We start from the raw sequence: 115,343 nt of genomic DNA, 5'->3' as shown, positions 1-115,343 counted from the left end.
CGAGGACGCAGGAATACGAGTTTGAAGAGATGAATCTGCAGGTGGGCGGCAGGATCCAGTTCATCACCCACCGCACCATCAAACCCATACAGCATTTCTCCACCATCATCGGCTGGGTCAAGGATGAATACCTGATCGTCAGGATCCCCCTCGAGAACGGCGCCCCGGTCGCCGTCAACGAGGGCGACAAGCTGACGATACGCGTATTTTCCGGCGTGAACGTGTGCTCCTTCCCCGCCATCGTGCAGCGCGTGTTCGGCCGCCCGCTGTTCTACGTCCATCTGAGCTTCCCCGACCAGATCCAGGGCACCAGCCTGCGCACCGCGATGCGGGTGCGGGTCGATATTCCGGCCGAGGTGAGTTGCGAGCAGACCGGCAAGGTGCCGGTGTCCCTGTTGAACCTGTCCGTGTCCGGCGCGCTGCTGGAGACGGGACGGAAATTGCCTCCGGACGAATCCCGGGTCGGCATCGCCTTCTCGTTGCTGGCGCCGCCCGACAACCGCCGGGTGCCGATACAAACCCAGGCGCTGGTGCGCAATGTCAACCTGGCGCGACCGGCGAACGAGGAGCGGGAGGTGTTCACCTACGGCGTGCAGTTCGTCGACCTGGCCCCGGAGCATTTCACGCTGCTGCAGAACCTCACCTACGAGGCGCTGATCGCGGACCGGCAGAAAATCGTTTAGGCAATAAAAAAACCGGGCGCGAGGCCCGGTTTCGTCGGCCACCGCCTGGCGGCGGTGTCAGCCCATATTAGGGGTTGTTCTTGGTGATGGCGGCCAGCGCGGCGGCTTGGGTCACGGTCGTCGTGTTCACCCACTTGATTTGCGAGTCGCCAGCCGGCAGGGTCGGGGTCGCGGTGATGATCAGGCCGTCAACGCCGGTGCCGATGCCGGTGCCCAGGGTGGCGGCGATCACGCCGTTGGTGACGGTGACGCTGGCCACTTCCTTGGTGGCGGTGAAGGCTGGGATGCCAGCGGCGCCGGTGTCGCAGGTGTCGAACGAGCCGCCCGCTTCCTGTGCGCACAGGCCAACGGCGGTCTTCATGGAGCTCACCGCGCCCAGGGCGTTACCGATCTTGGCCTTGATGGTGTAATCGCTGTAAGCAGGAATCGCCACGGCCGCCAGGATGCCGATGATCGCAACGACGATCATCAGTTCGATCAGGGTAAAACCGGCTTGGGCTTGCTGCTTCATCATTTTCATGGATTTCATTTTGCTTCTCCTCAAGGGTGACTACGAGTTAGGTTACGACACTTGAGTAAGAGCAATCGGCGTGCCAGCCTGTTCAGGCCGTTTTCGGCCCCCTTTTCGCCAATTTCTGTCAGCTTTGGCGCCCGCGACTGACGATTTTTGTCAGTTGGGGTGGCAGAACTTGTCACAGCGCTGCCGTTTTTCGCCAGTTGCCGGTTTTTGTCAGTGCCGGGGGCGCTCAATCTTGCCAGAAAGCCATCCGCGTTCCGCTGAGGTCGATCACGTCGCCGTTTTGCAGCCGCTTCGGCTGCCTGCCGAGGGCGACGCCGTTCAGCGTGGTGACCGCGTCGCCTTCCACCTGGGCGATGGAATAGGCGTCCACCCCGCGTGAAATCACCACCACTTGCACCACGGGACGGCCCAGCGTGGTCAGCGGCTTGGTCAGCGCCAGTTGCTTGCCGGCGTTGCCGCCGTTGAGCACTTCGATGCGTCCCTCGGCGGCCGCCGGGGCGTTGCGCAGGGGCACGGTGGCGTCGGCGACCGGCGCGCCCAGCGGGCGGACGCCGTCGGCGAGGTATTGGATCTGGTATTTGGCCAGCTTGATCGCGTCCTGGTGCTGGAGGAAGTGCTTGCCGATGCGGTGGCCGTTGACGAAGGTGCCGTTGGTGCTTTGCAGGTCTTCCAGGAAGGAGTCGTCGAGGATGGTCGTGATGACGGCGTGCTCGCCGCTCACGGCTCCATGGCTGAGCACGATGTCGTTGTGGCTGCGGCGGCCGATGGTCATCCGCTCCTTGCTCAACTGGACTTCCCGCTCGACCACGCCGTCGCGCGAAATGATGATCTTCCCCAACCTGTCCTCCGGATGATGCCAACAATTCTGGGGACAGACCCACCGCGCCACACGCCTTGGCAAGGGCATGGGACGCGGATCGCGGGTCTGTCCCCGGTTTGCGCCGCTGTGGCCCCCCAAAAAAAACGGGGAGCCTAGGCTCCCCGTCATTATTCACCAAAAGCTTGAATTACAGCATTGCTTTCAGCAAACGTGCCATCTCGGATGGGTTTTTGGTCACGGTGATGCCGCAGGCTTCCATGATTTCCAGTTTCGCGTCCGCGGTGTCGGCGCCGCCGGAGATCAGCGCGCCGGCGTGGCCCATGCGCTTGCCCGGAGGAGCGGTGACGCCGGCGATGAAGCCGACCACTGGTTTCTTCATGTTGTCCTTGATCCAACGCGCGGCGTTGGCTTCGTCCGGACCGCCGATTTCGCCGATCATGATGACCGCGTCGGTGTCGGGATCGTCATTGAACATGCGCATCACGTCAATGTGCTTCAGACCGTTGATCGGGTCGCCGCCGATGCCGACTGCCGACGACTGGCCCAGGCCCAGCGCGGTCAGCTGACCGACCGCCTCGTAGGTCAGGGTGCCCGAACGGGACACCACGCCGATGCGGCCCTTGCGGTGGATGTGACCCGGCATGATGCCGATCTTGATTTCGTCGGGGGTGATCAGGCCTGGGCAGTTAGGGCCCAGCAGCAGGGTCTTGGAACCGGCCTTGGCCATGCGGTCCTTGATTTCCATCATGTCGCGGACAGGAATGCCTTCGGTGATGCAAATCGCCAGTTCCAGCTCGGCTTCCACGGCTTCCCAGATCGCGGCGGCGGCGCCCGCTGGTGGAACGTAGATCACCGACACGGTCGCGCCGGTTTCCGAGGCGGCTTCTTTCACCGACGCGTAGATCGGGATGCCTTCGAAATCTTCGCCGGCTTTCTTCGGGTTCACGCCGGCAACGAAGGCGTTTTTGCCGTTCGCGTAGTCGCGGCACATGCGGGTGTGGAACTGGCCGGTTTTACCAGTGATGCCCTGGGTGATGACTTTGGTGTCTTTATTGATCAGGATGGACATAGTGATTCCTTAATTAATTACCAGCTGCGGCGGCGACAACGCTCTTGGCCGCGTCTTCCATGGTGTCGGCGGCAATGATGGGCAGACCGGAGTCGGCCAGCATCTTCTTGCCCAGATCTTCGTTGGTGCCCTTCATGCGGACCACCAGCGGCACCTTCAGCGAAACGGCTTTCGACGCGGTGATCACGCCTTCGGCGATCACGTCGCAGCGCATGATGCCGCCGAAGATGTTGACCAGGATGGCTTTCAGGCCTGGGTTTTTCAGCATGATCTTGAACGCTTCGGTCACTTTCTCTGCCGTCGCGCCGCCGCCCACGTCCAGGAAGTTGGCAGGCTCGCCGCCGAACAGCTTGATGGTGTCCATGGTGGCCATGGCCAGGCCGGCGCCGTTCACCAGGCAGCCGATGTTGCCGTCCAGGGAGATGTAGGCCAGGTCGAATTTCGAGGCTTCGACTTCGGCTGGATCTTCCTCGTCCAGGTCGCGGTAGGCGACGATTTCCGGATGACGGAACAGCGCGTTCGAATCGAAGTTGAACTTGGCGTCCAGGGCGATGACCTTGCCGGAACCGGTCAGGATCAGCGGGTTGATCTCGGCCAGCGAGGCGTCGGTTTCCCAGTAGGCTTTGTACAGGCCTTGCAGGTTGGCGCGCGCGTCGGCGATCGATTCGGCCGGCACGCCGATTTTCGCGGCGACGGAGTCGGCGTCGGCGTCGGTCAGGCCGACGGCCGGATCGATGATCACGTTGTGGATCAGCTCAGGGTGCTTCTCGGCCACTTCCTCGATGTCCATGCCGCCTTCGGACGAGGCCATCAGGACCACGCGCTGGGAAACACGGTCGGTCACCAGCGAAACGTACAGTTCCTTCTTGATGTCCGCGCCTTCTTCGATCATCAGGCGGCGCACTTTCTGGCCTTCCGGACCGGTCTGGTGGGTCACCAGCTGCATGCCCATGATCTGGTCCGAGTACTCTTTCACTTGTTCCAGGGACTTGGCAACCTTGACGCCGCCGCCTTTGCCGCGGCCGCCAGCATGGATCTGCGCTTTCACAACCCAGACCGGACCGCCCAGGGTTTCAGCGGCTTTCACCGCCTCTTCCACGGACATGCACGGAATGCCGCGCGGAACCGTCACTCCGAATTTTCGGAGGATCTCTTTGCCTTGATACTCATGGATTTTCATGCTGGCTTCCCTTCTGATTGATACTGATGTGTAAGTTATGGTTGAATTTCAAAGAAAAACAGATGCTGCTGTGCGCCAGGTCAACTCTCCTTCACTACCCAGCGCGGGTAAAACTGGGCAACTGCCCCGCCGTCGGTGCGGAGGGCGTGGCATTTGTCGAGTTGAAACGGTTTGTCGTGCGGCACGTGCGCGCTGGCCGCGTCATGCGTGGGCCAGACGTCGCTGGCAAAAGCCTGGACCGCTGCCGTGGGCAGGATCTGGGCCAGTTCCGTGAGGTGGGTGCAGCCGGCGATGCCATGCAGGCGCTGCTTGAGCTCATGCCGGAAGCCCTTCATCAGGTTCAAGCCCACCAGTGCCTCGTAGGCGGGGCCGATGGTGTCGCAAAAACCGGGATATGGAACGGCGGAGGATACTGCCTCGGCGGCGACGATGGTCAGTTGGCGGTCGACGGTGACGCGCAGCCACAGATCGTGCAATGGCTGGCCGGCGACGCGCGGGCCGGAAGCAAGCAGGGTGTCGTTTTCCTTGATGTCGGTGATATGGGCGTCGAGATCCCACAGGCCATCGTCGCGTTTGAACGCTTGGATGTCGATGGCGCGCGTGTGCCGCAGCGCACGTCGAGAGACTGGAGTTGACAAGGACATATACCGACGCCGCTTTCGCGGCAGAAATTAGTAAGCAGCCATGTACTTTTAAAAGTATCAAAAAAGCACGTTGCCGCAGCTTCTACGGACAACCACCGCACCCGCGGTGCTGCAAAAACCCCAAAAGTGTAGCACACCCCGGCGCGAGTTGCGATGTGTCAAATACCAAGTAGTGGGAATTTATGAGCCGGGAAGCCGAAGTTAATGGCAGTTAAAACTCGTCGTCGGGGTCGTGGCCTTGCATGGCGGCGCGCACGGCGCGCTGGGAAAAACCGCGCTGGATCAGGAAGCGCATCTGCTTGTTGCGCTCTTGCGCGTCCCGGGGCGGCTCGCCGAATTTGCGGCGCCACACCTCGCAACAGCGCGCCGTTTCGCCGTCGGCCAGGCCGGCCTTCAGTTCCTGCAGCGCCTCGCCGGCGATGCCGTGGCTTTGCAGCTCGGCGACGATGCGGCTGTTGCCGTAGCGCGCGGAGCGGCGGTGGATCAGGGATTCGGAGAAACGCTCCTGCGACAGCCAGTTGTTCTTCTCCAGGAAGTCCAGCAGGGCGTCGACGTCGTCGCCCTCCTCGGCGTAGCGCGACAGCTTGCGCGCCAGTTCCAGCCGGCTGTGCTCGCGGGTGGACAGCAGGCGCAGCGCGCGGGCCTTGAGGCTGGGGGGCGGGAGGGGCATGGAATGAAAAAAGAAAAAGGCGGGCCGCGGCCCGCCTTGCCAACGATGATTAATCGACCGCCTTGAGCTTGGGCGCGGGTTCCTCGCCCAGTTTCGGCGGCAACTCGCGCACGCCCAGCGAGGCGCGCACCTTGTTCTCGATCTCGCGCGCCAAGTCCGGACGCTCCTTCAGGTAGGTGCGGGCGTTGTCCTTGCCCTGGCCGATGCGCTCGCCGTTGTAGCTGTACCAGGAACCGGACTTCTCGACGATCTTGCCGTCCGCGCCCAGGTCCAGGATCTCGCCCTCGCGCGACGTGCCTTCCCCATACAGGATGTCGAAGTGCGCTTCCTTGAACGGCGGCGCGATCTTGTTCTTGACGACCTTGACCTTGGTTTCGTTGCCGATCACCTCGTCGCCGGACTTGATGGAGCCGGTGCGGCGGATGTCCAGGCGCACGGAGGCGTAGAACTTCAGCGCGTTGCCGCCGGTGGTGGTTTCGGGCGAACCGAACATCACGCCGATCTTCATGCGGATCTGGTTGATGAAGATGACCAGGGTGTTGGTGCGGTTGATGGAGCCGGTCAGCTTGCGCAGCGCCTGCGACATCAAACGGGCCTGCAGGCCCGGCAGCGAGTCGCCCATGTCGCCCTCGATCTCGGCGCGCGGCGTCAGCGCCGCGACGGAGTCGACCACCACCATGTCCACCGAGCCGGAGCGCACCAGCGCGTCGCAGATCTCCAGCGCCTGCTCGCCCGTGTCCGGCTGCGAGATCAGCAGCTCGTGCAGGTTCACGCCCAGTTTCTGCGCGTAGCCCACGTCCAGCGCGTGCTCGGCGTCGATGAAGGCGCAGGTGCCGCCCAGTTTTTGCATTTCCGCGATGGTCTGCAGGGTCAGCGTGGTTTTGCCCGACGATTCCGGACCGTAGATCTCGACCACGCGGCCGCGCGGCAGGCCGCCCACGCCCAGCGCGATGTCCAGGCCCAGGGAGCCGGTGGACACCACCTGGACTTCCTCGATGGGGGCGCTGGCGTCCATGCGCATCACGGAACCCTTGCCGAACTGCTTCTCGATCTGTGCCAGCGCAGCGGCCAGGGCCTTGGCCTTCTCCGCCGCGGGTACTACAGCTTTCTTGTCGTCCATAATGGTCTTTCCGCGTGATGTTTGGTGTGTACAGGCAGTACTGTATAAAAAACCAGTGCTTTTTGCAAGCACTGTTTTGAACGGAACGTGTTTCCCCTGATTCCGATCAAAAGCTGGCAATGTTAAGGGAAATAAAACAGAATACAAGTTCCGTAGACGGGAGGACCATGCGTATTTTACTTGCCGAGGACGACAGCGTGCTGGCCGACGGGCTGACGCGTTCGCTGCGCCAGTCCGGCTATGCCATCGATTGCGTGAAGAACGGCCAGGAGGCCGACACCGCGCTGTCGACCCAGGAGTTCGACTTGCTGATCCTGGACCTGGGCCTGCCCAAGATGCCGGGCCTGGAGGTGCTGCGCCGCCTGCGGGCCCGCTCCTCGCTGCTGCCGGTGCTGATCCTGACGGCGGCCGACTCGATCGAGCAGCGCGTCAACGGCCTGGACCTGGGCGCCGACGACTACATGGCGAAACCGTTCGCGCTGTCCGAGCTGGAGGCGCGGGTGCGCGCGCTGACCCGGCGCGGCCAGGGCGGCGGCTCCACCGTCATCAAGCACGGCCCGCTGACCTACGACCAGGTGGGCCGCAGCGCCTACATCAACGAGCAGATGCTGGACCTGTCGGCGCGCGAGCTGGGCCTGCTGGAGATCCTGCTGGCGCGCACCGGGCGCCTGGTGTCCAAGGAGCAGCTGGTGGACCACCTGTGCGAATGGGGCGAGGAGGTCAGCAACAACGCCATCGAGGTGTATGTGCACCGGCTGCGCAAGAAGATCGAGGTGGGCGGCGTGCGCATCGCCACCGTGCGCGGACTGGGCTACTGCCTGGAAAAATACAGCGACGCGCCGCGCCCCGAAGCGAAGTGAACGAACGGGAGCCGGGAGCCGCCGACCAGGACGCCGATCCCGCGTCCTGGTATGAATCGCCCCCGGCCGACCGCGACAACGAGATCCAGCATTCGCTGTTCGGCGAGATCCTGGACTGGATGCTGGCCCCGCTGCTGCTGCTGTGGCCGATGAGCATCGCCATCACCTACCTGGTCGCCAAGTCCATCGCCAACCAGCCCTTCGACCACGCGCTGGAGGACAGCGTGACGGTGCTGGCGCAGCAGATCCACGAGGTGAACGGCAAGCTGGCGCCGCGCCTGCCCGGCTCGGCGCGCGACATCCTGCGCGCCGACGACGTGGACAGCGTCTATTTCCAGATCGTCGGCCCCGCCGGCGAGCACCAGGACGGCGACCGCGACCTGCCGGCCCCGCCCGAGGACGACAAGGGCCGCCCCGGCGTGGTCCAGTTCCGCAACGGCAACCTGCACGGCACGCCGATCCGCATCGCCTATTCCTATGTGCTGCTGGAGGACCACGGCGCCGAGGAGACCCGGCTGGCGCTGGTGCAGGTGGCCGAGACGCTGGAAAAGCGCGGCGCCCTGGCCAACGAGATCATCAAGGGCGTCATCCTGCCGCAGTTCATCGTGCTGCCCATCGTGCTGGCCCTGGTGTGGTTCGCGCTGGCCCGCGGCCTGTCGCCGCTGGCCCAGTTGCAGGAGCGGATACGGGCGCGCAGCTCGGACGACCTGAGCCCGATCGACTCGGGCCAGGTGCCGGAGGAGATCACGCCGCTGGTGCGCTCGCTGAACGACCTGCTGGGCCGGCTGTCGCTGTCGATCGAGATGCAGAAGCGCTTCATCGCCGACGCCGCGCACCAGATGAAGACGCCGCTGGCGGGCATGCGCATGCAGTCCGAGCTGGCGCTGCGCCAGACCGACCACGGCGAGATCCACCGCTCGCTGGAGCAGCTGGCGAAAAGCTCGGAGGCCGCCACCCGCCTGGTCAACCAGCTGCTGGCCCTGGCCCGCGCGGAAAACCAGCCGCAGGCCGGCGCCGCGCTGCTGCCGGTGGACCTGGTGGAGCTGGCCCGCGGCGCCGTGCGCGACTGGGTGCCGGCCTCCTTCAACTACCGCATCGACCTGGGCTTCGAGGCGCCGGCCGGCGACGGCGACGTGCTCATCGACGGCAACCCGACCATGCTGCGCGAGATGCTGTCCAACCTGGTCGACAACGCGCTGCGCTACACGCCGGCCCACGGCGCGGTCACGGTGCGCGTGCGCCGCACCGAGAGCGCCGGCGTCGTCGAGGTGGAGGACACCGGGCCCGGCATCCCGCAGGCCGAGCGCGGCCACGTGTTCGAGCGCTTCTACCGCATCCTCGGCAGCAGCGCCGAGGGCAGCGGCCTGGGGCTGGCCATCGTGCGCGAGATCGCCCAGCAGCACAACGCCGAGGTGGACATCTTCAGCAACCCGCGCAGCACCAGCGCCAAGATGCCGGGCGCCCTGTTCCGCCTGACCTTCCCGCTGCGCCCGCCCGAACCGGACCCCGAACAGGAAGACGCCTCATGGATGCCTTGAACACCCCGCCCGCGACGCCCACGCGGCGCGCCCGCCGCGCCCTGCACTGGCGGCGCACCCGCGACACCACCGCGCTGCTGCTGCTGCTGTGGATGCTGACCAGCTTCGGCGCCGTGTTCTTCGCGCGCGAGCTGAGCGGCCTGACGCTGTTCGGCTGGCCCATGTCCTTCTACCTGGCGGCGCAGGGCGCCTCGCTGGTCTACCTGGCCATCATCGGCGGCTACGCCTGGCGCATGCGCCGGCTGGACCGCCAGTACCAGGCGGGGGAACGGACGTGAGGCACGGCCAGCCCGCCCCCCTGTTCCAGCGCCTGTCGCGCTACTACCTGCTGTTCACCGGCGGCTTCGGCTGCTTCCTGGCGGCGCTGGCCATGCTGGAGAACGAGGGCATGCCGCGGGTGTGGATAGGCTATCTGTTCATGCTGGCCACCATCACGCTGTACGCCTTCATCGGCCTGGTCAGCCGCACCTCCAACGTGGCCGAGTACTACGTGGCGGGGCGGCGCGTGCCGGCCATGTTCAACGGCATGGCCACCGCCGCCGACTGGATCTCGGCGGCCAGCTTCATCAGCCTGGCCGGCACGCTGTACCTGCACGGCTTCGACGGCCTGGCCTACATCATGGGCTGGACCGGCGGCTACTGCCTGGTGGCGCTCCTGATCGCGCCCTACCTGCGCCGCTTCAGCCAGTACACGATTCCCGACTTCCTGGCCGCGCGCTACGGCGGCCCGCACCACGGCCGCATCGTGCGCATCATGGCGGTGGCGGCCACCATCATCGTCTCCTTCACCTACGTGGTGGCGCAGATCTACGCGGTCGGGCTGATCGCCTCGCGCTTCACCGGCGTCGACTTCTCGGTCGGCATCTTCCTCGGCCTGGCCAGCATCCTGGTGTGCTCCTTCCTGGGCGGCATGCGCGCCATCACCTGGACCCAGGTGGCGCAGTACATCATCATCCTGGTGGCCTTCCTGATCCCGGCCATGTGGCTGTCGGCCAAGCACAGCGACAATCCCATCCCCCAGGTGGCCTACGGCAAGCTGCTGCCGGAGCTGGGCGCGCGCGAGCGCGGCCTGGCCGCCGACCCGAAGGAGCTGGAGGTGCGCGCCATCTTCCTGCGCCGCGCGCAGGACTACGCGCGCAAGCTGGAGGGCCTGCCCGGCAGCTGGGACACGGGCCGCTTCGAGGCCCAGCGCCAGCTGGACGTGGCCAAGCAGCGCAACGCCTCGCTGCTGGACATCCGCAACGCCGAGAAGGCGCTGCTCGCCTATCCGAAGACGGCCGAGGACGCGGCCGGCGCCTGGCGGACCGCGCGCGACCACAACCTGCGGCGTGCGGCGCCACCGGTGCCGCACGCGGAACCCTTCGTGGCCAGGGACAAGGCGGCCTCGGACAACAAGCGCAACAACTTCCTGGCGCTGGTGTTCTGCCTGATGGTGGGCACCGCCGCCCTGCCCCACATCCTGATGCGCTCCTACACCACGCCCTCGGTGCACGAGACGCGCGTGTCGGTGTTCTGGACGCTGTTCTTCATCCTGCTGATCTACCTCACCATCCCGGCACTGGCGGTGCTGGTCAAATACGACATCTACACCGCCATGGTGGGCAGCGAGTTCTCGCACCTGCCCACCTGGGTGTCGTACTGGGCCAACGTCGACAAGCTGCATCCGCTGATCAGCATCACCGACATCAACCGCGACGGCGTGGTGCAGCTGGCCGAGATCGCCATCGACGGCGACGTGCTGGTGCTGGCCACGCCGGAGATCGCCGGGCTGCCCTACGTGATCTCCGGCCTGGTGGCGGCCGGCGGCCTGGCCGCCGCGCTGTCCACCGCCGACGGCCTGCTGCTGGCGATCTCGAACGCGCTGTCGCACGACATCTATTACCAGATCGTCGATCCCGGCGCCTCCACCCAGAAGCGGGTGACGATCTCCAAGCTGCTGCTACTGGCGGTGGCCTTCATCGCCGCCTACGCCGCCTCCACCAAGCCGGCCGACATCCTGTCGCTGGTGAGCGCCGCGTTCTCGCTGGCCGGCTCCACCCTGTTCCCGGCGCTGGTGCTGGGCGTGTTCTGGCAGCGCGCCACGCGCCAGGGCGCGGTGGCCGGCATGGTGGCCGGCTTCTGCGTGTGCCTGTATTACATGGTGCACGCCAATCCCATCCTCGGCGGCAGCGCGGCCGGCCAGTGGTTCGGCATCGCGCCGGTGTCGGCCGGCATCTTCGGCGTGCCGGCCGGGCTGCTGACGATGGCGCTGGTCAGCTGGCTGACGCCGCCGCCCGGACGCGACGTGCAGGCGCTGGTGGCCCATATACGCACCCCGGAGACATGACGCGGCGAGGGAAGGCGAAAATATAGTTATCGATAACACTAGGCAAGACCGCGGGCAAATGTTAGCCTTGGGAAATTGTTCATTTCATAAGCCGCCGCCGATGCAGACCCCGCTCCGCCCCCTCCTCGCCACCCTATGCGCCAACCTTTGCGCCGCGGTCCTCGCCTTGTCCGCCGCCGGTCCGGCCACCGCCGCGGAAGCGCCAGCCGCGCCGGCCGCCGCGCCTACCGCCGTGCCCATCCCCGCCGGCCATTTCTTCGACAATCCCGGCTTCAGCCGTCCACTCCTGTCGCCCAGCGGCGGCCACCTGGCCGTGCTCACCACCGGTCCCCAGCAGCGCCTGCGCCTGGCGGTGCTGAACTTGAGCGACCTGAGCGCCAAGGTGGTGGGCGAATTCCCGAACAGCGACGTCGGCGACTTCCGCTGGATCAGCGACGAACGGCTGATGTACACCGAGGCCGACCGCAAGGTCGCGCAGGGCGAGGTGCGCTACGCGCCCGGCCTGTACGCCGTCAACCGCGACGGCACCGCCTACCGCCAGCTGGCGCGCACCATGGGCATGCCCTTCTTCGGCAATGGCGAGTCCAGCACGCTGCTGCCCTGGCACACCTTCATGCTGCCCCAGGCGGGTCCGCAGGATGGCGAGCAAGTGTACGTCGCCAACGTGCTCTACCGGGGCGTCATCGGCGCCATCCCCAAGGTGGAACTGCTGCGGCTGAACACGCTGAACGGCAAGTCGACCGACTTCACGGGTCCGTCGGGCATGCACAACTGGATATTGGACCATGCCGGCGCGCCGCGCCTGGCGGTGTCGAACAGCGGCGACAGCACGCTGATCCACTACCGCGACCCGGCCAGCGGCGAGTGGCGCGAACTGGGCCGCTACAGCGCCTTCACCGGCGTCAACCAGGCCTTCGAGCCGCTGGCGTTCGGCCCGGACGGCATGTTGTACGTTGCGGCCAACGCCGGTGGCGACTTCAAGGCGCTGTACACCCTCGACCCCGCCACCGGCAAGCTGGGCAAGGAGCCGCTGCTGCGGCTGCAAGGCTACGACTTCAAGGGCGGCTTGATTTTCGGCGGCGACAAACTGCTGGGCGTGAGCTTCCTGGCCGACGGCCAAGGCGTCGAATGGCTGGACGCCGGCATGAAGGCCGTGCAGCAGGCGGTGGACGCGCGCCTGCCGCACACCGTCAACCTGCTGACGCCGCCGGCGCGGCCGCGAACGCCATGGCTCCTGGTCACCTCCTATTCCGACCGCCAGCCAGCGGTCCACATGGTGTACAACACCCAGACCAAGCTCCTGCAGCGCCTTGGCGACAGCCACGCCGCCATCAAGTCCAGCCAGATGGGCACGCAGGAAGTGGTGCGCTACAAGGCGCGCGACGGCCTGGAGATCCCCGCCCTGCTGACCCTGCCCAAGGGCCGCGACAAGAACCTGCCGCTGGTGGTGCTGGTGCACGGCGGCCCGTATGCGCGCGGCGGCAGCTGGGGCTGGAGCCCCGACGTCCAGTTCCTGGCCTCGCGCGGTTACGCCGTGCTGCAGCCGGAATTCCGGGGCAGCCTCGGCTTCGGCACCGCGCACTTCCGCGCCGGCTGGAAGCAGTGGGGCCTGAAAATGCAGGACGACATCGCCGACGGCGCGCGCTGGGCCATCGCGCAGGGTTACGCCGATCCGCGGCGCGTCTGCATCGCCGGCGCCAGCTATGGCGGCTACGCCACCCTGATGGGGCTGGTGAACGATCCCGGCCTGTACAAGTGCGGCGTGAACTGGGTGGGCGTCACCGACATCGAACTGCTATACAAGGACAAATGGAGCTTCCAGTCCGACCTGCCCGAGGAATGGAAGCGCTACGGCATGCCGGTGCTGATCGGCGACCTGGAAAAGGACGCCGCCCAGCTGAAAACCACCTCGCCGCTGGCGCAAGCGGCGCGCATCACGCAGCCGCTGCTGCTGGCCTACGGCGGCGCCGACCGGCGCGTGCCGCTGTACCACGGCACCAAGTTCCGCGACGCGGTCAAGGCCACCAACAAGGACGTGGAATGGGTGGAATACGAGCACGAGGGCCACGGCTGGTCGCTGCCCCAAACCCGCGTCGATTTCTGGACCCGGGTCGAGAAATTCCTGGACCGCCACATCGGCCCGCAGCGGGAAGTGGCCGACACGGGCAAATGACGCGGCCTGCGTCCGCGGCGTAGGGTGACCGGCAAGACTAGCCAAAACGGCCATCAGCTGTTAGTCTACGGCAATTGTTTATTTTGCAATTGACCCCGATGCATAGATTCCTCTCCCGCTGGGCGGCGCTGGTTTGCGCGCTCGGCCTGGCGCCCCTGGCCGGCGCGGCCGAGGCGCCGCCCGCCGGCCACTTCTTCGGCAACCCCGGTTTCACCAAGCCCCGCCTGTCCCCCAGCGGCACCCACCTGGCGGTGCTGGCCAGCGACGAGGCGCACCGCCAGCGCCTGATCGTGGTGGACTTGAACGACTTCAGCCTGAAGGCGGCGGCCGAGTTCCGCGACGGCGACGTCGGCGCCTTCAGCTGGCTCAGCGACGAGCGCCTGCTGTTCACCTCGGCCGACTCCCAGGCGGCGCAGGGCGACCAGCGCTACGCGCCCGGCCTGTTCGCGGCGAACCGGGACGGCACGGCCTTCCGCCAGCTGGCCAGCAGCCGGGGCAAGCCCTTCATCACAGTCGGCGGCCCATCGAGCCTGCTGCCATGGCACACCTTCATGCTGGACCAGGACGGCGCGCAGGACGGCCCCGAGGTGTACGTCGCCAACCACCTGGTCGAGAACCTGTCGGCGGACCGGGAGCAGGAACTGCTGCTGCTGAACACGAAGACCGGCAAGGCCAAGCCGTTCGACGCGCCCAGCGGCATGCGGTGGTGGATGCTGGACCAGCAAGGCCAGCCACGCCTGGCCGTGTCCCGCCGCGACGGCCAGACCATGATGCATTACCGCGACCCGGCCAGCGGCGCCTGGCGCGAGATCGCGCGCCACGCCAGCTACACCGGCGCGGGCCAGGGCTTCCAGCCGCTGGCGTTCGGGCCGGACGGCACGCTGTACGTGGCGTCCAGCGAGAAGACCGGCTACGCGGCGGTGCACACCTACGACATCGCCGCCGGCAAGCTCGGCGAGCGGCCGCTGCTGAACGTGCAGGGCTACGATTTCATGGGCCACCTCGTTTTCGGCGGCGGCAAGCTGCTGGGCGCGCGCTTCCTGGCCGACGGCGAGGGCACCGAATGGTTCGACGCCGGCATGAAGGCGGTGCAGGCCGAGATCGACCAGCGCCTGCCGCGCACCGTCAACCTGGTGACGCCGCCCGTGCGCGCGCAGACGCCGTGGGTGCTGGTGACGTCGTACTCGGACCGCCAGCCGCAGGTGCACCTGGTCTACAACACGCGCACCCGCGACCTGAAGCGCATCGGCGACAGCCACGCCGCCATCAAGCCGGCGCAGATGGCGGCGCAGGACGTGGTGCGCTACAAGGCGCGCGACGGCCTGGAGATCCCCGCCCTGCTGACCCTGCCCGCCGGCAAGGACAAGAACCTGCCGCTGGTGGTGCTGGTGCACGGCGGCCCCTATGTGCGCGGCACGCGCTGGGGCTGGGAGGCGGAGGCGCAGTTCCTGGCCTCGCGCGGCTACGCGGTGCTGCAGCCCGAGTTCCGCGGCAGCGCCGGCTACGGCGGCGCGCACCTGCGCGCCGGCTGGAAGCAATGGGGCCTGGCCATGCAGGACGACATCGCCGACGGCGCCAAATGGGCGGCCGCGCAAGGCTACGCGGCCCCCCGGCGCGTCTGCGTGGCCGGCGCCAGCTACGGCGGCTACGCCACCTTGATGGGCCTGGTGAACGACCCGGAGCTGTTCCGCTGCGGCGTGGCCTGGGCCGGCGTGACCGACCTCGAACTGCTGTACAAGGGCCACTGGCGCTTCGACAGCGACATGTCGGCCGATTTCAAGCAGTACGGCATGCGCGACCTGATCGGCGACCCGGAGCGGGACGCCGAGCGCTTCGCGGCCACCTCGCCGCTGCGCCAGGCCGCCCGCGTCACCCGGCCCCTGCTGCTGGCCCACGGCGGCGCCGACCTGCGCGTGCCGCTGGTGCACGGCACCAGGTTCCGCGACGCCGTGAAGGCCACCAACAAGGACGTGGAGTGGGTGGAGTACGAGCAGGAGGGCCACGGCTGGTACCTGCCGCGCAACCGCATCGACTTCTGGACCCGGGTGGAGGCCTTCCTGAACCGCCACATCGGCCCGCAACCATAAGCACACGTACAAAGGACAACCTTGAACACCAAGCTATCGCGGCCCGTGGCCGCCGCCATGCTGGCGCTGGCCGCGCTGGTCCCCGCCGCCGCGCAAACCCGCGCCGCCCTCCCCCCGATCGAGGACTTTTTCGGCAACCCCGAATTCAGCGCCGCCCAGCTCTCGCCCAGCGGCCGCTACCTGGCGGCCAAGCTGGCCAACAAGAACGGGCGCGAACGGCTGGCGGTGGTGGACCTGGCCAGCAACAGCGTCAAGTCGGTCGCCAACTTCTCCGACGCCGACGTCGGCAACTTCAACTGGATCAGCGACGAGCGGCTGCTGTTCGACACCACCGACAAGCAACTCGGCCAGGGCGACCTGCGCTACGGCCCCGGCCTGTACGCGGTGAACCGCGACGGCGAGGGCTTCCGCCAGTTGGCCAACCGCAGCAACCACTTCGTGCAGACCCTGTCGGCCGCCAGGATGCTGCCGTGGCATACATTCATGCTGCGCCAGCGCGGCGCGCAGGACTCCGAGTTCGCCTACGTCAGCAGCGCCAAATTCTCCGGCCCGAACGAGGTCGATTACGTGGACCTGCTGCGCCTGAACACCAAGACCGGCCACCACAGCACCGTCAACCGCCCCGGCGACACGCGCGGCTGGCTGCTCGACGAGCGGGGCGAGCCGCGCCTGGTCACCACCGTCGAGAAGGACCAGCTCAGCATCCAGTACCGCGATCCCGAGACCAAGGCCTGGCGCAAGCTGGCCACCTTCAACGCCTACACCGGCGGCAAGGGCGCCTTCTCGCCGCTGGCCATGGGCGCGGACGGCACGCTGTACGTCACCACCCACGCCTACAAGGACAAGGCGGCGGTGCACACGCTGGACCTGGCCACCGGCCGGATCAGCGAGAAGCCGCTGATCGAGCTGGAGGGCTACGACTTCCGCGGCAGCCTGATCATGGGCAACGGCAGGCTGCTGGGCGTGCGCTACACCACCGACGGCGAGGGCACGCTGTGGTTCGACGAGGGCATGAAGGCGGTGCAGGCCGAGATCGACGCGCGCCTGTCCGGCACCATCAACCTGGTGTCGCTGCCGGCGCGCCCGGAAACCCCCTACCTGCTGGTGGAATCGTATTCGGACGTGCAGCCGCGCGTGTTCATGCTGTACGACCGCGACAAGAAAACCCTGAACAAGGTGGGCGACTCGCGCCCGCAAATCAAGCCGGACCAGATGGGCAAGCAGGACCTGGTGCGCTACGACGCGCGCGACGGCCTGAAGATCCCCGCCTGGCTGACGCTGCCCAGGGGCGGGGGCGGGAAGCTGCCGCTGGTGGTGCTGGTGCACGGCGGCCCGTATCTGCGGGGCGGCCACTGGGGCTGGGACGCGGAGGCGCAGTTCCTGGCCTCGCGCGGCTACGCGGTGCTGGAGCCGGAGTTCCGCGGCAGCACCGGCTTCGGCCAGGCGCACTACCGCGCCGGCTGGAAGCAATGGGGCTTGAAGATGCAGGACGACATCGCCGACGGCGCCAAATGGGCGATCGCCCAGGGCATCGCCGACCCGAACCGCGTCTGCATCGCCGGCGCCAGCTACGGCGGCTACGCCACCTTGATGGGGCTGGTGAACGATCCCGGGCTGTACAAATGCGGCGTGAACTGGGTGGGCGTCACCGACATCAAGCTGATGTACACCGGCCACTGGACCTTCCAGTCCGACCTGCCGGAGGGCTGGAAGCAGTACGGCATGCCGACGCTGGTGGGCGACCTGGAGCAGGACGCGGCGCAGCTGAAGGCCACCTCGCCGCTGGAGCAGGCCGCGCGCATCACGCAGCCGCTGCTGCTGGCCTACGGCGGCGCCGACAAGCGCGTGCCGCTGTACCACGGCACCAAGTTCCGCGACGCGGTCAAGGCCACCAACAAGAACGTGGAGTGGGTCCAATACGACGAGGAGGGCCACGGCTGGGCGCTGCCCAGGAACCGGGTCGACTTCTGGAGCCGGGTCGAGAGGTTCCTGGACCGTAACATCGGGCCGGCGGCCGCGCCGCGAGCCGATGCGCCGGCAAACGCGGGCCAGCCATGACGCGCCCGCTAGCACGTCCGCTGGCGCGCCTGCTGGCGCTGTCCGCGCTGTCCCTGCTCCTGGCCGCGCCGGCGCGCGCCGAGCCGCCGCCGGCGTCGGCCTTCTTCAACAACGCCCGCTACAGCGCGGCCAAGCTGTCGCCCAGCGGCCGCCACCTCGCCATGCGCGCGCGCGGCCAACTCGGCCGCGACGCGCTGCTGGTGGTCACGCTGGCCGACAAGAGCGCGAAGATGGTGGCCCAGTTCAGCAATATCGACATCGACGATTTCGAATGGGTCAACGACAACCGCCTGGTGTACGACACGCGCGACTCGCGCAGCGCGCCGGGCGACTGGACCCACGCGCCCGGCCTGTTCGCCGTGAACCGCGACGGCGGCGGTTTCCTGCAACTGGTGGACCGGGGCTACGACCGGCCCGCCGAGACCGGCACCCACATCCGCACCGCGATGATGCCGTGGAACACCTACCTGCTGGGCCAGGAGGGCGCGCAGGACTCGGACTCGGTGTACGTGTACCAGCCGGAGCGCCGCGCCGGCGAGCGGCGCGGGATCGCGCTGTTCAAGCTGAACACGCTCACCGCCCGCGCCCAGGGCGTGCCGCGCCCGGCCAACATGCAGCGCGTGGTGCTGGACGCGCAGGGCGAGCCGCGGGTGGCCACGTCCAGCGCCGGCGGCACCGCGGCGGTGCACTACCGCGACCCGGACAGCGGCGCATGGCGCAAGCTGCGCGACTTCCCGGCCTACGGCGACGCGCCCGGCGCCTTCAGCCCGGTGGGGCTGGGCACGGACGGCATGCTGTACGTGTCCACCAGCGCCGGCACCGACCGCGCCGTGGTGCGCACCTACGACGTGGCCACCAACACGCTGGGCGACAAACCGCTGATCGAGCTGGGCGAGTACGACTTCAGCGGCCGGCTGGTCACCGGCGGCGGCAGGATACTGGGCGTGCGCCTGCTGACCGACGCGCGCAGCACGCACTGGTGGAACGCGGACATGCGCGCGCTGCAGGAGAAGGTCGACTCCCTGCTGCCCGGCACCGTCAACCAGATCTCGGTGGCGCGCCGGCCGGAAACCCCGGCCGTGCTGATCACCTCCTGGTCCGACCGGCAGCCGCCGGTGTACGTGCTGTACGACCGCGAGAGCGGCGCGCTGACCAAGCTGGGCGAGGCCCATCCCGAGATCAAGCCGGACGCCATGGGCGAGCGCGAGCTGATCCACTACACGGCGCGCGACGGCATGCGCATCCCGGCCTGGCTGACCCTGCCGCCGGGCGGCGCCGGCAAGAAGCTGCCGCTGGTGGTGCTGGTGCACGGCGGGCCGTACATGCGCGGCGGCGAATGGAAATGGGACGCCGATTCCCAGTTCCTGGCCACCCGCGGCTACGCGGTGCTGGAGCCGGAATTCCGCGGCGGCACGGGTTTCGGCACCCGGCATTTCCGCGCGGGCTGGAAGCAATGGGGCCTGGCCATGCAGGACGACCTGGCCGACGGCGCGCGCGCCATGGTGGCCCGGGGCGTGGCGGACGGCGGGCGGATCTGCATCGCCGGCGCCAGCTACGGCGGCTACGCGGCGCTGATGGGACTGGTGAAGGACCCGGACCTGTTCAAGTGCGCCGTCAACTGGGTGGGCGTGACCGACATCAACCTGCTGTACACCGGCACCTGGCAGATCGAATCCGACCTGCCCGAGGCCTGGAAGCAGTACGGCATGCCCCAGCTGATCGGCGACCCGGTGGCGGACGCCGCGCAGTTCAAGGCCACCTCGCCGCTGGAGCAGGCGGCGCGCGTGCGCCAGCCGGTGCTGATGGCCTACGGCAACCAGGACGCGCGCGTGCCGCTGGCGCACGGCCAACGCTTCCACGACGCCGTGAAGGCCCACAACGCCCAGGCCGAACTGGTGGTGTACGACGGCGAGGGCCACGGCTGGACGCTGGAAAAGAACCGCGTCGACTTCTGGACCCGGGTCGAGAAGTTCCTCGGCCGGCACATAGGCCCTCAGGCCAAATCGGAGTAATCTACAGGCTGGCCAACTCTTGTAGGGGAAGCGCATGTCGTCTGGAAAAATACTGGTCGCACAGGGGGGCGGTCCCACCGCCGTCATCAATCAGTCGCTGGTGGGCGTGGTGCTGGAGGCGCGGCGCTTCCGGCACGTGACGCGGGTGTACGGCGCGCTGCACGGCGTGCGCGGCATCGTCAACGAGGACTTCGTCGACCTGACGCAGGAAACCAGCCACAACCTGGAGCTGGTGGCGGCCACCCCGTCGTCGGCGCTGGGCTCCACCCGCGACAAGCCGGACGAGCAGTACTGCGAGCGCATCTTCGAGGTGCTGCGCGCGCACGAGATCGAGCATTTCTTCTACATCGGCGGCAACGACTCGTCCGACACGGTGCGCATCGTCAGCCAGCGCGCGCGGGCGGCGGGCTACCCGCTGCGCTGCATCCACATCCCCAAGACCATCGACAACGACCTGGTGGGCAACGACCACACGCCGGGCTTCCCGTCGGCCGCGCGCTTCGTGGCGCAGGCCTTCGCCGGCGCCAACCTGGACAACGCCTCCCTGCCCGGCGTCTACGTGGGCGTGGTGATGGGGCGGCACGCCGGCTTCCTCACCGCCGCCTCGGCGCTGGGCAAGAAGTTCGCGGACGACGGCCCGCACCTGATCTACCTGCCCGAGCGCGTGTTCGAGCTGGAGCGCTTCCTGGCCGACGTGAAGGCCATGTACGAGAAGCACGGGCGCTGCGTGATCGCCGTCTCCGAGGGCATCCACGACGCCTCCGGCGAGCCGATCGCCAGCCTGCTGGCCAAGGAGGTCGAGCGCGACGCGCACGGCAACGTGCAGCTGTCCGGCACCGGCGCGCTGGCCGACCTGCTGTGCGACGAGATCAAGGACAAGCTGGGCATCAAGCGCGTGCGCGGCGACACCTTCGGCTACCTGCAGCGCTCCTTCATCGGCTGCGTGTCGGACGTGGACCAGCGCGAGGCGCGCGAGGTGGGCGAGAAGGCGGTGCAGTTCGCGATGTGGGGCGACCGGGACGGCTCGGTGGCCATCAAGCGCACCGGCTTCTATTCGGCAGACTACGAGTTGCTGCCTTTGGAGGCGGTGGCCGGCAAGACGCGCACCATGGAGGACGAGTTCATCGCCGCCAGCGGCACCGACGTGACGGACGCCTTCCGCATGTACCTGCGCCCCCTGCTGGGCTCCGGCATGCCGGACGCGTTCCGCCTGCGCCCGGCGCCGGTGGCGAAGATCCTGAACCGCTGACGCGGCCCAGGGACGGCGCCCGGCGCCGTCCTTTTTACCCAACTTTACATGTATTGACGTCTTCTAACGGTTACCCGGCGGAGAATCGGACAAGTTGCCACGCGGCACTTTCCAGCGCGGCAAAACCAGGTCGCCAGCCACCCACCCGAAGAGGACTGTCATGTCGAACACACCATCCAAGGCCGCCGCGGCGGTCGCCACTCCACTACGCCGCCGCGCCGCGCTCGGCGCGCTGGGCTCCATCAGCGCCCTGTCGCTGCTGGCCTGCGGCGGCGGAGGCGGAGGCGGCGGCACCGCCGCCACCTCCACCTCCACCACCTCCACCACCCTGCTCGGCGGGCTGAGCCTGTCGGAGGGCGCGCTGTCGCCGGAATTCACGCCCGCCACCACCAGCTACACGGCCAGCGTGGCCAACGCCACCGGCGCCATCGCCTTCAGCCCCACGCTGGCCGACAGCGGCGCGACGGTGGCCATCAACGGCACCGCCGTGGCCAGCGGCGTCAGTTCCGGCGGCTTCGCGCTGAACGTGGGCGACAACAGCTTCAACATCGTGGCCAGCAAGGGCGGCGTCTCCACCAGCCACACGGTGATCGTCAAGCGCGCCCCGCCCACGCTGTCGGCCGACGCCAGCCTGAAGGCCTTGAGCATTTCCACCGGCAGCCTGTCGCCCGCCTTCGCCGCCGCCACCACCAGCTACGCGGTCACGGTGGCCAACTCGGTCACCTCGGTGACGCTGGCCCCGACCGCCAACGGCTCGGGCGCCTCGATCAAGGTCAACGACGCCACCGTCGCCAGCGGCGGCGCCTCCGGCGCGCTGGCCCTGAACGTGGGCAACAACACGCTGACGGTCACGGTGCTGGCGCAGGACGGCGTCACCAGCCGCGTCTACACCGTCACCGTGGTGCGCGCCGTGGCCACCGCCACCGCCTCGGGCGACGCCACCCTGAGCGCGCTGGCGCTGTCGTCCGGCACGCTGTCGCCCGCCTTCGCCTCCGGCACGGTGGCCTACACGGCCTCGGTGGCCAACTCGGTGGCGTCGGTGACCCTGACGCCCACCGCCACCAGCGCCGACGCCACCATCACCGTCAACGGCAGCGCCGTGAAAAGCGGCGGCGGCTCGGCCGGACTGGCGCTGAGCGTGGGCAGCAATGTGCTGTCGGTGGTGGTCAGCGCGCAGGACGGCACCCACATCATCACCTACACGGTGGCGGTGACGCGCGCGGCGGCGGTCTCCACCGACGCCAGCCTGAGCGCGCTGGCGATCTCGTCCGGCACGCTGGCGCCCACCTTCGCCACGGCCACGCTGGGCTACACCGCCTCGGTGGCCAACTCGGTGAGCTCGGTGACCTTGAAGCCGACCAGCAGCGCCAGCGCCACCATCAAGGTCAACGGCGTGGCCACGGCCAGCGGCGCCACGTCGGCGGCGCTGGCCCTGAGCGTGGGCAGCAACACGCTGTCGGTGGTGGTGACGGCGCAGGACGGCAGCACCACCCGCACCTACACCGTGATCGTCACGCGCGCGGCGGCGACGCTGTCCTCGGACGCGGCGCTGAGCGGGCTGACGCTGTCGTCCGGCACGCTGTCGCCCGTGTTCAGCGCCAGCACCACCAGCTACACGGCCAGCGTGATCAACTCGGTGGCGACGGTGACGCTGTCGCCGGTGGCCGGCAACAGCGGCGCCACCATCAAGGTCAACAGCGCGACGGTGGCCAGCGGTGCCACCTCGGCCTCGCTGGCGCTGAACGTGGGCAGCAACACGCTGACGGTGGCGGTGACGGCGCAGGACGGCGCCACCAGCAAGACCTACACCGTGGTGGTGACGCGCGCGGCCGCCGTGGCCTGCTCGGTGATCCCGGAGGAAACCGCCGGCCCGTATCCTGCCGACGGCTCCAACGCCAGCAGCCAGACCTACAACGTGCTGGCGCTGTCGGGCATCGTGCGCTCGGACATCCGCGGCACCCTGGGCAGCTCGACCCAGGTGGGCGGCGTGCCGCTGACCATCAACATCACGCTGCAGAACGTCAACAACAACTGCGCGCCGCTGGCCGGCTACGCGATCTACCTGTGGCATTGCACGCGCGAGGGGGCGTACTCGGTGTACACCGAATCCAGCGTCAATGCCAACTACCTGCGCGGGGTGCAGCCGACGGACGCCAACGGGGTGGCCACCTTCACCACCATCTTCCCCGGCTGCTACGCGGGCCGCATGCCGCACATGCACTTCGAGGTCTACCCCAGCGTGGCCAAGGCCACCACGGCCAGCAACAAGATCAAGACCTCGCAGCTGGCGTTCCCGACCGACATCTGCACCGCCGTGTACGCGGCCGCCAGCGGCTACACCGCCAGCGTGCGCAATTTCAGCAGCATCAGCTTCGCCACCGACAACGTGTTCAGCGACGGCTATTCGCTGGAGATGACGTCCCTCAGCGGCAGCGTGGCCACCGGCTACGTCGCCAACGTGACGGTGTCGATCGCGGTGTGACGGCCGCGCGCCGGTCAGCGGGATGGATCGTCCCTATGGACGTCGCGCCAGGCCAGCATGTCGGCCAGGCGCTCTTCCTTGTCGGGATCGAAGCCGCAGCCGGCGCGGAACGCCGGCGGGTTTTCGTAGGTGCCGAACAGCCAGTCCCACCACACGATGTCGCCGTAGTTGTTGCGGTGGCGGCCGTGCTGGTGGTGGACGCGGTGCATTTCGGGCCGCTGGAAGAACCAGCCCACCCAGCGCGGCGTGCGCACGCTGGTGTGGTAGAAGAACTCGCCGAGCGCGGTGCACAGCGTGTACACCGCGCCCGCCTCCGGCGACAGGCCCAGCGTGGCGTACACCAGCAGGCTGCCGATGATGGAATTGACCACCATTTCCAGCGGGTGCTTGTAGAACGAGGTGATGACTTCGATGCGCTGGGGGCTGTGGTGGATCTGGTGGAACAGGCGCCACAGCAGATCAGACTCGTGCCGCGCGCGGTGCCACCAGTAGAACACGAAGGTGGCGATGAAGTAGGCGGCCATGCCGCCCGCCGCCGGGCCGACGTGGTCGGACAGGCGGAACAGCGACGCCGACGACAGCCAGCGTTCCCAGCTGTATCCCGCCAGCACCACCACGCCCAGTTGGACCGCGTTGATCAGCAGCACCCGCGCCGGCCACGTCCGCACATGCGGCAACCGCCAGCCGGGGACCACGCGTTCGAGCACAAAGCAAAATACAAACACGGCGAATATTGTCGGTAGCATCCTGGCCTCCCTGTTGTTGGAGGGGCCAGTCTGCCGCGCCGCCGCGCCGCGGCAAGAATCGCAATACCGGTATTAAAATTAATCAGTATAGTATTAACTATCGATACCGCGATGGCTACGTGGAACAACACAGCAGCGACGCGCTGACATCATGCAATAAGGGGAGCTTGTTCAGCGGCCGGCCCCCAGAACTGCCGCGTCAGGCTAAAGAATCTGCCCAGCCGGTTATTCACCGGCACAAGATCCACGGCGGCCAAGTCGGCCAAACTCCAGCCTTTAACCACATGTTCCTCGAATAATGCATCAAGTTCATCCCACCACTTGCGCCGCTGGGTGACCAGGTATGGGCTGTTGAGATTAAGCGTGTCGATAGTGTACTGCGCCCGTTCCCGCTCTTGTGGAACAAGCTCTTGTGCCGGTACGACCCGGCCATCGGAAACATAGGCAAAAAACCGGTGGCAATCCGCCTGGTGGCAAGAGACGAACCGAACAGGGTCCACTGACTGCTGTTTGCCCGGCGCGTGGCCGCCAAACAGTTCATGCCCTTGCGCGTTGTATTCGGACAGGTCCGGAGTACCCAAAGCGCTGGCGGCGAGATTGCTGTACTCGAAGGTGCGCTGCGGATTCTGGCTTTTGTTCTCGACATGCTCGATATGGTAACCAAGTCCCTCTTCATCGGCGCGCAACTCGCTGTAACAACACAGGTGATATTGCTCATTCAGCAACGATGCGATGACTTCCCGCTTGTACTTGGGCCGAAAGCTGTCCCACCGCGTCAGCGCCTGCTCCGCGGTCTGCGGCGGTTTTTCATTCGCTTGACTCAGATGGTAGCCACCGTTGCCGTGCTTGTGGATCGCCCTCATCGCTTTAACGATTCTTGCCGGTGAATACTGCGCCTCAACCGCTGCAACTGAGGATGCTGCTCGCCCAACGCGGCAGTAAGGCTTTGCATGAGATCGGTGGCCTCGGAGCTTTGATATCGTCCCTGGTCAACCCACTCGGTGAGACGCTGCAGATCGGCCTTTTCTGTCACGGGAGGTTGGGGATCGACCATCATCACACTTTGCAGAACATCGCCGCTGGGTTCCCCATAGGTCATGGCAATAGGAGGCGCGGCGATGATTCGGCCCGCCCCATCCGGCCCCACAACACGTATGTCTTCCCGTTTGACTGTACTGATCACCTGCGGACTGTGGGTCGTCACGATGAATTGCGTATTACGGAAAGTCCGCATCAAGTCATCCAGCACTTTTTGCTGCCAGGATGGATGCAAATGCAGGTCCACTTCATCGATGAGCGCGATGGCTGGCAAGTCCAAGGGATTAACGATTTGCATGCCGCCATTTGCCGCGCGGCTGTTTGCCTGCGCCATGCGTCTGGCAAGGTCCATGGCCAGGCCCAGCACAACGCGATAACCGTCGCTCAATTCGTTGACGCGCAACGTACGGGTTACGCCATCCGGCATGATGCGGTCGATGACAAAACGCAACGGACGGACTTCCGTCCGGGGATTGCTGAAACCTGGCGGCAGCATGCGCACAATGGCGCCGCGCACAACATCCAGATCAGGATGACGATAGTCGAAGTCACGCCGCGTGCCACGCTCGCGGCGCTCGACGTCTTCCATTGCACTGAACCATTCGAACGCGGCCTGAAAGCGCGAATCGGGGTCCAATGAATTGGCCAAGGCGTCGAAGCGTGAAGGATTCTTCCTGGATCCCCGATGGCCCTGCACTTCTTCCCGGATGGCGCGATTGGTACCGTAATAGGCGATCACCGGCAAGAAATACGCTTGCTGGAACGAGTCCTTCTGAACGAGCCCGAGCGTGAAATCATTCAGCTCCCTCAACCCGCGCCCCATGAGTGCAGCCTGCTCGTTGGACAAAAGCTTCTTGATCTCTGCCGTCGTGACGGCACTGTCACGCTTGCGGCCGCTCGCCCATACGATGGGTAAGCCATCTATGCTCTCCGCCTCCCAGGCCAGCATCATATAAGGAGTTCTCCGCTCGCCCTCGGCCACGCGCAGATCCGTATCCTTGACCGTACGTCCGGTCACTCCCGGCAGCTTGGTGAGATAGCGGCCAAATCCAATCGCAATCGCGTCGAGGATCGCGGTCTTGCCTGCGCCATTCTCGGCGATGATGACAGTTAGTTGCGGCCCAAAGTCGACGACTAGCTCGTCAAAGCATCGAAAATTACGCAGATGTATTCGTTTCAGCTTCATGAAATTCCAATGGCTACGCGGTCATCGTGAGCGCCAGACCAACGACAAGCCCCCTCGTCGCCTCCGGTTCGATGAATTGTACGGTGTTTCCGGTCGTGAAATAAAAAAGCGGACGATGCCAGGCAAGGTCCGCTTTTTCAACATGGCGGGGCGCCTGCGGGCGCCCGGCCTTACACCACGATGGTCTGGTGCTCGCCTTCCGCGCGGGCGCGGATCTTGCCGATCTGGTAGACGGTCTCGCCGGCGGCTTGCAGCTGCGCCATGGCGGCGGCGGCGTTGTCGGCCGAGACGATCACGGTCATGCCGATGCCGCAGTTGAACACGCGGTGCATCTCGGCGTCGGCCACGCCGCCGTGCCGCTGCAGCCACTGGAACAGCGGCGGCAGGGTCCACGATTTGCCGTCCAGTTCGCACGTCAGGTGCTCTTGCAGCACGCGCGGGATGTTCTCGACCAGGCCGCCGCCGGTGATGTGCACCAGGCCCTTGACCTCCATCGAGGCCATCAGCGCCAGCAGCGGCTTGACGTAGATGCGGGTCGGCTCCATCAGCACGTCGGCCAGCTTGCGGCCGTGGAAGTCGGCTTCCAGGTCCGGTTTCGCCACTTCGATGATCTTGCGCACCAGCGAATAGCCGTTCGAGTGCGCGCCCGACGAGGCCAGGCCCAGCACCACGTCGCCCGGGGCGATCTTGCTGCCGTCGATGATCTTCGACTTTTCCACCACGCCCACCGCGAAACCGGCCAGGTCGTACTCGCCGGCCGGGTACATGCTTGGCATCTCGGCCGTTTCGCCGCCGATCAGCGCCGCGCCGGACTGCTCGCATCCCTTGGCGATGCCCTTGATGACGTCGGTGGCCTGGGGCACGTCCAGTTTGCCGCAGGCGAAGTAGTCGAGGAAGAACAGCGGCTCGGCGCCCTGCACCAGGATGTCGTTGACGCTCATGGCCACCAGGTCGATGCCGACCGTGTCGTGGCGGTTCAGCTCGAAAGCCAGCTTCAGCTTGGTGCCGACGCCGTCCGTGCCGGACACCAGCACCGGCTCCTGGTACTTCTTGCTGATCTCGAACAGCGCGCCGAAGCCGCCGATGCCGGCCATCACGCCTTCGCGCATGGTGCGCTTGGCGAAGGGCTTGATGGCTTCGACTAAAGCGTCGCCCGCGTCGATATCGACGCCGGCGTCACGGTAGGAGAGGGAAACATTAGAAGGTTGGCTCATGGTGTATTTCGCAGCGGAGGCGGTAAAATAGAAGGCGGTGGCCGTTTCCGGGGCGCGATATGGCATATTCACGGCATATTGCGCGCAAGATCCGGCAAGACCGCTATTCTATCAAAATGCCTAGTCAACCATCCGTTTTTAACAAAAACATCTTTCCCACATGCCATTTCCCCTCTCGGTAGAACAGAAGCAAACGGCATTTTGGGTGGCATTGTGGCTGGCATTCGGGCTCCTCCTGACCGCGCTGGGGCCGGTCCTGACGCCCTTCATCGCCGCCGCCATCATCGCCTACGCGCTCAATCCGGGCGTCGACCGCATCGACCACCTGCGCCTGGGCCGCTTCGACGTGCCGCGCGCGCTGGCGGTGGTGCTGGTGGTGCTGGCCTTCCTGGCCGCCATCTTCGCGCTGGTGCTGATCGTGGTGCCGGTGCTGCAAAGCGAGATTCCGCTGCTGCAGGCGCAGATCCCGGCCTTCCTGGCCAAGGCCAACGACCTGCTGTCGCCGCGCCTGCGCGAAATGGGCATCCGCGTCAAACTCGACAGCGCCGGCATCAAGCAGCTGGTGTCGCAGCAGATGGCCTCCAGCGGCGACGAGATCTGGGCCGCCGTGCTGGCCTCGGCGCGGGTCGGCGGCACCGCCGTGCTGAGCTGGGTGTTCACCGTGGTGCTGGTGCCGGTGCTGCTGTTCTACCTGTTGCTGGACTGGCACAAGGTGATCGCCCGCATCGCCGGCGCCATCCCGCGGCGCTACATCGGCCGCGCCGTGTCCATGGCCGAGGAGGTCGACACGCTGCTGGCGCAATACCTGCGCGGCCAGCTGCTGGTGATGCTGGTGCTCGCCATCTATTACTCGACCTGCCTGGCCATCGCCGGCTTCGACGTGGCGCTGCCGGTCGGCATCCTCACCGGGCTCTTGGTGTTCATCCCCTACCTGGGCTTCGGCCTGGGCCTGGTGCTGGCGCTGATCGCCGCCGTGCTGCAATTCACCGACTGGAGCGGCGTGATCGCCGTGGCCGCCATCTACGGCGCCGGCCAGGTGATCGAGGGTTTCTTCCTCACGCCGCGGCTGGTGGGCGAGCGCATCGGCTTGAATCCGCTGGCCGTGATCTTCGCGCTGCTGGCCTTCGGACAGCTGTTCGGCTTCGTCGGCGTGCTGCTGGCGCTGCCGGCGTCGGCCATCCTGATGGTCGCGTTCAAGCATCTTCGCCGACACTACCTGTCCAGCAGCTTTTATAATGCGTAGTGTGAACACACTATTAACTACCGCAGGGCGGGCGCCATGAAGCAGCTGGTGCTGGACCTGGGCGCCGAACCGGTGCTCAGCCTGGACTCCTTCGAGGTCGGCCGGAACGCCGAGGTGGCGCAATTGATGCGCCACTTCGCCGCGCGCACCTCGCGCGAGCATTTCGCCTACCTGTGGGGCGACATGGGCGCCGGCAAGAGCCACCTGCTCAAGGCGCTGGGGGCGACCGAGCGGGCGCGCTACATCTCGCCGTTCTCGATCGAGTCCGAGTTCGTCTACGCGCCCGAGATCGACCTGTACCTGCTGGACGACTGCGAAAAGCTGTCGCCGGTGGCGCAGATCGACGCCTTCGCCCTGTTCAACGAAATCCGCGCCAACCACGCCTTCATGGTGTGCAGCGGGGCCGTCGCGCCGGCCGTGCTGCCGGTGCGGGAGGACCTGCGCACCCGCATGGGCTGGGGCCTGATCTACCGCCTGCACAGCCTGACCGACGACGAGAAGGTGGCCGCCCTGACCACGGCCGCCGCCGCGCGGGGATTGACGCTGTCGCCCGGCGTGTTACCCTATTTGCTGTCGCATTACCGTCGGGACATGCGTTCCCTGTCCGACATCCTGGATGCGCTCGACCGCTATTCCCTCGAAACCCAACGTCCGATTACCCTGCCGCTGCTGCGCGAGTGGCTGCAGGCGGAAGCGAAAGAATGATGAATCTCGCCCTGTTTGACCTCGACCACACCCTGCTGCCACTGGACTCCGACTACGAATGGGGCCAGTTCCTGTGCCGCGTGGGCGCCGTGGACGCCGCCGAATTCGCCCGCCGCAACGACGAATTCTTCGCCCAGTACCAGGCCGGCACGCTGGACCCGGTGGTCTACCTGGAGTTCGCGCTGGGCACCCTGGCCGCCTTCCCGCGCCCCCGCCTGGACCAGCTGCAGGCGCAGTTCATGGCCGAGGTGATCGCCCCGGCCATCAAGCCGTCGGCCCGCGCGCTGCTGCAAAAACACCTGGACGCCGGCGACCTGGTGGCCATCGTCACCGCCACCAACCATTACGTGACCGCCCCCATCGCCGCCGCGCTGGGCGTGGAGCACCTGATCGCGGCGATGCCGGAAGTGGCCGAGGACGGCGCCATCACCGGCAAGCTGCTGGGCACCCCGACCCAGGGCCACGGCAAGGTGGCGCACACCAAGGCCTGGCTGGAAAGGCTGGGCAAGCGCCTGGAGGACTTCGACACCGTGCATTTCTACAGCGATTCGCACAACGACATCCCGCTGATGTCGGTCGTCAGCCACCCGGTGGCCACCAACCCCAACGCCGCCCTGACCAGCCACGCCGCCGCACAAGGCTGGCCAACGATAAAATTATTCAATGATTAAGAAATTGATACGTAAAATCCTGGGCGTCAAAGAGAAGAACGGACGCAAATCCGACGAACCGGTGATCCTGGGCGCGGAGCAGCACGGCATCGACGCGCGACTGCTGTCGTCGAACGCGGTGCGCGTCACCAGCACGCTGCAGGAGGCCGGCTACCAGGCCTTCGTGGTGGGCGGCGCCGTGCGCGACCTGCTGCTGGGGGTGAAGCCGAAGGACTTCGACATCGCCACCAACGCCACGCCCGAGCAGGTGAAAAAGCTGTTCCGGCGCGCCTTCATCATCGGCAAGCGCTTCCAGATCGTGCACGTGATGTTCGGCCAGGACCTGCTGGAGGTGACCACCTTCCGCGGCCCGTCCACCGACAACGCGCCCAAGGACGAGCACGGCCGCGTGCTGCGAGACAACACCTTCGGCAGCCAGGCCGAGGACGCCGAGCGGCGCGACTTCACCATCAACGCCATGTACTACAATCCGGCCAGCGAGGAGGTGTGGGACTACCACGGCGGCATCGAGGACATCCGCGCCAGGACGCTGCGCATCATCGGCGTGCCCGAGGCGCGCTACCGCGAGGACCCGGTGCGCATGCTGCGCGTGACGCGCTTCGCCGCCAAGCTGGGCTTCCAGATCGAGCCCAACACGCGCGAGCCGATCACCGTGATGGCGCCGCTGATCGACAACGTGCCGCCGGCGCGCGTGTTCGACGAGATGCTGAAACTGCTGATGAGCGGCCAGGCGCTGGCCTGCCTGCGCCAGCTGCGCCAGGAGGGCCTGCACCACGGCCTGCTGCCGCTGCTGGACGTGGTGCTGGAGCAGCCGCTGGGCGTGAAGTTCGTGACCCTGGCGCTGGACTCGACCGACCGCCGCATCCACGCCGGCAAGACGGTGTCGCCCGGCTTCCTGTTCGCCTCCCTGCTGTGGCACCAGGTGCTGGAGAAGTGGAACGCCTACCGCGCCGCCGGCGAGTTCCCCATCCCCGCGCTGCACCTGGCGGCGGACGAGGTGCTCGACTCGCAGACCGAGAAACTGGCGCTGCAGCGCAAGATCGGCTCCGACATGCGCGACATCTGGGCCATGCAGCCGCGCTTCGAGCGCCGCACCGGCAAGAACCCGTACAAGCTGCTGGAACACCCGCGCTTCCGCGCCGGCTACGACTTCCTGCTGCTGCGCTGCGAGTCCGGCGAGATCGACGCCGAGCTGGGCGAATGGTGGACCGCCTTCTACGACGGCGACGAGACCGAGCGCGAACAGCTGGTCGCGGGCGCCAGCCAGGCCGGCGGCGGCGCCGGCGGCGGCGCCAAGCGCAAGCGTCCACCGCGGCGCGGCGGCCGCAACAAGGGCGACGGCCAGGGCGAGGGCCACGAGGGCGCGCCGGCCACGGCCGGCGGCGGTTCGGACCGCGAATGAGCGGCGTGACCGCCTACGTCGGCATCGGCGCCAACCTCGGCGACGCGCGCGGCAACGTGCTGGACGCGGTCGAGCGCCTGCGCCGGCTGGACGGCTGCGCGGTGACCGGCGTGTCCGGCCTGTACCGCACCGCGCCGATCGACTCCGGCGGCGACGACTACATCAACGCCGTCGCCAGCCTGGACACCACGCTGGACGCGGAGAGCCTGCTGCGGGCGCTGCAGGGCATCGAACAGGCGCACGGCCGCGAGCGGCCCTACCGCAACGCGCCCCGCACGCTGGACCTGGACCTGCTGCTGTACGGCCAGCGGCAAATCGCCGGCCCGACGCTGACGGTGCCGCATCCGCGCATGTGCGAGCGCGCCTTCGTGCTGATCCCGCTGCTGGAACTGGCCCCCGCCATCATGATCCCCGGCCGCCTCCCGGCGCGCTGCTTCGAATCCGCCGTCGCGGACCAAGCCATCAGCCGGCTATGAACATTCCCGTCATCGTCCAAACCGTCGGCCTGCTGGTCCTGTCCAACGTGTTCATGACCATCGCCTGGTACGGGCACCTGAAAAGCCTGAACAGCAAGGCCTGGTACGTTGCGGCGGTGATCAGCTGGGGCATCGCGCTGTTCGAGTACCTGCTGCAGGTGCCGGCCAACCGCATCGGCTACAGCCAGTACAGCCTGGCGCAGCTGAAGATCATGCAGGAAGCCATCACCCTCACGGTGTTCGTGCCCTTCGCCATGTTCTACATGAACCAGCCCTTCAAACTCGATTACGTCTGGGCCGGGCTGTGCCTGGTGGGGGCGGTGTACTTCATTTTCCGCAGCTGACCAGCCGCGCGTTCCCGCTTTGGAATGAGTGTTCAATCCAACTTTATTTTTCGCGGGTAAAATACGTGGCCGCCCGTGCCGGATTACACTGACGCCCGTGGCATCAAACTCACTGAGGATTACCATGTCTGGTTACTTGCAAGGAAACGAAATGGCCGGCGCCAACCCCGCCCCGGCCGCAGCCAGTGCCGCCGCGCCGGCAAAACCGGTAGCGAACAAGGCCGTGACCATCCCCGCGCTGAACGCGCGCCGCGCGGCCGGCGACAAGATCGCCATGCTGACCTGCTACGACGCCAGCTTCGCCTCCCTGATGGACGGCTGCGGCGTGGAAGTGCTGCTGATCGGCGATTCGCTGGGCATGGTCTGCAACGGCCTGGACTCCACGCTGCCGGTCACGCTGGACGAGGTGGCCTACCACACGCGCGCGGTCGCGCGCGGCAACAAGTCGGCGCTGGTGCTGGCCGACATGCCGTTCGGGACCTACGCCACCAAGGAGGCGGCGTTCGACAACGCGGTCAAGCTGATGCAGGCCGGCGCGCACATGATCAAGATCGAGGGCGGCGCCTGGCTGGTGGACACCGTGCGCTTCCTGACCGAGCGCTCGATTCCCGTCTGCGCCCACCTGGGCCTGACGCCGCAGTCGGTGCACCAGCTGGGCGGCTACAAGGTGCAGGGCAAGACCACCGAGAGCGCCGAGCTGCTGAAATCCGACGCGCTCAAGCTGCAGGCGGCCGGCGCCTCGCTGCTGGTGCTGGAGGCGATCCCCTCCCAGCTGGGCAAGGAAGTGACGGAGCTGCTGGCGATACCGACCATCGGCATCGGCGCGGGTCCCGACTGCTCCGGCCAGGTGCTGGTGATGCACGACGCGCTGGGCGTCTTCCCGGGCCGCAAGGCGCGCTTCGTGAAGAACTTCATGGAGGGGCGGACCAGCATAGGGGCCGCCGTCAGCGCCTACGTGGGCGCGGTCAAGGACGGCAGCTTCCCGGCGGTGGAGCACTGCTTCTAAAAACGCGGGGGCAACGCAGCGCCCGCGCGCAGCCGTCGAAGGCGGCCAGCAGGCGCGCGATATCCTCTTCCGCCGTGTCCGGACACACCAGCAGCATGTTGTGGAAGGGCGTGATCAGCAATCCACGGTTCAGCAGGTACAGGTGGATCACCTGTTCCAGCTCGCCGTCCAGCGCCGCTCCGGCCTCGCTGCCGTTGAGCGGCGGCCGCGGCGCGAACTGGAATTCGGTGCGCGCCCCCACCTGTGTCACGCACCATGGCAGGCCAAGGCTGGCGATCACGCCGCGCAGGCCGTCGGCCAGCAGCGCGGCCAGCGCGAACATCCGCGCGTAGGCGGCATCCGTCATCACCTCCTCCAGGTTGGCCCGCATCGCCGCCAGCGTGAACATGTTCGCCGTCAGCGTGGTGCCGACGCCGGAATGGCCCGGCGGCGCGTCCCGCTTGGCGCGCTCGACGCGGCCCGCCAGTTCCTCGGTGAAGCCGTAGGCGGCGCAAGGCAGGCCGCCGCCTATCGGCTTGCCGACCACCAGCGCGTCCGGCTCCAGGCCGTGGGCGCGCGCATAACCACCCGGGCCACTGCTGATGGTGTGGGTCTCGTCCAGCACCAGCAAGGCGCCGTGCTTGCGCATGATGCGCTGTGCGGCTTCCCAGTAGCCGGCTTGCGGCAGCACCATGCCGATGTTGGTCATCACCGGCTCGGCCAGCACGCAGGCCACGTCACCCGCCGCCAGCGCCGCGTCCAGCGCGGCCAGGTCGTTGAATTCCACCACCACCGTGTGCGCGGTCAGGTCGTGCACCTGGCCCAGCAGGCTGGCGCGCTGGACCGGCGCGCCGCCCTCGAGGTCGACGAACACGTCGTCCACGGTGCCGTGATAGCAGCCGTTGAAGACCAGGATCTTGCCGCGTCCCGTCGCCGCGCGCAGCCAGCGCAGCACGAAGCGGTTGGCGTCGGACGCGGACAGCGCGAACTGCCAGCGCGGCATGCCGAAGCGCCGGGCCAGCAACGCGCCCACGCGCGCGGCGTCCTCGGAGGGCAGCATGGCGGTGTAGCCGCGCGCGGCCTGCGCGGCCACGGCGCGCGCCACCGGCGCGGGCGAATGGCCGAACATGGCGCCGGTGTCGCCCAGGCAGAAATCCAGGTATTCATGGCCGTCGGCGTCGCGGAAGCGCGCGCCGGAGGCCTCGGCCACCGTCAGCGGGAACGGCGTGGACCAGTCGCGCATCCAGTGCATGGGGACTCCGAACAGCAAGTGCTCCGCCGCGCCGGCGGCCAAGGCCTGGGAGCGCGGGTTGTTGGCGGTGAAGGCGGCGCGCTCCGCCGCCACCAGCGCTTGCGCCTTGTTCCAGTCGATACCGTGTCGCATCGCGCCCTCCTACACCAGCAGCATCAGGTGCTCGCGTTCCCAGGAACTGATCACCCGGCTGTAGGTGGCGAATTCCAGTTCCTTCACCTCGCAGAAGGCCCGCACGAACAGCGGCCCCAGTATCTCGCTCAAGGGCTCGCAGTCGCGCAGGCGGGTGATGGCGTCCTCCAGGTTGCGCGGCAGTTCGTCGTGCACCTGCTCGGCGCTGCCGGCGGTGGGCTGGGACGCCTTCAAGCCCCCCGTCATGCCCAGGTAGCCGCAGGCCAGCGTGGCGGCCATGGCGAGGTAGGGATTGACGTCCACGCCCGGCACGCGGTTCTCCACGCGCCGGTTGGCCGGGCTGGAATTGGGGATGCGGATGCCGCAGGTGCGGTTGTCGTAGCCCCAGCGCACATTGGTGGGCGCCGACATGAAGCGCGACAGCCGCCGGTAGGAATTGACGTGCGGCGCGAACAGCAGCGTGGCGGACGGCGCGTACTTTTCCAGCCCGGCGATATAGCCGAAAAACAGTTCGCTGGCGCCGCCGTCCGGCTTGCTGAAGATGTTGCCGCCGCTCGCCGCGTCCAGCACGCTCTGGTGGATATGCATGGCGCTGCCCGGCTCCGTTTCCATGGGCTTGGCCATGAAGGTGGCGAAGATGCCGTGCCGCAGCGCCGTCTCGCGCACGGCGCGCTTGAACAGGAACACGCGGTCCGCCAGCTCCAGCGCGTCACCGTGCGAGAAGTTGATTTCCATCTGGCCCGCGCCCGCCTCGTGGATCAGCGTTTCCACGCCCAACTCGTGCAGCTTGCAGAAGGTGGACAGCTCCAGGAAGAAGGGGTCGAAGTCGTTGACCGCGTCGATCGAATAGGACTGGCGGCCGGACTCGGTCTTGCCGCTGCGGCCCAGCGGCGGCACCAGCGGCTCGTGCGGGTTGCTGCTGCGCGCCACCAGGTAGAACTCCATCTCCGGCGCCACCACCGGCCGCCAGCCGCGCTGTTCATACAGCGCCAGCACCTTGCGCAGCACGGCGCGCGGCGACAGGCCGACCGGCTGGCCGTCGAAGTCCTGGCAATCGTGGATCACCAGCGCCACCGATTCGGCCGCCCACGGCACCTGGCGCAAGGTGGCCGGGTCCGGCACGCAGATCATGTCCGGATCGGTCGCGCCCACGTAGGGCGTGTTGTTGGGCTGCTCGCCGTTGACGGTGTTCAGCAGCACGCTTTTCGGCAGCCGCATCTGGCCCTCGCTGAGGAACAGGTCCTTGGGCAGGATCTTGCCGCGGGCGATGCCGGTCATGTCCGCGATCACGCACTCCACCTCGTGGATATTGCGGTCCCGCAGGAAGTCGCGCATGGCTTGGGTCATGTCAGACCTGTATCCAGGTGGTTTTCAGCTCAGTGTACTTGTCGAAGGCGTGCAAGGACTTGTCGCGGCCGTTGCCGGACTGCTTGTAGCCGCCGAACGGCACGGTGATGTCGTCGCCGTCGTACTGGTTCACGTGCACGGTGCCGGCGCGCAGCGCGCGGGCGGTGCGGATCGCCTTGCCCATGTCCGCCGTCCACACGGCCGCCTGCAGGCCGTAGGGCGTGGCGTTGGCCTGGCGCACCGCGTCCGCCACGTCCGTGAAGGCGAGCACCGACAGCACCGGACCGAAGATCTCCTCGCGGGCGATGCGCATGCCGCTGTCCACGCCGTCGAACAGCGTCGGCTCCACGTAGTAGCCGCCGCTGCCGCCGCGCGCCCGATTGCCGCCGGCCAGCAGCTTCGCCCCCTCCGACTTGCCGGACTCGATATAGCCCATCACGCTGCCCAGCTGCGTGTTGTCGACGATGGCGCCCATCACTGTGGCCTCGTCCAGCGGATCGCCCGGCTGGAAGGACGGCACCATGGCCAGCGCCTTCTCCAGGAAGCGGTCCTTGATGGACGCCTCCACGAACAGGCGCGAGGGCGCGTTGCAGCTCTCGCCCTGGTTGAAGTAGATGGAGCCCACCGCAGCCTCCACGGCCGCGTCCAGGTCCGGGCAGTCGGCGCAGACGATGTTGGCCGACTTGCCGCCCAGCTCGGTCCATGCGCGTTTCAGGTTGGACTGGCCCGCCATCTGCATGATCTGTTTGCCGACCCGGGTGGAGCCGGTGAAGCCGATGCAGTCCACGTCCATGTGCAGCGCCAGCGCGGCGCCGGCCTCGTCGCCGTAGCCGGGCAGCACGCTGAACACGCCGGGCGGGATGCCCGCCTCCAGCGCCAGCTCGGCCAGGCGCAGCGCCGTCAGCGGCGATTTCTCGGACGGCTTCAGCACCACGCTGTTGCCGGCGGCCAGCGCCGGCGCGATCTTCCACGCGGCCATGATCATCGGGTAGTTCCACGGCACGATGGCGGCCACCACGCCCACCGGCTCGCGCGTGATCAGCGCCAGGCTGTTGGCGGCGGTGGGCGCGATCTCGTCGTAGATCTTGTCGATCGCCTCGCCGTACCAGCGCAGGCAGTTGGCGGCCGAGTTCACGTCCACGCTCTGGCTGTATTTGATCGGCTTGCCCATGTCCAGCGTTTCGAGCAGCGCCAGTTCGGCGCCGTTCTGCTGCACCAGGTCGGCGAACCTGATCATGGTCCGCTTGCGCTGCGCGGGCGCCTTCGCGCTCCAGCGGCCATCCTCGAAGGCGGCGCGCGCGGCGGCCACCGCCAGGTCCACGTCGGCGCCGTCGCAGCGCGCCACCTCGCCCAGCTTGCGCCCGTCGATGGGCGAGTGGTTGTCGAAGCGCCGTTCGGCGCGCGCCCACACGCGCTGGCCGTCGATGAACGCGCGGCCGTCGATGGCCAGCGCCGCGGCGCGCTCGTGCCAGTTGATGTTGTCCTTGCCAGTCATATCGCCTCCCGTGTCAGTTGCCGACCCAGCCACGCCGCTTGATGTCGGCGTGGGTAAGGTCCAGGCAGTGGCGGATCAACGCCACCATCTCGTCGATTTGCGCGCGCGTCATCACCAGCGGCGGCGCGATGATCATGCGATCGCCCACGGCGCGCATGATCATGCCATTGCCGAACATGTGGCCGCGGCACACCATGCCCACTTCCAGCGCCGGATCGAACAGTTCGTGGTCGTGCACCGCGGCGGCCTTGGCCTTCACCAGGTTGAGCCCCGCGACGAAGCCGCAGCTGTCGGCGTAGCCCACCAGCGGGTGGTCGGCCAGCTCGGCGAAGCGCCGCTCCAGATAGGGGCCGGTATCGTTCGCCACCCGGTCCACCAGGCCTTCGCTTTCGATGATGCGGATGTTCTCCAGCGCGGCGGCGCAGGCCACCGGGTGGCCGGAATACGTGAAGCCGTGATTGAACTCGCCGCCCTGTTCGATCAGCACCCTGGCCACGCGGTCCCCCACCAGCACGCCGCCCAGCGGCACGTAGCCCGAGGTCACACCCTTGGCGAAAGTGATCAGGTCGGGACGCATGCCGAACAGCTCGGAGGCGAACCAGCGGCCGGTGCGGCCGAAGCCGCAGATCACCTCGTCGGCGATCAGCAGGATGCCGTACTTGTCGCAGATGCGCTGGATTTCCGGCCAGTAGGTGGCCGGCGGGATGATCACGCCGCCGGCACCCTGCACCGGCTCGCCGATGAAGGCGGCCACCTTGTCGGCGCCCACTTCCAGGATCTTCTGTTCCAGCCAGCCGGCGGCGGCGACGCCGAATTCGTCGGGCGTCATGCCGCGCCCGGACTCCAGGTAGCTGGGCTGGCCGATGTGGACGATGTCCGGGATCGGCAGGCCGCCCTGGGCGTGCATGCCGTCCATGCCGCCCAGCGAGGCGCCGGCCATGGTGCTGCCGTGGTAGGCGTTGTGGCGGCTGATGATGACCTTGCGCGCCGGCTGGCCCAGCAGGTCCCAGTAGCGGCGCACCATGCGCACGTTGGTGTCGTTGCCCTCCGAGCCGGAGCCGGTGAAGAACACGTGCTGGAACCGCGGCGGCGAGATCTCGGCCAGCTTGGCGGCCAGCTGCACGGCCGGCAGGTTGGTGGTGTTGAAGAAGCTGTTATAGAAGGGCAGCGTCTCCATCTGCTTGTACACGGCCTGCGAGATGCTGGTGCGGCCGTAGCCCACGTTCACGCACCACAGGCCGGACATGCCGTCCAGGACCTTGTTGCCTTCCGAGTCCCACAGGTAGATGCCCTCGCCGCGCACCATCACGCGCACGCCCTTGCCGCCCAGCGCCTGGTGGTCGGTGAAGGGGTGCATATAGTGCGCCGTGTCCTGTCGCTGGATGGCTGCGGTGTCGAACTTCTCCGCGCGGGCCGCCGCGCGCGCGGGCGCGGCCAGCACGGTGCCGGGCGCGTTCGGGTTGGTTGACATGGCGATTCCTTTCGCTGAATGAGGTCGTCGGGTGTGCCGCCGCGGGCTTACACGTGCAGCAGCAGGTGCTCGCGCTCCCAGGGACTGATGACGGTCATGAATTCCTGGTGTTCCACGTCCTTGATGGCGGCGTACACGTCGATGAAGCGCTCGCCCAGCACTTCGCGCAGCTTGTCCTCGCGGCGCAGCGCGGCCAGCGCCTCGGGCAGGCCTTGCGGCAGCTCCACCTTCATGTCGTAGGCGCTGCCGGACATGGCGGCGGTCGGCTCCCGCTGCTCCGTCATGCCGAGATAGCCGCAGGCCAGCGTGACGGCCAGCGCCAGGTAGGGGTTGGCGTCCGCGCCGATGATGCGGTTCTCCACGCGGCGGTCCTGCACGCCGGACTCCGGCACGCGGAAGCCCACGGTGCGGTTGTCCATGCCCCACTGGATGTTGATCGGGGCGGCCGTGTGGCGCACCAGGCGGCGGTAGGAGTTCACGTAGGGCGCGACGATGGCCATCGCGGACGGCATGTAGCGCTGCAGGCCGCCGATGTAGTGCTTGAACAGCGTGGAGGGCGAACCGTCCTCGTTGCTGAAGATGTTCCAGCCCGTCTTGCTGTCCACCACGCTCTGGTGCACGTGCATGGCCGATCCCGGCTCGCCGGCCATGGGCTTGGCCATGAAGGTGGCGTACATATTGTGTTTCAGCGCCGCCTCGCGCAGGGTGCGCTTGAAGAAGAACACCTTGTCGGCCAACCCGAGCGGGTCGCCGTGCAGGAAGTTGATCTCCATCTGGCCGGCGCCGATCTCGTGGATCAGGGTGTCCACGTCCAGGCCCATCAGTTCGCAATAGTCGTAGATGTCCTCGAACAGCGGGTCGAACTCGTTGACGGCGTCGATGCTGTAGATCTGGCGGCTGGTCTCGGCGCGGCCGCTGCGGCCGATGGGCGGGCGCAGGGGCAGGTCCGGGTCGACGTTCTTGTCGGTCAGGTAGAACTCCAGCTCCGGCGCCACCACCGGCTTCCAGCCCTTGTCGGCGTACATCTTGAGCACGCGGCGCAGCACGGTGCGGGGCGCGAAGTCCACCAGTTTGCCGTCGGAGAAATAGCAGTCGTGGATCACCTGCGCGGTGGGGTCTGTGGCCCAGGGCACCATGGTGATGGTGGTGGGGTCGGCCTTGAGGATCATGTCGCGGTCGGTGGCGGAGATGGCGCGGTCGTAGGCGTCGTCCTCGGTCGGGTAGTTGCCGGTCACGGTCATGCCCAGCACGGCCTCCGGGATGCGCATGCCGCGCTCCTGGGTGAATTTGCCGCGCGGGAGGATCTTGCCGCGGGCGACGCCCGTCAAGTCCGGCACCAGGCATTCGATTTCGGTGACCCGTTTCTCGTTCAGCCACAGGTCCATGTCGGTGTAGCTGAAGTTTTCGCGTATAGCCATGGCTTTTCTCTCTTGGTTGTTTTCTGTATTGCCGGAGCGGATGGGGAGCGATGCGGCGGCGCTAGGGGATCCGGTCGCGATGCGCGCGGCAGGCCTCTCCGAACGCATGGAACAGTTGCATGGAAACGGGGTTGTCGGCGATGCGCCACTCGGGGTGCCATTGCACCGCGAGCAGGAAGGACGGCGCGCCGGCCAGGGAGTAGGCCTCCACCAGGCCGTCGTCGGCGCGCGCCTCGACCGCCAGGCCGGGAGCGAGGCGGTCGATACCCTGGCCGTGCAGGGAGTTCACGTCGATATGGCGCGCGCCGCCGAGGATGCGGGCCATCACGCCGCCCTCCTCCAGCGTCACGCGATGGGCCGGGGCGTACTGCCGTTCCAGGTCGTGATCCTTGTTTTCGCGGTGGTCGGCCATGCCGTCCACCTCGTGCACGGCCTGGTGCAGCGTGCCGCCCAGCGCCACGTTCACTTCCTGGAAACCGCGGCAGATGGCCAGCAGCGGCACGCCGCGCTCCAGCGCCGCGCGGACCAGCGGCAGCGTGGTGGCGTCCCGCGCCGGATCGAGCGGCAGCGACGGGTCGCGCAGTTCCTGGCCGTACAGGCTGGCGTGCACATTGGAGGGCGCGCCGGTCAGCATGACGCCGTCGGCCACCGCGAGCAGGGCGTCCAGGTCGGCCGCCCGGCCCAGCGGCGGAACGATCAGCGGCATGCAGCCGGCACCGGTCGGCACCGCGTCCACGTACTTGTTTTGCGCGGCGTAATAGGGGTGCGAACCGATCTTGTGGCTGCAGGCTGGTACCAGGACGATGGGAAGGCGCATAGTCTATTCAGCATTGCCAATTAGTGAACCCGATTTCATCATAGGCCCAATTTGGTATTATTACGAGCTCCACTTATCAGCAATAGATGGAACCACTTTAAGGGGTCACCGTCATGTCTCCCGCCTCCGATTTGCTGGCCGCCACCCTGGCGCAGGCCGACTTCCATCCCCGCCTGCCCCAGCAGCGCCGCCTGTACGAGGCGGCGAAGGTGGCGATCCACCAGAACCGCCTCGGCGCCGGCAACAAGCTGCCTTCGACCCGCGACCTGGCGTCCGACCTGGGCATCGCGCGCAACACCGTGATCGCCGCCTTCGGGCAGCTGGCGGCCGAGGGCTATGTCAACAGTGTGCTCGGCAGTGGCACCTACGTGGCGGATTTGCGCGAACTGGCGCGCGGCATGCGCAGCGGCGGCAAGGACGTGACAGGACAACAACATACCATGCCGACTGTTGCTCCGGCGCCACCCTTGTCCCGCCGCGGCGAGGAACTGACGCGCTACGCCGCCGGCGCGCGCTACGAGATCCAACCCTTCGCGCCGGGCGACGCGGACTTTTCATCCTTTCCCTTCAAGCAGTGGCAGCGCCTGCAGAACCGCGTGTGGCGCGAGGCGCGCGCCGACCTGCTGGACTATGGCCAGTGCGGCGGCTACCTGCCGCTGCGCCAGGCCATCACCGAATACCTGCGCCTGTCGCGCTCCGTGAAGGTGTCGGTGGAACAGGTGATGATCACCTCCGGCACCCAGCAGTCGCTGGACCTGTGCGCGCAGCTGCTGGCCGACGCGGGCGACACAGCCTGGGTGGAGGACCCCTGCTACTGGGGCGCGCGCCGCGTGTTCCAGGCGCGCGGGCTGAAGCTGCACCCCGTCACCGTGGACGCGGACGGCATGGCGCTGGAGCCCGAGGACCTGGCCACCAGGCCGCGCCTGGTCTACGTGACGCCCTCGCACCAGTACCCCACCGGCGCGGTCATGAGCCTGTCGCGCCGGCGCGCGCTGCTGGACGTGGCGGTGCGCAAGAACGCGTGGATACTGGAGGACGACTACGACAGCGAATTCCGCTACACCGGCCGCCCGCTGGCGGCGCTGCAGGGGCTGGATCACGACAACCGCGTGGTCTACATGGGCACCTTCTCCAAGGTGCTCTATCCCGGCATCAAGGTGGGCTACATGGTGGCGCCGCGGGAACTGGTGGAGCCGTTCAAGAGCGCGCTGTACGACTTGCAGCGCCCGGGACAGCTGATGGTGCAGGCCGCGCTGGCCGACTTCATGGCGCTGGGCCACTTCACCACGCACGTGCGCAAGATCCGCCAGATCTACGGCGCACGGCGCGAGACGCTGCGCCGCACGCTGGCCCAGCACCTGGGCGCCAAGGCGGCGCAGCTGGTGGCCATTTCCAGCGAGGAGTCCGGCCTGCACCTGGTGGTGGAGCTGCCCGACTGGGCGGACGACGTGGCGCTGCAGGCGCTGGCCAGGGAGGCGGGGTTGTCGGTCTATCCGCTGTCCAGCTACTACCTGGCGCCGCCCGTGCGGCGCGGGCTGCTGGTGGGCTACGCCTATGTGACGCCCGAAAAGATCGCCTACTACGGCAAGCTGCTGGCGTCCGTGATCCAGTCCGGCGTGCGGCGCTGAAGCCATTGGTTCCATCCTTATTGAATTTTCGGCCCGCCGATGGCCCCAGTCCGAGCCGAACCCGCCCCGGCGCCATGGTGGCGGTAGAATTCATTCGACGAATTCGCGAGGAGACTCCCATGCTGAACCTGAAAGACCCGACGCTGCTGCGGCAGCAATGCTACATCAACGGCGAGTGGCGCGATGCGGACGATGGCGACACCATCACCGTCACCAATCCCGCCACCGGCCAGGCCATCGGCACGGTGCCGCAAATGGGCGCGGCCGAGACCCGCCGCGCCATCGAGGCGGCCAACGTGGCCTGGCCGGCGTGGCGCAAGAAGACCGCCAAGGAGCGTTCGGCCATCCTGCGCAAGTGGAACGACCTGATGCTGGAAAACGCCGACGACCTGGCGCGGCTGATGACGGCCGAACAGGGCAAGCCGCTGACGGAAGCCAAAGGCGAGATCGTCTACGCGGCCTCCTTCATCGAGTGGTTCGCCGAGGAGGCCAAGCGCGTGGCGGGCGACACCCTGCCCTCGCCGTGGCCGGACCGCCGCATCGTCGTCACCAGGGAGCCGATCGGCGTGTGCGCGGCCATCACGCCGTGGAACTTCCCCTCGGCCATGATCACCCGCAAGGCCGGGCCCGCGCTGGCGGCCGGCTGTCCCATGGTGCTGAAGCCCGCCGAGCTGACCCCGTTCTCCGCGCTGGCGCTGGCCGCACTGGCCGAACGCGCGGGCGTGCCGGCCGGCGTGTTCAGCGTGGTCACCGGCCATTCGCGCGCCATCGGCGGCGAGCTGACCTCCAACCCCACGGTGCGCAAGCTCAGTTTCACCGGCTCCACCGGGGTCGGCAAGCTGCTGATGGAACAGTGCGCGTCCACCATCAAGAAGCTGTCGCTGGAACTGGGCGGCAACGCGCCCTTCATCGTGTTCGACGACGCCGACCTGGACGCGGCGGTCGAGGGCGCGATGGCGTCCAAGTACCGCAACGCCGGCCAGACCTGCGTGTGCGCCAACCGCATCTACGTGCAGGACGGCGTGTACGACGCCTTCGCCGCCAAGCTGGTGGCCGCCGTGGCCAAATTGAAGGTGGGCGACGGCATGGAGCCGGGCGTGACGCAGGGCCCGCTGATCGAGGAGAAGGCGGTGGCCAAGGTGGAGCAGCACATCGCCGACGCGCTGTCCAAGGGCGCGCGCCTGCTGGCCGGCGGCCAGCGCCACCCGCTGGGACAAAGCTTCTTCCAGCCCACCGTGCTGGCCGACGTGACGTCGGACATGCTGGTGGCCGGCGAGGAGACCTTCGGTCCGCTGGCGCCGCTGTTCCGTTTCAAGGACGACGAGGAGGTGCTGGCGCTGGCCAACGACACCGAGTTCGGCCTGGCCAGCTACTTCTATTCGCGCGACATCGGCCGCATCTGGCGCGTGGCCGAGGGGCTGGAGTCGGGCATGGTGGGGGTGAACACGGGGCTGATCTCGAACGAGATCGCGCCCTTCGGCGGCGTGAAGCAGTCCGGCCTGGGGCGCGAGGGGTCGAAGTACGGGATGGACGACTACCTGGTCATCAAGTACATCTGCATGGGCGGGATTTAAGCCGGTGCCGCGGCGGTTGCGAACTTGGGCTCCCGCCTGCGCGGGAGCGACCGGGCCTTTTACTCCGCGTCGTTTTTGTGGGCGGCGGAAATCTGCTGCCGGCGGCGCCGCTCGGCGCGCGCCATGTACAGGCTGGACGCGATCACGCCCATCGACACGACCAGGATGGTGAGCGTCGCCACCGCGTTCACGCGCGGGTCCAGCCCCAGCCTGGCGCGCGAGAAGATCACGATCGGCATGGTCGACGAGCCTGGGCCGGACAGGAAGGCCGACAGCACCACGTCGTCCAGCGACAGGGTGAACGTCAGCAGCCAGGCCGAGGCCAGCGCCTGCGTGATGTTGGGCAGCGTGACCAGGAAGAACACCTGGTGCGGCCTGCAGCCCAGGTCCATGGCCGCCTCCTCCAGCGAGCGGTTCATCTCGCGCAGCCGCGATTGCACCACCACCGTGGCGTAGGCCATGCCCAGCAGGGTGTGGCCTATCCACATCGTCAGCATGCCGCGCTCGGGGAAGCCGAACACCTTCTGCACCGACACCAGCATCAACAGCAGCGACAGGCCGATGATCACCTCCGGCATCACCAGCGGCGCGCTGGCCATGCCGGCGAACAGGGTGCGGCCGGCGAAGCGGCGGTAGCGGTCCAGCACGAAGGCGGCGAAGGTGCCGAGGATGACCGACGAGCAGGCCGTCAGCACGGCGATCTTCAGCGACAGGACGAAGCCGTTGACGATCTCCGTGTCGTTCAGCAGTTCGGCGTACCAGCGGGTGGAGAAGCCGCTCCACACCATGTCCTGGCGCGAGCTGTTGAAGGAGAACACCACCAGCACCACGATGGGCATGTAGAGGAAGGCGTAGCCGGCCGACAGCCAGCCGCGCCCGAACCAGCGCTGCAGGAGGGAGCCCTTCATTTGCGCCCCCCTTCTTGTTGCTCGGACTGGTATTTGTTCAGGATCGCCATCGGCACCAGGATCAGGAGTATGACCACGACCGTGACGGAGGACGCCATCGGCCAGTCGTTGTTGGTAAAGAATTCGTCCCACAGGACCTTGCCTATCATGAGCGTCTCGGGACCGCCCAGCAGCTCGGGGATCACGTACTCGCCCACGGCCGGAATGAACACCAGCATGGCGCCGGCGATGATGCCGGACCTCGACAGCGGCACCGTGATGCGCCAGAACACCTGCATCGGCGTCGCGCCCAGGTCGGCCGCCGCCTCCAGGAAGCGCACGTCCATCTTCACCAGGTTGGCGTACAGCGGCAATATCATGAACGGCAGGTAGGCGTACACCATGCCGATCACCAGCGAGAACGGGGTGTTCATCAGGTGCATGGGCTGATCGATGAAGCCCAGCGACATGAGGAAGCCGTTCAGGATGCCCTGGTTGGCCAGGATGCCCTTCCAGGCGTAGATGCGCAGCAGGAAGGAGGTCCAGAACGGCAGCATCACCATCATCATCAGCACCGGGCGCAGCGTGGGCTTGGCGCGCGCCATGAAGTAGGCGAAGGGATAGCCGATGAACAGGCAACAGACGGTGGTGATGGCGGCGTACTTCAGCGAACTGAGATAGGTCATCACGTACAGCTCGTCGCCGGCGATGAACAGGTAGTTCGAGAGCTTGACCTTGAGGGTGGCCACGCCCTCCGCGTAGGTCAGCAGGGTGCCGAAGGGATTGCTGACGTCCGCCTCGGAGAAGCTGATGCGGGCCACGATCAGGAACGGCACCAGGAAGGCGAACACCAGCCACAGATAGGGCACGCCGATGACCAGCGCGCGCCCCGTCAGCCAGCGCAGGGTGGACAGGTCCTTGAGGAATGTGAGCATGGCGCGGCCTTAGCTGGTCAGCACGACGACGTCGCTGCCGTCCCACCATGCGTGCACGCGCTGGTCGCGCCGCAGGCCCGCCTCGGCGTGGCGCGCGGAGTTGGTGCGGGCCACCTTGATCCGCATGCCGCTGTCCAGCAGGACCTGGTAGTGCGTTTCGTTGCCGAAGTAGGAGACCGACGAGATCACGCCCTGCACCGCGTTGTGGCCGTGCTCCTCCACCTTGGCGCGCTGCGACATGCTGGGCGGCGCCGCCTGCAGCACCATCTTCTCGGGACGCACCGCGACCCCGACCGCCATGCCGTCGGTGCCGGTGATGCCGTGGCTGACGTAGTGCGAGCCCTCCGGCGATTCGATGATCACGTGGTCCGGCTCGTCGACCTTGACGCGGCCCTCGAACAGGTTGACCGAGCCGATGAAGTCGGCCACGAAGCGGCAGTTCGGCGTCTCGTAGATCTCGCCCGGCTTGCCCACCTGGAGGATGCGGCCCTCGCTCATGATGGCGATGCGGGTGGCCATGCTCATGGCCTCGTCCTGGTCGTGGGTCACCATCACGCAGGTCACGCCGACCTGCTCGATGATGTTCACCAGCTCCACTTGGGTGCGCTCGCGCAGCTTCTTGTCCAGCGCGCCCAGCGGCTCGTCCAGCAGCAGCAACTGCGGACGCTTGGCCAGGCTGCGCGCCAGCGCCACGCGCTGCTGCTGGCCGCCGGACAGCTGGTGCGGCTTGCGCTTGCCGTAGGCCGCGAGCTGCACCAGCGCCAGCATCTTGTCCACGCGCTCCGCGATCTCCTCCTTCGGCAGGCCGTCGCGGCGCAGGCCGAAGGCGATGTTGTCCCACACCGACAGGTGCGGGAACAGCGCGTAGGATTGGAACATCATGTTGATCGGGCGCTCGTACGGCGGCACGCCGACGATGTCCTTGCCGCCCAGCGCGATCTGGCCGGTGGTCGGCGTCTCGAAGCCGGCCAGCATGCGCAGCAGGGTGGACTTGCCGCAGCCCGAGCTTCCCAGCAGGGCGAAGATCTCGCCCTTGTTGATCGTCACCGACACGTCGTTCACGGCGCGCACGCCGTCGAATTCCTTGACCAGGTTACGGATGAGCAGGAAAGGCTGGCCGGTTTCTACCGCTGTGGACGCGGGCGCGGCGGGTTGGACTGTCGTCATGTTGGCGAAATCTTAATGGTATAAAAAGGCATGCCGGGCGGCGGCGCCGTCCGGCGAAGACGTGATTATAAATGCAGCACCTTGCCAAATACCATCAATTCAAGCGCGCCGGGGCCGTCTACACGTGCAGCAGCAGGTGCTCGCGCTCCCAGGGGCTGATGACGGTCATGAATTCCTGGTGCTCGAGGTCCTTGATGGCGGCGTAGACGTCAATGAAGCGCTCGCCCAGCACCGCGCGCAGCTTGTCCTCGCGGCGCAGCGCGGACAGCGCCTCCGGCAGGCCGCGCGGGAACTCGTAGCGCATGTCGTAGGCGCTGCCGGTGGTGGCCGGCGTGGCGTCCAGCTGGTCCGTCATGCCCAGGTAGCCGCAGGCCAGCGTGACGGCCAGCGCCAGGTAGGGGTTGGCGTCCGCGCCGATGATACGGTTTTCGATGCGGCGGTCCTGCACGCCGGACTCCGGCACGCGGAAGCCCACGGTGCGGTTGTCCACGCCCCACTGGATGTTGATCGGCGCGGCCGTGTGGCGCACCAGGCGGCGGTAGGAGTTCACGTAGGGCGCGACGATGGCCATCGCGGACGGCATGTAGCGCTGCAGGCCGCCGATGTAGTGCTTGAACAGCGTGGACGGCGAACCATCGTCGTTGCTGAAGATGTTCCAGCCGGTCTTGCTGTCCACCACGCTCTGGTGCACGTGCATGGCCGATCCGGGCTCGCCCGCCATGGGCTTGGCCATGAAGGTGGCGTACATATTGTGCTTCAGCGCCGCCTCGCGCAGGGTGCGCTTGAAGAAGAACACCTTGTCGGCCAACCCGAGCGGGTCGCCGTGCAGGAAGTTGATCTCCATCTGGCCGGCGCCGATCTCGTGGATCAGGGTGTCCACGTCGAGCCCCATCAGCTCGCAGTAATCGTAGATGTCCTCGAACAGCGGGTCGAACTCGTTGACGGCGTCGATGCTGTAGATCTGGCGGCTGGTCTCGGCGCGGCCGCTGCGGCCGATGGGCGCCTTCAGCGGCAGGTCGGGATCGATGTTCTTGTCGGTCAGGTAGAACTCCAGCTCGGGCGCCACCAGCGGCTGCCAGCCCTTGTCGGCATACAGCTTGAGCACGCGCTTGAGCACGGTGCGCGGCGCGAAGTCGACCAGCGCGCCGTCCGAGAAGTAGCAATCGTGGATCACCTGCGCGGTGGGGTCGGTGGCCCAGGGCACCATGGTGATGGTGGTGGGGTCGGCCTTCAGGATCATGTCGCGGTCGGTGGCGGAGATGGCGCGGTCGTAGGCCGCGTCGTCGGTGGGATAGTTGCCGGTCACGGTCATGCCCAGCACCGCCTCCGGCATGCGCATGCCGCGCTCCTGGGTGAATTTACCGCGCGGCAGGATCTTGCCGCGCGCCACGCCCGTCAAGTCGGGCACCAGGCATTCGATTTCCGTGACCCGCTTGTCGTTGAGCCACAAATCCATTTCGGTGTACGTAAAGTTTTCCCGGATAGCCATCTCACCCTCACTAAAAGTCTTGATCAGACGCGAACCAGAAGAGGGTCCGCGCGCGGCGACTGCTGGGCGAGCGTAGCTAAGGGATGCGTTCCCGCGACCTGCGGCGGGTGGAAGCTTTGTATCCTGGGCGGCGCATGGGTGTCTGGGCCTCCGCTTTGCGTTTTTTGTTACCGATGAATCAATTTATCACATTTTCATGATTTGCCGTCACGCCCCATCGCGCGCGGCAACGCGGATTTGCCAAATGCAATATGTTGACAATTTACACAACTTCACCGCATGATATTTCATGCATTAATCCAACATGGATTTGCCCTCACCAGGAGATGAACAATGCCGATAATGACGCGGGATCTGAGGAACGCCCATGGGGTGGTTCAAAATATTGAACCGGGTAACATCGTGGATTTGGCCATCGCCACCATGGGTTTCGCCGGGTTCGAGGACCTGGGCAGTTTGGTGCAAGCGGTGACGGTGGTGAGGCGCGCCGAGCTGAACGACGCGCACTGGGAGCTGTTCTTGGAGTGTAATGGCACCTTGATCAAAGTGGACCTGACGATGCACGGATACAGGGTTTTGTATGGCGCCGCCCTGCCCGTCGGGGGCGCCATCACGTCCGAGCGGATCGTGCTGGACACGCCCAAATCGCTGGGCATCGTGCTGCGGGCGGTGTCCGACGTGGCGCTGGCCAAGGGGCAGTGGACGGGGACCCAGGCGTACAACTGCCAAGACTTCGCGATCGCGTTGATGCTGGAGATGCGCATGTCCACCAGGCGCATCTTCCCGTTCGAGCTCAGGCGCGCCGTGACCAAACGGAATGGCCGCCTCGGCCTGCCTGGGATAGGCGACGGCATGTAGACGGCGTCCCGGCCGGCGCGCCGGGCCGTGACGATTCGTGAGATTTGCGCCCGGGCCGCCGTGCTATCCTCGCGCGCCTCTTCTCACATAGACTGTCATGACTTATAAATCAACGCTTGCGGCCGCGGTGACGGCCGTCTTGCTCTCCGGCTGCGGCGGCGGGGACGCCACCATGGCCAACTCCCCGGCCCAGGGCAAAAAACAGGGCGCGGCGGTGGCCGACGCCCCGGTCCATGTCTTCCCCGGACCGCGGGAGGACTACCGCGTCACCCACCTTGGCGACACCACGACGGTGACGCTGAAATCGGACGAGCGGCAAACGGTCCAGGTGCCGGCGGACGCCACGCTGCGCTTCGACGATGGCTCGGCCGTGTTCGGCAAGGCGAACTCGGCCGCGCGCGTCCTGAGGCTGTACCAGGCCGCGTTCGGCCGCGCGCCCGACGCCGCCGGGCTGCGCTACTGGATGGGCGTGCTGGAGCAAGGCGCGCCACTCGACGCTATCGCGGCCGCGTTCTCCGCGTCGGCCGAGTACCAGGACCTGTACGGCAAGACGCCCACGGCCGAGGCCACGGTCGGCAATCTCTACAAGAACGTGCTGCGCCGCGAGGGCGACGCGGCCGGTTTCGCCTACTGGCTCGGCGTCCTGAACCAGGGCACCGCGACGGCGCCGCAAGTATTGGCCAGCTTCAGCGAAAGCCCGGAAAACCAGGAAGGCACCCGGGCCGCCACGGAGAACGGCGTCGCGCTGTTCGAACCCGGCGTCGCGTACAAGCCTGTCGCCCGCCCCGGCGCATCCCGGATCGTGCTGGCCGGGACCGCCGTGCAACTCGATGGCCGGGCCAGCAGCGGCCCCGGAAAACTCGGCTATTGGTGGACCATGGCGTCCAGGCCCGCCGGCAGCCAGGCCGCGCTGGCGGCGGCGGACACCGCCACGCCCACGTTCACGCCCGACGTAGCCGGCGACTACCGGATCGCGCTGACGGTCAGCGACGGGGTCTCGGCCGGCAAGGAGGCGTCGTTGCTGGTGACCGCCAGGGTCATTCCGGATGTGTGGAAAGCGGCCGCGGACAAAGTGCCCGCGAGCGGCAACTATGTCTACCTCGAAGGGGCGGAAGGCGATGCCATCGTCGGCAACAGCAGCAAGCTGTACAAGGGAAGCGACGCCTACCTGGGTGTCGGCGCGCAGGCCAATCTGCTGCACGTGTCGCTTGTCGATGTCCCGCCGAGCGGGACGGCCGGCCAGCGCTGGTTGGGCATTTTCAAACAGTCGGGCAACGCCACCGAGTTGGTCCCGGGCTACCACGCCGACGCGATCCGCAATCTGGGCTCGCCCGAGGGTCCAGACGGCCTTAGCTGGTCCAGCGTGCTCAACGGGGGCCGCATTTGCAACACGGTGCAAGGCTGGTTCGTGTTCGACAAGGTCAGTTACAAGGGCAAGGAACTCACCGCCTTCGACCTGCGCTTCGAGCAGCGTTGCGACGGAAGCCCGGCGGCGATGCACGGTCAAATCCACTGGGACGCCGCCAACCTGCCCGCGCCGGTGCTGCCCGTGCCGGCAGGCCTATGGTCGCCCAGCATCGACGCGCCGGTGGGGAACTACGTTTACCTGGAGAGCGCGGCGGGCGAGCACATCGGCGGCGGCAAGACCCGCCTGTATACGGAAGCGGGAGGCGCGAAAGTCGACGTCACCGGCGCTGAAATCAGTGCCAACGTGAAGGACGGCGACAGCGATTTGAGCGGACATTTCACGGGCTTCACGAATCTGCTGAACGAGCTGCAAGCCGGCTACTACGGCGACTTGCGGCGACACCCCAGCGCCTATGTCCAGGAAATCGCCGGCCCCCGCGACGACCGGGCCGCGATGGACTGGAGCGGCAACGGCCAGGGCTGCACCTCCCAGGCGATCGCCGGGTGGTTCACCATCGACAGCGTCACCTACGCGGCCGGCAAGGTGAAGACCCTGGACGCGCGCTTCGCGCACAGTTGCGGGGCCGGCGGCAGCCCCCTGTACGGCAAAATCCACTGGGCCTTCTGATTACGCCGGGGCCTCCGCGCTGATACTCGGCGCGGGATTCGATCAACGCCGGCAACAAGTTGCTCCGTCACCATCGGTGTCAGGCGCGACATTCGGACACGACCTCGTCCGTAGCGGCCACATGAGAATCTTGGTATAGCTGCGCCGCGAAAATAAGGTGGGGCGCAGGCGCAACAGCCGGGCTCGTGTCCGAATGTCGCGCCTGACACCGATGTGAAGCGGGAAACTTTTTACGCCGGGGCCTCCGCGCTGATCTCGGCGCGGGTTTCGATCAGCAGCTTTTTCAGCTCCGGCACGCAGGAGCCGCAGTTGCCGCCGGCTTTCACGCAGGCGGTGATCTCGGGCACCGTCTTCAGGTCCTTTTCCCGGATGGCGCCGCAGATGATGTTGCGGCCCACGCCGAAGCAGGAGCAGACCGTCGGTCCAGCGTCCACGCCCTTCGTCAACGGACGGCCGATCAGCAGGCTGGCGCGGTCCAGGTCCGACAACTCCTCTTCCGCGAACAAGCCGGCCAGCCAGTTGCGCGCCGGCAGGTCCAGCCGCGGCGACAGGAAGATGCATTGCTCGATGCGGTCGTCCACCACGTGCACGGCGCGGTACATGCCCTCGCTGCGGTCGGCGAATTCCAGCCAGTCGGCGTCCGGATCCTCCACGCCCAGCAGCTCGCGCGCCCACTCGCTGAAGTCGGCGATGGCGTTGCGGCCGGCCAGCTCGTAGCGGGCGAAGTCCAGGCCCTGGATACGGGTCCAGTGCGCCACCGAGTCCAGCTTCACTTCGCTGCGGCTCAGGATGAAGGCGTGCCAGCTGACGCGGAACTGCTCGATGCGCACCGGCGTGTGCTTGAATTCGGGCTCGCCGGAAACGGGATCGACCACCGGGTTCACCAGCGCGCCGACGCGGGCGTCCGACGAGGTCTGGTTGTTCCAGTGGATGGGGATGAACAGGCCGCCGCGCGCGATGCCGCCGCCGTGCTGCACGCGGGCCACCATGGCGCCCCACTTGCTGGTCACGCGCGCCAGTTCGCCCTCGCGCACGCCGTGGATCAGCGCGTCGCCGGGGTGCATGTCGATGAACGATTCGGGGATGTGGTCGGCCAGCTTGGCCGAGCGCCCGGTGCGCGTCATGGTGTGCCACTGGTCGCGCACGCGGCCGGTGTTCAGCGTCAGCGGATAGTCCTCGTCCGGCAGGTTGGCCGGCGCGCGCGTGGCGGTGGCGATGAAGCGCGCCTTGCCGTCCGGGTGCGCGTAGCGGCCGTCCTCGAACAGGCGCGCCGTGGGCGAGCCGCCGGTGCGGAACGGCCATTGCACCGGCTCCATCGCGTCGAAATCCTTGGCGTCCATGCCGGCCAGGCCGCCGATGTCGAAGAAGCGCGGCACGTCGTGCAGTTCGTTGCGGTAGGCGCTCAGGCGGGCGTGTTCGTCGAACACCTCGGCCGCGCTGTCGAAGCCGAAGCCCGTGTAGCCCATGCGCTGCGCGAAGCGGGACAGGATCCACCAGTCGGCGCGCGCCTCGCCCGGAGCGGACTGGAAGGCGCGCTGGCGCGAGATGCGGCGCTCGGAGTTGGTGACGGTGCCGTCCTTTTCGCCCCAGCCCAGCGCGGGCAGCAGCACGTCGGCGAAGGCGTTGGTGTCGGTGTTCTGGATGATGTCGGAGGCGACCACCAGCTCGCACTTGGCGAGCGCGCGGCGCACCTGGTCGGCGTCCGGCAGGCTGACCACGGGATTGGTGGCGATCACCCACACCGCCTTGACCTTGCCGGCCTCGATGGCGTGGAACAGGTCCACCGCCTTCAGGCCGCCCTTGTCGGCCATCGTCGGCGATTCCCAGAAGGTTTGCACCACTTCGCGGTGCTCGGCCTTTTCCAGGTCCATGTGCGCGGCCAGCATGTTGGCCAGGCCGCCCACTTCGCGCCCGCCCATGGCGTTCGGCTGGCCGGTGATGGAGAACGGGCCCATGCCCGGCTTGCCGATGCGGCCGCCGATCAGGTGGCAGTTGATGATGGCGTTGGCCTTGTCGGTGCCGGCGCTGGACTGGTTCACGCCCATCGAGAAGCCGGTGATGACCTTGGCGGTGGCGGCGAAGCCCTCGTAGAACTCCATCAGCGCGCCCAGGCTGATCTTGCAGGCCTTGGCGACGGCGGCCGGATCGGCGCAATCGACCTCGGCCGCGGCCAGGGCCGCGTCCAAACCGTTGGTGTGCGCGGCGACGTAGTCGGGATCGACCGCGCCGATGCGCGACAGGTAGCTCAGCAGGCCGTTGAACAGCCACACGTCGGTGCCCGGCTTGACGGGCAGGTGCAGGTCGGCCAGCTCGCAGGTGGCGGTGCGGCGCGGGTCGACCACGATCAGTTTCAGCTCGGGGCGCTTTTCCTTTTCCTTGGCGATGCGCTGGAACAGGATGGGGTGGCACCAGGCGGCGTTGGAGCCGACCAGCACGATCATGTCGGCCAGTTCCAGGTCTTCGTACGACACCGGCACCAGGTCCTCGCCGAAGGCGCGCTTGTGGCCGGCCACGGCGGAAGACATGCACAGGCGCGAGTTGGTGTCGATGTTGGCGCTGCCGACGTAGCCCTTCATCAGCTTGTTGGCGACGTAGTAGTCCTCGGTGAGCAGCTGGCCGGAGACGTAGAGCGCGACCGCGTCCGGGCCGTGTTCGGCGATGATGGCTTTCCATTTGTCCGCCACCATGTCCAGCGCCGTGTCCCAGTCCACGCGGCGCGTGGCGTCCGAGCCGCGCTCGTCGCGCACCTGGGGATACAGCAGGCGGCCCTTCAGGCTGATGGTGTCGCCCAGGGCCGAGCCCTTGACGCACAGGCGGCCGAAATTGGCGGGATGGTCGGTGTCGCCGGCGATGTCGAAGCCGCCATCCGCCTTGGGCGTGGCCTTCACGCCGCAGCCGACGCCGCAATAGGCGCAGGTGGTTTGCACTGAGAGGTTGGCTATGGACAGGTTCACGATGATTCTCACTATATTTCGTTAGCGGCTGCTGGGGACAGACCCTACGCGCCAGACACCCTGGCTCAAGCCAGCGGCGCGGAACGCGGGTCTGTCCCCGGTTTTACGCCGCGCACAGGGCCTGGCCGAACAGCAGATGCTGGCGGATGGCGCTGATGTCGGTGCGGTTCTGGATCAGGTCGAAATACCACGGGCCGTCCTGCACGTCGCCGTACAGCACGGCGCCGATCACGCAGCCGCCCTTGAGCACCAGGCGCTTGTAGACGCCGCGCCGCGCGTCGCGCAGCACCAGGTCCTCGCTGCCCTCGCCGCCGATGAAGTCACCCACCGAGTACAAGTCTACACCCGTCACCTTCAGGCGGGTGGGCGAGGCTTGCTGCACGTAGCGGCGGTGGCCGGCGCCGGCCAGGTGGGCGCCGCACACGCGCGCCTGTTCCCAGATCGGCGCCACCAGGCCGAACAGCGCGCTGCGGTGCTGCACGCATTCGCCGACGGCGTACACCCGCGGGTCGTAGGTCTGCAGCGTGTCGTCGACCACGATGGCGCGGTCGCAGTGCAGGCCGGCCGCTTTGGCCAGTTCGATGTTCGGGCGCACGCCGGCCGTCATCACCACCAGGTCGGCCGGGATTTCGGAACCGTCCTTGAAGCGCACGGCCGTCACGCGGTCCGGGCCGACGATTTCGGCGGTCTGCGCGCTCAGCATGAAGTTCAGGCCCTTGCCCTCCAGCGCCTTTTGCAGCAATTGCGCGGCGGGCTTGTCCAGTTGCTGGTTCATCAGCGCGTCGGTCACGTGCACCACCGTCACTTGCATGCCCTGGCGCAGCAGGCCGTTGGCGGCCTCCAGGCCCAGCAGGCCGCCGCCGATCACCACCGCGTGGGTGTGGTTGCGCGACGCCTCCAGCATGGTCTCCACGTCCTGGATGTCGCGGAAGGCGATCACGCCCGGCAGCTGGTGGCCCGGCACCGGAATGATGAAGGGCTTGGAGCCGGTGGCCAGCAGCAGCCGGTCGTAGCGCACTTCCTTGCCCGACTGGGCGCGCACGACGCGGCGGCGGCGGTCGATGTGCACCACCGGGTCGCCGGCGTGCAGCGTGACGCCGTTGCGCTCGTACCACTCGCGCGTGTGCAGCATGATGTCGTCCACCGTCTTCTCGCCCGCCAGCACCGGCGACAGCAGGATGCGGTTGTAGTTGCCGTACGGCTCGGCGCCGAACACGGTGATGTCGTACAGGTCCGGCGCGAGCTTTTGCAGCTCCTCCACCGTGCGCATGCCGGCCATGCCGTTGCCGATCACGACCAGCGCCGGCTTGGTGTTTGGCTTGGCTGCCGCGGCGTTCATGTTACGCGCCCACCCATACTTTGCCGCCGTCGACGCGCGCCGGGAAGGTCGCGATCGAGTGCTCCGGCGCCTCCAGGCATTCGCCCGTCTGCAGGTCGAAATGGTGCTTGTAGATCGGCGAGGCGACCACGATGCGCTCGCCCAGGCTGCCCACCAGGCCGCGCGACAGCACCGAGGCGTCCGAGTTGGGGTCGAAGTTGGAGACGGCGAACACGCGCGGCTCGTCGCCTTTCAGGCGGAACACGGCCACGGCCTCGCCGTTCAGCAGGGCGCACACGCCGGTGTTGGGGACGATGTCGTCCAGGTCGCAGATCGGCGTCCAGTTGGCGGTCAGGTTGTCGCGGTGCATGGTGAATCTCCTCAGGCTACTTAGGCTACTTTGATCGGGATGACGACGGCTTTGCGCTCGGCCACGGTGGCCGGACGGATCTGGCCGCGCTCCTCCATGAAGACCACGTTCGGATCGGCCTTGTCGCTGTTGACGAAGTGGCGGAAGCGCTTGCGGGTCTCCGGATCGGTGACGGCGGCCTTCCACTCGCACTCGTAGGTGTCGACCACGTTCTGCATGTCCGCTTCCAGCTCGGCGGCGATGCCCAGCTTGTCGTTGATGACCACGTCCTTCAGGTAGTCCAGGCCGCCCTCCAGGTTGTCGCGCCACACGCTGGTGCGCTGCAGGCGGTCGGCGGTGCGGGTGTAGAACATCAGGAAGCGGTCGATGTACTTGATCATCGTGGCCTTGTCCAGGTCCGAGGCGATCAGCTCCGCGTGGCGCGGCTTCATGCCGCCGTTGCCGCACACGTACAGGTTCCAGCCCTTCTCGGTGGCGATGATGCCCACGTCCTTGCCCTGCGCCTCGGCGCACTCGCGGGTGCAGCCGGACACGCCGAACTTGATCTTGTGCGGGGCGCGCAGGCCCTTGTAGCGGTTTTCCAGTTCGATCGCCAGGCCGACGGAATCGTCGACGCCGTAGCGGCACCAGGTCGAGCCGACGCAGGATTTCACCGTGCGCAGCGACTTGCCGTAGGCGTGGCCGGTTTCGAAGCCGGCCGCGATCAGTTCCTCCCAGATCGAGGGCAGCTGCTCGACGCGGGCGCCGAACAGGTCGACGCGCTGGCCGCCGGTGATCTTGGTGTACAGGCCGTATTTCTTGGCCACCATGCCGACCGCGATCAGGCCGTCGGCCGTGACTTCGCCGCCCGGCATGCGCGGCACCACCGAGTAGGTGCCGTCCTTCTGGATGTTGCCCAGGAAGTAGTCGTTCGAATCCTGCAGGCTGGCGTGTTCCTTCTTCAGCACGAACTCGTTCCACACCGAGGCCAGGATGCTGGCGGCCAGCGGTTTGCAAATGTCGCAGCCCAGGCCCTTGCCGTGCTGCTCCAGCAGCGCGTCGAAGGTGCGGATGTTGCCGGCCTTGATGATGTGGAACAGCTCCTGGCGCGAGTGGGCGAAGTGTTCGCAGACGTTGTTGTTGACGTCCATGCCCAGCTTCTTCATCTCGGCCTTCATCACCTGCGTCACCAGCGGCACGCAGCCGCCGCAGGCGGTGCCGGCCTTGGTGCAGCTCTTGATGGCGCCGATGGTGGTGCAGCCCTCGGCCACTGCGCCGCAGATGGCGCCCTTGGACACGTCGTTGCAGGAGCAGATCTGCGCGCCGTCCGGCAGCGCGTCCACGCCCAGGCCCGGCTTGGCCTGGCCGTCCGACTGCGGCAGGATCAGGAACTCGGGCGATTCGGGCAGCTCGATCTTGTTGAGCATCATTTGCAGCAGGGTGCCATACTCGCTGGCGTCGCCCACCATCACGCCGCCCAGCAGGTAGCGGCCGCAGCTCGACACCACGATCTTCTTGTAGACCTGTTTGCGCTCGTCCATGAACTGGTAGGAGCGGCTGCCCTCTTCCTTGCCGTGCGGGTCGCCGATGGAGGCCACGTCCACGCCCATCAGTTTCAGCTTGGTGCTCATGTCGGCGCCGGTGAATTCGGCGATCTCGCCCAGCAGGTGCTTGGCGGCCACGCGCGCCATCTCGTAGCCGGGGGCCACCAGGCCGAAGATCATGCCGCCCCACAGCGCGCACTCGCCGATGGCGTAGATGTCGCGGTCCGAGGTCAGGCAGTTGTTGTCGATGACGATGCCGCCGCGCGGGCCCACTTCCAGGCCGCATTCCTTGGCCAGCATGTCGCGCGGGCGGATGCCGGCCGAGAACACGATCATGTCGGTGTCCAGGTGGCTGCCGTCGAAGAATTCCATGCGGTGGGTGCCGTCCACGCCGTCCACGATGGACACCGTGTTCTTGGCCGTGTGCACCGTCACGCCCAGCGCCTCGATCTTGGAGCGCAGCATGCGCGCGCCGCCGTCGTCGACCTGCACCGCCATCAGGCGCGGCGAGAACTCGACCACGTGGGTTTCCAGGTTCATGTCACGCAGCGCCTTGGCGCATTCCAGGCCCAGCAGGCCGCCGCCGATCACCACGCCGGTCTTGGCGCGCTGGCCGCATTCGAGCATGGCCTCCAGGTCCTCGATGGTGCGGTAGACGAAGCAGTCCTTGCGGTCCTTGCCGGGCAGCGGCGGCACGAAGGGGAAGGAGCCGGTGGCCATCACCAGTTTGTCGTAGGGCAGAACATCACCGTCATTGGTGGTCACGGTCTTGGCGGCGGGGTCGATGGCGACCGCGCGGGCGTTCAGACGCAGCACCATGTCGTCGCGCTCGAAGAAGCCGGGCTTGACCAGCGACAGGTCCTCTGCGGATTTGCCGGAGAAGAACTCCGACAGGTGAACGCGGTCGTATGCCGGACGCGGTTCCTCGCACAGTACCGTCACCTGCATGTCGGCGACCGGAGTGGCTGCCAGGCTTTCCAGAAACTTGTGGCCCACCATGCCGTGGCCAATGACGATGATCTTCATGTATTACTCCCTAATGTTTATGCTGCGGCAAGCGCCGATTCTTCTACTGCCGTCGTGCTGAAGCGGGCGGCGATCGCGCACAGCGCCGAAGCCGCGACCAGCACGCCGAGGATGCTGAGGGTTTGCTGCACGTTGCCGCCGGTGCCCTTCATCAGGAAACCGGCCGCCACCGCGCCCACGTTGCCGCCGGCGCCGATGATGCCGGCCACGCCGCCCAGGGCGCGCTTGTCGACGAAGGGCACCAGGGCGTAGGTCGCGCCGCAAGCCATGTGGGTGAACATGCCGAACACCAGCATGGCGATCACGGCGAACATCACGCTGTCGGCGTTGGCGAACCACAGCAGGCCGGCGCCTTCGCCGATCATCATGATGAACAGCAGCGTGACGCGGCTATTCAGGTTGCCGCGCATGGCGGCCTTGTCGGAGACCCAGCCGCCCAGGGCGCGGGCGAACAGCGCCAGCAGGCCGAAGCTGGCGGCGGCCATGCCGGCCTCTTTCAAGGACAGGCTGAAATGGTCGACGTAGTAGACGGCGGCGATGTTGTGGATGAAGATCTCCACGCCGAAGCAGGCGCCGTAGGTGACGAACAGCAGCCAGACGCGGTAGTTGGCGGCGGCCAGTTTGAAGCTCTCCCAGCCGCCTTTCTTGCCGCCTTCGATGGCGATGCCGGCCGCGCGCAGCTCGCTGTAATTGCCTTGCGGGCAGTCTTGCGTGAATTTCCAGTACACCACCGACATGACCAGCATCAGCACGCCCGGCACGATCAGGGCGGCGCGCCAGCCGAAGGTCTCGGACACGCCCATCATGATCATCGCGGCCATCAGCAACGGCATCAGCGCCTGCGCCGCGCCGCCGCCGGCGTTGCCCCAGCCCGCGGCCGCCGCGTTGGCGGTGCCGACCACGTTGGGGCCGAACATCACCGAGGTGTGGTACTGGGTGATGACGAAGCTGGCGCCGACCGCGCCGATCAGCAGGCGGAAGAACAGGAAGCTCTCGTAGGTCTGCGCCGCGGCCACGCCCAGCACGGGAATGGAGCCCAGCACCAGCAGGCCGGTGTAGGTCTTGCGCGGGCCGTAGCGGTCGCACATCGGGCCGATGATCAGGCGCACGATGATGGTGATGGCCACGGCGGCGATGTTGATGTTGGCGATCTGCGCCATCGTCAGTCCGAATTCGCCTTTAATGACCGGCATCAGCGGCGCGCAGGCGAACCACGCGAAGAAGCAGATGAAGAACGCCATCCACGTCAGGTGGAACGCCCTCATTGGCGGCGTGGAGATCGAGAAGAGTTTGATGCTGTTTGCTTTGCTGGCCATTTTTTTTGTCCCGTGTAATAAACAAAAAGGCGTCCGCGCAGCGAGGTCTGAAACCAAGCCGGGCGGACGCCTTTGTCCTTTTGCCGATCCTTCGTTAGATCGACGTCATGTCTGGGGGGATCGCCATTGATCCTGTCCTTATCTATGCAAGCGCCGTGCCAGGTTCATCGGGCGCGATCGCAGGGGGAAATGACCGTAAATGTTGTCTTATTGGCCTTAATTTCAGCCTTGCGCGGCATATTGCGGTGCACCAGCGCCCAAGCTTGGTGCAAAAACGGGTGCATGGGCTGGTGCATGGGCCGACGCGCCCCACGCGTCGGCGCACCGCACCACGTCGCCGACCACGATGATGGCCGGGCTGCCCAGGCCGCTGGCGGCCAGCGCCGCCGGCAACTCGCCCAGGGTGGTGATCAATTGGCGCTGCGCGTCGCGGGTGGCCGACTGCACCACCGCCACCGGCGTGTCCGGACGCGCGCCGCCGGCCAGCAGGCCGGCCTGGATCGCGGCGCAGCGCGCCACGCCCATATAGATCACCAGCGTCAGCCCGCTTTGCGCCAGCGCGCCCCAATTCGGCTCCGACGCCGCGTCCTTGCCGTGGCCGGTGACGAACACCGCGCCCTGGCTCCACTCGCGGTGCGTGAGCGGAATGCCGACGCTAGACGGCGCGGCCAGGCCGCTGCTGATGCCGGGCACCACGTCCACCGCCACGCCCCGCGCCATCAGGTGGGCGCGCTCCTCGCCGCCGCGCCCGAACAGATAGGGGTCGCCGCCCTTCAGGCGCACCACGTGGTGGCCGGCGCGCGCCTCGGCGATCATCAGCCGCTCGATGAATTCCTGCGGGGTCTGCTGGCAGCCGCCGCGCTTGCCCACCTGGATCACGCGCGCCGCCGGCGGCGCGAAGGCCAGGATCTCGGGGTTGACCAGGTCGTCCACCAGCAGCACGTCCGCGCTTTCGATGGCCTTCACGGCCTTGATGGTCAGCAGGTCCGGGTCGCCGGGACCGGCGCCCACCAGGGTGACTTTGCCATTCATGCTCGTTCCTTTCACGCGGTGGCGGTGGCCAGCGCGGTTTTCACCATGTCGTCGATTTCGCCGGTGATGTTGGACAGTTCGTTCGCCACCACGGCGAATTCGCGGCCCGCCACGCCGGAGCGGGCCGCCACCACGCGGGCGTTGAACGACACCATGCGCGCCTGGCGGGCGATGGTCTCGATGTCGGTGATCACCGCGCGCAGCTGGTTCTTCATCTGCACCGCGTGGCGCTTGGACTGCTCCTCGTAGATGGAGGTGAGCTGGTTCAGCAGCGCCAGCAGCGGCGTGGTGATTTGCACCAGTTCCGCGATCAGCTCCTGCGTGTTGCGCGCGCCGCGCTCGGCCGCCGCCAGCGTGCGGTCGGCGTGCTCCATGAAGGCCTGGATCTGGCGGTCGCCGCCGGTGCGGCCGAAATAGGCCTCCTCCAGCGCCGGGCAGAAGATGCCGGGCACCGTGTCGCTGCCGTTGATCAGGGTGGTGTGGGCGGCGCGGAACAGGCCCAGCGCCTCGCGCCCGATGACGATGGCGTCCTCCTGGCCCTGGCCCGCCAGCACCGCGTACAGCACCAGGCGCTGCGAGGTGAAGCGGCGGCGGCCGGAGAGGTTGATCAACGCGCCGAAAACCTCGCCGGACAGTTTGGGCGCTTCGCGTTTTGTGGCCAGGGCGGCCGAGCCGTAGTTCGCCATGATTGCAACCTTTTCCTTTTTGTCATTGCCAACGCTATTGCTTGATGCTGAACGACGCCGCGTAGCGTTCGGGGTCGCTGCCGTCCCACACTTTTCCATCCATCAGCGTGGAACTGCGCGATTCGCTATGCGGCACGGGGGTCTCCGTCATTTCCGCTGCTTCTTTATAGAGCGCGATCTGGTGCACGTCGCGGGCGACGCCCAGGTAGTCGGGGTCGGACTTGAGCAGGCCCCAGCGGCGCTGCTGCGTCATGAACCACATGCCGTCCGACAGATACGGGAAGTTGGCCGCGCCCTCGTGGTGGAAGCGCAGCGGGTGCGCGCCGCCGGCCCGCTGGCGGATCGCCTCCTTGCTGGTGTCCAGGTAGGCCGCGCCGGAGATGATTTCGGCCATCGCCATGCGGTTGGCGGGCGAGGCGTCGATCCAGCGGCCCGCCTCCAGCACGGCGGCGATCATGGCGCGGCAGGTGTTCGGGTGGTGGCGCGTGAATTCGGCCGACGCGGCCAGCACCTTTTCCGGGTGCTCGGGCCAGATCTCCTGGGTGGTGGCGGCCGTGACGCCGATGCCGTCCATCACGGCGCGGTGGCCCCAGGGTTCGCCGGCGCAGAAGCCGTCCATATGGCCCTCGGCCATGTACTGCACCATCTGCGACGGCGGCACCGTGATCAGGCGCGCGTCGCGCATCGGGTCGATGCCGTGCGCTGCCAGCCAGTAGCACAGCCACATCGCGTGCGTCCCCGTGGGGAAGGTGTGGGCGAAAGTGTAGTTGCGCGGCTCGCTTTTCAGCAGCGCCGCCAGCGAGGCGCCGTCGGTCGCGCCCTGCTCCGCCAGGCGGCGCGTGAGCGTGATGGCCTGGCCGTTGCGGTTCAGCCCCATGAGGATGGCCATGTCGCGCTTGTGCAGGCCCACGCCCAGCTGGGTGCCGTAGACCATGCCGTACAGCGCGTGCGCCGCGTCCAGTTCCCCGGTCAGCAGCTTGTCGCGCACGACGGCCCAGGAGGTTTCCTTGCTCGGCACGATCTTGATGCCGTGCTTCTCATCGAACCCCAGCACGGCGGCCATGACGACGGAGGCGCAATCGGTCAATGGATTGAAACCGATCCTCACCACCTGCTTTTCAGGTATTGCCTTGTTCGCCATCGCCGTTTTTTCCTTTTGCAAAATAAAAAAGCGTCCCTCGGCACGAATCATTCGTACTGAAAAGACGCCATTGTCTTTGGACGCGCCCCGCCGCCGTTGGCCGGGCTTGCCCTTTCTATTCAGCAAAGAGCGTGCCACCGCGTTGCGGGGAATATCGATGGAAATATTGTTGCTTCAGAAACGGAAAAGCGCACCAATGCGGTGCATTGCACCAATTGTGCGCCCGGGGAATGGCGGGGAATCAGCCCAGGAGGTCCTGGACGTCGAGGAGGCGCTGGGCGATCTCGGCCAGCTTGAGGTTTTTATTCATGGCCATCGAGCGCAGCTTCTGGAAGGCCTTTTCCTCGGACATGCCGTGGCGCGCCATCAGCAGCCCCTTGGCGCGTTCGATGACCTTGCGCTCGGCCAGCTTGTGGCGGGTGTCGTCCAGTTCGGCCAGCAGCTTCTGCTCCTGGCGGAAGCGCGCCAGCGCCACGTTCAGCACCGGCTTGATGCGCTCGGGCTGCAGCCCCGCCACGATATAGGCCGACACGCCGGCGGCCATGGCGGCCTCCATGCTGGCGGCGGTCTCGTCCTCGGTGAACATGACGATGGGGCGGCGCTCGTCGCGGGTGGCGATGACGATGTGCTCCAGCACGTCGCGCGCGTCAGATTCGGCGTCGACGATGATCATGTCCGGCTGGATTTCCGCGATCTTTTCGGGCAGGTGGAAGTCGGCCGGCAGGGATGCGACCAATTGGTAACCCGCCTTCATGAGGCCGGCCTGGACGGCGTGGGCTCGAAGCGAGGCGTCACTCTCGTCTGGCGGGTGGACTAAAACGATGCGTAATTTGCGGCTCATGCCTGTCATACAAGCAATAAACGCGCCATAAACTGGTGGCGCACACCGTATTTTACGCGGAGAAGCGCGGTTGCGGAGAAAGGTTTCGCCAAATCAAGGCCGATGGCCGGATTTCGTGTTGTCCACCGGCGCCACCGTCGGCCCGCCCTGGTCGAAGCGCCGCGGATTTACCGCGAAGCCGAGGCGGCGCTGGCGATGGCGCAGCGCGCCCGCAAGAGGCGGCGGGTAACCGCCATTCACGCAAAGATAGCCAACCGCCGGCGCGATTTTCTTCACAAGTGTTCCACCTAAAAGGTTCCAACCTTGTGAATGAAAAAAATAGCGGCCGGTGGCCGCTATCGTGGGTGCGGGCGCGATCGCCGCGCTAGCGCTGCATGCCCCAGCGCCGCACGGTGACGCGCTCCAGCGCGCGGAACAGCAGGTTGTCCACCAGCAGGCCGATCAGGATGACGGCGGCCAGGCCCGCGAACACCTTGTCCGTATACAGCTCGTTGCGGTTCTGGAAGATGTACCAGCCCAGTCCCCCCTTGCCGGACGAGGCGCCGAACACCAGTTCCGCCGCGATCAGGGTGCGCCAGGCGAAGGCCCAGCCTATCTTCAGGCCGGAGACAATGGACGGCAGCGCGGCCGGCACCAGGATCTGGGCCACGAAGGGCAGTCCGCGCAGGCCGTAGTTGCGGCCTGCCATGCGCAGCGTCTCGGGCACGCCCTGGAAGCCCGCGTAGGCGCCCAGCGCCAGCGGCCACAGCACCGCGTGCACGATCACGAACAGCAGGCTGCCGCTGCCCAGGCCGAACCACAGCAGCGCCAGCGGCAGCAGCGCGATGGCCGGCAGCGGGTTGAACATGGCGACCAGGGTCTCCAGCAGGTCCCGGCCCAGCCGCGTGGTGACCGCCAGCGCCGTCAACGCGAAGGCGCCGGCGACGCCCAGCGCGTAGCCCCGCAGCAGCACGCCGAGCGACACGCCGACCTTCTCCTCCAGCTCGCCGCTGGCGACACCGGCGATGAAGGCGCGCGCCGTTTGCAGGAAGGTGGGGATCAGCAGGTCGTTGTCCTGCCAGCGGGCCACGCCCTCCCACAGCGCGGCCAGCGCCAGCAGGATCAGCGCCTTGCGCAGCCAGTCCCGCTGCCACACGCGGGTGGCCAGGGGCAGCGGCACGTAGGGCGGCGCCAGCGCGGGCGGCGGCGCCGGCAGTTCATACTCCGGCCGTACCGGAGGATGCGCGGCGTGGCCGGGAATGTGACCGGCGGCGTGGCCGACGGCGTGGCTCGCAGGGTGGCTGGCGGCGCTCATACGGCGTACCTCCGGCCCGTCTCGTCGATGGCCGCGTAGGCGGCGGGCGGCAGCGCGTCGATCGCGACGTAGCCGGCCAGCGGCAGTCCGGCGCCGGCGGCGCGGCGGGTGAACGCCGGTTCCGCGACCGGAGCCTCGACCGGGACCGGTGCAGTATTCGGCACAGCCACCGGTCCGGATGCAGCGGCCTCCTCGTCGAAGAGCAGCCGATGGATACGGTTGGCGGCGGCCTGGAACTCGGGGCTGCCGGTGCTGTGCATGCCAAACTGGTGGCTGTTCAATTCCGCGCGCACCCGGCCCGGGTGCGGCGACAGCAGCAGGATGCGGTTGCCCACCACCAGGGCCTCCTCGATCGAGTGCGTGACGAACAGCAGCGTGAATTTCGCCTCCTCCCACAGCAGGCCCAGTTCCTCCTGCATCTTGCGGCGCGTGAGCGCGTCCAGCGCGGCGAAGGGCTCGTCCATCAGCAGGACCTCGGGCTGCATGGCCAGCGCGCGGGCGATGGCCACGCGCTGCTTCATGCCGCCGGACAGCGTGTGCGGGAAGGCGTCCGCGAACGCCTCCAGGCCCACCTTGGCTATCCAGTGCATGGCGCGCTCCTCGGCCTCGTGGCGCTTGAGGCGGCGCGAGGCCAGCAGCGGGAACATCACGTTTTGCTTCACCGTCTTCCACGGCGGCAGCTGGTCGAACTCCTGGAACACGGCCACGCGGTCCGGCCCCGGCCCGTTCACGGCCTTGCCATGCAGGCTGATGCTGCCCGCGCTGGGCGCGAGGAAGCCGCCCGCCGCCTTCAGCAGCGAGGACTTGCCGCAGCCCGATGGTCCCAGCAGCACGAAGCGGTCGCCCTGGTAGACGTCGAAGCTCACGTCATGCGTCGCGCGCACGGTCTGGGCGCGGGTGCGGTATTCCAGCGACACGCCTTGCGCGCGCAGCAGCGGTTGCGCGCCCATGTCAGCCGCCCTGGCCGATGGCCGGGTCGTCGAACCAGTAGTCGCGCCAGCTGTTCGGCTGATTTTTCAGCACGCCCACGCGGTGCAGGAAGGCGGCCAGCGTGTAGGTGTTCTGCGGCGCGATCTTGAACTGCACCTGCGGGTTCTTCAGGATCTTCACCAGCAGGCCGCGGTCGACATTGCTCTTGGTGACGCGCAGGTAGGTGTCGGCCGCCGCCTCCGGGTTGGCGGTCGCGAACTTCGCCGCCTCGGCCAGGGCCGACGTGAAGGCGCGGTAGGTTTTCGGATTCTCGTTGCGGTATTTCTCGGTCGCGTACAGCACGGTGGAGGAGCTCGGACCGCCCAGCACGTCGTAGGAGTTGAGCACGATGCGCGCGTTCGGGTTCTGCGCCAGCTCCTGCTCCTGGAACGGCGAGCTGCCGAAGTGGCCCGAGATCTCGGTGCCGCCCGCGATCACGGCGGCCGCCGCGTCCGGGTGCGGCAGGGTTTGCGTGAACTTGTCCAGGCGCGTGAACTCCTTGTCGCCCCACTGCCTGGCGGCGGCCATCTGCAGGATGCGCGCCTGCACCGACACGGTCACCGCCGGCAGGCCGATGCGGTCCTTCTCGGTGAAGTCGGCCACCGTCTTCACCTTGGGGTTGTTGCTGACCAGGTAGTAGGGGAAGTTGCCCAGCGAGGCGACGCCCCGCACGTTCTGCTTGCCGTTGGTGCGGTCCCAGATCGTCAGCAGCGGGCCGACGCCGGCGCCCACCACGTCCACGGCGCCGGACAGCAGCGCGTCGTTGGCGGCCGAGCCGCCGGAAAGCTGGGTGAATTCCACCTTGATGTCCAGGCCCTGCTGCTTGCCGTGCTTCTCGATCAGCTTCTGGTCCTGCGCGATGTTCAGCAGCAGATAGGTGACGCCGAACTGCTCGGCGATGCGGATGCGTCCCTCGGCCTGCGCGGGCGCGGCGGCGATGAGCGCGAGGGCCGCGATGGCGGCGGCTACTTTGGTCTTGACCATGAAAACTCCAGGATGATTAGAACGGGACGTCGCCCACGATGGTGGTGCGATACAGCTTGCGGCGCATGTGGGCGGGACAGCCCGCCGCCAGGTGCATCAGCGAGCGGTTGTCCCAGAACACCATGTCCCGCGGGCGCCACTGGTGGCGGTAGACGTGCTCCGGCTTCACGCTGTGCGCGTAGAGTTCGGCCAGCAGGGCGCGGCTCTCGTCCTCGGGCAGGCCGACGATGCGGGTGGTGAAATGCTCGCTGACGAACAGCGCGCGGCGGCCGGTCTCGGGATGCACGCGCACCACCGGATGCAGCACCGGTTTCACCTCGTCCATCTGCGCCTGCGTGAGCGGCGGGCGGAAGGGATTGCGGCGGCGCAGTTCCTCGTACTGCGCCAGGTAGCTATGCTCGGCGCGGGCGCCCTGCACCGCGCGGCGCAGGGCGGCGGGCAGCGTCTCGTAGGCCAGGTGCATATTGGCGAACAGCGTGTCACCGCCCTCCTCCGGCAGCTCCTGCGCGTGCAGCATGGAGCCCAGGCTGGGCACCTCCTTGTACGACAGGTCCGAATGCCAGAAGTGGCCGGCGTCACCCAGGCCGATGGGCTGGCCGTCCTCGATGATGTTGGAGATCACCAGCACCTCCGGCTGCTCGCGCAGCTGGAAATTGCGCAGCACGTGGATCTGCAGCGCGCCGAAGCGGCGGCTGAATTCGACCTGCTGCGCCGGCGTGATGCGCTGGTCGCGGAACACCAGCACGTGGTGGTCCAGGTGGGCGCGGTGGATGCGCTGGAAGTCGCTGTTGCCGAGCGGCCGCGACAGGTCGAGGTCGATCACCTCCGCGCCCAGCGGGGCGTCGAACACCTTGATATCGAAAGTCGGATGGGACTGCAGAACGGCGGACATGGAACTGATCCTTGCAATGTGTATGCAAGCAGTCTATGCCCGACGCTTCATGAATAAAACGAATCAAATCAGCTATTGATATTCGGATTTCAAGAATCGGCGAGGCGATAGGCGGTGCGGAGGGCTTCGGCCAAGGCGGCGAAGGCGCGGGCTTTTTCGGCTTCGCCGGGGACGCGCAGCACGTAGGCGGGATGGTAGGTCGTGACGACCCAGTAGTCCTTGTGGCGCACGGGGGCGTCCATGAAGTCCTTCAGCGTCGCGCGGCCGTCCTCCATCACCGACTTCAACGCGGTGCTGCCCAGCGCCACCACGACCTTGGGCGCGACCTTTTCCAGTTCTCCCTCCAGCCAGTAGTGGCAGGCCAGGACCTCCTTCTGCGCGGGCGTCTTGTGCAGGCGGCGCTTGCCGCGCGGTTCCCATTTGAAGTGCTTGACGGCGTTGGTGACGTAGACGTCGTTCCGGTCCACGCCGGCCTGCGCCATCGCCCGGTCCAGCAGGGCGCCGGCGGGACCGACGAAGGGGTGGCCGGCCAGGTCCTCCTGGTCGCCGGGCTGTTCGCCGACCAGCATGACGCGGGCCCGCTTCGCGCCCTCGCCCGGCACGGCCTGCGTGGCGTGCTCCCACAGCTCGCAGCGGCGGCATTCGTCCAGCGTGTGCGGTTGCTGGCGCGCCGGCTGCGCCTTCTCGGGCGCGATCGGTATCGTGGCGCCGCCGCGGCGGCCGACGGCGTCGGCCTGGCCGGTGCGCCGCGCGCCCGCCGCAGCCCGCGACACCATCTCCGGCACCAGCGCCGCCTCGGGCATGTTCTTCCAGAAGCGCGCGCGCACGTGGCCGTGCATGATGTCCGGGTTAAGGCGCGCGGGATTGAAGATGCTGCGGTAGTAGGTCAGCCACAGGGCTTCGCCTGCGTCCTCGATGTCGGCCGCGCCGCGCAGCAGGGGGCCGGTGGCGTGCAGGCGCGCGCCGTCCCACAGCACGGTGGCCTCGGGCGTGGCGATCATCCAGCTGGTGCGGCCCATGCGGTCGGCGAAGTGTTGCGCGACCTGGGGCAGCACGTCGTGCGCGGGTTCGAACCAGGCCACGAAACGCGGCGCGCCGGCGTCCTCCGGCCGTTCGCGGAAGCGCAGGTAGGCGTGCATGTCGTGCTCCTCGCGGCGCACGGCCTTGACCATGTTTTGCAAGCGGGCGCCGTCCTCGTCGGCCATCGTCAGCACCTCCTGTTCGCCTTGTTGCCAGCGCCAGACGATCTTGTACAGGAAGGCCCAGCGGTCGTGGGCGCGGTGGCAGGCGGCGCTGTGCAGCATGTCCATCAGTTTGCGCGGCAGGCGCGGGGCCGTCGGTGGCGGCCCGGGCGCTGTGGCCTCCGCGCCGGCCGGGTCGGCGGCGGCGGATGGCGCGAGCGGCGCGGCGCCGAACAGGTCGGCGCCACTGCCGCGCGAGAGCCATTGTACGGACTCGGGGGAACGGCGGCGCACGATCAGTTCGCGCGCGGCGGCGCGCCATTCGTCGAAGCCGTCGACGGTGATCGGCCCGCCAGCCGCCGCTTCGGAGGCCGCGCGTTCGATGTCCGGCTCGGGCTTCACGCGGTCTGCAACTCCGGCCACAGGTTCATCTGCTCCGGCGCGTCCGCCATGGCGCGGCGCAGGGCCTCGGAGGGCGTGGTGTCGCCGGCGGGCCGGTAGTCGGCCACCACGATGAAGGGGGCGATCTTCCTCATGCTGCAGCGCAGCCGCGACAGGTCGGCGTAGCGCACCCGCCGCATGCGCCGCAGTTCGACGATGCGCTGCGCGTTGCGCAGGCCGATGCCGGGCACGCGCGCGATCATGGTCACGTCGGCCATGTTCAAGTCCATCGGGAAGTGCTGGCGGTTGGCCAGCGCCCAGGCCAGCTTGGGGTCGATGTCCAGCGCCAGGTTGCCGTTCTCGGGCAGCAGTTCGCGCACCTGGAAGCCGTAGCCGCGCAGCAGGAAGTCGGCCTGGTACAGGCGGTGCTCGCGCAGCATGGGCGGCGGCGCCAGCGGCACGCTCTTGGGGCTTTGCGGGATGGGACTGAAGGCCGAGTAGTACACGCGCTTGAGCTTGTAGCTGCCGTACAGCGTCTCGGCGGTGCCGAGGATGTGCTTGTCGTCGCTGGCGTCGGCGCCGACGATCATCTGCGTGCTCTGCCCGGCCGGCGCGAACGCGGGCGACTTAGGCTCCCCGGCCTTCTCGTCCAGCTTGCGCCGGATGGAACCCATGGCCAGCTTGATGGTGTGGACGTTCTTTTCCGGCGCCAGGCGCGCGATGCTGTCCTGCGACGGCAGTTCGATGTTGACGCTGAGACGGTCCGCGTAGCGCCCGGCCGCCTCGATCAGCGCGGGATCGGCGTCGGGGATGGTCTTGAGGTGGATGTAGCCGCGGAACTGGTGCGTCTCGCGCAGCTCGCGCGCGATGGCCACCAGCTGCTCCATCGTGTAGTCGGCCGACTGGATGATGCCGGAGCTGAGGAACAGGCCGTCGATGTAGTTGCGCAGGTAGAAATCGACCGTCAGCTTGACCACCTCGGCCACGGTGAAGCGGGCGCGCGGCACGTTGGAGGTGCGGCGGTTGACGCAGTACTGGCAGTCGTAGACGCAGAAGTTGGTGAGCAGGATCTTCAGCAGGGAGACGCAGCGCCCGTCCGGCGTGTAGCTGTGGCAGATGCCCATGCCGGTGCTGGCCCCCAGGCCGTCCTTGCCCTGGGAGGAGCGCCTGGGCGCCCCGCTGCTGGCGCAGGACGCGTCGTACTTCGCCGCGTCGGCCAGGATTTCAAGCTTGTCCCGCAGTTCCATGGCATGCACCGATACTGTATAAATACACAGTATAGCGCATACCGGGACGGAGCGGCCGCCGCGCGGGCGGCGTCGCGGGACGAAGGGGGGTCAGCTGTCCAGTTCCGCGTACTTGGCCAGGCGCTGTTCGATGCATTTGGACAGTTCGTGGCCGGCGCCGACCGTCATTTCCAGGTCGTGCAAGTGGCCGTCCTTCAGGCCGTAGACCCAGCCGTGCACCGTCAGCTGCTGGCCGCGGTCCCAGGCGTCCTGCACGATCGTGGTCTGGCAGACGTTGACCACCTGCTCCACCACGTTCAGTTCGCACAGGCGCTCGGCGCGCTGGCGGCTGTTGAGCACGTCGCCCATGTAGCGCTCGTGCTTCTGGTGCACGTCCTGCACGTGGCGCAGCCAGTTGTCGGCCAGGCCGATGCGGGTGCCCGTCATGGCGGCGTGCACGCCCTTGCAGCCGTAGTGGCCGACGATGATCACGTGCTTCACCTTCAGCACCTCGATGGCGAACTGCAGCACGGACAGGCAGTTCAGGTCCGAGTGCACCACCACGTTGGCGATGTTGCGGTGGACGAAGACGTCGCCCGGGGCCAGGCCCAGCAGCTCGTTGGCCGGCACGCGGCTGTCGGAGCAGCCGATCCACAGGTATTCCGGCGACGCTTGCTGCGCCAGGCGGTTGAAGAAATCCGGGTCGCGCGCGACCATGGAATTGGCCCAGGTGCGGTTGTTGACCAGCAGTTCCGCCAGTGGCGACTTGTTGTTTTGATTCTCACTCATACGTCTCTCCTCTATACGTGCGAAGACCGCCGAGCTGCAACCAAGCAATTCGGCGGTCCGTTGTGGGGTGACGCTATGTTACCTCATTTGGTGCAGCGCATCATCACACCGTTGCTATGCATGCTATGCACGGCTCACTCGAAGAAGTCCTTCACCTTGTCGCGCCAGGTCTTGCTTTGCGGGCTGTGCTTGGCGCCGCCCTCGGTGGTGGAGCGCTCGAACTCGCGCAGCAGGTCCTTCTGCTTGTCGGTCAGCTTGACCGGCGTTTCCAGCGCCACGTGGCAGAACAGGTCGCCCGGGTAGCCGGAACGCACGCCCTTGATGCCCTTGCCCTTCAGGCGGAAGGTCTTGCCGGACTGCGTGCCCTCGGGAATGGTGAACGACACCTTGCCCGACAGGGTCGGCACCTCGATCTCGCCGCCCAGCGCCGCGCGCGCGAACGAGATCGGCATTTCGCAATGCAGGTCGTCGCCCTCGCGCTGGAACACCGTGTGCGGCTTGATGTGGATCTCCACGTACAGGTCGCCCGGCGGCCCGCCGTTGGTGCCCGGCTCGCCGTTGCCGGACGAGCGGATGCGCATGCCGTTGTCGATGCCGACCGGGATCTTCACCTCGAGCGTCTTGTTGCGCTTGATGCGGCCCGCGCCGCCGCAAGGCGAGCAGGGGTCGGTGATGATCTTGCCGGTGCCGTGGCATTTCGGGCAGGTCTGCTGGATGCTGAAGAAGCCCTGCTGCATGCGCACCTGGCCGTGGCCGCCGCAGGTCGAGCACGTGACCGGCGAGGTGCCGGGCTTGGCGCCGGAACCGTGGCAGGTGTCGCACTTGTCCCACGAGGGCACGCGGATGGTGGTGTCGAAGCCGTGCGCGGCCTGCTCCAGCGTGATCTCCAGGTTGTAGCGCAGGTCGGCGCCGCGGTAGACCTGCGGGCCGGCGCCGCGGCCGCCGCCGCGGCCGCCACCGAAGATGTCGCCGAAGATGTCGCCGAAGGCGTCGCCGAAGCCGCCGGCGCCGAAACCACCGCCGCCGCCGCCGCCCATGTTCGGGTCGACGCCGGCATGGCCGTAGCGGTCATAAGCCTCGCGCTTTTCCGGATTGGTCAGCATCTCGTAGGCCTCTTTGACCTCCTTGAACTTCTCTTCCGATTCCTTGCTGTCCGGATTGCGGTCCGGATGGTATTTCATCGCCAGTTTGCGATAGGCCTTCTTGATCTCGTCTTCGGACGCGTTCTTTGCGACCCCGAGAATCTCGTAAAAATCACGCTTTGCCATGTTGTAGGCACCTTGCTGTATCCACTGGTACTGATTATGCGAAAAAGCCGAGCCGCTCCCTTTGCAGGGATGCACGGCTCGGCGTCAGTCTTTCGGCCGCGGCCGGGGGACTAGTTACTTGCTGTCTTTGACTTCCTTGAAGTCGGCGTCGACCACGTCGTCCTGCTGCGGCTTGGACTCCTGCTGGCCGCCGGGCTGCTGGCCGCCCTCGGCGCCGCCGCCGGCCGCCGCCTGCTGGGCTTGCATGTCAGCATACATCTTTTCGCCCAGCTTCTGCGAGGCGGTCGACAGCGCCGCCACCTTGGCGTCGATGTCGGCCTTGTCGCCGGCCTTGATCGAGGCTTCCAGGTCGGTGATGGCCGCTTCGATCTTCTCCTTCTCGCCGCCTTCCAGCTTGTCGCCGTACTCGGTCAGGGATTTCTTGGTCGAGTGCACCAGCGCGTCGGCCTGGTTGCGCGACTCGGCCAGTTCCTTGACCTTCTTGTCCTCTTCCGCGTTCAGCTCGGCGTCCTTCACCATCTTCTGGATCTCGTCCTCGGTCAAGCCCGAGTTCGCCTTGATGGTGATCTTGTTTTCCTTGCCGGTGGCCTTGTCTTTGGCGCCCACGTGCAGGATGCCGTTGGCGTCGATGTCGAAGGTCACTTCGATCTGCGGCGTGCCGCGCGCGGCCGGCGGGATGCCTTCCAGGTTGAACTCGCCCAGGCCCTTGTTGCCTGCCGCGATTTCACGCTCGCCCTGGTAGACCTTGATGGTCACGGCGGGCTGGTTGTCGTCGGCGGTCGAGAACACTTGCGAGAACTTGGTCGGGATCGTGGTGTTCTTGTGGATCATCTTGGTCATCACGCCGCCCAGGGTTTCGATGCCCAGCGACAGCGGCGTCACGTCCAGCAGCAGCAAGTCCTTGCGGTCGCCCGACAGGACCGAACCTTGAATGGCGGCGCCCACGGCGACGGCCTCGTCCGGGTTCACGTCCTTGCGCGGGTCCTTGCCGAAGAATTCCTTGACCTTTTCCTGCACCTTGGGCATGCGGGTCATGCCGCCGACCAGGATGATGTCGTCGATGTCGGTGACCTTGACGCCGGCGTCCTTGATGGCGGTGCGGCATGGCTCGATGGTCGCGGCGATCAGTTCCTCGACCAGCGATTCCAGCTTGGCGCGGGTCATTTTCAGGTTCAAGTGGACCGGCGCGCCGTTCGCCATGGCGATGTAGGGCTCGTTGATCTCGGTCTGCTGCGACGACGACAGCTCGATCTTGGCGCGCTCGGCCGAGGCCTTGATGCGCTGCAGCGCGATCGGATCCTTCTTCAGATCCAGGCCGTTGATCTTCTTGAACTCGTCGATGATGTAGTCGATCACGCGCTGGTCGAAGTCCTCGCCGCCCAGGAAGGTGTCGCCGTTGGTCGACAGCACTTCGAACTGCTTCTCGCCGTCCACGTCCGCGATCTCGATGATGGACACGTCGAACGTGCCGCCACCCAGGTCATACACGGCGATCTTGCGGTCGCCCTTGTCGGTCTTGTCCAGGCCGAAGGCCAGCGCGGCTGCGGTCGGCTCGTTGATGATGCGCTTGACGTCCAGGCCGGCGATGCGGCCGGCGTCCTTGGTCGCCTGGCGCTGCGAGTCGTTGAAGTAGGCCGGCACGGTGATCACGGCCTCGGTGACTTCCTCGCCCAGGTAGTCCTCGGCGGTCTTCTTCATCTTGCGCAGCACTTCGGCGGAGATTTGCGGAGGCGCCAGTTTCTTGTCGCGCACGCCGATCCACGCGTCGCCGTTGTCGGCCTTGGCGATCTGGTAAGGCATCAGCGCGATGTCCTTCTGCACTTCTTTTTCTTCGAACTTGCGGCCGATCAGGCGCTTCACCGCGAACAGGGTGTTCTTCGGATTGGTCACGGCCTGGCGCTTGGCCGGCGCGCCGACCAGGATTTCGCCGTCATCTTGATAAGCAATGATCGATGGCGTGGTCCGCGCGCCTTCCGCGTTCTCGATTACCTTGGGTTGACCATTTTCCATGATCGCCACGCAGGAGTTGGTGGTTCCCAGGTCAATACCGATAATTTTGCCCATGATTTTTTTCCTTATTTGCTAGTTTCAGATGCTGCTTATATGTGGAAATGCTGAGTAATTTCAAGTGCTTAGTGACGGTCTCACTTGGCCTGCGCGGCGGTCACGATGGCCGGACGCAGCAGGCGGTCGGCGATCATGTAACCTTTTTGCAACACGGACACGACGGTATTGGCTTCCTGCTCGGCGGGCACGACGGCGACGGCCTGGTGCTTGTTCGGATCGAGCTTGTCGCCCTGGGCCGGCATGATTTCCAGCAGGCGATTCTTCTCGAACGCGGAATTGAGCTGTTTCAGGGTCATCTCGACGCCCTCCTTCAGCGCATCCAGCGACGGGGTTTCGACCTTCAGCGCCATCTCCAGGCTGTCCTTCACCGGCACCATGGCCTCGGCGAAGCTCTCAACGGCGAATTTGTGCGCTTTGGCAACGTCTTCCTGGGCGCGGCGGCGGATGTTCTCGGCGTCGGCCTTGGCGCGCATGAACGCGTCGTGCATCTCAGCCAGGCGGGCCTCGGTGCTCGCCAGCTGTTCCTCCAGCGAGGGCGCGGCGGCTTCGGCGGGAGTCGATGGTGCCGGCGCAGCTTCCGCCTCGGGATTAGGGACCGCTTGATTTTCCTGATCTTGCATCTAAAAGACTCCTACAAATCGTGTTTGTTTGACGTACTACTAATGGCTCGGGCAGCAAATGGGGCTATAACCTACGGTTTCAAGGGGTATTCTCCGACGGAATTCCAGCCAGCCTGCTACCATACGGCGGGTATTTTAACAGGCTGGCACTCACCGGCGGCAAGTGCTGATTATGCGCCCGGCGCCGGGAAAACACGAACCTCAGTTTTCCGCGCCCAGCTTCAACGCCGCCGCCCGGGCCGTCTCCCCTTCCCGCTTCAGCCCCTCCCTTTGCGCGGAAGTGCGCATGGTCGGCCAGCCTATCATGTGCTGCTCGGCGATCTCGGCCAGCGCGGCGATCCACGCCGGATGTTCGTTCAGGCAGGGGATGTAGTGGAATTCCTTGCCGCCGGCGGACAGGAAGTCGTGGCGCACCTCCATCGCGATCTCCTCCAGCGTCTCCAGGCAATCGCTGACGAAACCGGGGCAGATCACGTCCACCCGGCGCGCGCCGTCCCTGGCCAACTGCCGCACGGTGGGCGCGGTGTAGGGCTGCAGCCACTCCGCCTTGCCGAAGCGCGACTGGAAGGTGACGACGTAATCCTCGGGCTTGAGCTTCAGCTTGGCCGCCAGCAGGCGGGCCGTCTTCATGCACTCGCAGTGGTAGGGGTCGCCCAGCAGCAGGGTGCGCTTGGGCACGCCGTGGAAGCTCAGCACCAGCTTCCCGCCGCGTCCGTGCTGGTCCCAGTGCGCCAGCACCGACTTGGCCAGGGCGGCGATATAACCGTCGTCGTCGTGGTAATTGCGGACGAAGCGCAGTTCCGGCACATTGCGCACCCGCTTGTAATGGGCGAACACGGCGTCGTAGATGGAACCGGTGGTGGTGCCCGAATACTGCGGATAGGCCGGCAGCACGACCACGCGGTCGCAGCCGTCCGCCTTCAGGCGCGCCAGCACGTCCGGCAGCGAAGGCGAGCCGTAGCGCATGGCCATCGCGACGGTGACATCGCCGTGGCCCCGTTCGCCCAGCGCGCCGCGCAGCAACTGCGCCTGCAGCTGGGTATGGACTTTCAGGGGCGAGCCCTCGCGGGTCCAGATCGACGCGTACTTCGCGGCCGACTTGCCCGAGCGGAACGGCAGGATCACCAGGTTGAGGATGAACCACCAGAGCGCGCGCGGAATCTCGACCACGCGCGGATCGGACAGGAACTGCCTCAGATAGCGCCGGACGGCCGGGCGCGTGGGCGCCTCCGGCGTACCGAGATTGACGAGCACGACGGCGCTACCGCTGGGCGCGCCATGCGTATGGGGAGGTTCTTTAAGGAAAGCCATGAATCTACGATGACGGAGGTGGGACCCGCCATTATAGTTTCTAAATCTACATCGGTGTCACGCGCGACATTCGGACACGACCTCGTCTGTAATCCGTCTACGGTTGTGTCCCCGTCCGAATGTCGCGCCTGACACCGATGTTAAAAGTGCAATATCTAGGAGGCGAGCAGTTCGCGGGCGTGCTTGCGGGTGGTGGCGGTGATTTCGAGGCCGCCCAGCATGCGGGCCACTTCTTCCACGCGCGCTTTGTTGTCGAGCACGTCGATGCGGGAGGCGGTCTTGCCGTTGTCCAGCGTGCCCTTGGCGACCTGGAAGTGCTGGCCGGCCTGGCTGGCCACCTGCGGCAGGTGGGTCACGCATAGCACTTGCCGCGCCTGGCCCAGCTTTTTCAGCAGCCGTCCCACCACCTCGGCCACGCCGCCGCCGATGCCGCTGTCGACCTCGTCGAAGATCAGCGTCGGCGTGGTCGTGGCGTTGGAGGTGATCACGGAGATCGCCAGCGAGATGCGGGCCAGCTCACCGCCGGACGCCACTTTCGCCAGCGGACGGGGCGCGACGCCGGCGTGGCCGGCCACCAGGAATTCCACCTGTTCGAGTCCGCGCGCGCCGGGCTCGCAGGGGTTCAGCGCGATGGCGAAGGAACCGCCCGTCATGTTGAGTTCCTGCATGGCCTGGGTGACGGCCACGCTCAACGCTTGCGCGGCGGCGGCGCGCGTGGCGGACAGCTTGCGCGCCACTTCCATGTACGCGGCCTTTAACTTTTCCTCCTGCTTGCGCAGGCCGTCGAGGTCGCTGGCGTCGGCCAGCTGGCGCAGCTTGGACGACAGCTGCGCGTGCTCATCGGGCAGTTCCTCCGGGGCGACGCGGAATTTGCGCGACGCGGAATGCAGCGCCTCCATGCGCATGTCCACCTGGCGCAGCCGGTCCGGGTCCAGCTCCACGCGGTCGAGGTAGTTGTTCAGCGCGTACACCGATTCCTGCAGCTGGATGCGCGCGGACTCGATCAGGTCCACGGTCGGCTGCAGCTCGGTGTCGATGGCGGCCAGCTTGCCCAGCTTCTGGCTCAGCGAGGACAGTTGCGAGACGATGGGGTGGTCCTCCGCCTCCGAGATCGCGCTCAGCGCCTCCTGCGCGCCTTCGAGCAGGCTGGCCGCGTGCGACAGGCGGCTGTGCTCGTTGGAGATGTCCTGCCATTCGCCCGGCTTGGCGGCCAGCTTGTCCAGCTCGCCCACCTGCCATTCCAGCCGCTCGCGCTCGTAGGCGAGGTTGGCGGCGTTGGTTTCGTATTCCTCCAGCTGTTTCGCCAGCGCGCGCCAGGCCTTGTGCGCGGCGGCGACGGCTTTCAGGTCGCCCTCGGCCCCCGCTTCCCGGCTCGCGGCCTGGTTGTCCAGCAGTTCGCGCTGCGCGTCCGTTTTCAGCAGCGACTGGTGGGCGTGCTGGCCGTGGATGTCGACCAGCATGTCGCCCAGTTCGCGCAGCTGCGCGGCGGTGGCGGCCACGCCGTTGATGTAGGCCTTGGAGCGGCCGGCGTTGTCGATCACGCGGCGCAGCAGCGCGCCGCCCTCGTCCGCCGCGAACTCGTTGGCGGCCAGCCAGGCGGCGGCCTGCTCGTTGACCGCGAAGTCGGCCGTGATGTCGGCCTTGGCCGCCCCCTCGCGCACCACGCTGGCGTCGCCCCGGCCGCCCAGCGCCAGGGTCAGCGCGTCGATGAGGATGGACTTGCCGGCGCCGGTCTCGCCCGTGAAGACGGTGAAGCCGGCGGAGAATTCCAGTTCTATCGTGTCGACAATGACGAAATCGCGGATGGACAGTGTGCGGAGCATAGGGGCTAGGGTGGGTTGAAGAGTCAGGCCAGTTTGCCCTCGCCGGACGGGTATTCGTTCCAGTGCAGCTTTTCGCGCAGGGTGTTGTAGTAGCTCCACCCTTCGGGATGCAGGAACGTCACCGTGTGCGGCGAGCGCTTGATGTGGATGCGGTCCTGCGCCTGCAGGCTGGCGAAGGTCTGCATGTCGAAATTGACGGTGATGTCGCGGCCGCGCTTGATCTCGATGACGATCTCGCTGGAGTCCGGCAGAACGATGGGGCGGTTCGACAGCGCGTGCGGCGCGATCGGCACCAGCACGATGCCGCCCAGCGTCGGATGCAGCAGCGGGCCGCCGGCCGACAGCGCGTACGCGGTGGAGCCGGTGGGCGTCGAGATGATCAGGCCGTCCGAACGCTGGTTGTACATGAAGTGGTCGTCGACGTCGACGCGCAGCTCGGCCATGCCGGAACCGGCGCCGCGCGCCACCACCACGTCGTTGACGGCCATGCCGACATGGATGGTCTTGCCGTCGCGCACCACGCTGCCTTCCAGCAGCGCGCGGCGCTCGGCCTTGCTGCTGCCGGCCAGCATTTGCGCCAGCACCGGCAACATGCCCTCCAGCGGGATGTCGGTCATGAAGCCGAGCCGGCCCTGGTTGATGCCGATCAGCGGCACGTCGTACGGCGCCATCTGCCGCGCCAGGCCCAGCATGGTGCCGTCGCCGCCCATCACGATGGCCGCGTCGGCCTGCTCGCCGATCTCGGCCGCCGTCAGCGCGCGCACGCCCGCCATGCCCAGGTGCGCCGCCGTCTCCGCCTCGAAAACAACGGTGTGGCCGGCGCCGCGCAGGAAGGCCATCAGGCTGCCGACGGACTCTTCTATGTTCGCCGTGTTGGGGCGGACCACGAGGGCGATGGTCGGATACAAGGCGTGCGTGGCTGGCATGGAAACAGGCATGGAAATCTCGGTCTCGGTTTTGGGGTAGCAACACTCGGCAGAGTAACCCATAATGCAACCTTCTGCCATGCGTGGCTACGCGCCCACCGGATGCCGGGACGCATATGAATACTGTATGTGCAAACAGTATAATTCGGGCGGCCGCAGACTGCAAGCGCATGTGAGCGAACCAGCAAAAGGAGAACAAGATGGCGAAAGCATTGGGCGTGGGCGGCGTTTTCTTCAAATCGCGCAATCCGCAAAGGCTGATGGAGTGGTACCAGACCCATCTCGGCTTCCCCGGCGAGTCCACCGACTACGCCACCTTCCTGCCCGGCGCCATGCCCGAGGGCGGCTGCACGGTGTTCAGCCCGTTCAAGGACACCACCGGCTATTTCGCGCCGTCCAAGCGCGACTTCATGTTCAACCTGGTGGTCGACGACCTGGACGGCGCGCTGGCCCAGGTGGCGGCCGGCGGCGGCGAACTGGTGGGCGATCCGCAGTCCTTCGACTACGGCCGCTTCGGCTGGTTCATGGACCCGGACGGCAACAAGGTCGAGCTGTGGCAGCCGATCAAGACGCCGGACTGAGCGTCCGCGGCACGGCCCGGCGCCCCGCTCGGTAGCCCGCTCGGTAGCCCGCTCGGTAGCCCGCTCGGTAGCCCGCTCAGTGGCCCGCTCAGTGCCCCGAAGTCGCGCCGGCCCCCATGGCCAGGCCGATGGCGACCGCCAGCGAAATGCCGTGCGCCAGCATCAGCACGCTCCAGCGCAGGAAGGTGGTCAGCTTGCCGCTGTTGTACACGCGGCGCATGGCCCACGGCAGATAGCCGATCAGCCAGCACACCAGCGCGAAGGTCAGCAATCCGTGCGGGCTGAACAGGATGCCGGTGAACATCACGAAGGCGAACGCGCTGGTGTGCAGCGCGAACAGCAGGTGCTCACCATAGCGCCGGCCCGAACCGATGTACAGCAGCTTCAGGTATAGCGCGAACAGCGGCATCAGCGCGAACATCGCGTAGGGCCCGTACTTGAAGAAGCCGTAACGCAGCATCTCGCTCTTCTTGTGGTCGGGCTGCGCCTCGAAGTACTCCCATTGCCTGGTCAGGAACGGCGCCTTCTGGCGGATGCGGTCGCCCAGCTCCTCGACCTCGCCCCGCTCGTTGACGGTCCTGCCCTGGCTGATGATCTCGCCGCGGATGTCGGCGGCCTCCCTCTCCGCGTTGCGCACCGCTTGCGCGGCGACCGGATTAGCGTCCGGCTGGCCGAGCTTGACGGGCTCGGCGCCGCTGAAGTTGAGCAGCGCGAAGAACAGGATGCTCAGCGACAGGTAGAGGCGCAGCGGCTCCACATAGCGTTTGCGGCGGCCGCGCATGTACTCGATGGTGAGCAGGCCCGGGCGGAACAGCAGCCGCGAGACCGTGCCCCACAGCCGCCCCTCCAGCGCCACGTAGTGGCCGATGAACTCGTGCGCGAATTCGGCGAAGCTGGGCGCGTGCGCGTGCGTTTCCTGTCCGCAGTTGTGGCAATAGTTGCCGCTGACGGTGGCGTCGCAGTTGGGGCAGATGGCGGGCACGGCGTGCAGCTCGGCGGATTCTGGCTTCATACGGCGGGACTCTTTCTCGGGAAAAACTGCATTCGCAAGCATGGAATGTTACCCGAGTTCATGTCCAATTTCATGCCCATATTCCACCTTTTCAAACCCATTCAATTGCGCGACTCCGTTCACGGGCGCGGACTATGATGGCCGCGAGCAGACTAGAGAGGCAACCATGGTTACCGAAGCCAAAGACCGCAAGATCAACACGGACCAGCCGGCGCGCAGCGACGGCGGCAAGCGCCTGCCGCACGAGCGCGACGAGTCGCCCGAGGGCCATCCGCCCAAGGAGCGCAGCGTGATACAGCAGGCCGCCAGCGACATCGAGCAGGGCCTGGTGGACACCGACCTGCACGGCGTGCGCGGCGTGGAGAAAGTGCAGCCGCGCCCGCCCGCGCAGGCCAAGCCGCAACCGGGAAGCAAACGCGACTGACCGAAGGACCCACCCACGGAGAGCCCCGCATGAAACGCATCCTCGCCTGCACCATGCTGTGCGCCATCGCCCACGGCGCCGCCGCCCAATATCCCACCGGCTACGGCCCCAACCCGGCGCTGCCGAAACCGGAGAAGAAGCTGATCCCCACGGTGAACGTGGCGCCGGTGGAGCGCTTCCAGGGCGACGCGACGCCGATCGCGGCCGAGGGCTTCACGGTGAAGGCGTACGCGCGCGAGCTGGACCATCCGCGCTGGGTGTACGTGCTGCCCAACAGCGACGTGCTGGTGGTGGAGACCAACGCGCCGCCCAAGCCGGAGGACGGCAAGGGCATCAAGGGCGCGATCATGAAATCGCAGATGAAGAAGGCGGGCGCGGTGACGCCGCCGGCCAACCGCATCACCCTGCTGCGCGACATCGACGCCAACGGCGCGGCCAGGACACGCACCGTCTTCCTGCAGAACCTGCACTCGCCGTTCGGCGTGGCGCTGGTGGGCAAGAGCCTGTACGTGGCCAACACCGACGCGGTGCTCAAGTTCCCCTACGAGGAGGGACAGACCGCGATCACCGCGCCCGGCGTGAAGGTCATGGACCTGCCCGGCGGGCCGCTGAACCACCACTGGACCAAGAACATCATCGCCAGCCCGGACGGCAAATACCTGTACGCCACCGTGGGCTCGAACAGCAACATCGGTGAGAACGGCATGGACAAGGAGGAGGGCCGCGCCGCCATCTGGCAGCTGGACCTGGCCACCAACAAGGCGCGCCTGTTCGCGACCGGCCTGCGCAATCCGAACGGCATGGCGTGGCAGCCGCAATCGAAGGCGCTGTGGACGGTGGTCAACGAACGCGACGAACTGGGCAACGACCTGGTGCCCGACTATCTGACCTCGGTGAAGGAGGGCGGATTCTACGGCTGGCCGTACAGCTATTACGGCCAGACCGTGGACACGCGCGTCAAGCCGCAACAGCCGGACCTGGTGGCGAAAGCCATCGCGCCCGACTATGCGCTGGGCGGGCACACGGCGTCGTTGGGACTGGCGTTCTACGAGGGCAAGCTGTTCCCGGCGAGCTATCAGAACGGCGCTTTCATCGGCCAGCACGGTTCGTGGAACCGCAAGCCGCACAGCGGCTACAAGGTGGTGTTCGTGCCGTTCGCGAACGGCCAGCCATCCGGGCCGCCGCGGGACATCCTGAGCGGCTTCCTCAACGCCAACGGCAAGGCCCAGGGCCGGCCCGTGGGCGTGGCGATCGACAAGGCTGGCGCATTGCTGGTGGCGGACGATGTGGCCAACATCGTCTGGCGCGTCACGCCGAAGGGAAGCTGAACCGCCGGCATCACATTACTCAAGGAGACTATGATGAGCTATCTGGACCGAGACACCTTTGGCATCTACCGCGACCGTGACATCGACGACGGGCCCGGCCCGCGCCTGATGGGCGCGGACACCCTGATGGGTGAGGATGTCTACAACCGCATGGATGAGGACCTGGGAGACATCAAGGAAATCATGATCGACATGCAAAGCGGACGCATCGCCTACGCGGTGCTGTCGTTCGGCGGCATCCTGGGCATGGGCGACAAGCTGTTCGCCGTGCCATGGCAAAGCCTGGAGCTGGACACGGTGAACAAGCGCTTCATCCTGGACATCAGCAAGGAAAGGCTGGAGAGCGCGCCGGGCTTCGACAAGGACCGCTGGCCGGACATGGCCAGCGCCGAGTTCAGCACCCAGATCCACGGCTTCTACGGCACCCAGCCGGACGCCGGCTACCGCACCTCGACCGGCAGCGTGATGGGCCAGGGCACCAGCACGATGCAGAGCGGCGGCAGCGGCTACCAGGGCGGCCAGGGCAACGTGGGCCAGGGCGGCGGCCTGTCCAGCCAGAGCGGGCGGCTGGATGACGACGACACCTACACCGGCAAGAAGTACTAGTTCGCGGGCGCTGGCCAGCCCGCATCCGGCGGAATAGCGCGTGGCGCTACTCCGCCCTTGCGGGATCGGCCGGTGATTACTCTCAGGCGCGCCTCATCATCGTGACGGTGGCGGGGCGCGCCTTCATTTGCGGGCGCAGCGTTTCGAGTTCGCGCAGCGCCTGGTCCATCGCGGCCAGTTTCACGTGGCCGTAGCCGCGCACCTTGTCCGGCACCTGCGCCAGCTTCAGCGCCACCGGCTTGTTGTCCGCGTTCAGCCCCGCCGCCAGTTCCTCCACCAGCGCCATGACCTGGTCGCGCCACGCGCGCTCGCGCCGGCGCTCCTCCGTGTAGCCGAACACATCCAGCGCCGTGCCGCGCAGGCCCTTGAACCTCGCCAGCGCGCCCATCACCGGCATCAGCCACGCGCCGAACGCGCGCTTGGCCGGAATGTCCGTGCCCGGCTTGTGCTTGGGCAGCAGCGGCGGCGCCATGTGGAATTGCAGCTTGTAGTCCCCTTCGAACTGGCCGGCGATCTGCTCGCGGAAGGACGGATCGGCGTGCAGGCGCGCGACCTCGTATTCATCCTTGTACGCCATCGCCTTGTACAGGCTGCGCGCCACGGCCTTGCTCAGCGCCAGTCTCGAGTCCGGCCCCTCCAGCGCGCGCTCCTTTTCCTCCACCAGGCGCACCAGCGCCTGGTAGCGCTCCGCGTAGCGCTGGTCCTGGTAGGCCGTCAGCAGGCCGGCGCGCAGCGCCACCATCTCCGGCAGCGAATTCGGCGCGGCGAACTGGATCACCTGCGCCGGCTGCGCCAGGCGGTCGATGGCGGCGCCGTCGGCGGCGGCCAGGCGGCCCAGCATGAAGGCGCGCTTGTTGAGGTCGATGGCGACGTTGTTCAGCTCGATCGCGCGCATCATCGCGGCCAGCCCCACCGGCACCAGGCCGCGCTGCCAGGCGTAGCCCAGCATGACGATGTTGGCGGTGATCTGCTCGCCCAGCGCGCGGGTCGCCAGGTCGGCCGGGTTCAGCGTGTAAGTTCCCTCATCGCCGGACGCGTGGCGTATCTTCTCCAGCAGGCCTTCCTTGTCCACGCCGGCGTCCGGATCGCGGGTGAACTCGGCGGTCGGCGTCTCGCGGTCGTTGGCCACCACTCGCGTGTGGCCCCGGCGCATGACGGACAGCGCGTCCGGCATGGCGGCCACCACCAGGTCGCAGGCCAGCACGGCGTCCGCCTGTCGCAGGTCGATGCGCACCTGGTTCAGCAGCGCGGGCGAGGCGGCCACGCGCACGTGCGACATCACGGCGCCGCCCTTTTGCGCGAAGCCCATGAAGTCCAGCGCGGAGGCGCCCTTGCCCTCCAGGTGCGCCGCCATCGTGATCAGCGCGCCCAGCGTCACCACGCCGGTGCCGCCGATGCCGGCCACCAGCATCTCGTGGGGCTTGGCGAAATCATAGGCCGGCGGCAAGGGGTGCGGCGCCAGCATCTCCTCCAGCTGCGCCAGCGACACCCTGGCGGCGGCGGGCTTTTTCAGCGTCCCGCCCAGCACGGACACGAAGCTGGGGCAGAAGCCCTCCACGCAGGAGTAGTCCTTGTTGCAGGACGATTGCTCGATGGCGCGCTTGCGGCCCAGCTCCGTTTCCAGCGGCAGGATGGACAGGCAGTTGGACTGCACGCCGCAATCGCCGCAGCCTTCGCAGACGGCGGGGTTGATCATCATGCGGCGCGCCGGGTCGGGAAACACGGTCTTGCCGGGCTTGTTCTGCTTGCGGCGGCGGCGCTTCTCGGCGGCGCAGGTCTGGTCGTAGATCAGCACCGTCACGCCCCGGATCTCGCGCAGCTCGCGCTGCACCAGGTCCAGCTCGCTCCGGTCGCGCACCGGCACGCCGGCCGGCAAGGTCACGCCCTCGTAGCGCGCCGGATCGTCCGTCACCACCACCACCCGCGCGGCGCCCTCGCTCGTCACCTGCTGCGCGATCTGCGGCACGCTCAGGCCGCCGTCCACCGGCTGGCCGCCCGTCATGGCGACGGCGTCGTTGTACAGGATCTTGTAGGTGATATTGGTGTTGGCGGCGATGGCCTGGCGCACGGCCAGGTAGCCGGAGTGGTAATAGGTGCCGTCGCCCAGGTTCTGGAACACGTGCGGCTCGCCGACGAAGCGGGAGGCCGCCACCCAAGTCACGCCCTCGCCGCCCATTTGCGTCAGGTTGAAGGTGTCGCGCTCCATCCAAGTCGCCATGAAGTGGCAACCGATGCCGGCCAGCGCGCGGCTGCCCTCGGGCAGCCTGGTGGAGGTGTTGTGCGGGCAGCCGGAGCAGAAGTACGGCGTGCGCTTGACCGCGTCCGCGCCGTTGGACAGCGGCTCGGCCGCGCAGAACGACGGCAGTTGGCGCTCCAGGCCCAGTTGCGGCATCAGCGGCGCCAGCCAGCGTATCAGCGCGGGCGCGATGCGCGACGGGCGCAGCTCGCCCAGCGCGGACAGCAGCGGTTCGCCGCCGGCGTCGGTCTTGCCGAGGATGACGGGCCGGGTGGTGGCGGGCAGGTTGTACAGCATGCCCTTGAGCTGGTCCTCGATGACGGGCCCCTTCTCCTCCACCACCAGCACCTGCTCCAGGCCCTCGGCGAAGGATAGCAGCCGGCCGCGTTCCAGCGGCCAGGTCATGCCGGGCTTGTACAGGCGGATGCCCAGCTGCTCCATCAGGTCGAAGCCGACGCCCATGCGCTGCAGCGCCTCCAGCAAGTCCAGGTAGGCCTTGCCGGCGCTGATGATGCCCAGCTTCGCGGCGGGCGCCTTCACGACCAGCTTGTCGATGGAATTGACGCGGGCGAAGGCTTGCACGGCGTTCAGCTTGGCCGCCAGGCGCCGCTCCAGCGCGAGGCTGGGCAGATCCGGCCAGCGGTAGTGCAGGCCGCCCTCCGGGTAGCGGTAATCGGTGGGCACCAGGTAGTCGTGCGGCGCGGGCAGCTCGACCACGGCGCCGCCCTCCACGGTTTCCGAGATGGCCTTGAAGCCCACCCAGTTGCCGGAGAAGCGCGACAGCGCCCAGCCGTACAGGCCGAACTCGAAATACTCCTCGATGTTGGCGGGATTCAGCACCGGCATGGACCAGGCCATCAGCGCCTGCTCGCTCTGGTGCGGCATCGACGACGACACGCAGCCGTGGTCGTCGCCCAGCACCACCAGCACGCCGCCGTGCGGCGAGGAGCCGTACACATTGCCGTGCTTGAGCGCGTCGCCGGAACGGTCGACGCCCGGGCCCTTGCCGTACCACATGGCGAACACGCCCTCGACCTTGCGGGTCGGGTCCGATTCCACCTGCTGCGTGCCCAGCACGGCGGTCGCGCCCAGGTCCTCGTTGATGGCGGGCAGGAACTCGATGCCGCGCTCCTTCAGCAGCGGGGCGATGCGCCAGGCCTCCTGGTCCACCGCGCCCAGCGGCGAGCCGCGGTAGCCGCTGATGAAGCCGGCCGTGTGCAGGCCCTGGCGCTCGTCGACGGTTTTCTGCATCAGCGCCATGCGCAGCAGCGCCTGCGTGCCGGTGATGAAAACCCGGCCGCTGTCGCGGCGCATATTGTCATCCAGCCGGTAGGCCGGGTCGGCCAAGGCCGGTTGTTCCGGTGTGGGGGCCAGCCCGCCGGCGTCGTTCATCGAACCCATTTTTATCTCCGTTTCCAGCTTGTATAGGCAGGCACATCGCCTGTAGTATCAGTGGGTAAATGGTAGGGTTCGGGGTGGGAAATATTATTCCTGTATCAAGGGAAAAGCCCCCCGGAAAAGTACAGCATTCTTATTTTTGGGCTTACATGGAAAATTCCACTTTTGACGCGGCGTCGCTCAAAATACTTAGCGAATTGCAACAAAACAGCCGCATCTCGACCAACGAGCTGGCCGAGAAAATCGGCATGTCCGCCACGCCGTGCTGGCGCCGCCAGAAGGAACTGGAAGAGAAAGGCGTGATCAGCCGCTACGCGGCCATCGTGGACCGGCGCAGGGTGGATTTGTCGCAGGTGTGCCTGCTGCACATCTCGCTGACGCGGCACGACGCCGGCGTGGTGGCCGGCTTCGAGAACGCCATGCAGCTCAGGCCCGAGGTGATGGAATGCTACGAGGTCACCGGCACCTCGGACTACATGGTGAAACTGGTGGTGCGGGACATGAACGCCTATCACGACTTCCTGCACAACGTGCTGCTCAAGCTGCCCGGCGTGTCGAACGTGAACACCAGCGTGGCGCTGCGCGAAGTGAAATACGAGACCGCGCTGCCACTGTGACGGGGCCCGGATACTCGAATTGGTATCGATAACACAAAAACCGTGATTGGACCGCGGACAGCGGCTCGGACATACTAGGCTCCAATAAAATTGGAGACACCATGGCTCGAACCCTGCTCGCGACACTGATTTCACACCTCTTTTTACCGGCGGCCCTGCTCGCGCCGGCGTTCGCCGCCGCCGACGACGCCTCGGCCGCCACGGCCAGCCTGGCCGTCGCCGGCGTGGAACGGTCGGCGGCGGGCATCAGCGTCCGGACGGCGGAAGGCACGCTGTCGATCGAGCCGCGTTCGGAGCGCGTCATCCACGTGCGCTACCACCGCGACAAGGATTGGGCCGGCTCCTACAACCCGGCCGTCATCGCCAAGCCTTCCGCCGTGGCGTGGACCACCTCGTCCACCGCCGACACGGTCACGCTGGCGACGGCCGCCGTGCAGGTCCGGATCAACAAGGCCAGCGGCGCCATCGCCTTCCTGGACGCGGCGGGCAAGCCCGTGCTGGAGGAGGCCGGCGCGCGTCCGCGCGTGCTGCCGCCGCGGGAAGGCGGCGCCCTGAGGCAGACCTTCGCGCTGCATAACGAGGACGCGGTCTACGGCCTGGGCCAGCACCAGAGCGGATACCTGGACTACCGCTCCAACACCGTGCGCCTGCAGCAGGCCAACCGCGACGTGGGCGTGCCCATGCTGGTGTCGTCCAAGGGCTACGGCATCCTGTGGAACAACGCCTCGGTCACCGAAGTGGATGTCGCCATTCCGCAGAGCGCCGAACAGCTGGTGTTCCGCTCCGAGGCGGGCCACGGCATCGACTACGATTTCATCTACGGCCCCACCATCGACCAGGTGATCGGCGGCTACCGCGCGCTGACCGGGGCCGCGCCCATGATGGCGCGCTGGACCTGGGGCCTGTGGCAATCCAAGGAACGCTACCAAACGCAAGAGGAACTGCTGTCCGTCGCCAAGCGCCATCGCGAACTGGGCATCCCGCTGGACGCGGTGGTGCAGGACTGGCAGTACTGGGGCAAGGACGGCTGGGGCAGCCACGAATTCGACGCCGCGCGCTTCCCCGACCCGGCCGGCATGGTCAAGGCGCTGCACGCGGCGAACACCCACGTGATCATCTCGGTGTGGCCGCGCTTCGACCTGGGTCTGAAGCACCTCGCGGAACTGGACGCCGTGGGCGCGGCCTTCCCCACCGTCTACCCCAACGTGTACCCGGCCGGCCAGGGACGCTGGTACGACGCCTGGTCGCCCGCCGGCCGCGACGTGTACTGGAAGCAGATCATGCGGCGCCTGGGCCGCCTGGGCTTCGACGGCTGGTGGCTGGACGGCGCCGAAACGGAACTGGGCGGCGACTGGGGGCAGTTGCGGCAGGTGCGCACCGCGCAGGGGCCGGGCGCGGAGGTCTACAACTCCTTCCCGCTGCTGCACACCACGGCGGTGCACGACGGCGCCCGCCGCGACATGCCGGAAAAGCGCGCCTTCATCCTGACCCGCTCGGCCTACGCCGGCCAGCAGCGCAACGCGGCCATCACCTGGTCCGGCGACACGCATGGCGATTGGGACACCTTCGCGCGCCAGATCCCGGCCGGCCTCAATTTCAGCCTGAGCGGCATCCCCTACTGGTCGGCCGACATCGGCGGCTTCTTCGGCGGCAAGCCGAGCGACCCGGCCTACGCGGAACTGTTCACGCGCTGGTACCAGTTCGGCGTGTTCAACCCCATGTTCCGCGTGCATGGCACCGGCGAGGGCAAGGAGATGTGGCGGTTCCCCACGCCGACGCAGCGCGTCCTGCTCGATTACGACAAGCTGCGCTACCGCCTGCTGCCCTATATCTATTCGCTGTCCTGGGACGTGACGCGCCGCGACGGCAGCATGATGCGGCCGCTGGCGATGGACTTCCAGGGCGACCGCAACGCGCTGTCCATCAAGGACCAGTACATGTTCGGCAAGGCGCTGCTGGTCAATCCGGTGACGCGGCCGGCCACCGAGCAGCGCATGGTCTACCTGCCGGCCGGCACCGCGTGGTATGACTTCTGGACCGGGGCCAGGCTGGAGGGCGGCAGGCACGTGGCGGCCAAGGCGGACATCGCCACCATCCCCGTGTATGCCCGCGCGGGCGGCATCGTGCCGCTCGGCCCCGTCAAGCAGTACGCCGACCAGGCCAGCGGCGAGCCCGTCGAACTGCGCGTCTATCCGGGCGCGGACGGCCGGTTCGAACTCTATGACGACCAGGGCGACGGCTACGGCTACGAGCAGGGCCAGCACGCCACCACCATGCTGGGCTGGGACGACAAGCGGCGCGTGCTCACCATCGGCGCGCGCCAGGGCAGCTTCCCCGGCATGAGCGGCAAGCAGCGGTTCAAGGTGGTGTGCGGCGCCGGCACGGCCGGGAAAGGCGGACAGCTGGTCGACTATGCCGGACAGGCCGTGTCGGTGCCGCTGCCCGTCTGCCGCTGAGCGCGGGCTTGGAGGCGCCGCTGGCCGCGCCAACGGCCGCGCCGCCTGGCCGCGCGGGCCGGCTCAGGCCTCGCCCATCGCGGGGTCGCTGACGCCGTCGCGGCCCGTCTCCAGGCGGCCGGCGAAGCGCCGCAGCCAGTCGCCGCTCTGCACGCTGTAGTCGTACCAGTGGCGCTGCGCCTCCAGCGGCAGCAGGATGCGCGCGCTTTCGCCCGGCGCCAGCGTGCGCAATTGCACGGGCGCGTCGCCATAGGCCAGCTTGCGCAGGGCCACCTCGCGGGTGGCGACGCCGTCGTTGCGCAGGGTCAGGCGCAGGCCGCTGCCGTATCCCTCAAGCGACATCGCTAGCGCCCCGCCCTGCCCGCCCACCGCTCCCTGCAACTGGCGGTGGAAGCCGTTCGGTCCCAGCACCCACAGGTCGTATTTGCCCTGGTCGCGCGGCACCGGCGTCCACACGTCCGACAGCGACTTGCCCGCCTCCACCGTGTAGCGGCGCGGGAAGCGCTCCAGGTGCAGCTTGTCGTACACGTGGAACACCGCGCCCGCCGCGCCGGTGTTGAGGAAGCGCAGCGACACGGCGGCGTCCATCACGTCGGACGCCACCTCCAGCCGGTACGGCAAGGCGCGCGACGGCCGCTCGCCTTGCGGCTGGCGCGGCGCGCGCTGCCCGCTTTCGGCCGGCACGTCGATACCGACTTGCGCGCGCTGCTCCCGGCGCCACGCGTCGGCCCAGGCCTGGTCGCGCGGGACCAGCGCCGGCGGCGCCGCGTCGGGCGTGCGGAAGTCGAAGCAGCTGCTCAAGTCCCCGCACACGGCGCGCCGCCAGGGACTGATGTTCGGCTCCTGCACGCCGAAGCGCGTTTCGAGGAAGCGCAGAACCGAGGTGTGGTCGAACACCTGCGAATTGACCCAGCCGCCCTTGCTCCACGGCGAAATCACCAGCATGGGCACGCGCGGCCCCAGGCCATACAGCTTGCCGTCCGAATGGCACTCGGCGGCGTAGTCCACGGTGGACTTGCCCGCGCGGCTGCCGTCGCGGTTCTCGGCCGGCGCGGCGGGTGGCGGCATGTGGTCGAAGAAGGCGTCGTTCTCGTCGTACATTTGCAGGAACACGGTCTTGCTCCAGACGACGGGGTCCGCCAGCAGCGCCTCCAGCACCATCCGCGTGTAGGCGCCGCCCTGCACCGGCGTGGACGGCCCCGGATGCTCGGAATACAGGCGCGGCGCGACGATCCAGCTCACCTGCGGCAGCCGGCCCGCCACCACGTCGTCCCTCAGCCCTTGCAGCTTGGCGTCGCGCAGCGTGGTGTCCAGCCCCTTCTCTGCCAGCGCGTGCGGCCGGCTCAGGTGCGCCTCGCGGAAGTTGCGGAACACCGTCAGCAGGTTGCAGTCGTAGTTGTCGTTCATGTCCTGGTACACCTTCCAGCTCACGCCGGCCTGCTCCAGGCGCTCGGCGTAGGTGGTCCAGGTGAAGCCCTGCTCCGGCGGCCCCAGGCCCTCCATGCGGTTGTCGATGGCGGGACCGCCGTAGCGCCCCGCGGGATCGTTGGTGCCGGTCAGCAGATAGAGGCGGTTCGGATTGGTGCCGCCCTGCAGCGAGCAGTGATAGGCGTCGCACAAGGTGAAGGCGTCGGCCAGCGCGAACTGGAACGGCAGTTCCTTGCGCGTGTAGTAGGCCATGGAGGCGTCGGTCTTGGAACGCGGCCAGAAGCCCATGCGGCCGTCGTCCCAGGCGGCCTGCGCGTCCGGCCAGGTGTGCGGCAGGTCCAGCGCGCACTGCGCGTTGCCCGCCTCCTGGTCCAGGTGATAGGGCATGACGGTGCGGCGGCCGTTGTTCTGCTGCCAGACGGTGCGGTCGCGCAGCGGAATCGTGAAGCGGTCGCCGAAGCCGCGCACCCCGGGCAAGGTGCCGAAATAATGGTCGAAGGAGCGGTTTTCCTGCATCAGGATGACCACGTGCCGCACGTCCTCGATGGTGCCGCTGGCGCGGTGCGCGGGCACGGCCAGCGCCTGCCGCAGCAGCGGCGGCATGGTTCCCATCAGGCCTGCGGCCAGGGCCTGGCCCAGGAAGCGGCGGCGGTTTTGCGGCACGTCTGTCTCCTCGATTCATGCGATGAGTTAACGTTGCCACATCCAGCCGGCGTGTCAAACGGATTTCGCGCAAAGCGCATACAATGCCTTTTTTGCCCACTGACGAAAGTACACCATGCGCATACTGCACACCATGTTGCGGGTCGGCGACCTGCAGCGCTCCATCGATTTCTACACCAAGGTGCTGGGGATGAAGCTGCTGCGCACCAGCGACAATCCGGAATACAAGTACACGCTGGCCTTCCTGGGCTACGGATCGAACCCGGAGCACGCGGAACTGGAGCTGACCTACAACCACGGCGTGGACAAATACGAGATGGGAACGGCGTACGGCCACCTGGCGGTGAGCGCGGAGAACATCTACGCCGCCTGCGACGCGGTGCGCGCCAGCGGCGGCAACATCACGCGCGAGCCGGGTCCGGTGAAGGGCGGCACCAGCGTGATCGCCTTCGTGACCGATCCGGACGGCTACAAGATCGAGCTGATCGAACGCAGCTTCGACGGCCAGGGCGGCGGCTTGCGCTAGAAAACCGGGGATGGCTTCCGTAGGGCGGCGTAAGCGAAGCGCAGGCCGCCGGATGCGCGCCGGCCCGCGCGCTTCCGACTACCGGGGCTGATCGCCCTCGCCCTATCTCACCAGCAGTTCATTGATCGGCTGCAGGTCCGCTTCCTTCAGCGTGCCGGCGGCCGCTTTCAGGCGCAGGCCGTTCATGATGGTCTCGTAGCGGGCGCGGGACAGGTCGCGCTGGGTCGAGTACAGCTGGCGCTGGGCGTTCAGCACGTCGATGTTGATGCGCACGCCGACCTGGTAGCCCAGCTTGTTCGAATCCAGCGCCGATTTGCTCGACACCTCCGCCGCCTCCAGCGCGCGCACCTGCGCCAGACCGCTGTTCACGCCCAGGTAGGCGGTCCGCGCGCCCTGCGACACCGCGCGGCGGGTCGCCTCCAGGTCGTTGCGGGCCTTGTCTTCCAGCGCGATCGATTCGCGCACCTTGCTGGTCACGTAGTAGCCGCTGAAGATCGGCACGGTCCAGGTCACGCCGATCTGGCCGACCTTGTTGATGCCGCTGGCGGTGGTGCTGTCGCGGCCCTTGCTGGCGGTCAGGTCCAGGGTCGGCAGGTGGCCGGCGCGCTGGCGCGAGATTTCACGCTTGGCGATTTCCAGGTTCAGCCTGGCGCCCACCACGGAGTAGTTCGACTCCTCGGCCGACGCGATCCACGGTTCGATCGCGGCCGGTTCCGGCGACGCGATCTTCACGCCCGGACGCAGCGTGGCCAGCGCGCCGGCCGGCTGGCCGATGATCTGCTGCAGCGCGCTGCGCCTGACCTCGAGGTCGTTGATGGCGGCGTATTCCTGCGCCACCACCAGGTCGTACGCCGCTTGCGCCTCGTGCGTGTCGGTGATGGTCTGGGTGCCGACCTCGAAGTTGCGCTTGGCCGAGGCCAGCTGCTCGGTGGTGGCCGATTTCTGCGCCTGGATCGAGGCCAGGTTGTCCTGCGCGGTCAGCACGTCGAAATAGGCCTGCGCCACGCGGGTGATCAGGTCCTGCTGGGCCTGGGCGAACGCCGCCTCCGTGGTCGCCTGGCTCAGCTTGCTCTGCTGGTAACTTTCCCAACGGTCCCAGCGGAACAGCGGCTGGGTCAGCTGCAGGGCGTAGCGGTTGTTCGAGCTGTCCAGCGAACGGTCGGTCGCGAACGCGCTCTTGGAATCGAAATCGCCGCTGCTCTTGGTGCTGGAACCGCCCAGGCCGATGACCGGCAACAACTGGGAACGCCCCTGCGTCGTCCGCTCCTGACCCGCAGCAAGTGCAGCGCGCGCGCCGGCGAACGTGGCGTCGTTGGCGAGCGCCTGCTGATACACTTGGATAAGGTCGGCCGCCTGTGCGTTCATGGTCAACAGCGCGCTGCTGATCAGCAAGGCGATAAGGGGTTTCTGCATTGCGTTCTCCGTTGGAGTCATCTAAAAGTGGATGGGATCTGTCTCTAGTATTTCGGCATGGCCGGGTCGACCTGCACCGCCCACGCGTGGATGCCGCCGGTCAAATTGATCGTCTTGCCGAAGCCGTTGCGCTCCAGGAACGCCGCCACCTGCATGCTGCGCGCGCCGTGGTGACAGATGCAGACGATCTCGGCGTCCTCGTCGAGGTCGTCGATGCGGGCCGGGATGGAGTTCATCGGCATCAGGGTCGAACCCGCGATATTGCAGGTCTCGAATTCCCAGTTTTCGCGCACGTCCAGCAGGAAGGGGCCGGGCCGGGCCGGATCGGCCAGCCAGGCGGCCAGTTCGGGGGCAGTGATATGTTGCATGCGATCCCCGCCCCGTTCAGAAGGTGAAGTGCGACGGCGTGGTGGCCGACTGCAGCGGTTTGACATCGGTCTCGAACAGCTTGACGGTGTCGTAGCCGGCGTCCGAGGTGCGCGTGATCAGGTGGCCCGACATCACGGGCGCCTCGCCGACCAGGGCGAAGATGCGGCCGCCGACCTTGACCTGCTTGAGGAAGGCTTCCGGCAGCACCGGCAACGAGCCGGAGATGACGATCACGTCGAACGGGGCGCCGTTGGCCCAGCCCTGCGCGCCGTTGCCCAGTTCCACGGTCACGTTGCCCACGCCGTTGTCGGCCAGGTTCTTCTCGGCCAAGGCCTTCAGTTCGGGCGAGATCTCCACCGACGTCACGTGGCGGCCGCGGTGCGCCAGCAGGGCGGCCATGTAGCCGCTGCCGGTGCCGATTTCCAGCACGTTCTCGTGTTTTTTCAGTTGCACGTCCTGCAGGATGCGCGCTTCCAGTTTCGGAGTGAGCATGAATTCGCCGCCGCCCAGCGGGATTTCGGTGTCCACGAACGCCAGGTTCTTGTAGGCGGCCGGGACGAAATTCTCGCGCTTGACGACTTGCAGCACGTCCAGCACGTCCGTGTCCAGGACGTCCCAGGGGCGGATTTGCTGTTCGATCATGTTGAAGCGGGCTTGTTCGATATTCATCTTTAAACTCGGTGAAGGATTAAATAATCCGACATTTTATCGTTGAACCGGTCAGGAGGGCATATTAACGATATCGACGCCGGAAAGCGGGAAATTGCGACAGTCCGCGGTTTGGAGGGGTTGAAAGCGTGAAAAGCCACCGGCGCTGCTTATTTTTCAGGCAACGGCCCCGGGAGCGCGGCATAGGGCGCCCCCTCCGGCGCGCCATCTGGCCGCAGGCCGCGCAGCGCGTTGTCCAGGAAGGTGGCCAGGAACAGCCGCGGATCGACCCGCGCCCCCAGGCAGGGGCTGCTGCTGTGGCACCAGATCATCAGCATCAGGATGGGGGCCGACAGCACCGGCATCATCACCGCCGGGTCCACCGGACGGAACTCGCCGCGCGCCACGCCGCGCGTCAGCACGCCGGCGATCAGCGCGTTGCCGCGTTCGATCACCTCTTCGTTATAGAACTGCGTCAGTTCCGGGAAATTGCCGGATTCGGCCATCATCAGCTTGACGATGCCGGCCGCGCGGGTGGCGCCGACCTTGTCCCACCAGCGCATCAGCAGGGTGCGCAGCAGATCGGCGCTGTGGCCGTCGGCGTCGGCGAAGTCCAGCTCGGCCTGGCCGAGGGGCTGCACGATGCTGTCGCGCACCACGGCCTTGAACAGGTCTTCCTTGTTTTCGAAATACAGGTAAAGGGTGCCCTTGGACACGCCGGCGCGGCGCGCCACATCCTCCAGGCGGGTGGCGGCGTAGCCGCGTTCGACGAACAGATCCAGCGCGGCCGCCAGCAACTCCTGCGGCCGGGCGTCCTTGCGCCGCTCCCAGCGTGGCTTGATATCGGCTTGCATAGGGATAGGGAGACCCTCTTAACTTACTTTTAAGTCATTAATCTTAGTCCCGCCGTTCCGCCCCGTCAAGGCGGGGCCACATCCACAACCAGCTTGCCGACTGTGCCCGGGCCGTCGAACATGCCCTCGACGCCAGCCAACCACCGGCTACTCCTCCTCCTCCCGCTGCATCTCGCCATTGCCGGGCCACGCGCAACGCGTCGGCGACACTTCCTGCTCATGCAGCAAGCCAGCCAGGATGTCCGCCGCGACCGCCCTGCTGTAGTAATAGCCCTGCGCGGCGAGGCAGCCATGGGCCTTCAGGAAATGCACCTGTTCCAGCGATTCCACGCCCTCGGCCAGCACCTTCAAATGCAGGCTCTGCGCCATGGCGATGATGGCCGTCACCAGGGCGGTGTCGCCCGGGCTGCTGCCGATGCCGCGCACGAACGATTGGTCGATCTTCAGCGCGTGCACCGGGAAGCGCTGCAGATAGCCCAGGCTCGAGTAGCCGGTGCCGAAATCGTCGACCGACAGCTGGATGCCCATGTTGCCCAGTTCCTTGAGCGTGGCGATGTTGTCCTCGCTGCGCTGCAGCAGCACGCCCTCGGTGATTTCCAGGTCCAGCATGGTGGGCGACAGTCCCGTTTCCTCCAGGATCGCCTTGATCGAGGCCAGGAAGTTGGCTTGATAAAATTGCCTTGGCGATAGATTGACGGCGATCCGCATGGCGACGTGGCCGGCGTCGTGCCACAGCCTGAGCTGCTGGCAGGCCTGGCGCAACACCCATTGCCCGATCGGCAGGATGAGACCGGTTTCCTCGGCGATTTCGATGAAGGCGCCGCAGGGGATCGGCCCCCCCTTGCCCGGCTGGCGCCAGCGCAGCAGGGCCTCGGCCGAGAAGATGTGGCCGCTTTCCATGTCCACCTGCGGCTGGTAGTGCAGCGCCAATTCGTCCTGCGCGAAGGCGCGGCGCAACCGGGTCCCCAGTTCCAGGCGCTGGCGGGCGCGTTTGTTGATGGCCGGGGTGAAATACCGATAGCAGCCGCGCCCGTTCTCCTTGGCGACGTACATGGCGGCGTCGGCCGCCCGCATCAAGCTCTCGACGTCGTCGCCGTCGTCCGGATACAGGCCGATGCCGATGCTGCCGCCGACATGCAGTTCATGGTTGGCGACGACGAAGGGCTGGTCCAGCGACGCCAGGATCTTTTGCGCCACCCAGGCCGCGTCGTCGCCGGCATGCAGCAGGATCAGGCTGACGACGAACTCGTCGCCCCCCAGGCGGGCCACGCTGTCGCCTTCGCGCAGGCACTGCCGCAGGCAGTCGGCGACCAGCTGCAGCAAGCGGTCGCCGACCTGGTGGCCGAGCGAATCGTTGATGTGCTTGAAGTAATCCAGGTCGATGAACAGCAGCGCCAGGCGGCCGCCGTTGCGGTGCGCCTGCGCGATGGCCTGGGTGACCCGGTCCTGGAACAGCACGCGGTTGGGCAGGCCGGTCAGGGCGTCGTAATGGGCCATGTAGAGGATGCGCTCCTCGGCCTGCTTGCGCTCGAGGTTTTCCGCCCGCAGCTTGTCGTTCGCCTCGAGCAGCTCGGCGGTGCGTTCCATCAGTTCCGCGGTGCGCTCCAGGACCCGCTGTTCCAGGCCCTTGCGCAGGTGGCGCAAGGCCAGATGGGTCTTGATCCTGGCCAGCACCTCCTCCGCCTGCAGGGGGCGCACGATGTAGTCGACGCCGCCGCTGGCGAAGGCTTTCACCTTGTCCAGTTCCTGGTCGGCGGAACTGATGAATATGATGGGGATGTCGCGCGTGCGGGCATCGGCCTTGAGGCGGTCGCACACCGTGTAGCCATCCATGGCCGGCATGATCACGTCGAGCAGGATCAGGTCGGGCAGCGTCGATTGCACGAAGCGCAGCGCGGTTTCGCCGTCGCTGGCGGGGTGCACGCTGTAGCCGTGCTCATCCAGGATATGCTTCAGCAGGCGCAGGTTGGCGGGCGTGTCGTCGACGATCAGGATCCGCTCCCTGGGGGGCCGATCCACATTGTCCCGCGCGATGTCGCTCGCCGTAGTCATGTTCTACCTTTCTGTCGCCGGTCGCGGGCGCCGCTCACGGCAATTCCTTTTGATTGGCGCCCTGGAGCAGCCGCAAGATCCGAGTGTATTGGAACTCGTTGGCCAGCGTCGCCAGCGCGTGCGCCAGGGACGCGTCGCCGACCTCGGCAATGGCCGCCGTCACCGCCGCCGTGTCGAGCTGGACCAGCGCCTGCTCCAGGGCGCCGCGCAGCGCCGCGGGCAGCGCGGCCAGCGCCCCGGCGTCGGGGCTCGCGGCCGGCGCGGCCGCGGCGCCGCCCTCCTCCTCCTGGTGGATGAAGCGCACCCCCAGATGTTTCTGCATCAACGCGAACAGATCGGATTCATGGAAGGGCTTGCGCAGGAAATCGTCGCAGCCGGCGGCCAGGATGTCGGCCCGTTCCTCCTCGAAGCTGCTGGCGGTCAGCGCGATGATCACGGTGGCGGCGCCGCCGTGACTGGCCTTGATGCGGCGCGTGGCGGCGCGGCCGTCCATGACGGGCATGCGCATGTCCATCCAGATCAGGTGCGCCGGCCAGGCGCGCCACAGATCGACCGCTTGCTGGCCGTCGCACGCCTCGCGCACCTCGAAACCGAGCGGCGCCAGCAGGCGCATCAACAGCTGGCGCGCCTCGCCGCGGTCGTCCACCACCATGACGCGGTAGCGCGGCTGGCCGGGCGCCAGGGCCACCACCCGGCGCGGCAGCGGCTCGACCAGGGCCGATTCGGCGCCCACGGCCGGCAACTCGACGCTGAAGCCGGCGGTGGTGCCCCGGCCGGGCTCGCTGGCGATCAGCAGTTCGCCGCCCATCAGGCGCACGAAGTTGCGGGTGATGGCCAGGCCCAGGCCCGTGCCTTCGCGCAGCGCGCCGCCCGCGCGCACGAAGGCCGTGCCCAGCTGGCCCAGTTCGGCGGCGGAAATGCCGATGCCGGTGTCGGCGACGGCGAAGGCCAGCCGCTCCTCCCCGGGCGGCGTCCGCACCCGCAGGGCCACTTCGCCGCGCTCGGTGAACTTGATCGCGTTGTCGAGCAGGTTGATCAACACTTGGCGCAGCTTGAGCGGATCGCCGCGGACAAACCGCGGCGCGCCGTCCAGCTCGAAGCGCAGCGACAACTCGCGCCCCCGGGCCTTGAGGGCGAACATCTCCTCCAGCTCGTCGAGCATGGCGTGCAGATCGAAATCGGCGATGTCGAGCACCATGCGGCCGGCCTCGATCTTGGCCAGGTCGAGCACCTGGTTGATCAGCGCGCGCAGGTGTTCGCCGCTGCGCAAAATGATGGCCAGGTCTGCCCTGGTTTCCTCCGGCAAGGCGGGCTGGCGCTCCATCAGCCGGGCGAAGCCGAGCAGCGTGTTCAAGGGGGAGCGCAGTTCATGGCTCATACTGGACAGGAACGCGCTCTTGGCGGCGTTGGCCGCGTCCGCGCTTTTGCGGGCGGCCCGTTCGGCCTCGGCCTGGCGCCTTTCGGTCAAGTCCAGCACGAAGGCCAGGCCCTGTTCCAGCGAACCCTCCAGCATGGTGCCGCCGATCAGCACCGGCACCCGGCCGCCGTCCTTGCGGATGAATTCCTTCTCGTACTGGGCGCAGGCGCCGACCGTGCCCAGCTGGGCGACCTTGATCCGGTCGAGTTCGTTGTATTCGCCCGGCGTGAGCCCGCTCCAGCTCAGCTTTCCCGCCCGCAGGTCGTCGCGGCTGTAGCCGACCATGTCGAGGAAGGCGTCGTTGGCGTCGTTGATGGCGCCGCGCACATCCCAGAAGAAAATGCCGATGATATTGGCCTCGACCAGGCGGCGGATGCGCGCCTCGCGCTCGCGCAGGTCGGTGTAGAGCTGGGCGTTCTCCAGCGAGATGGCGGCCTGGCAAGCCAGCAGTTCCAGCACGGTCACGCGCGCCGGGGTGAAGGCGTGCGTGACCAGGTTGTTTTCCAGGTAAAGCAAACCGATCAGGGCGCCCTGGCGCACGATCGGCAGGCATAGCACCGACTTGGGCCGGTGGCGGGAAAAATAGGCGTCGCCGGCGTAGGGGTGCAGGGCCGCGGCGTCCGCCAGCAGGACGGTTTCGCCGCTGCGCCGCACATAATTGAGTATGGTTTCCGGCAACTCCCCCGGCGCCTGTTCGGCGCCGCGGCGCAGCCGCACGTTCACGTCGCGCCGCGCCACGTGGATGTCGGCCACCAGCGCCAGCTTGCCGTCGCGCACCAGCAGCATGGCGCCGCTCTGGGCGCCGGCGTTCTCCAGCACGATGCGCATCAAGGTGTCGACCAGTTCGTCGAGCACGATGCGCCCGGAAATGGCTTGCGTGGCCTTGGCCACCGACAGCATGTCGAGCTGCGCCAGCGGCGCGGCGGGCGGCGCCTCGGAGCGCGCCCGCAAGGACCCGTGCAGGGCCTCCAGCTGGCGCACCTTGCCGTCCGCGCCCCAGCGCGCATAGCAGTCGCGCGCCTCGCGCAGATAGGTGTCGGCCACCAGCTCGAAGCCGCGCGCGCGGTGGAAGGCGGCGGCGCGCTCGTAGGCCAGCGCCTGGTTGTGCACCAGGCCGTTGTCGCGCGCGGCGCGCGCGGCCTGCTCGTAGAGCCGCATCGCGTCGAGCTCGTGCCCCTCGATGCGGGCGATCTCCGCGCCCACCAGCGCGGCGCGGGTGGCGAAATTCTCCGGGCAGCCGCGGCGCCACTCGTCCAGCTGGCGGCGGTGCGCGGCCAGCGCGGTCAGGTGCCGGGCGCGCTCCTCCCGGCCGGCCTGGTCGTAATGGGCGGCGCGCGCCAGCGCCGCGTAGAAGTGGTATTCGGCCACCTCGATGTGCGACGGCGAGGTCCACAGCAGCCGCTCGGCGTTGGCCGCGGCGGCCACGGCGGCGGCGTGGTCGCCGGCCAGGCAGCGCGCCTGCAGCTTGCGGATCCAGTACCAGCAGGCCGCGATCGCCAGGCGCGGATCGCCCTCCAGGTGGCGTTCGAAGCGTTCCTCGTCGAAACCGTCGTCGTTCAGCGAGGCGAGCTCGGGCGTGACGCCGCGCAGCGCGCGGATCAGCTGCGACTGGCCCGTGAGGATGTCGACGACCAGGCCGAAGCGCGCCTTGCGGGCGAACTCCAGGCCGTGCTCGGCCTCGCGCTGGACCTGCTCCAGCGGCTCGCCGCAGGCCAGCAGGTTGGTGACCAGGTGGTTGCAGCTGTAGAGCGCGAAGGTGAGGTCGCCGTTCTCGTTGGCCACGTCGAAGGCGCGCCGCACCCACGCGCGCCCGCTTTGGAAGGGCTGGCTCCAGGGCGCCACCACATTGCCGAAGTGGACATACACGCGGGCCTTGAAGCGTCCCAGGCCGCGCTGGTCCACCAGGTCCAGGCCCAGCTTGGCGAAACGGAAGCCGGCCCGGTAGTCGCCGAAGCGGGGACCGAGGAACATGCCGAGCCAGCAATAGCCCAGGCACGACCCGTCGCTGTGGCCATGCTCCAGGCTGAGGTTGGCGATGCGGCCCACCACCATGCCCAGCAGATTCTCGTCGGTGAACAGGGCCGGCGGCAGGATGGTGGTGAGCACGTCCATGGTGGCCTGCTCGTCGGGGTCGCGCATCAGCGGCAGGTCGACCAGCTCCTCGATGGGCCGTTCGCCCACGCGCAGCCAGATGCGCGCGAATTCCTGCCGCACCTCGTCCGGCGCCGGGTGCGGCGCCCAGTCCACGCCCACCCGGCGCAGGTAGTCCAGCCCGGCCTCGACCGCGCGGTCGCTGCGGTCGAGCGTGGTGAACAGGTTGACCAGGGCGCAGGTGACGGCGGCCAGTTCGGCGCGGCCGGCGGCGCGCGCGCTCAGCTCCGACAGGCGGCGCTCGGCCGCGGCCAGGTCGCCGGTCAGGTATTCGCACTCGGCCAGACGCAGGGCCAGCGCGAAGCGCAATGGATGGCGGCGCTCCCAGTCGTCGGGCGCGAGCAGCGCGCAGCCCGCCGCCAGGAAGCCCAGCGCCGCCGCGTAGGCGGTGGCGTCCTGGGCGCGGCGGCCGGCCATCAGGTTGAGCTCGGCCAGGCGCTCGCGCTCCTCGACGGTATCGATCAGGCCGGCGCCGCGGTTGAACTGGTTGGCGATCTCGAACACATGCCGCTCCAGCTCGCCCGGCGGCGTGCGCGCCGCCAGCAGGCGGCCGATGCGCAGGTGCAGCACGGCCCGCTCGCCGGCCGCCACCAGCGAATAGGCCGCTTCGCGCACGCGGTCGTGCGGGAACACATAGCCGTCGTCCGAGCGGAGCACGCAGCCGGAGCGCACCGCCTCGGCCAGCGTGGCGTGGACCGCCTCGGGCGCCGCGCCGTGCAGCAGGCCCAGGTCGGCGGTCGCCGCGCCGCTGCCCAGGCAGGCCAGCAAGGTCAGCAGCGACCGGGTGGCGGGCGCCAGGCGGTGCAGCTTGCCGAGCATCAGGTCGGCCACGTTGTCGGTGTAGCCCTTGGCGCGGATGCGGGCCACGTCCCAGCGCCAGCACGCGCCGGCCGGGTCGAAGGCGAGCAGGCCCTCGTCGGCCAGCGCGGCGATGAACTGGATGGTGAAAAACGGATTGCCGTCGGTTTTCGCGTGCACCAGCGCCGCCAGCGGCGCGACCGGCCGGCGCGCGCCGCGCAGGGTGTCGGACAGCAACCGCGCCACATCGTCGAGCGCCAGCGGCGCCAGCACGATGTCGTGGCGCGGCACCCGCCCGGCGCGGCGCATCGCGTCCAGCGTGCGCGTCAGCGGATGCAGCTCGTCGACCTCGTTGTCGCGGTAGGCGCCGATCAGCAGCAGGTGGCGCGGCTCGGGCTGGGTCACCAGCTGTTCCAGCAGTTCCAGCGTGGCGCTGTCCAGCCATTGCAGGTCGTCGAGGAACAGCACCAGCGGATGCCGCTCCCGCGCGAACACGCCCAGGAAGCGCAGCACCACGGTCTGGAAGCGGCGGTGGGCGTCCTGCCGCGGCAACTCCTGGACCGGCGGCTGCGGGCCGATCAGCAGTTCGAGCTCGGGCACCAGTTCGACCACCAGTTGCCCGTTCACGCCCAGGGCCGCCCGCAACCGCTGGCGCCAGCGCGCCACCCGGGTTTCGCTCTGGCCCAGCAGTTGCCGCACCAGCGCGCGGAAGGCCTGGCTCAGCGTGGCGTAGGGGATGTCGCGCTGGTACTGGTCGAATTTGCCGGTGGCGAACAGCGCGCGGCGCGGCACCAGCGCCTTGTGCAGCTCGCCCACCAGCGAGGATTTGCCGATGCCGGCATAGCCGGACACCAGCACCAGTTCCGGCGCGCCGGCGGTGGCGACGCGTTCGAAGGCGGCCACCAGCGCGCCGGTCTGGCCCTCGCGCCCGTAGAGCTTTTCCGGTATCAGCAATTGGGCGGAGGCGTCGTGCGCGCCCAGCGCAAAGGGCTCGATCCGCTCCCGCGCCTGCCATTGCAGCAGGCAGTGGCGCAGGTCCGCCTCCAGGCCGGCGGCGGTCTGGTAGCGCTCCTCGGCCGCCTTGGACAGCAGTTTCATGACGATGTCCGAGAGCGCGGCCGGCAGGCCGGGCACGCGCTCGGCGGGCGGCGCGGCCTGGCGCGCCAGGTGGCAGTGGAACAGTTCCATCGGGTCCGTCGCCGTGAACGGCAGCTCGCCGGCGAGCATGCGGTAAAAGGTCACGCCCAGGCCGTACAGATCGCTGCGCGCGTCGATCGAGCGGTTCATGCGGCCGGTCTGCTCGGGCGCCATGTAGGCCAGGGTGCCGGCCACGTCCTCCGGGCGCGCCAGCGGCTGGCGCTCGCGCGGCTGGACGATGGCGACGCCGAAGCCCATCCAGCGCGCCGCGCCGCCGTCCACGTCGACCAGGGCGTTGGCCGGCTTGATGTCCTTGTGCACGATGCCGCGCTGGTGCAGCCCCGCCAGCGCGGCCGCCAGCGCGCCGGCGATGCGCAGAAACAGGCCCGGCGCCATGGGGGCGCCGAGCAGATTCTCCAGCGGCTCGCCGCCGGGGTCGGCCAGCAGCAGCATGGGACGGTCGTCCCTGCGCACCAGCGCCAGGGGACAGACGGCCCATTGCGGATCGAGTTTGTCGCGCAGCGCGTATTCATGTTCGAGCCGCGCCGCGCCGGCCGCGCCCGGCGCGTCGGAAGCGGGCGTCCTGGCCAGCCTCGGCTTCGCCCCGTCCGGCGCGCGCACCCGGTACAGGGTGTAGTCGGCATCGCGCAAAATAGCGTCGAATTGCCAACTTTGCGATATTGAATTGGAGCTCATCGATCGGCTTGTGTCACATTGGATTGGACGCAGTGAAACCGTCAAAGTTCGCGAACCGCCGCACAAACCGCTGGTCCAAAACAAAGTGTTGTCCTACCATGCAATATAGTCCGGTCGCTTGGATAAGTCGAGTTGCACCGGGATATCACCCGAGACAGGCGAGGCGAATGAAACACGCGATGAGCTTGTTGCTGACGCTGGCGTGCGCGCACGCGTTCGCCGCCTGCGACAAATCCGAGATCCGGCTGGTCAATTCCATGCGCGAGATCGCCCAGCCCTACCACGCCAATGTGGACAAGGGCGCCCGCATGTTCGCCCGCTGGGCCGGCCTGGAACGCAATTACGTGTTGCAGCTGAACCACGGCGATTCGGCCAAGCAGGTGTCGCTGATGCGCGGCCTGCTGGCCACCAACGCGCGCTGCACCGTCTTCAACGTGGAACCGAACGCCGATCCCGTCATCAAGCCCATGGTCGACACGGCCCAGCGCGCGGGCGCCTGGATCGTCACGCACTGGGCGCACGGCGAGGGGCTGCATCCGTTCGACGGCTACGGCCAATGGATCGCCCACGTGGCGGTCGACAGCCTGGAGGCGGGCCGGGCGATCTCCGTCGCGCTGGCCGACGCGATGGGGGGCGAGGGCGGCATCGTGGCCCTGCAAGGCCGGCTGGACACGGATCCCGCCCGCAAGCGCTACGCCGGCCTGCAACAGGTGCTCAAGGACAGGCCCGGCCTGCGCCTGCTCGACCAGCAGGCCGCCAACTGGGACCGCACGGCGGCCTTCCCGGTCATGCAGACCTGGCTGGCCAAGTATGGCGGGCGGATCAAGGGCGTGTGGGCGGCCAACGACGACATGGCGCTGGGCGCCCTCGAGGCCCTGCGGGCGGCCGGGCTGGCCGGCCGGATTCCGGTGGTCGGGGTGGACGGCATACCCGAGGCCATCGCGGCGATCGTCAAGGGCGAGATGCGGGCGACCGTGTCCAGCGACGCCTACTATCAGGGCAGCATCGGGCTGGCCATGGGCGTGTGCGTGCTGACCGGGCAAACGCCCGCGCCGGCCGCCTGGCCCCGGGACCGGCGCGAGTTCTATCTGAAGCTACAGCTCATCACGCCACACAACGCCGCGCAATTTCGCGGCGATCCGCCGCCGTCGGCCTACATCCCGGAATGGGATTGCGCGCATTTATGGAAACGCAGCACCGGCCCGGCCTTTTGAGCCCCGCCCGCCCGCGGCCGTGGGGGCCGGGCCTGGCGCTGCTGGCGTTGTGCGTCGGCTTCGGCCTGGCCGAGCCGCGCTTCGCCACGGCGCACAACCTGGCGGCCATCGCCGACCGCAGCGCCGTGCCGCTGATCCTGGCGGTGGGGATGAGCTTCGTGGTGCTGCAAGGCTCGATCGACCTGGCGCTCGAGGGCGTCATGGCGGCCTGCTCGCTGGGACTGGCCCTGCTGGTGCTCAACAGCCGCAACGCGCTCGACCTGGGCGGCGCCGGGCTGGCGCTGGCGCTGTTGCCCGGTCTCCTGCTGGGTCTGCTGAACGGGGCGCTGGTCTCGCGGCTGGGCGTGCCGTCCTTCATGGCCACGCTGGGCGTCTGGTCGGCCTCGCTGGGGGCCGCCATGCTGTTGTCCGGCGGCCAGCCGCCGCTGATCCTGGACCAGGGCATGCGCGGCTTCGGCCTGGGCCGCACGGGGGCGGTGCCGAACCTGGCGCTGGTCGCCGGCGCCGTCGTCGCGCTCGGTTGCCTGCTGCAGCGTTACACCCGCTTCGGGCGCTACAGCGTGGCCATCGGCGGCGGCGAGGCGCTGGCGCGCCAGTCCGGCATCGCCGCGGACCGCTACAAGGTGGCGGCGTTCGCGTTGTCGGGCTTGCTGGCCGGGCTGGCCGGGATATTGGCGTCGACGCAGATCGGCCTGGGCCACGTCGATATCGGCCTCGGGCAGACGCTGGCGACGATCACGGCGGTGGTGATAGGCGGCACCCCGCTCGGCGGCGGACGCGGCGGCGTGCTGCGCTCGGCGCTGGGCGTGCTGATCCTGGCGGTGCTGGCCAACGGCATGATCTTCGTCGGCGTCGCCCCGGAGCTGCAAAAGGCGGTGCAAGGCGCCATCATCCTGCTGGCGTCGCTGCTGGCGACCTGGCATCTGCGCGGCCGCCTGCGCGCCGTGGCGTGAGCGCCCTCCCATGAGCGGGCCGGTGCTGCGCGTCGAGCGGGTGAGCAAACGCTACGCCGGCGTGCGGGCGCTCGACGAGGTCACGCTGGAGCTGCGCGCGGGCGAGGTGGTCGGCCTGGTCGGCGCGAACGGCGCCGGCAAATCGACCTTGCTGAAGGTGATGGCCGGCTTGTGCCAGCCGGATAGTGGACGCATCGTGCTGCGCGGGCGGGAGCTGGCGCTGAGGGACCGCGCGGCGGCCGCCGCCGCCGGCATCGGCATGGTGTTCCAGGAACAATCGCTGCTGCCCAATCTGAGCGTGGCCGAGAACATCATGCTGGGCCACGAGGGGGCGGCGCTGCGCGCCGGCCTGTTCTACGACTGGACGGCGCTGAACGCACTGGCGGCGGCGCAGCTCGGCAAGCTGGGCTCGGCCATCGCGCCGTCGGCGCGGACGGATGGCTTGTCGTTCGGGGAAAGGCAAGTGGTCGAATTGGCCAAGGTCCTGACGCTGGAGGAGCGCGCCCGCCAGCGGCCGGTGATCCTGCTCGACGAGCCGACCTGCATGCTGGAGGCGGAGCAACTCGACACCGCGCTGGCCCGTATCCGTGGCCTGCGCGAGCGCGCCTCGGTGCTGTTCGTGTCGCACCGGCTCGACGAGGTGCTGCGCGTGTGCGACCGGGTCTATGTGTTGCGCGAGGGCCGCTGCGTGGCCGAACGCGCCGGCGCGGACCGCGACGCGGACGCGCTGCGCCGGCTCATGCTCGGCGCCGCCACGGCCGGCGCCGCCCCGCGCCGCGCCGCACCCGCCACGCCGTCGCCGCCGCTGCTGCGGGTCCATGGCCTGGGCCATGGCGCGCGCTACCGCGACGTCTGCTTCGAGCTGCGCGCCGGCGAAGTGCTGGGCATCGTCGGCGGCGCGGGATCCGGTCGCGAGCATCTGTGCCTGACCTTGTTCGGCGCGCTGGCGCCCGACGCCGGCGAGATCGCGCTGGACGGCCGGCCGGTCCGGCTGAACGAACCCGCCGACGCGGTGCGACACGGCATCGCCTATGTGCCGGCCGAGCGCGGCGCCGAGGGCGTCGTCGCCGGGATGAGCGTGCGGGAAAACATGAGCCTGGCGCATCTGGACCGGCTGCGGCGGGGCCCGTTCATCGACCGGGCCCGCGAGGGCGCGCTGGTGGAACGGTGGATGGCGCGCCTGCGCATCACGCCGCGCGACGCGCAAGCGCCGGCCGGGCATTTGAGTGGCGGCAACCAGCAAAAGCTGGCGCTGGCCAAATGGCTGCTGGTCCATCCCCCGAAGGTGCTGATCCTGGACCATCCCGCGCGCGGACTCGACGTCGGCGCCCGCGCGGAAATCCTCGCGCTGATCGGCGAGCTGGCCGCGGGCGGCGTCGGGGTGCTGCTGCTGGCCGACACGCTGGAGGAGGCCCTGGCGCTGAGCGACACGGTGCTGGTGATGAGGGACGGCGCGGTGGTTGGCCGCCTGCCGCGCTCGGACGGGACGGCGGCCGGGCGGCGGATGCTGGAGCGCCTGCTGTGATGGACGGGCCCGCCCCGGCCGCCCGGCGCCCGGCGCTGGCGCCCGCGCTCGCGGCGGCCATCCCGCTGGCCGTGCCGCTGGCGCTGCTGGCGGGCCTGGGACTGGTGGAACCGGCCTTCCTGTCGCTCGACAATCTGGGCATGATGGCCGGGGAATCGAGCGTGCTGCTGTTGCTGGCCGGCGGCCAGACCCTGGTGATCCTGCTGGGCGGCATCGATTTGTCGATGGCCGCGCTGGCCGCGCTGGCCTCGGTGCTGCTCGCGCTGGCCCTGCCCGGCATGGGCGCCGGCGCCGTGCCGGCGGTGCTGGCGCTGACGGCGGCCATCGGCCTGTGCCAGGGCCTGGCGCACGTGCGCGGGCAATTGCCGTCGCTGGTGGTGACGCTGGCCGGCGGCGCGATCTGCGCCGGCGTCGCGCTGACGCTCGGGCATGCGACGATCCCCGTGACGGACGGCTATGGCGCCGTGGGCTGGCTGGAGGGGGCCAGCCTCGGCGTGCCGCACTCGTTCGCCTTCGCCCTGGCGGCGCTGACGGCGCTGGCGGCGTGCCTGCGCTGGCTGGCGTTCGGACGCCGCGTGTACGCCGTCGGCCTCAACCCGCGCGCGGCGCTGCTGTCGGGCGTGCGCGTGGGCCGGGTCAAGCTGGCCGCGTTCACGCTCTCGGGACTGTTTTCCGGCCTGGCCGGCATGGCGCTGGTGGCGCGCACCTACAGCGGCAGCCCGTCCATCGCCGATAGCCTGCTGCTGCCGAGCATCGCCGCCGTTTTGATCGGAGGCAACGCCATCACCGGGGGCGTGGGCGGCATGGGACGCACGCTGGCCGGCGTGCTCACCCTCACCGTGCTGCGGATCGGGATCGCGGCGGCCGGGCTCGATCCGGCCTACGAACCCATCGTGTACGGGGTGCTGATCGTGCTGGCCGCCGCGCTGACGATCGACCGTTCCAAAATCGGCGTCACCAAATAGCCGCGGCGCCCGTGCCAACCCCCGGATACTTTGCGCCAGGTCAAACGGTTGTCACAATCACGCGCTAAGATGATGTTCATCCGCAAACATTGCGGGAACACATTGCGGTCTTCCGGACCGCTCTACCGGCGCCGGCGGTCGGGAAATATACCGGCACCAATTCCAGCTTCTCCGCTCCTCTCGCTTCTCCGCTCCCTCCGCGCGCCATCACTGGATGGCGCGCAGCCGGCCCAGCCGCTTCAGCGGCTGGCGCAGCTTGCGGACCTCCCGGCCGGACAGCGCCGCCAGATAGCCCCGCGCATAGATGCCGTGCTCGCCCAGCCCCGGCTCGTCGCTGAACTCGCTCAGCAAGCCGTCCGCCACCGCCATGTCGTTCAGCGCCCCCAGCCGGTCCTGCAGCGCGGACAGCGCGCCGACGTAACGCTCGACGCGCTTGCCCGGCAACAGGTCGTGGAAGAACTCGGCCGCGTAGCGCGCCTTCTTGGCGGCGATGCGCAGCAGGTGGCGCGCGGCGGCGTCCTCCCCGCCGGCCTGGGCCGCCTTGCGGGCGCGCTTGCGCAGGCGCCGCTGCGCGTGCTCCAGCAGGGGCTGCAGGCCGGTGCGCGCGGGCGCGTCCAGCAGCGCGGCGGAGCGCCCCGCCGCCGACCCGCTGCCCTGCCGGCGCCAGCGCTGGCCGTCCAGCCAGCCGCCCAGCTCGGCCATCAGCCGCGCGTAGCGGGGCGCGCGCAACGCCGCCGCGACCTCCTCGTGCAGCGCGCCGGCGCGCCGCAGCGCGGCTTCGCGCAGCGCCGGCAAGCCGCCCCAATCCCGGTCCCGCTCCAGCAGGCGCAGCGTGGAGCCGGCCAGCACGTCCCAGTCGCGCGCCGCGCCCAGCTGGCCGGCCAGCCAGTCCAGCTCGGCCTGCAGGGCGGGACCGGGCGCCAGCAGGTCCTGGAACAGGTCCAGCGCCGCGCGCAGGCGGCGCAGTCCCACCCGCATCTGGTGCAGGCTTTCCACGTCGCCCAGCAGGACGCCGGGCTCGTTGGCCTCGATCTGCGCCAGGCAGTTCAGCGCCACGCGCCGGAACGCGTCCTCCAGCGACATTTTCTTGCCCAGCCGCACCGCGGAGGACTTCACGGGGCGCGGCGGCGGGCCTTCGGGTAGGGGTGGTTTCGCCATGCCGACAGCATGGCACAGCGGGCCGGAACGCGGCACAGCGTTGCGCGAAAAAAAGGCCCGCGCCGGAACGGCCGCGGGCCAAACATTCAATGGGAGAGTTGAACGACGAGGGGCATCATGCCAGCGCGATGTGACGGGCGTGTGACCGCGGCGGGGTCGTTCACGCCGGCTCCGCGGCGCCGGCTGGCGCGAGGGGCAGCTCCACGCGCACCAGCACCCCGCCCAGCGCGGAAGCGCTGACGCCTATCGTGCCGTGGTGGGCGTCGACGATGGCGCGGCAAATCTTCAGCCCCAGGCCGCTGCCGTCGGCGCGGCGGCGGCGCGCGCCCTGCGCGCGGTACAGCGGCTCGAACACCCGCGCCAGCTCGTCCCGGCCCAGGCCCGGCGCGCTGTCCTCGACCTCGATGCGCACGCGTTCCGGCAGCGCGGTGGCGCGCACGCGGATGGCGCCTGGCGCGTCGGTGTAGGCGATGCTGTTGGCGATCAGGTTGATCAGCAACTGATTGACGCGGCCGCCGTCCCACATGGCCGGCGCCGGCCCCGGCTCGCACTCGAGCGCCAGGGTCAGGCCGCGCTTGGCCGCCTCGGCGCCGAAGTGGGGCATCAGGTCCGTCATCAGTTGCCGGTAATCGACCGGCGCGAACTTGCAGCCGAGCGGACGCAGATCGCTCATCGCCAGTTCGTGCAGGTCGTCCACCAGGCGCGTGAGGCGCTGCGCGGTGCCGTGCAGCGACTCCACCTGGGCCAGGCCGAGCGGGCGCACGCCGTCCAGCATGGCCTCGATCTCGCAGATCAGGCCCGCCAGCGGCGTGCGCAGCTCGTGGCTGATCTCGGCGATCCAGTGGCGGCGCGCGCCCTCCAGCCGCGCCAGCGATTCGGCCATAGCGTTGACGCTGGTGGCCAGCGGCCGCAGCGCGGTCTCGTCCGGCATCGGCAGGCGCGCGGAGAACTCGCCGCCGGCCACCCGCTGCGTGACGGCGCCCACCTCCGCCACGAAGGCCACGCGCCGCTCCATCGCCGCCAGCGCGGCGCTGCGCGCGGCCATCTCCGCCTCCAGGAAGGCGTTGCGCTCGGCCAGCGCGCGCTCGTGCTCGCGCTCCAGCTTGCGCTGGCGGTCCTGCGTGCGGCGCACGTGGTCGTGCTGGGCCACCGCCAGCAACAGCAGCTCGGCGAAGTAGATGCCCTGGAAGTTGACGAAGCCGTCGTAGGCGTACAGGCCGAGGCGCACGCCCGCCAGGCCGACCGCCACCGGCACCGTGCTGCACAGCTGCGCGAAGAAGAACCAGCGCGCGTGCTCCATGCCCATGCGCCACGCGCGCCAGGCCGCCAGCGTGGTCACCGAGGACAGCGCCATCAGCGCCAGCGTCAGCTGCGTGACCAGCGTGAACACGCCGCACAGGCGCAGCGCGATGCCGGCGCAGGCGGCCAGGATCATGGCCCGGAACAGGCGGTCGAAGCGCGGCATGCGGCCGCGGGTCTGCAGGAATTCGCGCGCGAACAGCAGCAGGAAGATGGTCTGCGCCAGCATCACCACGTGCAGCAGGTTGTTGAACAGGTCCGGCGCGTCGAACATCAGGTAGCGCTCGAAGTGGCCGTTGAAGCCCATCCACACCGCCACCGTGGCCAGCGCGTACAGCGCGTAGGTGGAGAAGCGGCGGTCGCGCGCCACCGCCGCGCCCACCAGCGAGGAGAAGGCCAGCGCCAGCGGCACGCCATACAGGATGCCGAGCCGGTTCTCGTCGCGCTCGGCGTGGGCGATGAAGGACTGCAGCGTGTCCAGCCGGAACACCAGTTGCGTCTCGGCCGCGTGCTCGTTGGCGAGACGGACGTAGACCTCGGCCGACTCGCCGGGCGCGGACAGGTAGCGGAAGCTGGGCAGGTGGGACGGCAGTTGGCGACGCGCAGCCAGGGTGCGGTCGCCGGCCCGTTCGTCCAGCCGCACCCGGCCGCCGCTGACCACCCACACGCGCACGTGGTCGGTGAACGGCAGGCGGTGCTGCAGCACCCAGTCCACCGGGTCCGGCCCCGGGTTGCGCAGCGTGAAGCGGACCCAGTAGGTGGAGGCCGAAAAGCCCTTGCTGAAATTACTGTCGAGCAATGGCGTGTAGCGTTCGGGCGGCAGGGCGCGCGCCCGCTCCAGCGTGAGCGCGCCGGCCACGTCCTCCAGATATTCGAGCCTTCCCTCCAATCGCAGCGGCAGATTGTCGGCAAACCGCATCACCGCGCGGGCGGCCATGGCGTTCGGCAACGCCAGCAAGGCCAGCAGCAGGCATAGGGAACGCAGCAGCGTCTGCATTGAAGCGGGGCTGTTCATCGCGCCCCCTTATTTCTATTTTGAAACGGAAATTGTAACGCAGACACGCAACGCCATCCACATTCCGGACATGACGCCCACAATTTCTCCACAAGTGTTTTGTATGCTCGGCAATCTGGCTGGCCGCCCCCGCGGGCAGAGACCAGGCATATGACAACGCTTTTGGGATGACCGACATGCTCCAAGCTTCACGCGCGCCAGCCCCGCGATTGCTGGCCAGACTCGCCGTGTGCGCCATCGCGGCTATGACCCTGCCGCCGCCATGCGCCACCGCCGCCGCGCCCGTCGCGGCCGCCGCCCGGACCGGGCCGCAGGAATCCATCGACCACCGCGGCGCGCAGGGCTACACGGAGTCGGCGCGCCTGTGCACGCTGCGCGCCGACTCCGCCGGCGACGTCACCGCGCTGCTGGTCAAGGCGGGCGACCGCGTCAAGGCCGGCCAGGTGCTGGCGCGGATCGGCCAGTCCGACGTCACGGCGCACTACGACGGCGTCGTTTCCGCCACCTTCGCCCGGGTGGGCGAGGCGGTCGCGCCGGGCCGCCACCTGGTCACCATGTACGACCCGACGCGCATGCGCGTGGTGGCCTCCGTGCCGCGCTCGCAGCTGCGCGACATCAACCTGGACGAGCCGGTGGAAATCGACGTGGCCGCCACCAGCCAGCGGCTGACGGTGCAAAAGGTGATCGTGATCTCCCAGGCCGAAAAGCCGATGCCGATGGCCAAGGTCTACCTGGAGCTGGGCGAGGTGGACGGCCTGAGGCCGGGCCAGCTGGCGCGCGCCAGCTTCGGCGCCAACGGCGGGGCGCGGCACTGAGCCGGAGGGCGGGCGCGGCGCCGCGGTAAAATACGGGCCGCGCCATCCGACACCCGGGGCCGCCCGCGCGGCCCGTTCATACCATGCAATGCCGACCGAACTGCGGTGCCTGCTGCACCGCGCCCTCCATCACCAGCCCGATACCCGGCATGCCGAATGGCAAGCCGGTTGTCAACTAAAGGGATGCCATGAACTGCCGCGACAACTGCGGAGCATGTTGCATCGCTCCGTCGATTACGAGTCCGATACCGGGCATGCCAAAAGGGAAACCTGCTGGTGTGAGATGCGTCCAGCTTGGCGAGGATAATCGCTGTCGCGTCTTCGGAAAGGCGGAGAGGCCGGCCTTCTGTGGTAGTCTTCAACCATCGCTGGAGATGTGCGGGACCAGCCGAGAATACGCCATTCGCTGGCTGGAAGAGTTGGAGCGGGCAACCACGCCTGGCACTGACACGCAAAACTGACATTGCGCACCCAAATTGCACGCACACACCTGCTGTGGGAGAATCGACCTATGAATACTTCTAAAGCCAGAGCCAAACCCGCAAGTCTGAAAGGGGAGCTCCCCAAGGGTAAAGCCGTGCATACCACGCAACAAAAGCAGTTCGCAGCTGCTGTTGGCTCTATCGCTAAGCGTTATGGAGTGAAAGTTGCATCAGCGTCAACGCCAGCGAAAAATCCGTATGCCATGACTACCGAACAAGCCGTGAAGGTTGCGCGGCAAGCCGGTATCATCACTCAGGCGGGTAATCTCACGCGCACGTTCAAGTGAGTTTAGGTTCTGCCCTCATCGTTTATCACGGATGCGACATCACTACACGTGATGATTTGATAAGCGGCCGCCTGAAGCATCTTAGTCATAGCAATAACCGATACGACTGGTTAGGACCCGGTGCCTATTTTTTTGAGGGCGATGTCTAACGTGCGCTGCTATTCGCCCAGGCCTCTAATCGCAACCCAGATAAGCGTTACACCGCCAAGCCCATCGCGACGCCTGCAGTTGTGGGCGCGGTATTGCAAGTGAAAAATTGGCTTGATATGACGACCCAAGCAGGTATCAAAGAATTCAGTCTGGTGATCTTGCCCCCGTATAACCGGACACAGCCTATCGCTTAGTTAACGCCGCTTTCCTGAGCCCGGCGCGCCAGCTCCCTCCTGAACATGCGAGGGGATTTCAACTTCAACGACGAGTGCGGATGAACCTCATTGAAATGCGTAAAAGCGTCTGGCAATTGGGCGAGAACGACTTGGGCATTGCTGCGGTCCATCAGACTGACGTAGTCCCGTTTAAACGTGTTCACGAAGCTTTCGGCGATCCCGTTCGACTGCGGGCTGCACACCGGCGTATGAATCGGCTCCAGCCCCATCTCGCGCGCCAACGCGTGCGTCGCATGGGCCCGGTAGGCGCCGCCATTGTCGCTCAGGAACTCCAGCTTTGCCGATCCAATGCTGGCCCGGCCGAACCGCGCCTCGACCGCCTCCACCATCATGTCGCGTACCGGCTCGCCCGGCAGACCGCGTTCGGCCCAGGCCCGCCATGCGATGATTTCGCGGTCACAGCAGTCCTTCATGAACACGCCTGTCACGACCTCCCCGTTGTCGCAGGCAATCTCGAAGCCGTCCGAACACCAGCGCCGATTCGGCTCGG

91 protein-coding genes and 1 pseudogene (1 of these 92 running past the window's edge) are annotated in these 115,343 nt (G+C 67.7%); 36 read left to right on the top strand and 56 right to left on the bottom strand.

The genetic code is table 11. From position 1 onward, the window contains the following. Window positions 1–683, top strand: partial view of a flagellar brake protein gene (locus tag BM436_RS18575; RefSeq protein ID WP_093557016.1) — the 3' portion only. The gene continues 28 nt to the left of window position 1, outside the view; the window shows 683 of its 711 coding nt (coding positions 29–711); its start codon lies off the left edge, out of view; its stop codon occupies window positions 681–683. A gap of 67 nt (window positions 684–750) precedes the next feature. Here the strand turns inward: BM436_RS18575 and BM436_RS18570 are convergent, their stop codons facing one another. From BM436_RS18570 to recA, 7 genes are all read right to left on the bottom strand, one after another. Beyond that, window positions 751–1,212 (bottom strand): pilin, encoded by a 462-nt coding sequence (locus BM436_RS18570; RefSeq protein ID WP_093557015.1) that lies wholly within the window; start codon window positions 1,210–1,212, stop codon window positions 751–753. A gap of 217 nt (window positions 1,213–1,429) precedes the next feature. Continuing rightward, window positions 1,430–2,041, bottom strand: a complete 612-nt coding sequence (locus tag BM436_RS18565) for an FHA domain-containing protein (protein WP_093557014.1) — start codon at window positions 2,039–2,041, stop codon at window positions 1,430–1,432. 169 nt (window positions 2,042–2,210) lie between these two features. Beyond that, a complete protein-coding gene (gene sucD, locus BM436_RS18560) occupies window positions 2,211–3,092 on the bottom strand; it encodes a succinate--CoA ligase subunit alpha (RefSeq protein WP_093557013.1) in 882 nt (293 codons plus the stop codon). A gap of 13 nt (window positions 3,093–3,105) precedes the next feature. Then, complete coding sequence (gene sucC, locus BM436_RS18555; RefSeq protein ID WP_093557012.1) at window positions 3,106–4,272, bottom strand: ADP-forming succinate--CoA ligase subunit beta; 1,167 nt, start codon at window positions 4,270–4,272, stop codon at window positions 3,106–3,108. 80 nt (window positions 4,273–4,352) lie between these two features. After that, the gene (locus tag BM436_RS18550; protein ID WP_093557011.1) at window positions 4,353–4,916 is read right to left on the bottom strand and encodes a DUF2889 domain-containing protein; all 564 of its coding nucleotides are present in this window, start codon (window positions 4,914–4,916) and stop codon (window positions 4,353–4,355) included. A 211-nt stretch (window positions 4,917–5,127) separates the two neighbouring features. Beyond that, window positions 5,128–5,586, bottom strand: a complete 459-nt coding sequence (gene recX, locus BM436_RS18545; RefSeq protein WP_093557010.1) for a recombination regulator RecX — start codon at window positions 5,584–5,586, stop codon at window positions 5,128–5,130. Between the two features lie 49 nt (window positions 5,587–5,635). After that, window positions 5,636–6,706, bottom strand: coding sequence for a recombinase RecA (gene recA, locus BM436_RS18540; protein ID WP_093557009.1), 1,071 nt, complete (start codon window positions 6,704–6,706; stop codon window positions 5,636–5,638). A 167-nt stretch (window positions 6,707–6,873) separates the two neighbouring features. On the opposite strand from recA, the gene BM436_RS18535 reads away from it, so the two are divergent. From BM436_RS18535 to BM436_RS18490, 10 genes are all read left to right on the top strand, one after another. Next, a complete protein-coding gene (locus BM436_RS18535) occupies window positions 6,874–7,566 on the top strand; it encodes a response regulator (protein WP_093557008.1) in 693 nt (230 codons plus the stop codon). Next, window positions 7,563–9,104, top strand: coding sequence for a sensor histidine kinase (locus tag BM436_RS18530; protein WP_229490462.1), 1,542 nt, complete (start codon window positions 7,563–7,565; stop codon window positions 9,102–9,104). The genes BM436_RS18535 and BM436_RS18530 overlap by 4 nt, the downstream gene beginning before the upstream one ends. Then, entirely contained in the window at window positions 9,092–9,382 is a 291-nt protein-coding gene (locus BM436_RS18525; RefSeq protein ID WP_093557007.1) for a DUF4212 domain-containing protein, read from the top strand. Before BM436_RS18530 ends, BM436_RS18525 begins: the two co-directional genes overlap by 13 nt. Then, the gene (locus BM436_RS18520) at window positions 9,379–11,430 is read left to right on the top strand and encodes a sodium:solute symporter family protein (RefSeq protein ID WP_229490460.1); all 2,052 of its coding nucleotides are present in this window, start codon (window positions 9,379–9,381) and stop codon (window positions 11,428–11,430) included. The genes BM436_RS18525 and BM436_RS18520 overlap by 4 nt, the downstream gene beginning before the upstream one ends. A gap of 100 nt (window positions 11,431–11,530) precedes the next feature. After that, complete coding sequence (locus tag BM436_RS18515) at window positions 11,531–13,603, top strand: S9 family peptidase (RefSeq protein WP_093557006.1); 2,073 nt, start codon at window positions 11,531–11,533, stop codon at window positions 13,601–13,603. A 98-nt stretch (window positions 13,604–13,701) separates the two neighbouring features. Next, the gene (locus tag BM436_RS18510) at window positions 13,702–15,690 is read left to right on the top strand and encodes an alpha/beta hydrolase family protein (RefSeq protein WP_093557005.1); all 1,989 of its coding nucleotides are present in this window, start codon (window positions 13,702–13,704) and stop codon (window positions 15,688–15,690) included. Window positions 15,691–15,711: 21 nt separating this feature from the next. Then, entirely contained in the window at window positions 15,712–17,748 is a 2,037-nt protein-coding gene (locus BM436_RS18505; protein ID WP_307665914.1) for an alpha/beta hydrolase family protein, read from the top strand. Next, a complete protein-coding gene (locus BM436_RS18500) occupies window positions 17,745–19,760 on the top strand; it encodes an alpha/beta hydrolase family protein (RefSeq protein ID WP_093557004.1) in 2,016 nt (671 codons plus the stop codon). Before BM436_RS18505 ends, BM436_RS18500 begins: the two co-directional genes overlap by 4 nt. A gap of 34 nt (window positions 19,761–19,794) precedes the next feature. Next, window positions 19,795–21,009: a 6-phosphofructokinase gene (locus BM436_RS18495; RefSeq protein ID WP_093557003.1), complete on the top strand. Its 1,215-nt coding sequence runs from the start codon at window positions 19,795–19,797 to the stop codon at window positions 21,007–21,009. A 160-nt stretch (window positions 21,010–21,169) separates the two neighbouring features. Then, window positions 21,170–23,491 (top strand): cadherin-like beta sandwich domain-containing protein, encoded by a 2,322-nt coding sequence (locus BM436_RS18490; protein WP_093557002.1) that lies wholly within the window; start codon window positions 21,170–21,172, stop codon window positions 23,489–23,491. Between the two features lie 14 nt (window positions 23,492–23,505). On the opposite strand, the gene BM436_RS18485 is transcribed toward BM436_RS18490, so the two are convergent. The 4 genes from BM436_RS18485 to purM form a co-directional block, all read right to left on the bottom strand. Next, on the bottom strand, window positions 23,506–24,237 hold the full coding sequence (locus tag BM436_RS18485) for a sterol desaturase family protein (protein ID WP_093557001.1): 732 nt from the start codon (window positions 24,235–24,237) through the stop codon (window positions 23,506–23,508). A gap of 149 nt (window positions 24,238–24,386) precedes the next feature. Beyond that, the gene (locus tag BM436_RS18480; RefSeq protein ID WP_093557000.1) at window positions 24,387–25,100 is read right to left on the bottom strand and encodes a retron system putative HNH endonuclease; all 714 of its coding nucleotides are present in this window, start codon (window positions 25,098–25,100) and stop codon (window positions 24,387–24,389) included. Then, window positions 25,097–26,461 carry an AAA family ATPase gene (locus BM436_RS18475; RefSeq protein ID WP_093556999.1) on the bottom strand — a complete coding sequence of 455 codons (1,365 nt, stop codon included), beginning with the start codon at window positions 26,459–26,461 and terminating at the stop codon, window positions 25,097–25,099. The genes BM436_RS18480 and BM436_RS18475 overlap by 4 nt, the downstream gene beginning before the upstream one ends. A gap of 170 nt (window positions 26,462–26,631) precedes the next feature. Continuing rightward, on the bottom strand, window positions 26,632–27,675 hold the full coding sequence (gene purM, locus BM436_RS18470; RefSeq protein WP_093557061.1) for a phosphoribosylformylglycinamidine cyclo-ligase: 1,044 nt from the start codon (window positions 27,673–27,675) through the stop codon (window positions 26,632–26,634). Window positions 27,676–27,835: 160 nt separating this feature from the next. On the opposite strand from purM, the gene BM436_RS18465 reads away from it, so the two are divergent. From BM436_RS18465 to panB, 7 genes are all read left to right on the top strand, one after another. After that, on the top strand, window positions 27,836–28,918 hold the full coding sequence (locus tag BM436_RS18465; protein ID WP_093556998.1) for an AI-2E family transporter: 1,083 nt from the start codon (window positions 27,836–27,838) through the stop codon (window positions 28,916–28,918). Between the two features lie 36 nt (window positions 28,919–28,954). Next, window positions 28,955–29,623, top strand: a complete 669-nt coding sequence (gene hda / locus BM436_RS18460; protein WP_093556997.1) for a DnaA regulatory inactivator Hda — start codon at window positions 28,955–28,957, stop codon at window positions 29,621–29,623. Then, window positions 29,623–30,294: a histidinol-phosphatase gene (locus tag BM436_RS18455; protein WP_093556996.1), complete on the top strand. Its 672-nt coding sequence runs from the start codon at window positions 29,623–29,625 to the stop codon at window positions 30,292–30,294. The genes hda and BM436_RS18455 overlap by 1 nt, the downstream gene beginning before the upstream one ends. Beyond that, window positions 30,287–31,696, top strand: coding sequence for a polynucleotide adenylyltransferase PcnB (pcnB, locus tag BM436_RS18450; protein WP_093556995.1), 1,410 nt, complete (start codon window positions 30,287–30,289; stop codon window positions 31,694–31,696). Before BM436_RS18455 ends, pcnB begins: the two co-directional genes overlap by 8 nt. Then, window positions 31,693–32,172 carry a 2-amino-4-hydroxy-6-hydroxymethyldihydropteridine diphosphokinase gene (gene folK, locus BM436_RS18445; protein WP_093556994.1) on the top strand — a complete coding sequence of 160 codons (480 nt, stop codon included), beginning with the start codon at window positions 31,693–31,695 and terminating at the stop codon, window positions 32,170–32,172. The genes pcnB and folK overlap by 4 nt, the downstream gene beginning before the upstream one ends. Continuing rightward, window positions 32,169–32,516, top strand: coding sequence for a DMT family protein (locus tag BM436_RS18440; RefSeq protein WP_093556993.1), 348 nt, complete (start codon window positions 32,169–32,171; stop codon window positions 32,514–32,516). The genes folK and BM436_RS18440 overlap by 4 nt, the downstream gene beginning before the upstream one ends. A gap of 124 nt (window positions 32,517–32,640) precedes the next feature. Continuing rightward, on the top strand, window positions 32,641–33,522 hold the full coding sequence (gene panB, locus BM436_RS18435) for a 3-methyl-2-oxobutanoate hydroxymethyltransferase (protein WP_093556992.1): 882 nt from the start codon (window positions 32,641–32,643) through the stop codon (window positions 33,520–33,522). On the opposite strand, the gene BM436_RS18430 is transcribed toward panB, so the two are convergent. From BM436_RS18430 to BM436_RS18405, 6 genes are all read right to left on the bottom strand, one after another. Continuing rightward, a complete protein-coding gene (locus BM436_RS18430; protein ID WP_093556991.1) occupies window positions 33,482–34,885 on the bottom strand; it encodes an aspartate aminotransferase family protein in 1,404 nt (467 codons plus the stop codon). The two genes, panB and BM436_RS18430, sit on opposite strands and share 41 nt — an antisense overlap. A gap of 9 nt (window positions 34,886–34,894) precedes the next feature. Beyond that, window positions 34,895–36,232: a glutamine synthetase family protein gene (locus BM436_RS18425; RefSeq protein ID WP_093556990.1), complete on the bottom strand. Its 1,338-nt coding sequence runs from the start codon at window positions 36,230–36,232 to the stop codon at window positions 34,895–34,897. A gap of 1 nt (window position 36,233) precedes the next feature. Beyond that, complete coding sequence (locus BM436_RS18420) at window positions 36,234–37,727, bottom strand: aldehyde dehydrogenase (protein WP_093556989.1); 1,494 nt, start codon at window positions 37,725–37,727, stop codon at window positions 36,234–36,236. A gap of 13 nt (window positions 37,728–37,740) precedes the next feature. Then, window positions 37,741–39,198 (bottom strand): aspartate aminotransferase family protein, encoded by a 1,458-nt coding sequence (locus BM436_RS18415; RefSeq protein ID WP_093556988.1) that lies wholly within the window; start codon window positions 39,196–39,198, stop codon window positions 37,741–37,743. Between the two features lie 47 nt (window positions 39,199–39,245). Beyond that, window positions 39,246–40,616, bottom strand: coding sequence for a glutamine synthetase family protein (locus BM436_RS18410; RefSeq protein WP_093556987.1), 1,371 nt, complete (start codon window positions 40,614–40,616; stop codon window positions 39,246–39,248). A 61-nt stretch (window positions 40,617–40,677) separates the two neighbouring features. Further along, complete coding sequence (locus BM436_RS18405) at window positions 40,678–41,433, bottom strand: gamma-glutamyl-gamma-aminobutyrate hydrolase family protein (RefSeq protein ID WP_093556986.1); 756 nt, start codon at window positions 41,431–41,433, stop codon at window positions 40,678–40,680. Between the two features lie 113 nt (window positions 41,434–41,546). Between BM436_RS18405 and pdxR the strand changes: the two genes are divergently transcribed. Together pdxR and gabD are read left to right on the top strand one after the other, a co-directional pair. Then, window positions 41,547–43,061 (top strand): MocR-like pyridoxine biosynthesis transcription factor PdxR, encoded by a 1,515-nt coding sequence (gene pdxR / locus BM436_RS18400; protein ID WP_093556985.1) that lies wholly within the window; start codon window positions 41,547–41,549, stop codon window positions 43,059–43,061. A 119-nt stretch (window positions 43,062–43,180) separates the two neighbouring features. Then, entirely contained in the window at window positions 43,181–44,635 is a 1,455-nt protein-coding gene (gabD, locus tag BM436_RS18395; RefSeq protein ID WP_093556984.1) for an NADP-dependent succinate-semialdehyde dehydrogenase, read from the top strand. A gap of 59 nt (window positions 44,636–44,694) precedes the next feature. Here gabD and BM436_RS18390 read toward each other — a convergent pair whose 3' ends face one another. The 4 genes from BM436_RS18390 to BM436_RS18375 all read right to left on the bottom strand — a co-directional run bounded on the left by BM436_RS18390 (window position 44,695) and on the right by BM436_RS18375 (window position 49,113). Further along, complete coding sequence (locus BM436_RS18390) at window positions 44,695–45,543, bottom strand: ABC transporter permease (protein WP_093556983.1); 849 nt, start codon at window positions 45,541–45,543, stop codon at window positions 44,695–44,697. Beyond that, entirely contained in the window at window positions 45,540–46,457 is a 918-nt protein-coding gene (locus BM436_RS18385; protein WP_093556982.1) for an ABC transporter permease subunit, read from the bottom strand. The genes BM436_RS18390 and BM436_RS18385 overlap by 4 nt, the downstream gene beginning before the upstream one ends. A 9-nt stretch (window positions 46,458–46,466) precedes the next feature. Further along, window positions 46,467–47,624, bottom strand: a complete 1,158-nt coding sequence (locus BM436_RS18380) for an ABC transporter ATP-binding protein (RefSeq protein ID WP_093556981.1) — start codon at window positions 47,622–47,624, stop codon at window positions 46,467–46,469. Between the two features lie 118 nt (window positions 47,625–47,742). After that, a complete protein-coding gene (locus BM436_RS18375; RefSeq protein ID WP_093556980.1) occupies window positions 47,743–49,113 on the bottom strand; it encodes a glutamine synthetase family protein in 1,371 nt (456 codons plus the stop codon). A gap of 402 nt (window positions 49,114–49,515) precedes the next feature. On the opposite strand from BM436_RS18375, the gene BM436_RS18370 reads away from it, so the two are divergent. Continuing rightward, window positions 49,516–49,971: a hypothetical protein gene (locus tag BM436_RS18370; protein ID WP_143133213.1), complete on the top strand. Its 456-nt coding sequence runs from the start codon at window positions 49,516–49,518 to the stop codon at window positions 49,969–49,971. Window positions 49,972–50,068: 97 nt separating this feature from the next. Then, entirely contained in the window at window positions 50,069–52,006 is a 1,938-nt protein-coding gene (locus tag BM436_RS18365) for a DUF4214 domain-containing protein (RefSeq protein WP_093556978.1), read from the top strand. A gap of 230 nt (window positions 52,007–52,236) precedes the next feature. Here the strand turns inward: BM436_RS18365 and BM436_RS18360 are convergent, their stop codons facing one another. The 23 genes and pseudogenes from BM436_RS18360 to BM436_RS18250 all read right to left on the bottom strand — a co-directional run bounded on the left by BM436_RS18360 (window position 52,237) and on the right by BM436_RS18250 (window position 79,944). Beyond that, complete coding sequence (locus BM436_RS18360; RefSeq protein WP_093557060.1) at window positions 52,237–54,960, bottom strand: nitrate reductase; 2,724 nt, start codon at window positions 54,958–54,960, stop codon at window positions 52,237–52,239. 103 nt (window positions 54,961–55,063) lie between these two features. Next, complete coding sequence (locus BM436_RS18355) at window positions 55,064–56,299, bottom strand: NAD(P)/FAD-dependent oxidoreductase (protein ID WP_093556977.1); 1,236 nt, start codon at window positions 56,297–56,299, stop codon at window positions 55,064–55,066. 1 nt (window position 56,300) lies between these two features. Then, window positions 56,301–56,648, bottom strand: a complete 348-nt coding sequence (gene nirD / locus BM436_RS18350; protein ID WP_093556976.1) for a nitrite reductase small subunit NirD — start codon at window positions 56,646–56,648, stop codon at window positions 56,301–56,303. Window positions 56,649–56,668: 20 nt separating this feature from the next. Further along, on the bottom strand, window positions 56,669–59,197 hold the full coding sequence (gene nirB / locus BM436_RS18345) for a nitrite reductase large subunit NirB (protein WP_093556975.1): 2,529 nt from the start codon (window positions 59,195–59,197) through the stop codon (window positions 56,669–56,671). A 17-nt stretch (window positions 59,198–59,214) separates the two neighbouring features. Then, window positions 59,215–60,513 (bottom strand): MFS transporter, encoded by a 1,299-nt coding sequence (locus BM436_RS18340; protein ID WP_093556974.1) that lies wholly within the window; start codon window positions 60,511–60,513, stop codon window positions 59,215–59,217. A 222-nt stretch (window positions 60,514–60,735) separates the two neighbouring features. Beyond that, window positions 60,736–61,545 carry a uroporphyrinogen-III C-methyltransferase gene (gene cobA, locus BM436_RS18335; protein WP_093556973.1) on the bottom strand — a complete coding sequence of 270 codons (810 nt, stop codon included), beginning with the start codon at window positions 61,543–61,545 and terminating at the stop codon, window positions 60,736–60,738. Window positions 61,546–61,556: 11 nt separating this feature from the next. Beyond that, window positions 61,557–62,231, bottom strand: coding sequence for a methyl-accepting chemotaxis protein (locus BM436_RS18330; protein WP_093556972.1), 675 nt, complete (start codon window positions 62,229–62,231; stop codon window positions 61,557–61,559). Between the two features lie 34 nt (window positions 62,232–62,265). Continuing rightward, complete coding sequence (locus BM436_RS18325; RefSeq protein WP_093556971.1) at window positions 62,266–63,372, bottom strand: CmpA/NrtA family ABC transporter substrate-binding protein; 1,107 nt, start codon at window positions 63,370–63,372, stop codon at window positions 62,266–62,268. A gap of 241 nt (window positions 63,373–63,613) precedes the next feature. Continuing rightward, on the bottom strand, window positions 63,614–64,222 hold the full coding sequence (locus tag BM436_RS18320; protein WP_093556970.1) for an ANTAR domain-containing response regulator: 609 nt from the start codon (window positions 64,220–64,222) through the stop codon (window positions 63,614–63,616). 84 nt (window positions 64,223–64,306) lie between these two features. After that, window positions 64,307–64,489, bottom strand: coding sequence for a hypothetical protein (locus BM436_RS38495; protein WP_177307324.1), 183 nt, complete (start codon window positions 64,487–64,489; stop codon window positions 64,307–64,309). A gap of 88 nt (window positions 64,490–64,577) precedes the next feature. Further along, window positions 64,578–65,507 carry an ABC transporter permease gene (locus tag BM436_RS18310; protein ID WP_093556968.1) on the bottom strand — a complete coding sequence of 310 codons (930 nt, stop codon included), beginning with the start codon at window positions 65,505–65,507 and terminating at the stop codon, window positions 64,578–64,580. 149 nt (window positions 65,508–65,656) lie between these two features. Beyond that, a pseudogene (locus BM436_RS18305) lies at window positions 65,657–66,457 on the bottom strand (ABC transporter ATP-binding protein); the annotation flags it as partial. A gap of 1 nt (window position 66,458) precedes the next feature. Then, window positions 66,459–67,460, bottom strand: a complete 1,002-nt coding sequence (locus BM436_RS18300) for an ABC transporter substrate-binding protein (protein ID WP_093556966.1) — start codon at window positions 67,458–67,460, stop codon at window positions 66,459–66,461. Between the two features lie 16 nt (window positions 67,461–67,476). After that, window positions 67,477–68,352: a TauD/TfdA dioxygenase family protein gene (locus tag BM436_RS18295; RefSeq protein ID WP_093556965.1), complete on the bottom strand. Its 876-nt coding sequence runs from the start codon at window positions 68,350–68,352 to the stop codon at window positions 67,477–67,479. Between the two features lie 89 nt (window positions 68,353–68,441). Then, complete coding sequence (locus BM436_RS18290; protein WP_093556964.1) at window positions 68,442–69,956, bottom strand: UdgX family uracil-DNA binding protein; 1,515 nt, start codon at window positions 69,954–69,956, stop codon at window positions 68,442–68,444. Continuing rightward, the gene (locus tag BM436_RS18285; RefSeq protein WP_093556963.1) at window positions 69,932–71,161 is read right to left on the bottom strand and encodes a putative DNA modification/repair radical SAM protein; all 1,230 of its coding nucleotides are present in this window, start codon (window positions 71,159–71,161) and stop codon (window positions 69,932–69,934) included. Before BM436_RS18285 ends, BM436_RS18290 begins: the two co-directional genes overlap by 25 nt. A gap of 90 nt (window positions 71,162–71,251) precedes the next feature. Next, entirely contained in the window at window positions 71,252–71,929 is a 678-nt protein-coding gene (can, locus tag BM436_RS18280) for a carbonate dehydratase (RefSeq protein WP_093556962.1), read from the bottom strand. 134 nt (window positions 71,930–72,063) lie between these two features. Beyond that, window positions 72,064–73,197, bottom strand: coding sequence for a molecular chaperone DnaJ (dnaJ, locus tag BM436_RS18275; protein ID WP_093556961.1), 1,134 nt, complete (start codon window positions 73,195–73,197; stop codon window positions 72,064–72,066). Window positions 73,198–73,311: 114 nt separating this feature from the next. Next, window positions 73,312–75,261, bottom strand: coding sequence for a molecular chaperone DnaK (dnaK, locus tag BM436_RS18270; protein ID WP_093556960.1), 1,950 nt, complete (start codon window positions 75,259–75,261; stop codon window positions 73,312–73,314). Window positions 75,262–75,341: 80 nt separating this feature from the next. Next, window positions 75,342–75,884, bottom strand: a complete 543-nt coding sequence (grpE, locus tag BM436_RS18265) for a nucleotide exchange factor GrpE (RefSeq protein ID WP_093556959.1) — start codon at window positions 75,882–75,884, stop codon at window positions 75,342–75,344. A 201-nt stretch (window positions 75,885–76,085) separates the two neighbouring features. Beyond that, entirely contained in the window at window positions 76,086–77,195 is a 1,110-nt protein-coding gene (gene hemH / locus BM436_RS18260; RefSeq protein WP_093556958.1) for a ferrochelatase, read from the bottom strand. A 155-nt stretch (window positions 77,196–77,350) separates the two neighbouring features. Next, a complete protein-coding gene (recN, locus tag BM436_RS18255) occupies window positions 77,351–79,018 on the bottom strand; it encodes a DNA repair protein RecN (RefSeq protein WP_093556957.1) in 1,668 nt (555 codons plus the stop codon). Window positions 79,019–79,041: 23 nt separating this feature from the next. Beyond that, complete coding sequence (locus tag BM436_RS18250) at window positions 79,042–79,944, bottom strand: NAD kinase (protein ID WP_093556956.1); 903 nt, start codon at window positions 79,942–79,944, stop codon at window positions 79,042–79,044. Between the two features lie 200 nt (window positions 79,945–80,144). Here BM436_RS18250 and BM436_RS18245 point away from each other — a divergent pair, with 200 nt between their 5' ends. Then, the gene (locus BM436_RS18245) at window positions 80,145–80,525 is read left to right on the top strand and encodes a VOC family protein (protein ID WP_093556955.1); all 381 of its coding nucleotides are present in this window, start codon (window positions 80,145–80,147) and stop codon (window positions 80,523–80,525) included. 88 nt (window positions 80,526–80,613) lie between these two features. Here the strand turns inward: BM436_RS18245 and BM436_RS18240 are convergent, their stop codons facing one another. Next, entirely contained in the window at window positions 80,614–81,381 is a 768-nt protein-coding gene (locus BM436_RS18240; RefSeq protein WP_371859652.1) for a DUF3667 domain-containing protein, read from the bottom strand. A 322-nt stretch (window positions 81,382–81,703) separates the two neighbouring features. Here BM436_RS18240 and BM436_RS18235 point away from each other — a divergent pair, with 322 nt between their 5' ends. The 3 genes from BM436_RS18235 to BM436_RS18225 are packed head-to-tail and all read left to right on the top strand — an operon-like array spanning window position 81,704 to window position 83,895. Next, window positions 81,704–81,961 carry a hypothetical protein gene (locus BM436_RS18235; protein WP_093556953.1) on the top strand — a complete coding sequence of 86 codons (258 nt, stop codon included), beginning with the start codon at window positions 81,704–81,706 and terminating at the stop codon, window positions 81,959–81,961. Between the two features lie 29 nt (window positions 81,962–81,990). Then, window positions 81,991–83,289, top strand: a complete 1,299-nt coding sequence (locus BM436_RS18230) for a PQQ-dependent sugar dehydrogenase (protein ID WP_093556952.1) — start codon at window positions 81,991–81,993, stop codon at window positions 83,287–83,289. A 30-nt stretch (window positions 83,290–83,319) separates the two neighbouring features. Next, window positions 83,320–83,895, top strand: a complete 576-nt coding sequence (locus BM436_RS18225; protein WP_229490456.1) for a PRC-barrel domain-containing protein — start codon at window positions 83,320–83,322, stop codon at window positions 83,893–83,895. An 82-nt stretch (window positions 83,896–83,977) separates the two neighbouring features. Here the strand turns inward: BM436_RS18225 and BM436_RS18220 are convergent, their stop codons facing one another. Beyond that, complete coding sequence (locus BM436_RS18220; protein ID WP_443094104.1) at window positions 83,978–87,532, bottom strand: indolepyruvate ferredoxin oxidoreductase family protein; 3,555 nt, start codon at window positions 87,530–87,532, stop codon at window positions 83,978–83,980. A gap of 146 nt (window positions 87,533–87,678) precedes the next feature. Between BM436_RS18220 and BM436_RS18215 the strand changes: the two genes are divergently transcribed. After that, on the top strand, window positions 87,679–88,146 hold the full coding sequence (locus tag BM436_RS18215) for an Lrp/AsnC family transcriptional regulator (RefSeq protein ID WP_093556949.1): 468 nt from the start codon (window positions 87,679–87,681) through the stop codon (window positions 88,144–88,146). A gap of 101 nt (window positions 88,147–88,247) precedes the next feature. Further along, window positions 88,248–90,602 carry a glycoside hydrolase family 31 protein gene (locus tag BM436_RS18210; RefSeq protein ID WP_093556948.1) on the top strand — a complete coding sequence of 785 codons (2,355 nt, stop codon included), beginning with the start codon at window positions 88,248–88,250 and terminating at the stop codon, window positions 90,600–90,602. A 63-nt stretch (window positions 90,603–90,665) separates the two neighbouring features. Here the strand turns inward: BM436_RS18210 and BM436_RS18205 are convergent, their stop codons facing one another. Then, entirely contained in the window at window positions 90,666–92,693 is a 2,028-nt protein-coding gene (locus BM436_RS18205) for a phosphocholine-specific phospholipase C (protein WP_093556947.1), read from the bottom strand. 115 nt (window positions 92,694–92,808) lie between these two features. Between BM436_RS18205 and gloA the strand changes: the two genes are divergently transcribed. Then, complete coding sequence (gloA, locus tag BM436_RS18200; protein ID WP_093556946.1) at window positions 92,809–93,219, top strand: lactoylglutathione lyase; 411 nt, start codon at window positions 92,809–92,811, stop codon at window positions 93,217–93,219. 102 nt (window positions 93,220–93,321) lie between these two features. On the opposite strand, the gene BM436_RS18195 is transcribed toward gloA, so the two are convergent. The 6 genes from BM436_RS18195 to BM436_RS18170 all read right to left on the bottom strand — a co-directional run bounded on the left by BM436_RS18195 (window position 93,322) and on the right by BM436_RS18170 (window position 104,709). After that, on the bottom strand, window positions 93,322–94,632 hold the full coding sequence (locus BM436_RS18195) for a TolC family outer membrane protein (protein WP_093556945.1): 1,311 nt from the start codon (window positions 94,630–94,632) through the stop codon (window positions 93,322–93,324). A gap of 44 nt (window positions 94,633–94,676) precedes the next feature. Next, window positions 94,677–95,000 (bottom strand): rhodanese-like domain-containing protein, encoded by a 324-nt coding sequence (locus BM436_RS18190; protein WP_093556944.1) that lies wholly within the window; start codon window positions 94,998–95,000, stop codon window positions 94,677–94,679. 16 nt (window positions 95,001–95,016) lie between these two features. Next, complete coding sequence (locus BM436_RS18185; RefSeq protein ID WP_093556943.1) at window positions 95,017–95,670, bottom strand: protein-L-isoaspartate O-methyltransferase family protein; 654 nt, start codon at window positions 95,668–95,670, stop codon at window positions 95,017–95,019. Window positions 95,671–95,819: 149 nt separating this feature from the next. Beyond that, window positions 95,820–96,503, bottom strand: a complete 684-nt coding sequence (locus tag BM436_RS18180; protein WP_093556942.1) for a TetR/AcrR family transcriptional regulator — start codon at window positions 96,501–96,503, stop codon at window positions 95,820–95,822. Between the two features lie 147 nt (window positions 96,504–96,650). Continuing rightward, window positions 96,651–98,555 (bottom strand): putative bifunctional diguanylate cyclase/phosphodiesterase, encoded by a 1,905-nt coding sequence (locus BM436_RS18175; protein ID WP_093556941.1) that lies wholly within the window; start codon window positions 98,553–98,555, stop codon window positions 96,651–96,653. A 34-nt stretch (window positions 98,556–98,589) separates the two neighbouring features. Then, window positions 98,590–104,709, bottom strand: a complete 6,120-nt coding sequence (locus BM436_RS18170; protein WP_177307322.1) for an ATP-binding response regulator — start codon at window positions 104,707–104,709, stop codon at window positions 98,590–98,592. Between the two features lie 212 nt (window positions 104,710–104,921). On the opposite strand from BM436_RS18170, the gene BM436_RS18165 reads away from it, so the two are divergent. Genes BM436_RS18165 through BM436_RS18150 form a run of 4 tightly spaced genes read left to right on the top strand, consistent with a single transcriptional unit; the run spans window position 104,922 to window position 109,411 of the window. Beyond that, a complete protein-coding gene (locus tag BM436_RS18165; protein ID WP_177307320.1) occupies window positions 104,922–105,968 on the top strand; it encodes a sugar ABC transporter substrate-binding protein in 1,047 nt (348 codons plus the stop codon). Then, window positions 105,965–106,921: an ABC transporter permease gene (locus BM436_RS18160; RefSeq protein ID WP_177307318.1), complete on the top strand. Its 957-nt coding sequence runs from the start codon at window positions 105,965–105,967 to the stop codon at window positions 106,919–106,921. The genes BM436_RS18165 and BM436_RS18160 overlap by 4 nt, the downstream gene beginning before the upstream one ends. A gap of 10 nt (window positions 106,922–106,931) precedes the next feature. After that, window positions 106,932–108,446: a sugar ABC transporter ATP-binding protein gene (locus tag BM436_RS18155; protein ID WP_093556937.1), complete on the top strand. Its 1,515-nt coding sequence runs from the start codon at window positions 106,932–106,934 to the stop codon at window positions 108,444–108,446. Next, a complete protein-coding gene (locus tag BM436_RS18150; RefSeq protein WP_093556936.1) occupies window positions 108,446–109,411 on the top strand; it encodes an ABC transporter permease in 966 nt (321 codons plus the stop codon). Before BM436_RS18155 ends, BM436_RS18150 begins: the two co-directional genes overlap by 1 nt. 207 nt (window positions 109,412–109,618) lie before the next feature. On the opposite strand, the gene BM436_RS18145 is transcribed toward BM436_RS18150, so the two are convergent. Together BM436_RS18145 and BM436_RS18140 are read right to left on the bottom strand one after the other, a co-directional pair. Beyond that, complete coding sequence (locus tag BM436_RS18145) at window positions 109,619–110,569, bottom strand: CHAD domain-containing protein (RefSeq protein WP_093556935.1); 951 nt, start codon at window positions 110,567–110,569, stop codon at window positions 109,619–109,621. Window positions 110,570–110,729: 160 nt separating this feature from the next. Then, window positions 110,730–112,883, bottom strand: a complete 2,154-nt coding sequence (locus BM436_RS18140) for a 7TM-DISM domain-containing protein (RefSeq protein ID WP_093556934.1) — start codon at window positions 112,881–112,883, stop codon at window positions 110,730–110,732. A gap of 176 nt (window positions 112,884–113,059) precedes the next feature. On the opposite strand from BM436_RS18140, the gene BM436_RS18135 reads away from it, so the two are divergent. The 3 genes from BM436_RS18135 (at window position 113,060) to BM436_RS36270 (ending at window position 114,467) form a co-directional block, all read left to right on the top strand. Then, the gene (locus BM436_RS18135; RefSeq protein WP_177307314.1) at window positions 113,060–113,698 is read left to right on the top strand and encodes a biotin/lipoyl-containing protein; all 639 of its coding nucleotides are present in this window, start codon (window positions 113,060–113,062) and stop codon (window positions 113,696–113,698) included. Window positions 113,699–113,886: 188 nt separating this feature from the next. After that, window positions 113,887–114,159, top strand: coding sequence for a YkgJ family cysteine cluster protein (locus BM436_RS18125; RefSeq protein ID WP_093556932.1), 273 nt, complete (start codon window positions 113,887–113,889; stop codon window positions 114,157–114,159). A gap of 50 nt (window positions 114,160–114,209) precedes the next feature. Next, complete coding sequence (locus BM436_RS36270) at window positions 114,210–114,467, top strand: hypothetical protein (RefSeq protein ID WP_143133212.1); 258 nt, start codon at window positions 114,210–114,212, stop codon at window positions 114,465–114,467. Between the two features lie 340 nt (window positions 114,468–114,807). Here the strand turns inward: BM436_RS36270 and BM436_RS18115 are convergent. Then, a partial coding sequence (locus tag BM436_RS18115) for an integrase core domain-containing protein (protein WP_143133211.1) occupies window positions 114,808–115,343 on the bottom strand: 536 nt, incomplete at its 5' end.

This window comes from Pseudoduganella namucuonensis (assembly GCF_900116645.1).
Taxonomy (GTDB): domain Bacteria; phylum Pseudomonadota; class Gammaproteobacteria; order Burkholderiales; family Burkholderiaceae_D; genus Rugamonas; species Rugamonas namucuonensis.
The sequence above is the reverse complement of the archived record's forward strand: the minus strand, read 5'-3'. Positions and strand labels throughout refer to the sequence as shown.

Excerpts from the sequence above, each read along its gene's own strand:
- BM436_RS18385 (WP_093556982.1), bottom strand. The coding sequence starts at position 46,457 with ATGCTCACATTCCTCAAGGACCTGTCCACCCTGCGCTGGCTGACGGGG.
- BM436_RS18500 (WP_093557004.1), top strand. The coding sequence starts at position 17,745 with ATGACGCGCCCGCTAGCACGTCCGCTGGCGCGCCTGCTGGCGCTGTCC.
- BM436_RS18490 (WP_093557002.1), top strand. The coding sequence starts at position 21,170 with ATGTCGAACACACCATCCAAGGCCGCCGCGGCGGTCGCCACTCCACTA.
- BM436_RS18425 (WP_093556990.1), bottom strand. The coding sequence starts at position 36,232 with ATGACCCAAGCCATGCGCGACTTCCTGCGGGACCGCAATATCCACGAG.
- BM436_RS18215 (WP_093556949.1), top strand. The coding sequence starts at position 87,679 with ATGGAAAATTCCACTTTTGACGCGGCGTCGCTCAAAATACTTAGCGAA.
- BM436_RS18165 (WP_177307320.1), top strand. The coding sequence starts at position 104,922 with ATGAAACACGCGATGAGCTTGTTGCTGACGCTGGCGTGCGCGCACGCG.
- BM436_RS18190 (WP_093556944.1), bottom strand. The coding sequence starts at position 95,000 with ATGCAACATATCACTGCCCCCGAACTGGCCGCCTGGCTGGCCGATCCG.
- BM436_RS18210 (WP_093556948.1), top strand. The coding sequence starts at position 88,248 with ATGGCTCGAACCCTGCTCGCGACACTGATTTCACACCTCTTTTTACCG.
- purM (WP_093557061.1), bottom strand. The coding sequence starts at position 27,675 with ATGAGCCAACCTTCTAATGTTTCCCTCTCCTACCGTGACGCCGGCGTC.
- BM436_RS18150 (WP_093556936.1), top strand. The coding sequence starts at position 108,446 with ATGGACGGGCCCGCCCCGGCCGCCCGGCGCCCGGCGCTGGCGCCCGCG.
- BM436_RS18495 (WP_093557003.1), top strand. The coding sequence starts at position 19,795 with ATGTCGTCTGGAAAAATACTGGTCGCACAGGGGGGCGGTCCCACCGCC.
- BM436_RS18405 (WP_093556986.1), bottom strand. The coding sequence starts at position 41,433 with ATGCGCCTTCCCATCGTCCTGGTACCAGCCTGCAGCCACAAGATCGGT.
- BM436_RS18475 (WP_093556999.1), bottom strand. The coding sequence starts at position 26,461 with ATGAAGCTGAAACGAATACATCTGCGTAATTTTCGATGCTTTGACGAG.
- BM436_RS18550 (WP_093557011.1), bottom strand. The coding sequence starts at position 4,916 with ATGTCCTTGTCAACTCCAGTCTCTCGACGTGCGCTGCGGCACACGCGC.
- BM436_RS18420 (WP_093556989.1), bottom strand. The coding sequence starts at position 37,727 with ATGACTGGCAAGGACAACATCAACTGGCACGAGCGCGCCGCGGCGCTG.
- panB (WP_093556992.1), top strand. The coding sequence starts at position 32,641 with ATGTCTGGTTACTTGCAAGGAAACGAAATGGCCGGCGCCAACCCCGCC.
- BM436_RS18380 (WP_093556981.1), bottom strand. The coding sequence starts at position 47,624 with ATGACGACAGTCCAACCCGCCGCGCCCGCGTCCACAGCGGTAGAAACC.
- BM436_RS18225 (WP_229490456.1), top strand. The coding sequence starts at position 83,320 with ATGATGAGCTATCTGGACCGAGACACCTTTGGCATCTACCGCGACCGT.
- BM436_RS18365 (WP_093556978.1), top strand. The coding sequence starts at position 50,069 with ATGACTTATAAATCAACGCTTGCGGCCGCGGTGACGGCCGTCTTGCTC.
- BM436_RS18325 (WP_093556971.1), bottom strand. The coding sequence starts at position 63,372 with ATGGCGAACAAGGCAATACCTGAAAAGCAGGTGGTGAGGATCGGTTTC.
- hemH (WP_093556958.1), bottom strand. The coding sequence starts at position 77,195 with ATGGCTTTCCTTAAAGAACCTCCCCATACGCATGGCGCGCCCAGCGGT.
- BM436_RS18525 (WP_093557007.1), top strand. The coding sequence starts at position 9,092 with ATGGATGCCTTGAACACCCCGCCCGCGACGCCCACGCGGCGCGCCCGC.
- BM436_RS18155 (WP_093556937.1), top strand. The coding sequence starts at position 106,932 with ATGAGCGGGCCGGTGCTGCGCGTCGAGCGGGTGAGCAAACGCTACGCC.
- BM436_RS18480 (WP_093557000.1), bottom strand. The coding sequence starts at position 25,100 with ATGAGGGCGATCCACAAGCACGGCAACGGTGGCTACCATCTGAGTCAA.
- BM436_RS18570 (WP_093557015.1), bottom strand. The coding sequence starts at position 1,212 with ATGAAATCCATGAAAATGATGAAGCAGCAAGCCCAAGCCGGTTTTACC.
- cobA (WP_093556973.1), bottom strand. The coding sequence starts at position 61,545 with ATGAATGGCAAAGTCACCCTGGTGGGCGCCGGTCCCGGCGACCCGGAC.
- BM436_RS18145 (WP_093556935.1), bottom strand. The coding sequence starts at position 110,569 with ATGGCGAAACCACCCCTACCCGAAGGCCCGCCGCCGCGCCCCGTGAAG.
- gloA (WP_093556946.1), top strand. The coding sequence starts at position 92,809 with ATGCGCATACTGCACACCATGTTGCGGGTCGGCGACCTGCAGCGCTCC.
- BM436_RS18235 (WP_093556953.1), top strand. The coding sequence starts at position 81,704 with ATGGTTACCGAAGCCAAAGACCGCAAGATCAACACGGACCAGCCGGCG.
- recA (WP_093557009.1), bottom strand. The coding sequence starts at position 6,706 with ATGGACGACAAGAAAGCTGTAGTACCCGCGGCGGAGAAGGCCAAGGCC.
- BM436_RS18355 (WP_093556977.1), bottom strand. The coding sequence starts at position 56,299 with ATGAACGCCGCGGCAGCCAAGCCAAACACCAAGCCGGCGCTGGTCGTG.
- BM436_RS18300 (WP_093556966.1), bottom strand. The coding sequence starts at position 67,460 with ATGGTCAAGACCAAAGTAGCCGCCGCCATCGCGGCCCTCGCGCTCATC.
- BM436_RS18510 (WP_093557005.1), top strand. The coding sequence starts at position 13,702 with ATGCATAGATTCCTCTCCCGCTGGGCGGCGCTGGTTTGCGCGCTCGGC.
- nirB (WP_093556975.1), bottom strand. The coding sequence starts at position 59,197 with ATGAAGATCATCGTCATTGGCCACGGCATGGTGGGCCACAAGTTTCTG.
- folK (WP_093556994.1), top strand. The coding sequence starts at position 31,693 with ATGAGCGGCGTGACCGCCTACGTCGGCATCGGCGCCAACCTCGGCGAC.
- BM436_RS18185 (WP_093556943.1), bottom strand. The coding sequence starts at position 95,670 with ATGAATATCGAACAAGCCCGCTTCAACATGATCGAACAGCAAATCCGC.
- BM436_RS18250 (WP_093556956.1), bottom strand. The coding sequence starts at position 79,944 with ATGCCAGCCACGCACGCCTTGTATCCGACCATCGCCCTCGTGGTCCGC.
- recN (WP_093556957.1), bottom strand. The coding sequence starts at position 79,018 with ATGCTCCGCACACTGTCCATCCGCGATTTCGTCATTGTCGACACGATA.
- grpE (WP_093556959.1), bottom strand. The coding sequence starts at position 75,884 with ATGCAAGATCAGGAAAATCAAGCGGTCCCTAATCCCGAGGCGGAAGCT.
- BM436_RS18330 (WP_093556972.1), bottom strand. The coding sequence starts at position 62,231 with ATGGCGAACTACGGCTCGGCCGCCCTGGCCACAAAACGCGAAGCGCCC.
- BM436_RS18135 (WP_177307314.1), top strand. The coding sequence starts at position 113,060 with ATGCTCCAAGCTTCACGCGCGCCAGCCCCGCGATTGCTGGCCAGACTC.
- BM436_RS18175 (WP_093556941.1), bottom strand. The coding sequence starts at position 98,555 with ATGACTACGGCGAGCGACATCGCGCGGGACAATGTGGATCGGCCCCCC.
- BM436_RS18230 (WP_093556952.1), top strand. The coding sequence starts at position 81,991 with ATGAAACGCATCCTCGCCTGCACCATGCTGTGCGCCATCGCCCACGGC.
- dnaK (WP_093556960.1), bottom strand. The coding sequence starts at position 75,261 with ATGGGCAAAATTATCGGTATTGACCTGGGAACCACCAACTCCTGCGTG.
- BM436_RS18340 (WP_093556974.1), bottom strand. The coding sequence starts at position 60,513 with ATGGCCAGCAAAGCAAACAGCATCAAACTCTTCTCGATCTCCACGCCG.
- BM436_RS18125 (WP_093556932.1), top strand. The coding sequence starts at position 113,887 with ATGAACTGCCGCGACAACTGCGGAGCATGTTGCATCGCTCCGTCGATT.
- sucC (WP_093557012.1), bottom strand. The coding sequence starts at position 4,272 with ATGAAAATCCATGAGTATCAAGGCAAAGAGATCCTCCGAAAATTCGGA.
- hda (WP_093556997.1), top strand. The coding sequence starts at position 28,955 with ATGAAGCAGCTGGTGCTGGACCTGGGCGCCGAACCGGTGCTCAGCCTG.
- recX (WP_093557010.1), bottom strand. The coding sequence starts at position 5,586 with ATGCCCCTCCCGCCCCCCAGCCTCAAGGCCCGCGCGCTGCGCCTGCTG.
- BM436_RS18455 (WP_093556996.1), top strand. The coding sequence starts at position 29,623 with ATGAATCTCGCCCTGTTTGACCTCGACCACACCCTGCTGCCACTGGAC.
- BM436_RS18310 (WP_093556968.1), bottom strand. The coding sequence starts at position 65,507 with ATGAGCGCCGCCAGCCACCCTGCGAGCCACGCCGTCGGCCACGCCGCC.
- BM436_RS18465 (WP_093556998.1), top strand. The coding sequence starts at position 27,836 with ATGCCATTTCCCCTCTCGGTAGAACAGAAGCAAACGGCATTTTGGGTG.
- pdxR (WP_093556985.1), top strand. The coding sequence starts at position 41,547 with ATGTCTCCCGCCTCCGATTTGCTGGCCGCCACCCTGGCGCAGGCCGAC.
- BM436_RS18140 (WP_093556934.1), bottom strand. The coding sequence starts at position 112,883 with ATGAACAGCCCCGCTTCAATGCAGACGCTGCTGCGTTCCCTATGCCTG.
- BM436_RS18285 (WP_093556963.1), bottom strand. The coding sequence starts at position 71,161 with ATGGAACTGCGGGACAAGCTTGAAATCCTGGCCGACGCGGCGAAGTAC.
- BM436_RS18220 (WP_443094104.1), bottom strand. The coding sequence starts at position 87,532 with ATGGGTTCGATGAACGACGCCGGCGGGCTGGCCCCCACACCGGAACAA.
- BM436_RS18440 (WP_093556993.1), top strand. The coding sequence starts at position 32,169 with ATGAACATTCCCGTCATCGTCCAAACCGTCGGCCTGCTGGTCCTGTCC.
- BM436_RS18245 (WP_093556955.1), top strand. The coding sequence starts at position 80,145 with ATGGCGAAAGCATTGGGCGTGGGCGGCGTTTTCTTCAAATCGCGCAAT.
- BM436_RS18410 (WP_093556987.1), bottom strand. The coding sequence starts at position 40,616 with ATGGCTATACGCGAAAACTTCAGCTACACCGACATGGACCTGTGGCTG.
- dnaJ (WP_093556961.1), bottom strand. The coding sequence starts at position 73,197 with ATGGCAAAGCGTGATTTTTACGAGATTCTCGGGGTCGCAAAGAACGCG.
- BM436_RS18180 (WP_093556942.1), bottom strand. The coding sequence starts at position 96,503 with ATGCAAGCCGATATCAAGCCACGCTGGGAGCGGCGCAAGGACGCCCGG.
- can (WP_093556962.1), bottom strand. The coding sequence starts at position 71,929 with ATGAGTGAGAATCAAAACAACAAGTCGCCACTGGCGGAACTGCTGGTC.
- BM436_RS18390 (WP_093556983.1), bottom strand. The coding sequence starts at position 45,543 with ATGAAGGGCTCCCTCCTGCAGCGCTGGTTCGGGCGCGGCTGGCTGTCG.
- BM436_RS18295 (WP_093556965.1), bottom strand. The coding sequence starts at position 68,352 with ATGTCCGCCGTTCTGCAGTCCCATCCGACTTTCGATATCAAGGTGTTC.
- sucD (WP_093557013.1), bottom strand. The coding sequence starts at position 3,092 with ATGTCCATCCTGATCAATAAAGACACCAAAGTCATCACCCAGGGCATC.
- BM436_RS18515 (WP_093557006.1), top strand. The coding sequence starts at position 11,531 with ATGCAGACCCCGCTCCGCCCCCTCCTCGCCACCCTATGCGCCAACCTT.
- BM436_RS18535 (WP_093557008.1), top strand. The coding sequence starts at position 6,874 with ATGCGTATTTTACTTGCCGAGGACGACAGCGTGCTGGCCGACGGGCTG.
- BM436_RS18485 (WP_093557001.1), bottom strand. The coding sequence starts at position 24,237 with ATGCTACCGACAATATTCGCCGTGTTTGTATTTTGCTTTGTGCTCGAA.
- BM436_RS18415 (WP_093556988.1), bottom strand. The coding sequence starts at position 39,198 with ATGTCAACCAACCCGAACGCGCCCGGCACCGTGCTGGCCGCGCCCGCG.
- nirD (WP_093556976.1), bottom strand. The coding sequence starts at position 56,648 with ATGCACCGCGACAACCTGACCGCCAACTGGACGCCGATCTGCGACCTG.
- BM436_RS18430 (WP_093556991.1), bottom strand. The coding sequence starts at position 34,885 with ATGCGACACGGTATCGACTGGAACAAGGCGCAAGCGCTGGTGGCGGCG.
- pcnB (WP_093556995.1), top strand. The coding sequence starts at position 30,287 with ATGATTAAGAAATTGATACGTAAAATCCTGGGCGTCAAAGAGAAGAAC.
- BM436_RS18375 (WP_093556980.1), bottom strand. The coding sequence starts at position 49,113 with ATGGCTATCCGGGAAAACTTTACGTACACCGAAATGGATTTGTGGCTC.
- BM436_RS36270 (WP_143133212.1), top strand. The coding sequence starts at position 114,210 with ATGAATACTTCTAAAGCCAGAGCCAAACCCGCAAGTCTGAAAGGGGAG.
- BM436_RS18320 (WP_093556970.1), bottom strand. The coding sequence starts at position 64,222 with ATGACAGGCATGAGCCGCAAATTACGCATCGTTTTAGTCCACCCGCCA.
- gabD (WP_093556984.1), top strand. The coding sequence starts at position 43,181 with ATGCTGAACCTGAAAGACCCGACGCTGCTGCGGCAGCAATGCTACATC.
- BM436_RS18195 (WP_093556945.1), bottom strand. The coding sequence starts at position 94,632 with ATGCAGAAACCCCTTATCGCCTTGCTGATCAGCAGCGCGCTGTTGACC.